105 protein-coding genes (2 of these 105 cut by a window edge) are annotated in these 110,295 nt (G+C 69.3%); 57 read left to right on the forward strand and 48 right to left on the reverse strand.

The features are described from left to right. The 4 genes from KF708C_RS23890 to mtgA form a co-directional block, all read left to right on the forward strand. Positions 1-1,445, forward strand: partial view of a ribonuclease catalytic domain-containing protein gene (locus tag KF708C_RS23890; protein WP_059413501.1) — the 3' portion only. It extends 700 nt beyond the left edge of the window; 1,445 of the gene's 2,145 nt are visible here — the last part of the coding sequence; its start codon lies off the left edge, out of view; it ends in the stop codon at positions 1,443-1,445. 171 nt (positions 1,446-1,616) lie between these two features. Beyond that, positions 1,617-2,486: an energy transducer TonB gene (locus tag KF708C_RS23895; protein ID WP_059413502.1), complete on the forward strand. Its 870-nt coding sequence runs from the start codon at positions 1,617-1,619 to the stop codon at positions 2,484-2,486. Beyond that, positions 2,483-3,388 (forward strand): shikimate dehydrogenase, encoded by a 906-nt coding sequence (gene aroE, locus KF708C_RS23900; protein ID WP_020204301.1) that lies wholly within the window; start codon positions 2,483-2,485, stop codon positions 3,386-3,388. Before KF708C_RS23895 ends, aroE begins: the two co-directional genes overlap by 4 nt. Positions 3,389-3,415: 27 nt before the next feature. Then, a complete protein-coding gene (gene mtgA, locus KF708C_RS23905; RefSeq protein WP_059413503.1) occupies positions 3,416-4,180 on the forward strand; it encodes a monofunctional biosynthetic peptidoglycan transglycosylase in 765 nt (254 codons plus the stop codon). Positions 4,181-4,198: 18 nt separating this feature from the next. On the opposite strand, the gene corA is transcribed toward mtgA, so the two are convergent. Then, positions 4,199-5,161, reverse strand: a complete 963-nt coding sequence (corA, locus tag KF708C_RS23910) for a magnesium/cobalt transporter CorA (protein WP_020204303.1) — start codon at positions 5,159-5,161, stop codon at positions 4,199-4,201. 56 nt (positions 5,162-5,217) lie between these two features. Here corA and KF708C_RS35890 point away from each other — a divergent pair, with 56 nt between their 5' ends. Continuing rightward, positions 5,218-5,574, forward strand: a complete 357-nt coding sequence (locus KF708C_RS35890; protein ID WP_155888161.1) for a hypothetical protein — start codon at positions 5,218-5,220, stop codon at positions 5,572-5,574. A gap of 109 nt (positions 5,575-5,683) precedes the next feature. Here the strand turns inward: KF708C_RS35890 and KF708C_RS23915 are convergent, their stop codons facing one another. After that, positions 5,684-6,586 (reverse strand): DMT family transporter, encoded by a 903-nt coding sequence (locus KF708C_RS23915; RefSeq protein WP_020204304.1) that lies wholly within the window; start codon positions 6,584-6,586, stop codon positions 5,684-5,686. Between the two features lie 166 nt (positions 6,587-6,752). On the opposite strand from KF708C_RS23915, the gene pyrF reads away from it, so the two are divergent. Next, the gene (gene pyrF / locus KF708C_RS23920; protein WP_020204305.1) at positions 6,753-7,571 is read left to right on the forward strand and encodes an orotidine-5'-phosphate decarboxylase; all 819 of its coding nucleotides are present in this window, start codon (positions 6,753-6,755) and stop codon (positions 7,569-7,571) included. Positions 7,572-7,628: 57 nt separating this feature from the next. Here pyrF and KF708C_RS23925 read toward each other — a convergent pair whose 3' ends face one another. The 3 genes from KF708C_RS23925 to thiL all read right to left on the reverse strand — a co-directional run bounded on the left by KF708C_RS23925 (position 7,629) and on the right by thiL (position 9,846). After that, positions 7,629-8,126: a CinA family protein gene (locus tag KF708C_RS23925; protein WP_020204306.1), complete on the reverse strand. Its 498-nt coding sequence runs from the start codon at positions 8,124-8,126 to the stop codon at positions 7,629-7,631. Positions 8,127-8,174: 48 nt separating this feature from the next. Then, positions 8,175-8,741, reverse strand: coding sequence for a phosphatidylglycerophosphatase A family protein (locus KF708C_RS23930; RefSeq protein ID WP_020204307.1), 567 nt, complete (start codon positions 8,739-8,741; stop codon positions 8,175-8,177). Positions 8,742-8,847: 106 nt separating this feature from the next. Beyond that, positions 8,848-9,846: a thiamine-phosphate kinase gene (gene thiL, locus KF708C_RS23935; protein WP_059413504.1), complete on the reverse strand. Its 999-nt coding sequence runs from the start codon at positions 9,844-9,846 to the stop codon at positions 8,848-8,850. Positions 9,847-10,123: 277 nt separating this feature from the next. Between thiL and KF708C_RS23940 the strand changes: the two genes are divergently transcribed. From KF708C_RS23940 to KF708C_RS23950, 3 genes are all read left to right on the forward strand, one after another. After that, a complete protein-coding gene (locus KF708C_RS23940; RefSeq protein WP_059413505.1) occupies positions 10,124-12,448 on the forward strand; it encodes an NADP-dependent malic enzyme in 2,325 nt (774 codons plus the stop codon). A gap of 429 nt (positions 12,449-12,877) precedes the next feature. Next, positions 12,878-13,264: a ribonuclease domain-containing protein gene (locus KF708C_RS23945; protein ID WP_369796944.1), complete on the forward strand. Its 387-nt coding sequence runs from the start codon at positions 12,878-12,880 to the stop codon at positions 13,262-13,264. Further along, positions 13,261-13,860, forward strand: coding sequence for a barstar family protein (locus KF708C_RS23950; RefSeq protein WP_029044427.1), 600 nt, complete (start codon positions 13,261-13,263; stop codon positions 13,858-13,860). Before KF708C_RS23945 ends, KF708C_RS23950 begins: the two co-directional genes overlap by 4 nt. A gap of 151 nt (positions 13,861-14,011) precedes the next feature. Here the strand turns inward: KF708C_RS23950 and KF708C_RS23955 are convergent, their stop codons facing one another. The 3 genes from KF708C_RS23955 to KF708C_RS23965 are packed head-to-tail and all read right to left on the reverse strand — an operon-like array spanning position 14,012 to position 15,870. Beyond that, positions 14,012-14,638: a YidB family protein gene (locus KF708C_RS23955; protein WP_059413506.1), complete on the reverse strand. Its 627-nt coding sequence runs from the start codon at positions 14,636-14,638 to the stop codon at positions 14,012-14,014. Positions 14,639-14,689: 51 nt separating this feature from the next. Beyond that, the gene (locus KF708C_RS23960) at positions 14,690-15,445 is read right to left on the reverse strand and encodes a 16S rRNA (uracil(1498)-N(3))-methyltransferase (RefSeq protein ID WP_059413507.1); all 756 of its coding nucleotides are present in this window, start codon (positions 15,443-15,445) and stop codon (positions 14,690-14,692) included. Beyond that, complete coding sequence (locus KF708C_RS23965; RefSeq protein ID WP_059413508.1) at positions 15,445-15,870, reverse strand: VOC family protein; 426 nt, start codon at positions 15,868-15,870, stop codon at positions 15,445-15,447. The genes KF708C_RS23960 and KF708C_RS23965 overlap by 1 nt, the downstream gene beginning before the upstream one ends. 196 nt (positions 15,871-16,066) lie before the next feature. Between KF708C_RS23965 and tkt the strand changes: the two genes are divergently transcribed. The 3 genes from tkt to KF708C_RS23980 all read left to right on the forward strand — a co-directional run bounded on the left by tkt (position 16,067) and on the right by KF708C_RS23980 (position 20,424). Continuing rightward, the gene (gene tkt, locus KF708C_RS23970; protein ID WP_082079767.1) at positions 16,067-18,103 is read left to right on the forward strand and encodes a transketolase; all 2,037 of its coding nucleotides are present in this window, start codon (positions 16,067-16,069) and stop codon (positions 18,101-18,103) included. A gap of 94 nt (positions 18,104-18,197) precedes the next feature. After that, positions 18,198-19,196 (forward strand): type I glyceraldehyde-3-phosphate dehydrogenase, encoded by a 999-nt coding sequence (gene gap, locus KF708C_RS23975; RefSeq protein WP_020206871.1) that lies wholly within the window; start codon positions 18,198-18,200, stop codon positions 19,194-19,196. A gap of 238 nt (positions 19,197-19,434) precedes the next feature. Further along, positions 19,435-20,424, forward strand: a complete 990-nt coding sequence (locus tag KF708C_RS23980; protein ID WP_020206870.1) for a LysR family transcriptional regulator — start codon at positions 19,435-19,437, stop codon at positions 20,422-20,424. Positions 20,425-20,525: 101 nt separating this feature from the next. Here the strand turns inward: KF708C_RS23980 and fur are convergent, their stop codons facing one another. Continuing rightward, complete coding sequence (gene fur / locus KF708C_RS23985; RefSeq protein ID WP_020206869.1) at positions 20,526-20,957, reverse strand: ferric iron uptake transcriptional regulator; 432 nt, start codon at positions 20,955-20,957, stop codon at positions 20,526-20,528. 198 nt (positions 20,958-21,155) lie between these two features. On the opposite strand from fur, the gene KF708C_RS23990 reads away from it, so the two are divergent. The 9 genes from KF708C_RS23990 (at position 21,156) to KF708C_RS24030 (ending at position 31,172) form a co-directional block, all read left to right on the forward strand. Further along, the gene (locus tag KF708C_RS23990) at positions 21,156-21,839 is read left to right on the forward strand and encodes an outer membrane protein assembly factor BamE (protein WP_059413510.1); all 684 of its coding nucleotides are present in this window, start codon (positions 21,156-21,158) and stop codon (positions 21,837-21,839) included. A 75-nt stretch (positions 21,840-21,914) separates the two neighbouring features. Then, positions 21,915-22,712, forward strand: a complete 798-nt coding sequence (dapB, locus tag KF708C_RS23995) for a 4-hydroxy-tetrahydrodipicolinate reductase (protein ID WP_029044384.1) — start codon at positions 21,915-21,917, stop codon at positions 22,710-22,712. A gap of 142 nt (positions 22,713-22,854) precedes the next feature. Then, on the forward strand, positions 22,855-25,479 hold the full coding sequence (gene leuS / locus KF708C_RS24000) for a leucine--tRNA ligase (protein ID WP_059413511.1): 2,625 nt from the start codon (positions 22,855-22,857) through the stop codon (positions 25,477-25,479). 62 nt (positions 25,480-25,541) lie between these two features. Further along, positions 25,542-26,087 carry an LPS-assembly lipoprotein LptE gene (locus KF708C_RS24005; protein ID WP_052166044.1) on the forward strand — a complete coding sequence of 182 codons (546 nt, stop codon included), beginning with the start codon at positions 25,542-25,544 and terminating at the stop codon, positions 26,085-26,087. 11 nt (positions 26,088-26,098) lie between these two features. After that, positions 26,099-27,139 carry a DNA polymerase III subunit delta gene (gene holA, locus KF708C_RS24010; protein WP_059413512.1) on the forward strand — a complete coding sequence of 347 codons (1,041 nt, stop codon included), beginning with the start codon at positions 26,099-26,101 and terminating at the stop codon, positions 27,137-27,139. A gap of 124 nt (positions 27,140-27,263) precedes the next feature. Continuing rightward, a complete protein-coding gene (locus KF708C_RS24015) occupies positions 27,264-28,544 on the forward strand; it encodes a glutamate-5-semialdehyde dehydrogenase (RefSeq protein WP_059413513.1) in 1,281 nt (426 codons plus the stop codon). 83 nt (positions 28,545-28,627) lie between these two features. Further along, positions 28,628-29,050: a CopD family protein gene (locus tag KF708C_RS24020; RefSeq protein ID WP_059413514.1), complete on the forward strand. Its 423-nt coding sequence runs from the start codon at positions 28,628-28,630 to the stop codon at positions 29,048-29,050. A gap of 133 nt (positions 29,051-29,183) precedes the next feature. Next, positions 29,184-29,789: a 2-hydroxychromene-2-carboxylate isomerase gene (locus KF708C_RS24025; protein WP_029044385.1), complete on the forward strand. Its 606-nt coding sequence runs from the start codon at positions 29,184-29,186 to the stop codon at positions 29,787-29,789. Positions 29,790-29,870: 81 nt separating this feature from the next. Further along, positions 29,871-31,172 (forward strand): THUMP domain-containing class I SAM-dependent RNA methyltransferase, encoded by a 1,302-nt coding sequence (locus KF708C_RS24030; RefSeq protein ID WP_059413515.1) that lies wholly within the window; start codon positions 29,871-29,873, stop codon positions 31,170-31,172. A gap of 57 nt (positions 31,173-31,229) precedes the next feature. Here KF708C_RS24030 and KF708C_RS24035 read toward each other — a convergent pair whose 3' ends face one another. From KF708C_RS24035 to KF708C_RS24055, 5 genes are all read right to left on the reverse strand, one after another. Beyond that, on the reverse strand, positions 31,230-32,267 hold the full coding sequence (locus KF708C_RS24035) for a response regulator (RefSeq protein WP_020206664.1): 1,038 nt from the start codon (positions 32,265-32,267) through the stop codon (positions 31,230-31,232). A 315-nt stretch (positions 32,268-32,582) separates the two neighbouring features. Next, complete coding sequence (locus KF708C_RS24040) at positions 32,583-34,043, reverse strand: NAD(P)(+) transhydrogenase (Re/Si-specific) subunit beta (protein WP_059413516.1); 1,461 nt, start codon at positions 34,041-34,043, stop codon at positions 32,583-32,585. Then, positions 34,040-34,384 carry an NAD(P) transhydrogenase subunit alpha gene (locus KF708C_RS24045; protein ID WP_020206666.1) on the reverse strand — a complete coding sequence of 115 codons (345 nt, stop codon included), beginning with the start codon at positions 34,382-34,384 and terminating at the stop codon, positions 34,040-34,042. The genes KF708C_RS24040 and KF708C_RS24045 overlap by 4 nt, the downstream gene beginning before the upstream one ends. A 120-nt stretch (positions 34,385-34,504) precedes the next feature. Beyond that, on the reverse strand, positions 34,505-34,867 hold the full coding sequence (gene panD / locus KF708C_RS24050) for an aspartate 1-decarboxylase (protein WP_020206667.1): 363 nt from the start codon (positions 34,865-34,867) through the stop codon (positions 34,505-34,507). A gap of 184 nt (positions 34,868-35,051) precedes the next feature. After that, on the reverse strand, positions 35,052-36,173 hold the full coding sequence (locus KF708C_RS24055) for a Re/Si-specific NAD(P)(+) transhydrogenase subunit alpha (RefSeq protein WP_059413517.1): 1,122 nt from the start codon (positions 36,171-36,173) through the stop codon (positions 35,052-35,054). 499 nt (positions 36,174-36,672) lie between these two features. On the opposite strand from KF708C_RS24055, the gene KF708C_RS24060 reads away from it, so the two are divergent. The 5 genes from KF708C_RS24060 to mnmA all read left to right on the forward strand — a co-directional run bounded on the left by KF708C_RS24060 (position 36,673) and on the right by mnmA (position 40,628). Next, positions 36,673-37,485, forward strand: coding sequence for a TorF family putative porin (locus tag KF708C_RS24060; protein ID WP_059413597.1), 813 nt, complete (start codon positions 36,673-36,675; stop codon positions 37,483-37,485). A 122-nt stretch (positions 37,486-37,607) separates the two neighbouring features. After that, complete coding sequence (locus KF708C_RS24065) at positions 37,608-38,021, forward strand: hypothetical protein (protein ID WP_231586566.1); 414 nt, start codon at positions 37,608-37,610, stop codon at positions 38,019-38,021. Next, the gene (locus tag KF708C_RS24070) at positions 38,008-38,946 is read left to right on the forward strand and encodes a 4-hydroxy-tetrahydrodipicolinate synthase family protein (protein WP_059413518.1); all 939 of its coding nucleotides are present in this window, start codon (positions 38,008-38,010) and stop codon (positions 38,944-38,946) included. Before KF708C_RS24065 ends, KF708C_RS24070 begins: the two co-directional genes overlap by 14 nt. Positions 38,947-39,036: 90 nt before the next feature. Further along, entirely contained in the window at positions 39,037-39,540 is a 504-nt protein-coding gene (locus KF708C_RS24075) for an NUDIX hydrolase (RefSeq protein ID WP_052165935.1), read from the forward strand. Continuing rightward, positions 39,537-40,628 carry a tRNA 2-thiouridine(34) synthase MnmA gene (gene mnmA, locus KF708C_RS24080; protein WP_059413519.1) on the forward strand — a complete coding sequence of 364 codons (1,092 nt, stop codon included), beginning with the start codon at positions 39,537-39,539 and terminating at the stop codon, positions 40,626-40,628. Before KF708C_RS24075 ends, mnmA begins: the two co-directional genes overlap by 4 nt. Before the next feature lie 48 nt (positions 40,629-40,676). Here mnmA and KF708C_RS24085 read toward each other — a convergent pair whose 3' ends face one another. Further along, positions 40,677-41,291, reverse strand: a complete 615-nt coding sequence (locus tag KF708C_RS24085; RefSeq protein WP_020204131.1) for a glutathione S-transferase family protein — start codon at positions 41,289-41,291, stop codon at positions 40,677-40,679. A 380-nt stretch (positions 41,292-41,671) separates the two neighbouring features. Here KF708C_RS24085 and purB point away from each other — a divergent pair, with 380 nt between their 5' ends. From purB to KF708C_RS24125, 8 genes are all read left to right on the forward strand, one after another. Continuing rightward, complete coding sequence (gene purB, locus KF708C_RS24090; RefSeq protein WP_020204132.1) at positions 41,672-43,057, forward strand: adenylosuccinate lyase; 1,386 nt, start codon at positions 41,672-41,674, stop codon at positions 43,055-43,057. A gap of 228 nt (positions 43,058-43,285) precedes the next feature. Next, on the forward strand, positions 43,286-43,876 hold the full coding sequence (locus KF708C_RS24095; protein WP_059413520.1) for a cytochrome b: 591 nt from the start codon (positions 43,286-43,288) through the stop codon (positions 43,874-43,876). Between the two features lie 71 nt (positions 43,877-43,947). Continuing rightward, entirely contained in the window at positions 43,948-44,520 is a 573-nt protein-coding gene (locus KF708C_RS24100) for a YceI family protein (protein ID WP_020204134.1), read from the forward strand. A 65-nt stretch (positions 44,521-44,585) separates the two neighbouring features. Continuing rightward, entirely contained in the window at positions 44,586-45,176 is a 591-nt protein-coding gene (locus tag KF708C_RS24105; RefSeq protein WP_059413521.1) for a YceI family protein, read from the forward strand. 437 nt (positions 45,177-45,613) lie between these two features. Then, positions 45,614-47,011: a class I SAM-dependent methyltransferase gene (locus tag KF708C_RS24110; RefSeq protein ID WP_029043845.1), complete on the forward strand. Its 1,398-nt coding sequence runs from the start codon at positions 45,614-45,616 to the stop codon at positions 47,009-47,011. 46 nt (positions 47,012-47,057) lie between these two features. Further along, on the forward strand, positions 47,058-48,389 hold the full coding sequence (locus KF708C_RS24115; protein WP_020204137.1) for a sensor histidine kinase: 1,332 nt from the start codon (positions 47,058-47,060) through the stop codon (positions 48,387-48,389). A gap of 7 nt (positions 48,390-48,396) precedes the next feature. After that, complete coding sequence (locus tag KF708C_RS24120; RefSeq protein WP_020204138.1) at positions 48,397-49,530, forward strand: hybrid sensor histidine kinase/response regulator; 1,134 nt, start codon at positions 48,397-48,399, stop codon at positions 49,528-49,530. Beyond that, positions 49,527-50,534, forward strand: coding sequence for a response regulator (locus KF708C_RS24125; protein ID WP_059413522.1), 1,008 nt, complete (start codon positions 49,527-49,529; stop codon positions 50,532-50,534). The genes KF708C_RS24120 and KF708C_RS24125 overlap by 4 nt, the downstream gene beginning before the upstream one ends. A 198-nt stretch (positions 50,535-50,732) precedes the next feature. On the opposite strand, the gene secF is transcribed toward KF708C_RS24125, so the two are convergent. The 5 genes from secF to queA form a co-directional block, all read right to left on the reverse strand. Beyond that, positions 50,733-51,704, reverse strand: coding sequence for a protein translocase subunit SecF (gene secF, locus KF708C_RS24130; RefSeq protein ID WP_020204140.1), 972 nt, complete (start codon positions 51,702-51,704; stop codon positions 50,733-50,735). A gap of 92 nt (positions 51,705-51,796) precedes the next feature. Beyond that, on the reverse strand, positions 51,797-53,668 hold the full coding sequence (gene secD, locus KF708C_RS24135) for a protein translocase subunit SecD (protein ID WP_059413523.1): 1,872 nt from the start codon (positions 53,666-53,668) through the stop codon (positions 51,797-51,799). Between the two features lie 273 nt (positions 53,669-53,941). Beyond that, positions 53,942-54,271: a preprotein translocase subunit YajC gene (gene yajC / locus KF708C_RS24140; protein WP_020204142.1), complete on the reverse strand. Its 330-nt coding sequence runs from the start codon at positions 54,269-54,271 to the stop codon at positions 53,942-53,944. Between the two features lie 219 nt (positions 54,272-54,490). Beyond that, positions 54,491-55,621 carry a tRNA guanosine(34) transglycosylase Tgt gene (tgt, locus tag KF708C_RS24145; protein ID WP_020204143.1) on the reverse strand — a complete coding sequence of 377 codons (1,131 nt, stop codon included), beginning with the start codon at positions 55,619-55,621 and terminating at the stop codon, positions 54,491-54,493. 41 nt (positions 55,622-55,662) lie between these two features. Beyond that, positions 55,663-56,712: a tRNA preQ1(34) S-adenosylmethionine ribosyltransferase-isomerase QueA gene (gene queA / locus KF708C_RS24150; RefSeq protein WP_059413524.1), complete on the reverse strand. Its 1,050-nt coding sequence runs from the start codon at positions 56,710-56,712 to the stop codon at positions 55,663-55,665. A gap of 226 nt (positions 56,713-56,938) precedes the next feature. On the opposite strand from queA, the gene recG reads away from it, so the two are divergent. From recG to ubiA, 6 genes are all read left to right on the forward strand, one after another. Next, complete coding sequence (gene recG, locus KF708C_RS24155) at positions 56,939-59,128, forward strand: ATP-dependent DNA helicase RecG (protein ID WP_059413525.1); 2,190 nt, start codon at positions 56,939-56,941, stop codon at positions 59,126-59,128. A gap of 161 nt (positions 59,129-59,289) precedes the next feature. Beyond that, positions 59,290-60,243, forward strand: coding sequence for a LysR substrate-binding domain-containing protein (locus tag KF708C_RS24160; RefSeq protein WP_020204146.1), 954 nt, complete (start codon positions 59,290-59,292; stop codon positions 60,241-60,243). Between the two features lie 401 nt (positions 60,244-60,644). After that, a complete protein-coding gene (locus KF708C_RS24165; protein ID WP_020204147.1) occupies positions 60,645-62,093 on the forward strand; it encodes a catalase in 1,449 nt (482 codons plus the stop codon). A 75-nt stretch (positions 62,094-62,168) separates the two neighbouring features. Beyond that, positions 62,169-62,375 (forward strand): hypothetical protein, encoded by a 207-nt coding sequence (locus KF708C_RS24170; protein WP_020204148.1) that lies wholly within the window; start codon positions 62,169-62,171, stop codon positions 62,373-62,375. A gap of 80 nt (positions 62,376-62,455) precedes the next feature. Beyond that, positions 62,456-62,941, forward strand: coding sequence for a Dps family protein (locus tag KF708C_RS24175; protein ID WP_029043847.1), 486 nt, complete (start codon positions 62,456-62,458; stop codon positions 62,939-62,941). 240 nt (positions 62,942-63,181) lie between these two features. Next, a complete protein-coding gene (gene ubiA, locus KF708C_RS24180) occupies positions 63,182-64,039 on the forward strand; it encodes a 4-hydroxybenzoate octaprenyltransferase (protein ID WP_020204150.1) in 858 nt (285 codons plus the stop codon). A 120-nt stretch (positions 64,040-64,159) separates the two neighbouring features. Here ubiA and proC read toward each other — a convergent pair whose 3' ends face one another. Further along, entirely contained in the window at positions 64,160-64,984 is an 825-nt protein-coding gene (gene proC / locus KF708C_RS24185; RefSeq protein WP_059413526.1) for a pyrroline-5-carboxylate reductase, read from the reverse strand. 58 nt (positions 64,985-65,042) lie between these two features. Further along, positions 65,043-65,768 carry a YggS family pyridoxal phosphate-dependent enzyme gene (locus KF708C_RS24190; RefSeq protein WP_059413527.1) on the reverse strand — a complete coding sequence of 242 codons (726 nt, stop codon included), beginning with the start codon at positions 65,766-65,768 and terminating at the stop codon, positions 65,043-65,045. A gap of 62 nt (positions 65,769-65,830) precedes the next feature. Here KF708C_RS24190 and KF708C_RS24195 point away from each other — a divergent pair, with 62 nt between their 5' ends. From KF708C_RS24195 to KF708C_RS24205, 3 genes are read left to right on the forward strand one after another with little or no spacing between them, the layout of a single operon-like run. After that, positions 65,831-66,874 carry a type IV pilus twitching motility protein PilT gene (locus KF708C_RS24195; RefSeq protein WP_059413528.1) on the forward strand — a complete coding sequence of 348 codons (1,044 nt, stop codon included), beginning with the start codon at positions 65,831-65,833 and terminating at the stop codon, positions 66,872-66,874. A gap of 59 nt (positions 66,875-66,933) precedes the next feature. Further along, entirely contained in the window at positions 66,934-68,073 is a 1,140-nt protein-coding gene (locus KF708C_RS24200; RefSeq protein ID WP_059413529.1) for a PilT/PilU family type 4a pilus ATPase, read from the forward strand. A gap of 38 nt (positions 68,074-68,111) precedes the next feature. Then, positions 68,112-68,603, forward strand: coding sequence for a glutathione peroxidase (locus KF708C_RS24205; protein ID WP_020204155.1), 492 nt, complete (start codon positions 68,112-68,114; stop codon positions 68,601-68,603). 24 nt (positions 68,604-68,627) lie between these two features. Here the strand turns inward: KF708C_RS24205 and KF708C_RS24210 are convergent, their stop codons facing one another. The 5 genes from KF708C_RS24210 to KF708C_RS24230 all read right to left on the reverse strand — a co-directional run bounded on the left by KF708C_RS24210 (position 68,628) and on the right by KF708C_RS24230 (position 71,867). Beyond that, entirely contained in the window at positions 68,628-69,341 is a 714-nt protein-coding gene (locus KF708C_RS24210) for a helix-turn-helix transcriptional regulator (protein WP_059413530.1), read from the reverse strand. A gap of 73 nt (positions 69,342-69,414) precedes the next feature. Next, the gene (locus KF708C_RS24215; protein WP_020204157.1) at positions 69,415-69,780 is read right to left on the reverse strand and encodes a VOC family protein; all 366 of its coding nucleotides are present in this window, start codon (positions 69,778-69,780) and stop codon (positions 69,415-69,417) included. Between the two features lie 110 nt (positions 69,781-69,890). Further along, a complete protein-coding gene (locus KF708C_RS24220; RefSeq protein ID WP_020204158.1) occupies positions 69,891-70,616 on the reverse strand; it encodes an LrgB family protein in 726 nt (241 codons plus the stop codon). Next, positions 70,613-70,975, reverse strand: a complete 363-nt coding sequence (locus KF708C_RS24225) for a CidA/LrgA family protein (RefSeq protein ID WP_020423849.1) — start codon at positions 70,973-70,975, stop codon at positions 70,613-70,615. The genes KF708C_RS24220 and KF708C_RS24225 overlap by 4 nt, the downstream gene beginning before the upstream one ends. A gap of 136 nt (positions 70,976-71,111) precedes the next feature. Then, complete coding sequence (locus tag KF708C_RS24230; RefSeq protein WP_196812899.1) at positions 71,112-71,867, reverse strand: TrmB family transcriptional regulator; 756 nt, start codon at positions 71,865-71,867, stop codon at positions 71,112-71,114. 300 nt (positions 71,868-72,167) lie between these two features. Between KF708C_RS24230 and KF708C_RS24235 the strand changes: the two genes are divergently transcribed. Genes KF708C_RS24235 through KF708C_RS24245 form a run of 3 tightly spaced genes read left to right on the forward strand, consistent with a single transcriptional unit; the run spans position 72,168 to position 75,401 of the window. Then, positions 72,168-73,820: an MFS transporter gene (locus KF708C_RS24235; protein ID WP_059413531.1), complete on the forward strand. Its 1,653-nt coding sequence runs from the start codon at positions 72,168-72,170 to the stop codon at positions 73,818-73,820. A gap of 20 nt (positions 73,821-73,840) precedes the next feature. Next, entirely contained in the window at positions 73,841-74,791 is a 951-nt protein-coding gene (locus KF708C_RS24240; protein ID WP_059413532.1) for a carbon-nitrogen hydrolase family protein, read from the forward strand. Between the two features lies 1 nt (position 74,792). Further along, on the forward strand, positions 74,793-75,401 hold the full coding sequence (locus KF708C_RS24245; RefSeq protein ID WP_059413533.1) for a flavin reductase family protein: 609 nt from the start codon (positions 74,793-74,795) through the stop codon (positions 75,399-75,401). 10 nt (positions 75,402-75,411) lie between these two features. On the opposite strand, the gene glcF is transcribed toward KF708C_RS24245, so the two are convergent. The 6 genes from glcF to KF708C_RS24275 all read right to left on the reverse strand — a co-directional run bounded on the left by glcF (position 75,412) and on the right by KF708C_RS24275 (position 82,970). Further along, complete coding sequence (glcF, locus tag KF708C_RS24250) at positions 75,412-76,662, reverse strand: glycolate oxidase subunit GlcF (protein ID WP_059413534.1); 1,251 nt, start codon at positions 76,660-76,662, stop codon at positions 75,412-75,414. 62 nt (positions 76,663-76,724) lie between these two features. Continuing rightward, a complete protein-coding gene (gene glcE, locus KF708C_RS24255) occupies positions 76,725-77,822 on the reverse strand; it encodes a glycolate oxidase subunit GlcE (RefSeq protein ID WP_059413535.1) in 1,098 nt (365 codons plus the stop codon). Positions 77,823-77,869: 47 nt separating this feature from the next. Further along, complete coding sequence (locus KF708C_RS24260; protein WP_059413536.1) at positions 77,870-78,850, reverse strand: ion transporter; 981 nt, start codon at positions 78,848-78,850, stop codon at positions 77,870-77,872. A 2-nt stretch (positions 78,851-78,852) separates the two neighbouring features. Next, entirely contained in the window at positions 78,853-80,346 is a 1,494-nt protein-coding gene (locus KF708C_RS24265) for an FAD-linked oxidase C-terminal domain-containing protein (protein ID WP_020204167.1), read from the reverse strand. A gap of 305 nt (positions 80,347-80,651) precedes the next feature. Then, on the reverse strand, positions 80,652-81,542 hold the full coding sequence (locus KF708C_RS24270; RefSeq protein WP_020204168.1) for a LysR substrate-binding domain-containing protein: 891 nt from the start codon (positions 81,540-81,542) through the stop codon (positions 80,652-80,654). 9 nt (positions 81,543-81,551) lie between these two features. After that, positions 81,552-82,970 (reverse strand): FAD-binding oxidoreductase, encoded by a 1,419-nt coding sequence (locus KF708C_RS24275; RefSeq protein WP_059413537.1) that lies wholly within the window; start codon positions 82,968-82,970, stop codon positions 81,552-81,554. Positions 82,971-83,203: 233 nt separating this feature from the next. Here KF708C_RS24275 and KF708C_RS24280 point away from each other — a divergent pair, with 233 nt between their 5' ends. From KF708C_RS24280 to KF708C_RS24295, 4 genes are all read left to right on the forward strand, one after another. After that, positions 83,204-83,767 carry a cob(I)yrinic acid a,c-diamide adenosyltransferase gene (locus tag KF708C_RS24280; protein ID WP_059413538.1) on the forward strand — a complete coding sequence of 188 codons (564 nt, stop codon included), beginning with the start codon at positions 83,204-83,206 and terminating at the stop codon, positions 83,765-83,767. 213 nt (positions 83,768-83,980) lie between these two features. After that, on the forward strand, positions 83,981-85,939 hold the full coding sequence (dnaK, locus tag KF708C_RS24285) for a molecular chaperone DnaK (protein ID WP_059413539.1): 1,959 nt from the start codon (positions 83,981-83,983) through the stop codon (positions 85,937-85,939). Between the two features lie 188 nt (positions 85,940-86,127). After that, positions 86,128-87,273, forward strand: a complete 1,146-nt coding sequence (dnaJ, locus tag KF708C_RS24290) for a molecular chaperone DnaJ (protein WP_020204173.1) — start codon at positions 86,128-86,130, stop codon at positions 87,271-87,273. A gap of 341 nt (positions 87,274-87,614) precedes the next feature. Further along, positions 87,615-89,330 carry a chorismate-binding protein gene (locus tag KF708C_RS24295; RefSeq protein WP_231586570.1) on the forward strand — a complete coding sequence of 572 codons (1,716 nt, stop codon included), beginning with the start codon at positions 87,615-87,617 and terminating at the stop codon, positions 89,328-89,330. A gap of 16 nt (positions 89,331-89,346) precedes the next feature. Here KF708C_RS24295 and panB read toward each other — a convergent pair whose 3' ends face one another. The 6 genes from panB to hda all read right to left on the reverse strand — a co-directional run bounded on the left by panB (position 89,347) and on the right by hda (position 94,674). Continuing rightward, positions 89,347-90,168 (reverse strand): 3-methyl-2-oxobutanoate hydroxymethyltransferase, encoded by an 822-nt coding sequence (panB, locus tag KF708C_RS24300; RefSeq protein WP_059413541.1) that lies wholly within the window; start codon positions 90,166-90,168, stop codon positions 89,347-89,349. A 140-nt stretch (positions 90,169-90,308) separates the two neighbouring features. Further along, positions 90,309-90,950 carry a deoxynucleoside kinase gene (locus tag KF708C_RS24305; protein WP_020201752.1) on the reverse strand — a complete coding sequence of 214 codons (642 nt, stop codon included), beginning with the start codon at positions 90,948-90,950 and terminating at the stop codon, positions 90,309-90,311. Positions 90,951-91,028: 78 nt separating this feature from the next. Beyond that, positions 91,029-91,550 carry a 2-amino-4-hydroxy-6-hydroxymethyldihydropteridine diphosphokinase gene (gene folK, locus KF708C_RS24310; RefSeq protein WP_020201751.1) on the reverse strand — a complete coding sequence of 174 codons (522 nt, stop codon included), beginning with the start codon at positions 91,548-91,550 and terminating at the stop codon, positions 91,029-91,031. Further along, on the reverse strand, positions 91,550-93,175 hold the full coding sequence (pcnB, locus tag KF708C_RS24315; protein ID WP_059413542.1) for a polynucleotide adenylyltransferase PcnB: 1,626 nt from the start codon (positions 93,173-93,175) through the stop codon (positions 91,550-91,552). The genes folK and pcnB overlap by 1 nt, the downstream gene beginning before the upstream one ends. Position 93,176: 1 nt before the next feature. Continuing rightward, complete coding sequence (locus tag KF708C_RS24320; protein WP_029043330.1) at positions 93,177-93,851, reverse strand: HAD family hydrolase; 675 nt, start codon at positions 93,849-93,851, stop codon at positions 93,177-93,179. Between the two features lie 115 nt (positions 93,852-93,966). Next, a complete protein-coding gene (gene hda, locus KF708C_RS24325) occupies positions 93,967-94,674 on the reverse strand; it encodes a DnaA regulatory inactivator Hda (RefSeq protein WP_020201748.1) in 708 nt (235 codons plus the stop codon). A 278-nt stretch (positions 94,675-94,952) separates the two neighbouring features. Here hda and purM point away from each other — a divergent pair, with 278 nt between their 5' ends. Further along, positions 94,953-96,005: a phosphoribosylformylglycinamidine cyclo-ligase gene (gene purM, locus KF708C_RS24330; protein WP_059413543.1), complete on the forward strand. Its 1,053-nt coding sequence runs from the start codon at positions 94,953-94,955 to the stop codon at positions 96,003-96,005. Positions 96,006-96,369: 364 nt separating this feature from the next. On the opposite strand, the gene KF708C_RS24335 is transcribed toward purM, so the two are convergent. The 3 genes from KF708C_RS24335 to mutL form a co-directional block, all read right to left on the reverse strand. Beyond that, the gene (locus KF708C_RS24335) at positions 96,370-96,879 is read right to left on the reverse strand and encodes a GNAT family N-acetyltransferase (protein ID WP_059413544.1); all 510 of its coding nucleotides are present in this window, start codon (positions 96,877-96,879) and stop codon (positions 96,370-96,372) included. Positions 96,880-96,994: 115 nt separating this feature from the next. Further along, positions 96,995-97,963 (reverse strand): tRNA (adenosine(37)-N6)-dimethylallyltransferase MiaA, encoded by a 969-nt coding sequence (gene miaA, locus KF708C_RS24340; protein ID WP_059413545.1) that lies wholly within the window; start codon positions 97,961-97,963, stop codon positions 96,995-96,997. 16 nt (positions 97,964-97,979) lie between these two features. After that, the gene (gene mutL / locus KF708C_RS24345) at positions 97,980-99,995 is read right to left on the reverse strand and encodes a DNA mismatch repair endonuclease MutL (protein WP_059413546.1); all 2,016 of its coding nucleotides are present in this window, start codon (positions 99,993-99,995) and stop codon (positions 97,980-97,982) included. A gap of 133 nt (positions 99,996-100,128) precedes the next feature. Between mutL and KF708C_RS24350 the strand changes: the two genes are divergently transcribed. Continuing rightward, positions 100,129-100,755 carry a VTT domain-containing protein gene (locus tag KF708C_RS24350; RefSeq protein ID WP_369796869.1) on the forward strand — a complete coding sequence of 209 codons (627 nt, stop codon included), beginning with the start codon at positions 100,129-100,131 and terminating at the stop codon, positions 100,753-100,755. A gap of 24 nt (positions 100,756-100,779) precedes the next feature. Here the strand turns inward: KF708C_RS24350 and KF708C_RS24355 are convergent, their stop codons facing one another. Next, entirely contained in the window at positions 100,780-101,628 is an 849-nt protein-coding gene (locus KF708C_RS24355) for a SirB1 family protein (protein ID WP_020201742.1), read from the reverse strand. 188 nt (positions 101,629-101,816) lie between these two features. Beyond that, positions 101,817-103,370 (reverse strand): murein biosynthesis integral membrane protein MurJ, encoded by a 1,554-nt coding sequence (gene murJ / locus KF708C_RS24360; RefSeq protein ID WP_059413547.1) that lies wholly within the window; start codon positions 103,368-103,370, stop codon positions 101,817-101,819. A gap of 381 nt (positions 103,371-103,751) precedes the next feature. Here murJ and rpsT point away from each other — a divergent pair, with 381 nt between their 5' ends. Next, entirely contained in the window at positions 103,752-104,018 is a 267-nt protein-coding gene (gene rpsT, locus KF708C_RS24365; RefSeq protein ID WP_020201740.1) for a 30S ribosomal protein S20, read from the forward strand. 276 nt (positions 104,019-104,294) lie between these two features. Here rpsT and KF708C_RS24370 read toward each other — a convergent pair whose 3' ends face one another. Beyond that, the gene (locus tag KF708C_RS24370) at positions 104,295-104,594 is read right to left on the reverse strand and encodes a DUF3579 domain-containing protein (protein WP_020201739.1); all 300 of its coding nucleotides are present in this window, start codon (positions 104,592-104,594) and stop codon (positions 104,295-104,297) included. 402 nt (positions 104,595-104,996) lie between these two features. Between KF708C_RS24370 and argF the strand changes: the two genes are divergently transcribed. From argF to ppnP, 3 genes are all read left to right on the forward strand, one after another. Then, a complete protein-coding gene (gene argF / locus KF708C_RS24375) occupies positions 104,997-105,920 on the forward strand; it encodes an ornithine carbamoyltransferase (RefSeq protein WP_059413548.1) in 924 nt (307 codons plus the stop codon). Positions 105,921-106,117: 197 nt separating this feature from the next. Beyond that, the gene (locus KF708C_RS24380) at positions 106,118-107,347 is read left to right on the forward strand and encodes an argininosuccinate synthase (RefSeq protein ID WP_029043329.1); all 1,230 of its coding nucleotides are present in this window, start codon (positions 106,118-106,120) and stop codon (positions 107,345-107,347) included. A 157-nt stretch (positions 107,348-107,504) separates the two neighbouring features. After that, the gene (gene ppnP / locus KF708C_RS24385; protein WP_020201736.1) at positions 107,505-107,816 is read left to right on the forward strand and encodes a pyrimidine/purine nucleoside phosphorylase; all 312 of its coding nucleotides are present in this window, start codon (positions 107,505-107,507) and stop codon (positions 107,814-107,816) included. 82 nt (positions 107,817-107,898) lie between these two features. On the opposite strand, the gene murB is transcribed toward ppnP, so the two are convergent. Next, on the reverse strand, positions 107,899-108,942 hold the full coding sequence (murB, locus tag KF708C_RS24390) for a UDP-N-acetylmuramate dehydrogenase (protein ID WP_059413549.1): 1,044 nt from the start codon (positions 108,940-108,942) through the stop codon (positions 107,899-107,901). 153 nt (positions 108,943-109,095) lie between these two features. Here murB and KF708C_RS24395 point away from each other — a divergent pair, with 153 nt between their 5' ends. Further along, positions 109,096-109,581 (forward strand): YajQ family cyclic di-GMP-binding protein, encoded by a 486-nt coding sequence (locus KF708C_RS24395; RefSeq protein WP_020201734.1) that lies wholly within the window; start codon positions 109,096-109,098, stop codon positions 109,579-109,581. Positions 109,582-109,623: 42 nt separating this feature from the next. On the opposite strand, the gene KF708C_RS24400 is transcribed toward KF708C_RS24395, so the two are convergent. Both KF708C_RS24400 and KF708C_RS34835 read right to left on the reverse strand, forming a co-directional pair. Next, entirely contained in the window at positions 109,624-110,076 is a 453-nt protein-coding gene (locus KF708C_RS24400; RefSeq protein WP_020201733.1) for a DUF192 domain-containing protein, read from the reverse strand. Positions 110,077-110,270: 194 nt separating this feature from the next. Then, positions 110,271-110,295, reverse strand: the final stretch of a protein-coding gene (locus KF708C_RS34835; RefSeq protein WP_020201732.1) for a hypothetical protein. 194 nt of this gene lie beyond the right edge of the window; the window shows 25 of its 219 coding nt (coding positions 195-219); the start codon falls outside the window, past its right edge; the stop codon is at positions 110,271-110,273.

Here is a 110,295-nt window from a genome sequence, read left to right on the forward strand (position 1 = left end):
GCGAGCTGCCGCGCGCGGCGGTGCAGGCGTTCTCGATCGACGACGTCACCACCACCGAGATCGACGACGCGCTGTCGGTCACGCCGCTGGACGGCGGCAAGATCCGCGTCGGCGTGCACATCGCCGCGCCGGGCCTGGGCATCCGCCGCGGCGAGCCGCTCGACGCGGTGGCGCGCCAGCGCCTGTCCACGGTCTATTTCCCCGGCGACAAGATCACCATGCTGCCCGACGCCGTGGTGGAGCGCTACACGCTGCAGGAAGGGCGCGAATGCCCGGCGTTGTCGCTCTACGTCGACTACGACCCGGCCCTGCAGATGATCCTTGGCAGCGAGACCCGCGCCGAGATGGTCATGATCGCCGCCAACCTGCGCCACAACCTGCTCGATGACGTAGTGACCGAGGCCGCGCTGGCTGCCGGCACCGGCGACTATCCGTTCCGCCCCGAGCTGACCCAGCTCTGGCATTTCGCCGGCTGGCTGCACGACGAGCGCCAGAAGGCGCGCCTGGCCAGCGGCCTGCGCCCGGAATCGCACAACCGCGCGGACTACAACTTCTACCTCGACGCGCTGCCGGACGGCGGCGAGCGCGTGCGCATCGAGCAGCGCCGGCGCGGCTCGCCGCTGGACAAGATCGTGGCCGAGCTGATGATCCTGGCCAACAGCACCTGGGGCAAGCTGCTGGCCGACCACGGCGTGCCGGGCATCTACCGCACGCAGAAGGCCTGGGGCATGCACCGCACCCGCATGCAGACCTACCCGGCGCCGCACGAGGGGCTGGGCGTGGCGCAATATGCGTGGAGCACCTCGCCGCTGCGCCGCTACGTCGACCTGGTCAACCAGTGGCAGATCCTGGCGGTGGCCCAGCACGGCGTCACCGCCAAGCTGGTGGCGCCGTTCAAGCCCAAGGACGCCGACCTGCTGGCCGCCGTGGCCGACTTCGAAGGCACCTACGCGGCCTACGCCGACCACCAGTCCACGATGGAGCGCTACTGGTGCCTGCGCTGGCTGGCCCAGGAAAAGCGCGAGCGCATGATGGCCTCGGTGCTCAAGGAAGGCGCGGTGCGCTTTGCCGAGATCCCGCTGGTCACGCGCGTGCCCGAGCTGGCCCAGGCCGCGCGCGGCACCCAGGTGCTGCTGGAGATCGGCGCCACCGACGAGATCTCGCTCGAGGTGTCGTGCCGCGTGCTGGAAGTGTTCGCTGGCGAGGGCGAGCTGCCCTCGGAAGAACTGGAAGGCGACGACGAGGCCGCCGAGGTGTCGGCCGAGGCCGCCGCCGAAGCCGCCGCCGAGGAGGCCGCGCAGGCGGCTGCCGAGGGCGGCGCGGACGGCGCTGCCGTGGAGGCACCGGCGCAGGACGGCGACGCCGCCGATGCCGCCGGCGCGCCGGGCGACGCCGGCGACGCTTCGTCGGGCGCACGCGACACCGGCGCCGGCGGCGGCGCCTGACGCCCTCGGAAAAAACGGGGCGCTCCCTTACAATCGCAGTCTGAACCGGGCCGGGTCCGACAGGCACGTGCCCGGTCCCGCCGCCGCCCCGATCCCTCTACGCCAGCAACCACGCCAGCCATCGTGAAAGCCGCCTTTTCTCCCCGCCAGTGGTGGAATGCCAGCAGCACGATGAGCAAGGCGCTGGCCGTGTCGGTGCTGGCCCATGCGCTGCTGCTCACGGTGCGCGTGGTCGCGCCCGAGGCCTTCGAGATCAAGCGCACCGATGCCGCGCTCGACGTGGTGCTGGTCAACTCCAAGTCCGCGCAGCGCCCGCAGAACCCGACCGTGCTGGCGCAGGCCAATCTCGACGGCGGCGGCGAGCAGGACCAGCAGCGCGCCACCACGCCGCTGCCGGCCCAGACCGCCACCAAGGACGGCGACCTGGTGCGCCAGATGCAGCGCCGCGTGGAGCAGCTCGAGCAGGAGCAGCAGCGGCTCATGACGCAGGCGCGCGAAGCCGCGCCGACGGTCAGCAGCCAGCCGCTCAAGCCCGGCCAGCTGCGCACCGAGATGCCGCTGCGCGGCCAGGACGAGCGCACCTCGCTCGACGAGATGGCCAAGCTCGAAGCCGAGATCGGGCGCAGCCTGGAGCAGTACGCCAAGCGGCCCAAGCGCTTCCAGCTCACCGCCACCAGCGCGCAGGAAGTCGAGTACGCGCAGTACTACGACCGCCTGCGCCAGAAGATCGAGGCGCGCGGCACCGCCGATTTTCCCCAGCGCAACGGCAAGCCGCTGTACGGCCAGCTGATCCTGGTGATCAACGTCAACCGCCAGGGCCGGCTCGGCTATAACCGCGACGGCTACAACGTCGACGCCATCGACGTGGTCAAGAGCTCGGGCGACCCGGCGCTGGACCGCCAGGCGGTGGCGATCGTGCGCGCGGCCGCGCCGTTCGGCGGCTTCACGCCGCAGATGCAGGCGCGCCAGGATATTCTCGAAGTGATCTCCACCTTCAGGTTTTCGCGCAGCGGCCTGGAAACCCGCCTACAGGCCAGATGATGTCAACAGAAACCACGCAGACCCCCGCCACCGCCGACCGCTACGTGGTGGTCGGCAACCCGATCGCGCACAGCCGCTCGCCCGCCATCCACGCCGCCTTCGCGCGGCAGACCGGCGAGGCCGTTTCCTATGAGCGCCTGCTGGCGCCGCTGGACGGGTTTGCCGACACCGTGCGCGCGTTCTTCGCCGGCGGCGGCCACGGCCTGAACGTGACCGTGCCGTTCAAGCTCGAGGCCTACGACCTGGCCGACCGCCTCACGCCGCGCGCCGAGAGCGCCGGCGCGGTCAACACCATGTGGATCGAGGACGGCCTGATCCACGGCGACAACACCGACGGCATCGGCCTCGTGCGCGACATCGAGATCAACCTCGACACGCTGCTCGAAGGACGCCGCATCCTGCTGCTCGGCGCCGGCGGCGCGGCCAGGGGCGCGATGCTGCCGCTGGTGATGTGCCGCCCCGACCGGATCGTGGTGGCCAACCGCACCGCCGAGCGCGCCAGCTTCATCCTCGAGGACGTGGCGCAGCAGGCCGACGAATACGGCGTGGAACTGTGGGGCGGCGGCTTCGACGCGCTCGCCGCGCTGACCGGCGACGACGCCTGCGACGTGGTCATCAACGCCACCAGCAGCAGCCTGCAGGGCGAACTGCCGCCGCTGCCGGCCGAACTGCTGGGCAAGGACGTGCTGGCCTACGACATGATGTACGGCGCCGAGCCGACCGTGTTCCTGAAGTTCGCCGCGCAAAGCGGCGCGCGCACCAGCGACGGGCTGGGCATGCTGGTCGAGCAGGCCGCCGAGGCCTTCTACAACTGGCGCGGCGTGCGGCCCGCCACCGCGCCGGTGCTGGCGCAACTGCGCGCCGAGCTGCAGGCGGAGCCGGCGGGCAAGCCAGCCCGCTGAGCGACCGGCCGGCCGCGCGCATCCGTCATGGCAGAACGCAGGCGCACCGCCCGCTCCGCCGCCGCCACGTCCGCGCGCGGCCCCGGCGCGCTGCGCTGGCTGGCCTACCTGATCGGCGTCGCGGTGGCCGGCGTGCTGGCCATGCAGGTGTATTTCTTCCTGCAGATCGCCGCGTGGCAATACGTGAACCCGTCTTCCACCGCGTTCATGCGCGCCGAGCGCTGGCGGTTGTGCGGCTTCAACGTCTGGAACTGCCAGGTGGACCGGCGCTGGGTCGGCTACGACGACATCTCGCGCAACCTCAAGCGCGCGGTGATCGCCAGCGAGGACGCCGACTTCGTCAACCATCCCGGCTACGAGCTCGACGCCATGCTCGATGCCTGGGAGCGCAACAAGAAGCGCGGCCACATCGTGCGCGGCGGCTCCACCATCACCCAGCAACTGGCCAAGAACCTGTTCCTCTCGCCCGAGCAGCACTACCTGCGCAAGGGGCAGGAGCTGGCCATCACGTGGATGCTGGAGTTCTGGCTCGACAAGCAGCGCATCTTCGAGATCTACCTGAACTCGGTGGAGTGGGGCGAGGGCGTGTTCGGCGCCGAGGCCGCCGCCCAGCACTACTTCAAGACCAGCGCGGCGAAGCTCAACGTGGGCCAGGCGGCGCGCCTGGCCGCGGCGCTGCCGGCGCCGAAGTGCTTCGACAAGAAGCCGTACTGCGCCAGCGTGCGCGTCAACTTCAAGGTCAAGGCCGGCATCATCGCGCGCCGCATGGGCGCGGCCACGCTGCCGGACTGAACGGCGCCCCGGGTCCGCTCAGCTCAGCCAGCCCTTGCGGCGGAAGTAGATCAGCGGCACCGCCGCCGACACCGCCATCAGCGCGATCGCCCACGGATAGCCCGCGGCCCAGTCCAGCTCCGGCATCAGCTTGAAGTTCATGCCGTAGATGCTGGCGATCAGCGTGGGCGGCATCAGCGCCACCGACACCACCGAGAACAGCTTGATGATCTTGTTCTGGTTGATGTTGATGAAGCCGACCGTGGCGTCCATCAGGAAGTTGATCTTGTCGAACAGGAACGCGGTGTGGTTCTCGATCGAGTCGATGTCGCGCAGGATCTGGCGCGCCTCGTCCTGCTGCTCGGCCGACAGCAGCTGGCTGCGCATCAGGAACGAGACCGCGCGGCGCGTGTCCATGACGTTGCGGCGGATGCGGCCGTTCAGGTCTTCCTCGCGGGCGATGGTTTCCAGCACGTCAGCGGCGGCGGCGTCGGTCACGTTCTCGGCCAGCACGCGCTTGCTGGCCTCTTCCAGCCGCTCGTAGACTTCCTCGATGGAGTCCGCCGAGTATTCCGCGTCGGTGGCGTACAGGTCCATCAGCACGTCCTTGGCGTTGCGCACCGAGCCGGGCCGCACGCGCGCGCGCAGGCGCACCAGGCGGAACACCGGCAGGTCTTCGTCGTGGATGGAGAACAGCACGTCGCGCGCGAGCACGAAGGCCACGCGCACGTTGCGCGAGATGTCTTCCTCGTCGAGCAGGAAGTCGGTGCGGATGTGGATGTTCTCGTCCTCGCCCTCGAAGTAGCGGGCCGAGGCTTCCAGGTCGCCCAGGTCCTCGAGCTCGGGCAGGGCTACGCCGTAGGCTTCCTTGATCCAGGCGAGTTCTTCGTCGTCGGGGCTGATGACGTCGATCCAGATCGGCTTGTGCTGCAGCAGTTCATTGCGGTCATCGACCTGCTCCTGTGCGAGCCGGCCTTTCTGCAGGACGAACAGGTTGATCATCCCAGGGCTTCCTTGTTGCGTTTGGCGAAGAAACGCGCAGGCGCGGCTTGCCGGGCATGGAAGCGAACCCGTCCCTGGCCGCGTGGCGCAAGGGCGGGAAGCCGCTGGCAAGCGTGATCGCGCTGCGCGCCGGCGAGAAAGCGCGCGCAAGGCGATGGCGTTTGCCGTTCATGGCTGGCAAGCCGGGGGAGGGAAGATCCGGAACGAAGCGGCGCGCACTGGCGGTGCGCCGGCAAGGGACACGGAAAAACGCTCACCCGCAGTATGGTTCTGCGGGCAAGTCCGACGAGGCGGTGGAAGCGGCCTGGGCCGGTTCCGGCGGTCGTCGTTACGCAGCCCGCAGTGACATGGCATTCGGTGTGGTCGCGGCTTTGCCGCGGCAACTCGAACACCCGATGCTACTGCCCACGTAGTTTCTCCGGGATTATGATGGCCGCGAGTGTAGCCCAACGCAGGGGGCTTGTTAAGTGAAATATGGGTGAATGCCGCCGCCGCCGCACCCTGCGCGCAACGGTGCCGCGCTCAGCGCGCGCGGGCCGCCAGCAGGCGCCGCCGCAGCAGCGGCACGAGCAGCACCGAGGCCAGCGCCGCGAACATCAGCACGATGGCCGCGTAGTCCTGCCAGTGCGGCTGCTCGCCCAGCATCCACATACCCGAGAACACGCCCACCACCGGGATGAACATCACCGACAGGCTCGACACCACCGGCGGCAGGCTGCGCGCCAGCACGAACCACACCAGGTGGCAGTAGGCGAACACCACCACCGCGTTGTAGGCGATGGCGCCCCATTCCACCGCGTCGGGCAGGCGCCAGCCGCTCTCGAAGGCCAGCGTGCCGGCCAGCAGGAAGGGCAGCGTCACCACCAGCATCCAGAAGGTCAGCGCGCCGACCGGCATCTCGATGCGGCTGCGCTTCATCATCTGCGTGCCCAGGCCCCAGCCCGCCGCGGCGCCCAGCATCAGCAGCGTGCCGGCCGGGCTGCCGGTGAGCGCGGCGAGCTCGCCCGAGAGCAGCAGCACCGTGCCCGCCAGCGCGCAGCCGATGCCGGCCCAGGCCGCGGCGCCGATGCGCTCGCGGTACAGCACCAGGCCCCACACCACGGCCCAGATCGGCATGGTGTAGCCGAGGATGGCGGCGCGGCCCGAGGACAGCATCTTGACCGCGCAGATCGCCAGCAGGTGCCACACCACCATGTTGAACAGGGCGAGCTTGACGATCGTCGGCCACTGGCCGGGCGGCACCCGCAGCGGCTCGCCGCGCACGCGCAGGGCCAGGCCCAGCGCCAGCACGCCGCCGGCCATGCACAGCAGGCGGAATCCCATTGCCGGGAAGTGCGCCACGCCGAGTTTCATGATGGGCCAGTTGACGCCCCAGGCGATGGTGAGGACGACGAGCAGGACGAGGCTGCGGCGGTCAAGGGACATGGCGGGCGGGCGGCTGTGTGCGATGCCGCTCTTTGTATCGGGGAGGAACGGCAGAAGATAGCATGCAGCGGGTAAAATCGCTGGCAACCACCGTCGCCGCGCGCAGCGCGGGCCCGGCCCCGCCCGGGCCGCTCCGCCGCGGCCGACCCAGACCAGCGAGCATTCCATGAACTTCACCGAACAACTGGCCGAGGCCTGGCAGCGCAACGACTCGCTGCTGTGCGTCGGGCTCGACCCCGATCCCGCCAAGCTGCCGCTGTCCATGACGGGCGCCGGCGGCGCCATCTTCTCGTTCTGCCGCGAAATCGTCGACGCCACCGCCGACCTGGTGTGCGCCTTCAAGCCGCAGATCGCGTATTTCGCCGCGCAGCGCGCCGAGGACCAGCTCGAGCAGCTGGTGGCCTATATCCACGACGCCCATCCCGGCATCCCCGTGATCCTGGACGCCAAGCGCGGCGACATCGGCTCGACCGCGCAGCAGTACGCCATCGAGGCCTTCGAGCGCTACCAGGCCGATGCCGTCACCGTGAACCCGTACATGGGCCTGGACTCGCTCGAGCCCTACCTGGCCTATCCCGACCGCGGCGTGATCGTGCTGTGCCGGACCTCCAATCCGGGCGGCTCGGACGTGCAGTTCCTGAACGTGGACGGCAAGCCGGTCTACCAGGTGGTGGCCGAGGCCGCCGCCACGCGCTGGAACACCAGCGGGCAGATGGCGCTGGTGGTGGGCGCGACCTTCCCGGCCGAGATCGCCAGGGTGCGCGAGATCGTCGGCGAGATGCCGCTGCTGATCCCGGGCATCGGCGCCCAGGGCGGCGACATCGAGGCCACCGTGCGCGCCGGGCGCACGGCCGGCGGCACCGGCATGATGATCAACTCGTCGCGCGCCATCCTCTACGCCAGCCGCGAGAAGGACTTCGCCGCGGCCGCGCGCAACGTCGCGCTGCAGACGCGCGAGGCCATCAATCGCTTCCGCGCGGGCTGACGGCGGCGCGCCGGCGCGGTTCGGCGCAGCGTAATCCGCGGGGATCCGCGGGAGGCTTCAGGACTCGTTGCGGACCAGCTCGAGCAGGCCGCGGATGGCGTGCTCGGCCGCCTGGCGGCGGATCTGCTGGCGGTCGCCGCGAAAACGCTGGGTTTCCACGCGCGTGGTGATGCGGTTGCTCCAGCCGAAGCAGACCATGCCGACCGGCTTGTCGGGCGTGCCGCCGGTGGGGCCGGCCACGCCGGTGATCGACAGCGCGACCTGGGCGCGGCTGTTGAGCAGCGCGCCCTCGGCCATCGCGTGGGCCACCTCCTCGCTGACCGCGCCGTGGTCGCGGATCAGCTTGGCCGGCACGCCCAGCATGGTGGTCTTGGCTTCGTTCGAGTAGGTGACGAAGCCGCGCTCGAACCAGCCCGACGACCCCGATACATCAGTGATTGCCGCGGCCACCAGGCCGCCGGTGCAGGATTCCGCCGTGGCGAGCAGCAGCGATTTCTCGTTCAGGGAGATGCCGGCCTGGATGGCGAGTTGATCGAGCAAGCGGCTGACGGACATGATGGCGGATTCGGTGAGGAGGGTGGCAGGGAGAGCGGCAGGGCCGGCCTACAGCGAGCGCCAGAGCGCGAACACCAGCAGCGTGTAGAAGGCGGCCATCACGTCGTCGAACATCACGCCGAAGCCGCCGCGCAGGCCGGGACCCTTGAGCGTGCGGTCGAGGTGCCCGATCGGCGCCGGCTTGACGATGTCGAACAGGCGGAACCACAGGAAGGCGGCGAGCTGGCCCCAGAAGCCGGTCGGCATGACGAACAGCAGCACCAGCCAGAACGCCACGATCTCGTCCCACACCATGCTGCCGTGGTCGTGCACGCCCATGTCGCGCGCGGTGCGCGCGCACGCCCACAGCCCGAGCAGGAAGCCGCCGGCGATGATCCACAGCCAGGCCTCCGGCCGCACCCACATCGAGATCACCAGGTAGGACAGCCAGGCGTAGAGCGTGCCGACCGTGCCGGGGCCGGCCGGCGACAGGCCCGAGCCGAAGCCCAGCGCGATCAGGTGGGCCGGATGCGACAGCATGAAGCGCGCGGTGGGGCGCAGCACCTTGGCGGCCTGGCCGGCTTCCAGGGTCAGGGCGGGATCGTGCGCGGCGGGCCCGGGCGGGTAGGCGGACATCAAGGATTGGCTCGTCTGGTTTGGATGGGATTGTCCCGGGCGGCTGCGCCCGGGCGGGATCTGGCGCCCCGCACGGCAGCATCATGACACGGCCGGGCGCCGCTTGTCAGGGGGAGGCGAAGTGGTCGAAGCTGCTGCCGCCGTAGGTGCACGGGTTGCCCTCGCGGTCGACCAGGCGCAGGCCTGGCTCGGGGGTGATGTTGCCGACGCGCGTGAGCGGCAGCCCCAGGCGCGCGCCGATGGCGGCGATTTCCTCGCGGGCGCCGGCCGGCGCGGTGAAGCACAGCTCGTAGTCGTCGCCGCCGGCCAGCGTGCATTCGCGCTGGCGCGCCTCGGGCTGCTCGGCCAGCACGGCCGAGCGCGGCAGCGCGTCGACATCGAGCAGGGCGCCGGCCTGGGAGCGCTCGAGGATGTGGCCGAGGTCGCCGAGCAGGCCGTCGGAGATGTCGAGTGCGGCATGCGCCACGCCGCGCAGCGCCATGCCCAGCGCGACGCGCGGCACCGGCGTGTCCATGCGCGGGCGCACCTGCGTGAAGTCCGGCTCGGGCAGCAGCCATTCGCCGCGGCAGTCGCCCAGCGCCAGGCGCGCGTCGCCGAGCGTGCCGGAAATCCAGATGTCGTCGCCGGGGCGTGCGGCATCGCGCCGCAGGGCCATGCCGGCGGGCACGTCGCCGAGCACCGTCAGGCTCAGCGTGAGCGGGCCGCGCGTGGTGTCGCCGCCGATCAGCTCGCAGCCGTGGGCATCGGCCAGCGCCAGCATGCCGGCGGCCAGCTCGCCGAGCCAGTCCGGGTCCGCCTCGGGCAGCGCCAGCGCCAGCGTGAACGCGCGCGGCTCGGCGCCCATCGCGGCCAGGTCCGACAGGTTCACGGCCAGCGCCTTGTGGCCCAGCGCGCGCGGCGCCACGTCGGGGAAGAAATGGCGGCCGCTGACCAGCATGTCGGTGCTGATGGCAAGGTGGTGGCCGGGGCGGCCTTCGATCAGCGCGCAGTCGTCGCCCACGCCGAGCACCGCCTTGCGCGCGGGGCGGGTGAAGAAGCGGCGGATCAGGTCGAATTCGGAGAGCGGGGCGCCGGGCGCACCGGCGGCGCGGGAAGAAGATGGCATGGGACGGGTGGCGGCGGGATTCCGCCCGGGGCGGCGCCCGGCGGCGCGGTTCCAGCGGCCTGGCGCCGCGGGTTACGCCCCGCTGGTCAGCGCTGGCGGCATGCGGCATATTGTACCGAAACGCAAAGCTGCCCCGCGCAAAACGCTTATTGTGAAATAATATTTCACAATATAAAATGTCAGGTTCAGAAGGAAGAGACCGCGGGTATGTGGAACCGGCCCGCCTTTTCGTTTCCCATAACGTCTACAACGGTTCCACCGACCGGAAGATGCGCCGATGACCAGTCCCCAGCAGCCCACGCCCCAAGACGAACTGAAGCAGCAGCAGCGTGAGGCGCTGCGCAAAGCCGCCCTGGAATATCACGAGTTTCCGACCCCCGGGAAGATCTCGGTCACGCCGACCAAGCCGCTGTCGAACCAGCGCGACCTGGCGCTGGCCTACTCCCCCGGCGTGGCCGCGGCCTGCGAGGAGATCGTGGTCGACCCGGCCAACTCGTTCCGCTACACCGCGCGCGGCAACCTGGTCGGCGTCATCACCAACGGCACCGCCGTGCTGGGCCTGGGCGACATCGGCCCGGCGGCCTCCAAGCCCGTCATGGAAGGCAAGGCCGGCCTGTTCAAGAAGTTCGCCGGCATCGACGTCTTCGACATCGAGATCGACGAGAAGGACCCCGAGAAGCTGGTCGAGATCATCGCCTCGCTCGAACCCACCTTCGGCGGCATCAACCTCGAGGACATCAAGGCCCCCGAGTGCTTCTACGTCGAGCGCAAGCTGCGCGAGCGCATGAAGATCCCCGTCTTCCACGACGACCAGCACGGCACCGCCATCGTGGTCGGCGCGGCCGTCATCAACGGCCTCAAGGTGGTCGGCAAGGACATCGGCGAAGTCAAGCTGGTGGCCTCCGGCGCCGGCGCCGCCGCGCTGGCCTGCCTGGACCTGCTGCTCGACCTGGGCATGAAGCTCGAGAACATCTGGGTGACGGACCTGGCCGGCGTGGTCTACGAGGGCCGCACCGAGCTGATGGACCCGGAGAAGTCCCGCTTCGCGCAGAAGACCGACAAGCGCAAGCTGGGCGAGGTCATCGACGGCGCCGACATCTTCCTGGGCGTGTCCGCCGCCGGCGTGCTCAAGCAGGACATGGTGCAGCGCATGGCCGACCGCCCGCTGGTGCTGGCGCTGGCCAACCCCAACCCGGAAATCATGCCGGAGCTGGTCAAGGAAGTGCGCCCGGACGCGGTCATCGCCACCGGCCGCACCGACTACCCGAACCAGGTCAACAACGTCCTGTGCTTCCCGTTCATCTTCCGCGGCGCGCTGGACTGCGGCGCGACCACCATCACGCGCGAGATGGAAGTCGCCGCCGCCCACGCCGTGGCGGAACTGGCCCGCCAGGAGCAGAGCGACATCGTCGCCACCGCCTACGGCATCCAGGACCTGTCGTTCGGCCCCGAATACCTGATCCCCAAGCCGTTCGACCCGCGCCTGATCGTCAAGATCGCCCCGGCCGTGGCCGAGGCCGCGATGCGGTCCGGCGTGGCCGCGCGCCCGATCGCCGACATGGACGCGTACCGCCTGCAGCTGCAGCAGTTCGTCTACCACTCGGGCACGCTGATGAAGCCGATCTACGCGGCGGCGCGCCAGGTGGACATGGAGAAGAAGCGCATCGTCTTCGCCGAGGGCGAGGAAGAGCGCGTGCTGCGCGCGGTGCAGGTGATCGTCGACGAGAAGCTGGCCAACCCGATCCTGATCGGCCGCCCGGCGGTGATCGAGCACCGCATCGAGCGCTTCGGCCTGCGCCTGCGCGGCGGCGTGGACTTCACCGTGGTCAACCCGGAGAACGACCCGCGCTTCCGCGACTACTCCGAGACCTACTTCAAGATGATGGCGCGCCAGGGCATCACGCCGCAGTACGCCAAGCTGGAGATGCGCCGGCGCACCACGCTGATCGGCGCGATGCTGCTCAGCAAGGGCGAGGCCGACGGCATGGTGTGCGGCACGGTCAGCACCACGGCGGCGCACCTGCGCTACATCGACCAGGTGCTGGGCGGCACCAACGAGGTGTACGCGGCGATGAACGGGCTGGTGCTGCCGGGCCGGCAGATCTTCCTGGTGGACACGCACGTCAACGTGGACCCGACCGCGTGCCAGCTGGCGGAGATCACCATCATGGCGGCCGAGGAGCTCAAGCGCTTCGGCATCGAGCCGAAGGTGGCGCTGGTGTCGCACTCGAACTTCGGCACCTCGGAGGCGCCTTCGGCGCGCAAGATGCGCGACACGCTGGCGATCCTGCGCGAACGGGCGCCGGAGCTGGAGGTGGACGGCGAGATGCACGGCGACAGCGCGCTGGACCCGAAGCTGCGCGAGCAGCTGGTGCCGGACGGCACGCTGATCGGGGAGGCGAACCTGCTGGTGTGCCCGAACATCGACGCGGCGAACATCGCGTACAACCTGCTGAAGGTGGCGGCGGGCAACAACGTGGCGATCGGGCCGATCCTGCTGGGGGTCAAGGCGCCGGTGCACATCCTCACGCCGTCGGCCACGGTGCGCCGCATCGTCAATATGACGGCGCTGGTGGTGGTCGATGCCGCGGCCAAGCGCTAAGCTGGCAGCCGCACGGAAAAGCCGGGCTTGCCCGGCTTTTTTTATGCCTGGCGCGCGCGCCGCGGCGCGGAGCAAAGCGCAGGGTAAGTGCGCGCACACATGTTAATAACACCTTGAAACAATTGGAGTTTTCCGCTGTTAGCAGGCGCAGGGGATTGATTATTTGGCGGCATGCGCGTAACCTTATGCCCTTAAAGCGCGCGTTGGGTACACCTGCGCGACGATGCCACCGTTTTTGATGCCACCGTTTTTCGCGCACGCTGTCCGGGGCGCAGGCAGGAAGGCAGCCGCGGGGCGGCGCGGGAATCGCGTTGCCGCGCCGGAATCTTCCTGTGGGCGCCTCCAAACAAGACTAGCAACGTGGGTTCCCAGATTCCTTTGACGCAGCGCGCATCGCAATGGATTTCAGCCGCAGGTTCCGCCGCGGGACTGGCACGGGCCGCAGGCCGGGTGCTGGCGGGCGTGGCGGTGTCGTGCGCACTGCTGCAGCCGGTGCAGGCGCGCGAGGCGCCCGCGGCCGGTATGGCGGATGCGGGAACCATCCCGCTGCAGCAGTTGCCCAACGAAGCGCAATTGACGATGGAGCGCATCGAGGCGGGCGGCCCGTTTCCGTATGCGAAGGACGGCTCGAGATTCGGCAACTACGAGCGTGCCCTGCCGCGGAAGCCGCGCGACTATTACCGCGAATATACGGTGAAAACAAACAGCCGGAACCGGGGAGCCAGACGGATCGTATGTGGCGGTGATCGACGCGCCACCAACGACTGCTATTACACGGACGACCACTACAACAGTTTCAAACGGATAGCCAAATGATGACTGACATTTTCGGACTGGGCGACGCCCTTGCCGCCCGCGAAGAGCGCGGCGCCGGAGATGGCTGGCAGCGGGCGCAGACCCAGGCCCGGAATCTTTACGACAATGTGTTGATGATGCCTCGCAACGAGCTCTCGCACCAACCGCCGCTCGCACCTGTTCCCGCAGCCGGCACCGACGGTAGCAAAGAGGGAGCCATGAACCTGTTCAAGACGGTGCGTCCGAACATCGTCCAGTCGATCCGCGCGTTCCGCGTGCCTGAGCTTGCCCAGGCAGCGGCCGAGCTGGGTCAGCATTTCCTGTACGCCAACTGCGCGCATTGCCAGAGCAAGGCCGAGGTGCTGGACACCATCGCCACCAGCTTCCTGTTCCCGAAGCATTTCGGCAAGAACTTCGACGCGCTGGCCGACTGCCTCACCGACCTGATCCACAAGGCCGGCGCGCAGCCCGGTTTCGTGATCGTGCTCGAAGGCCTGCCGATCGCGCAGAAGTTCGACAAGGAAGGGCGCGAGGTCCTGCTCGACGTATTCCGCGACGCCGCCGAGTTCTGGGCCGAGCGCAAGGTGCAGTTCCGCGTGTTCTACTCGTTTGCGTGAGTTCGGCGTAAATCCCGCGTGAATCGCGCGCAGGTGCCCGCCTGAGGCCGCGCCGGCCGGAAGCCGGCATGCCATGACAAAGGCCCGCCTGAGCGGGCCTTTTGCTTTTGCCTTGGCCGGCCGGTCTGCCGGCCGGCGGTGCGGCAGCCGCCTATGCCGCCGGCGGTACCTGGCCTCCCGGGGTGAGCTTGTCGATCAGTTCCGGCAGGCCCTCGCTCAGGTGCGCGGCCACGTCGTCGGCCGACAGGCCGGTGGAGCTGGCCAGCGATTCGAGCGCGCCGGTGCCGCCGAGCGCGCCGGCCAGTTGCGACGGCGAGACCGGCTGGTTGTCGCCGGTGCCGATCCACGAGCTGACCTGCTCGCCCAGGCCGGCCTGCGCCAGCACTTCCTGCAGGGCGCCGATGCCGCCGGCCGCCGCGCCGAGCGCGGGCGCGCCGCCCTGCTGGCCCTGGCCGCCGAGCAGCCCGCCCAGCAGGCCGCCGAGGTCGATCCCGCCGGACGGGGCGCCGGCGGCGGCGCCACCGCCGCCGAGCAGCCCGCCGAGGAGTCCGCCCAGCCCGCCCAGCCCGCCCAGCCCGCCCAATCCGCCGAGCCCGCCGGCGGCCGCGGGGTCCTGCGGCGCGGCCGCGTCGGCCTCGCCGCCCTTATGGCGCATCGCCAGCATGGCCAGCAGGCCGAGCGCCATCATCATCTTCGGACTCAGCCCGCCGCCCGCGCCCGCTTCGCCGCTGCCGCGCTGCCCGAGCACACCGCCCAGCACGCTATCGAGTAGTCCCATGATCGACTCCTTCGGTGAAATGCGGCGCGGGGCCCGGATGGCCCGTTGCCGTCAGAATCCGCCCAGCACCGCGTTGAGCGCGGCCAGGCAGGCAAGCCCCGCGGTTTCGGTACGCAAGATGCGCGGCCCGAGTGACACCGCTGTGAAACCGGCGCGCAGCGCCGCCGCCTCTTCCTCCGGCGACAGCCCGCCCTCGGGCCCGATCAGCAGCGTCACGCCGCCGTCCAGCAGGTCCTGCCGGTGCTCCGTGGCAAACGATACCAGCGACTGGCCGGCGCGTGGCGAGACCAGCAGGCGCGCGCCTGGCGCCGCCTCCGGCCCGGCCTGCGCCGCCAGCCAGGCGTCCGGCGTGGCCACCGGCGCCACCGCGGGCAGCCGGTTGCGCCCGCATTGCTCGCAGGCCGCCTCCACCAGCGCCTGCCAGTGCGCCTGGCGCTTGTGCGCGCGCTCGCCCGCCAGGCGCACCACCGAGCGGGCCGCCTGCAGCGGCTGGATCGCGCTCACGCCGAGCTCCACCGCCTTCTCGATCAGCCAGTCCATCTTGTCGCCGCCGGCCAGGCCCTGCGCCAGCGTGACGCGGAACGGCAGTTCGGCCTCGGCCGGGTCGTGGCCGCCGATGCGCGCCAGCGCATGGCGCTTGCCGAGCTCCAGCAGCGTGGCGGCGTGGCTGCCGCCGCGGCCGTCGAACAGCGTGATGTCGTCGCCGGGGTTCAGGCGCAGCACCTGCGCGTGGCGCACCACCGCTTCCGGCAGCGCCATCTCGGTCTGCGCGGCCAGCGCCGCGTCGATGAAGAAACGAGGCGGCATCAGGCGGTTCCGTCCTTCTTTTTCAGCGGCTTGCCGAAGCCCCAGCGGTAGCCGTCGGGGTCCTCCACCATGCAATAGCGGTCGCCCCAGAACTGGTCGGCGGGCGCCATCAGGCTGACCGCGCCGGCGGCCACGGCGCGCGCGTGCATGGCGTCCACGTCGTCGCAATAGACATAGAAGGTCTGCGGGCACTCGACGCCGAGCGAGCGCGGCGTGCGCGCCGTGCTGCCCCAGGCGCCCTCGGGCGCGAACATCACGACCAGCTCGCCGCGGTAGTGCATTTCGGCGTGCGTCGGCACGCCGTTCTCGTCGACCACGTTGCCGGCGCTGAAGCCGAACGCGCGGTGGTAGAAGTCGAGCGCGCCGCGCCCGCTGGCCACCGTCAGGTAGGGGGTGAGCCAGGGCGTGTTGGCCGGTCTCGTCATGATCGTCTCCTGTCGTTTCCTGGTTGCGGGAAACCGCGCTGCGCCGGCCTCGGCGGCGCGGCGCGCGGTGCGAACGAGCATCTTACGCGGGTGCGCCGGCGCTGTCGAAAAGCGCCCGCGCGCGGGGGCGGGGCGGGCGGACTCCCCGTTTCGTTCTGGTAAAATTGCGCTTTTCCCGCCGCCAGGTCCCCGCCGCATGTCTCACCTCGCTCATCCCGCCGCCAGTCCGCACGCTTCGCAGCCCGTCCAACTCATGGCCAACGCCATCCGCGTCCTGGCGATGGACGCCGTCCAGCAGGCCAATTCAGGCCATCCCGGCATGCCGATGGGCATGGCGGACATCGCGGTGGCGCTGTGGGGCCGTCATCTGAAGCATAATCCGGCCAACCCCAAGTGGGCCGACCGTGACCGCTTCGTGCTGTCCAACGGGCACGGCTCGATGCTGCTCTACGCGCTGCTGCACCTGACCGGCTACGACCTGCCGATCAGCGAGCTGAAGAACTTCCGCCAGCTGCACAGCAAGACCGCGGGCCATCCCGAATACGGCATCACGCCGGGCGTGGAAACCACCACCGGCCCGCTGGGCCAGGGCCTGACCAACGCCGTCGGCATGGCGCTGGCCGAGCGCCTGCTGGGCGAGGAATTCAACCGCCCCGGCTTCGACATCGTCAACCACCACACCTACGTGTTCCTCGGCGACGGCTGCCTGATGGAAGGCGTCAGCCACGAGGCCTGCTCGCTGGCCGGCACGCTGCGCCTGAACAAGCTGGTGGCGCTGTGGGACGACAACGGCATTTCCATCGACGGCGACGTCGAGCACTGGTTCGCCGACGACACGCCCAAGCGCTTCGAAGCCTACGGCTGGAACGTGATCCGCGCGGTGGACGGCCATGACGCCGCCGCCGTCGACGCCGCCATCGCCGAGGCCAAGTCCAGCGACCGCCCGACCCTGATCTGCTGCCGCACGCTGATCGGCAAGGGCGCGCCGAACAAGGAAGGCGGCCACGATGTGCACGGCGCGCCGCTTGGCGGCGCCGAGATCCTGGCTACGCGCGAAGCGCTGGGCTGGACCCATTCCCCGTTCGAGGTGCCCGCCGAAGTCTATGCGGCGTGGGATGCCAAGGCCCGCGGCGGCTCGCTGGAGAAGGCCTGGACCGCGCTGTTCGAGGCTTATGCCGAGCGTTTCCCGTATGAAGCCGGCGAATTCCAGCGCCGCATGCGCGGCGAGCTGCCCGGCGCGTTCGACGCCGCCGTCGACGCCTTCCTCGCCAAGTGCGAGGAAAAGGCCGAGACCATCGCCACGCGCAAGGCCAGCCAGAACACCATCGAGGCGTTCGGCCCGGTGCTGCCCGAGTTCCTCGGCGGCTCGGCCGACCTGACCGGCTCCAACCTGACCAACTGGTCGGGCAGCAAGGCCGTGCGCGTGGACGCCTGGGGCAACCACATCAACTACGGCGTGCGCGAGTTCGGCATGAGCGCGGTGATGAACGGCATCACGCTGCACGGCGGCTACATCCCCTACGGTGGCACCTTCCTGACCTTCTCGGACTACAGCCGCAACGCGCTGCGCATGGCCGCGCTGATGAAGATCCGCACGCTGTTCGTGTTCACCCACGACTCCATCGGCCTGGGCGAGGACGGCCCGACCCACCAGTCGATCGAGCACGTCGCCAGCCTGCGCCTGATCCCCAACATGGACGTCTGGCGCACCGCCGACACCACCGAGACCGCGGTCGCGTGGGCCCAGGCCGTGCGCCGCGAGAACGGCCCGAGCTGCCTGATCTTCAGCCGCCAGAACCTGCCGTTCCAGAAGCGCAGCGACGCCACCCGCGCCAACATCGCGCGCGGCGGCTACGTGCTGCGCGAAGGCAACAATCCCAAGACCGGCCTGCCCGACGCCGTGATCGTCGCCACCGGCTCGGAAGTCGGCCTGGCCGTGGGCGCGGCCGAGCAACTGGCCGTCGACGGCGTGCACGTGCGCGTGGTCTCGGTGCCGGCGACCACCGTGTTCGACAAGCAGGACGCCGCCTACAAGGCCTCGGTGCTGCCGGCCGGCGTGCCGCGCGTGGCGGTCGAGGCGGGCGTCACCGATTTCTGGTGGAAGTACCAGGTCCAGGCCGTGGTCGGCATCGACACCTTCGGCGAGTCGGCGCCGGCCGGCGTATTGTTCAAGCATTTCGGCTTCACGGTGGAGAACGTCGTGCGCACGGTGCGCGACACGCTGGCACAGTAATCCGCCCGCCGGACCCGCGCGGCCATGCTGGCCGCCCCGGTCCGGCAAACGCTTTCTTGCATTCATCGATCGTCAGGCTACCCAGGAGATAAACATGACCATCAAGATCGGCATCAACGGCTTCGGCCGCATCGGGCGCATGGTGTTCCGCGCCGCCATCGCCAACTTCAAGGACCTCGAAGTGGTCGCCATCAACGACCTGCTCGAGCCCGACTACCTGGCGTACATGCTGAAGTACGACTCGGTGCACGGCCGCTTCGACGGTGAAGTGTCGGTCGACGGCAACACGCTGGTGGTCAACGGCAAGAAGATCCGCCTGACCGCCGTCAAGGACCCGGCCGAGCTCAAGTGGGGCGAGGTCGGCGCCGACGTGGTGGTCGAGTCCACCGGCATCTTCCTGACCAAGGAAGGCGCGCAGAAGCACATCGACGCGGGCGCGAAGAAGGTCATCATGTCGGCCCCGTCCAAGGACGACACCCCGATGTTCGTGTACGGCGTGAACCACGAGACGTACAAGGGCGAGGCGATCATCTCCAACGCCAGCTGCACCACCAACTGCCTGGCCCCGGTGGCCAAGGTGCTCAACGACAAGTGGGGCATCAAGCGCGGCCTGATGACCACCGTGCACGCCGCCACCGCCACGCAGAAGACCGTCGACGGCCCGTCCAACAAGGACTGGCGCGGCGGCCGCGGCATCCTGGAAAACATCATCCCGTCGTCGACCGGCGCCGCCAAGGCCGTGGGCGTGGTGATCCCCGAACTGAACAAGAAGCTGACCGGCATGTCGTTCCGCGTGCCGACCTCCGACGTGTCGGTGGTCGACCTGACCGTCGAGCTGGACAAGCCCGCCAGCTACGCCGAGATCTGCGCCGAGATGAAGGCGCAAAGCCAGGGCGCGCTCAAGGGCGTGCTGGGCTACACCGAGGACAAGGTCGTCGCCACGGACTTCCGCGGCGATGCGCGCACCTCGATCTTCGACGCCGAAGCCGGCATCGCGCTGGACTCGACCTTCATCAAGGTCGTGAGCTGGTACGACAACGAATGGGGCTATTCCAACAAGGTGCTGGAAATGGCGCGCGTGGTGGCCAGGTAAGGCCGTCCAGGCTGCCCGCGCCGGCCGGGGCGCGCCGGGGGTCCCGTTGGCGGGATCTCGCGCCATCCCGCCGGCAATTCCAGCGATCGGCCGCCTGCGGGCGGGGCCGGGCCCGTGGAAATCCTGTTCCACGCCCGGCTTTGCTCTTACACTGATAAAGTGCTGGAAATACTGATGTGCAGCCTATGCAAGTGACGCCAATGTCATTCGCAACCTCCAATCTAACCTGGGCGAGATCATGGTGAACGTGGATACCAAGCTTCTCGTGATTTTTACCGAGTTGCTTAGCAAGCGGAACGCGACCTACGTCGCGGAAAAGATGCACATGACCGCGCCCGCGGTATCGCATTCGCTGGGCCGCCTGCGCGAGATCTTCGACGACCCGCTCTTCATCCGCGTACCGCACGGCCTCACGCCGACGCCGCGAGCCCTGGAACTGGGCCCCAAGATCCGCGACATGCTCGACCTGTGGTCCTCGATCAACGAGGGCGACGCCGACAATTTCGATCCCGCCACCGCCACCGGCACGCTCAACATCGGCTTCGCCGCCGAACTCGGCGATACGGTGTTCAACCGCTTCATCCTGCGCATCAAGCAGCTGGCGCCGGAGCTGCACATCAAGCTGGTCGAGTCGCACTCGTGGGAGTCCGACGTGGCCGCGATGCGCGGCAACGAGCTGGATCTGGCGTTCTCGCCGTTCCCGACCCGGCACCCCGAGATCGTGGAGGAGATGGTCACTTCGCTGAACCTCTGGGTGTGCGCGCGCAAGAACCATCCGGTGCTCAAGGGCACCTGCACGCTCGAGCAGTATCTCGACTGCGGCCACATCTTCATGGCGCACTCGGGCGGCACCAGCCGCCCGGCGCCGTCGCTGATCCCGCTGGACTACGCGCTGCAGCAGCGCGGGCTCAAGCGCAACGCCACGCTGACCGTGCATTCGTGGCGCGCGCAGTCCGAGCTGGCGGCGCAGACCGACCTGATCTTCACGGTCAACGCGCTGACCAAGGACATGGCCTGCGAGACCTACGGCCTCAACGCGTTCCCGCTGCCGGCCGAGATCAACACCACGCTGGGCCTGAACATGTTCTGGCACCGCAGCCGCAACACCCACCCGATGCTGGTGTGGGCGCGCGGGCTGTTCCGCCAGGTGGTGGGCGAATTCGTCGGCGTGCCGGCCGCCGCGCGCGGCCTGCACATCGTCGCCGAGCAGGACGAGCGGCAGTCCTGAGCGCCGCCGCGGCGCGGCTCGCCCAGAAGAAGAAACCGGCGCATCGCGCCGGTTTTTTTTCGTGGTCGCCGAGAGGATCCCGCCTGCCGCGGGCGGGGCGGTCAGCGCTTGGGGCGGAACTGGCAGTCCTGCTTGATGCAGTTGCCGTACAGCGACAGCGCATGCTCCTGCAGCGCGAAGCCGCGTTCGCTGGCGATGCTCTGCTGGCGCCGCTCGATCTCGGAATCGTAGAATTCCTCGACGCGGCCGCAGTCGATGCAGACCAGGTGGTCGTGGTGCCTGCCTTCGTTGAGTTCGAAGATAGCCTTGCCGGATTCGAAGTTGTTGCGCGAGAGCAGGCCCGCCTGCTCGAACTGGGTCAGCACGCGATAGACGGTTGCAAGGCCGATGTCCATCTGTTCGTTGAGCAGGATGCGATAAACGTCCTCCGCGCTCAGGTGGCGCTGCTCGCTGGTCTGGAAGATCTCGAGGATCTTCAGACGGGGTACGGTCGCTTTGAGACCGATATTTTTGAGGTCCGCCGGACTCGGCATGGGCGTGACTCCCTAGAGTACAATGTCTGGATTATTGAATCATAAGGGTTTTGGCGGCAAAAGTCGCCTCGGCGGTTGCCTGGGCGCCGCCGGCTGCCCCAGGCTGCGCCCGCGATGATGCATCGCCCCAGCCGTCCCGTGGCAATGGCCGCGGGGGCCGGAACCGGCACTTTCCTCTCCCTTCTAGAAGCGAGATACATGCGTTCATTTCGTTCGTCCGCCATGCGTCCGACGCTGGTTACTTCTGTGCTGGCCGCTGCCGTGCTGATGGCAGCGTGCTCCACTTATGACAATACGTCGCGCAAGCTCGCCAACGCGATCACGCCGTACCGTATCAACATCGTGCAAGGCAACTTCGTCTCGCGCGAGGCCGCGTCCCAGCTGCGCGAAGGGATGACGCGCGACCAGGTCAAGTTCCTGCTCGGCACGCCGCTGCTGACCGACGTCTTCCACGGCAACCGCTGGGACTACTTCTTCTCGTTCCGCCGCGGCAACACCCCGGTGGTGCAGCAGCGCCACTACACGGTCTTCTTTGACGGCGACAAGCTGGCCAAGTTCGGCGGCGACGAGCTGCCGTCCGAATACGAGCTGATCGCCGAGATCGACGGCATGAAGGCCCTGCAGGCCAACCAGCGTCCGCTGCGCCGGGAGATCGACGCGGCCGCGGCGGCTTCGGCGGTCGGCGCGACGCCGCCCGCGCAGCCCGCCGCCACCGCGGCAGCCGATGCCGCTGCTCCGGCCGCTCCGGCCGCCCCAACGGATGCAGCGGCGTCCAGCCCCGCCGGCAGCGCCGCCCCGGCCCCCGCCGCCAGCCCGATCTCCGGCAAGCTGACCGAGGATTCCGCCTCGGCGCCGGTCGGCGGCCAGCCGCCCGCGAACTGAATGTCCCGCCGGGCCGCCGCGCCCGGACACCGGCCGGCCGCGTGGCCGGCCTTTTTTTCCGCTAGCTGACACGCCATGAATATCGCCATCGCAGGTGCCTCCGGCCGCATGGGCCGCATGCTGATCGAACACGTTCTCGCCACCGCAGGCGTGACCCTGACCGGCGCGCTGGACGTGCCGGGCGCGCCGGCCCTGGGCCAGGACGCCGGGCTGGTGCTGGGCCGCGCCACCGGCGTGACGATCACGTCCGACATCGAGGCGGCGCTGGCCGGCGCCGACTGCCTGATCGACTTCACCCGCCCCGAAGGCACGCTGGCGCACCTCGCCGTGGCCGAGCGCCTCGGCGTCAAGATGGTGATCGGCACCACCGGCTTCGACGACGCCGGCCGCGCCGCGCTGGCCGCCGCCGCCGGGCGCATCGGCGTGGTCTTCGCCGCCAACATGAGCGTGGGCGTGAACGCCACCTTCAAGCTGCTGGAGATGGCGGCGAAGCTGCTGTCCTCGGGCTACGACATCGAGGTGATCGAGGCCCACCACCGCCACAAGGTGGACGCGCCGTCCGGCACCGCGCTGGCGATGGGCGAGGTGGTGGCCAAGGCGCTCGGCCGCGACCTCAAGACCTGCGGCGTGTTCGCGCGCGAAGGCCACACCGGCCCGCGCGACCCGCAGTCGATCGGCTTCGCCACCGTGCGCGGCGGCGACATCGTGGGCGACCACACCGTGATGTTCGCCGGCATCGGCGAGCGCATCGAGATCACGCACAAGTCGTCGAGCCGCCAGTCCTACGCCGACGGCGCGGTGCGCGCGGCGCTGTTCCTGGCCGACAAGCCCGCCGGCCTGTTCGACATGCAGGACGTGCTGGGCCTCAAGTAAGGGGGCCGTGCCGCGCCGTCTGTCCCGACGGTTATAATCGGCACTTTCGGCATTCCAGCGCAGGCGGGCGCCGCAAGGCAGCCCGCCGCTTTTCTTTTCCACGCTTTTCCGCCCGTCAACGCGCCTCGCCGTTGTCCTGAACATGCAAGACAAATACCTTCCCTCCGCCGTTGAACAAGCCGCCCAGCAACACTGGCAAGCCATCGATGCCTACCGCGTGACGGAACAGGCAACGCTGGCCGACGGCAGCGAGAAGCCGAAGTTCTATGCCTGCTCGATGCTGCCGTACCCGTCGGGCAAGCTGCACATGGGACACGTGCGCAACTACACCATCAACGACGTGATGGCGCGCCACCTGCGCATGACGGGGCACAACGTGCTGATGCCGATGGGCTGGGACGCGTTCGGCATGCCCGCCGAGAACGCCGCGCTCAACAACGGCGTGGCGCCGGCGGCCTGGACCTACGACAACATCGCGTACATGAAGAAGCAGATGCAGTCGATGGGCCTGGCCATCGACTGGTCGCGCGAGGTCGCCACCTGCAGCCCGGACTACTACCGCTGGAACCAGTGGCTGTTCCTCAAGATGCTGGAAAAGGGCATCGCCTACCGCAAGACCGGCACCGTGAACTGGGACCCGGTCGACCAGACCGTGCTGGCCAACGAGCAGGTCATCGACGGGCGCGGCTGGCGCTCGGGCGCGCTGGTGGAAAAGCGCGAGATCCCGATGTACTACCTGCGCATCACCGAGTACGCCGAGGAACTGCTGGGCGACCTCGACGGCCTCGGCTGGCCCGAGCGCGTCAAGATCATGCAGCAGAACTGGATCGGCAAGAGCGTGGGCGTGCGCTTCGCGTTCCCGCACGACATCGCCGGCGACGACGGCAAGCCGATCGGCGACGGCAAGCTGTACGTGTTCACCACGCGCGCCGACACCATCATGGGCGTGACCTTCTGCGCGGTCGCCGCCGAGCACCCGCTGGCCGCGCACGCGGCCGCCGCCAACCCGGCGCTGGCCGCCTTCATCGACGAGTGCAAGCACGGCTCGGTGATGGAAGCCGACATGGCCACGATGGAAAAGAAGGGCATGCCCACCGGCCTGAAGGTTACGCATCCGCTCACCGGCGAGCAGGTCGAGGTGTGGGTCGGCAACTACGTGCTGATGAGCTACGGCGACGGCGCCGTGATGGGCGTGCCCGCGCACGACGAGCGCGACTTCGCCTTCGCCAACAAGTACGGCCTGCCGATCCGGCAGGTGGTCGACGTGAAGGGCCAGCCGTTCTCCACCGAAGCGTGGCAGGAATGGTACGGCGACAAGGAGCACGGCACCTGCATCCACAGCGGCAGGTACGACGGCCTCGGCTACCAGGCCGCGGTCGAGGCGATTGCCGCCGACCTCGGCGCGAAGGGCCTCGGCGAGAAGAAGACCACCTGGCGTTTGCGCGACTGGGGCATCTCGCGCCAGCGCTACTGGGGCACGCCGATCCCGCTGATCCACTGCGAGGACTGCGGCGTGGTGCCGGTGCCCGAGCAGGACCTGCCGGTGGTGCTGCCCGAAGACCTGGTGCCGGACGGCACCGGCAACCCGCTGGCCAAGGACGCGCGCTTCCTCGCGTGCGCGTGCCCGTCGTGCGGCAAGCCGGCGCGGCGCGAGACCGACACGATGGACACCTTCATCGACTCGTGCTGGTACTACATGCGCTACACCAGCCCGGACGCCGCCGCGATGGTCGACGGCCGCAACGATTACTGGATGCCGATGGACCAGTACATCGGCGGCATCGAGCACGCCATCCTGCACCTGCTGTACGCGCGCTTCTGGACCAAGGTCATGCGCGACATGGGCCTGGTCGGGTTCGGCGAGCCGTTCACCAACCTGCTCACCCAGGGCATGGTGCTCAACGACACCTACTACCGCGAGGACGCGGCCGGCAAGAAGACCTGGTACAACCCGGCCGAGGTCGAGGTCAGCACCGACGAGCGCGGCCGTCCGCTGGGCGCCGTGCTCAAGGCCGACGGCCAGCCGGTGGTGATCGGCGGCGTGGAGAAGATGTCGAAGTCCAAGAACAACGGCATCGACCCGCAGGCCCTGATCGACCAGTACGGTGCCGACACCGCGCGCCTGTTCGTCATGTTCGCCGCGCCGCCCGAGCAGCAGCTCGAATGGAGCGGCTCCGGCGTGGAAGGCGCGTCGCGCTTCCTGCGCCGCGTGTGGAACTACGGCCATGCCAACGCCGGGGCGATCGCCGCGGCCGGCGCCGGCGCGCAGTACGGCGACGGCGACGCGGCGCTGCGCCGCGAGCTGCACGGCGTGCTCAAGCAGGCCAACTACGACTACCAGCGCATCCAGTACAACACCGTGGTGTCCGCCACCATGAAGATGCTCAACGCGCTCGAAGGCGCCAAGGCCGCCACCCCGGCCGCGCGCCGCGAGGGCTTCGGCATCCTGCTGCGCGTGCTGTACCCGGTGGTGCCGCACATCACCCACGGCCTGTGGCAGGAACTCGGCTACGCCACGCAGTACGGCGACCTGCTCGACGCGCCGTGGCCGCAGGTGGACGAATCCGCGCTGGTGCAGAGCGAGCTCGAACTGGTGCTGCAGATCAACGGCAAGGTGCGCGGCAGCCTGACGGTGCCGGCCGATGCCGACCGCGCCGCCATCGAGGCCGTGGCCGCCGCCAGCGAGACCGTCGCCAAGTTCGCCAACGGCGCCGCGCCCAAGAAGATCGTGGTGGTGCCGGGGCGCCTCGTCAACGTGGTGCTGTAAGGCACCGCCGCCACCAGCCTCAAGCCAAGCCCGTGACCAAGCCAAGGAGGGAGTTGCCCGGTATGGATCGACAGACCGACCGACACGCGGACCGACCAGCGCAGGACCGCCCCGCGCGGGGCCGGCGCATGGTCCTGGCGGCGCTGCTGGCGGCCGGCCTGGTGGCCGGCTGCGGCTTTCACATGCGCGGCAACGCGGACTTCGCGTTCAAGAAGCTGTACCTGAGCATCCCCGCCAACTCGCTGATGGGCTCGGACCTGCGCCGCGCCATCCGCAACGGCTCGGATACCGTGATCGTGGCCGACCCCAAGGAAGCCGACGCGCTGCTCGACGTGCTGCAGGACACGCGGACCAAGACCATCCTGTCGCTGACCACCACCGGCGTGGTGCGCGAATACCGGCTGACCCAGCGCTTCACCTTCCGCCTGCGCGATGCCGGCGGCCAGGAACTGATCGCGCCGTCGCAACTGGTGCTCACGCGCGACCTGACCTACAACGAAGCCAACACGCTGGCCAAGGACTACGAAGAGCAGCAGCTCTACCGCGACATGCAGCGCGACATCGTGCAGCAGCTGATCCGCCGGCTGGCCTCGGTCAAGGCGATCTGAGCCGCGCCGGCATGCAGCTCAAGCTCGACGGACTCGACGCCCACCTGCGCCAGGCCAAGGCACGCGGGCTGGCCCCGCTCTACGTGGTGCACGGCGACGAGCACCTGCTGGTGCTGGAGGCGGTCGACCGGCTGCGCCAGGCCGCGCGCGAGGCCGGCTTCAGCGAGCGCGAGGTGCTCTCCGCCGAGCGCGGCTTCAACTGGGGTCAGGTGGTCCAGGCGCAGCAGTCGATGTCGCTGTTCGGCGACCGCAAGATCGTCGAGCTGCGCATTCCCTCCGGCAAGCCCGGCAAGGACGGCGGCGAGGCGCTGCGCGCGGTGGCGGCCCAGCCCTCGCCCGACGTGCTGATGCTGGTCACGCTGCCGCGCCTGGATTTCGCCACGGCCAAGTCGGCGTGGTTCCAGGCGCTCGAAGGCGCCGGCGTCTCGCTCAAGATCGACGCGGTCGACCGCACCCGCCTGCCGGCCTGGGTGGGCGAGCGCCTCGCGCTGCAGCAGCAGCGCGTGGAGCCCGGCGAGCCGGGCCGGCGCGCGCTGCAGTTCGTCGCCGACAAGGTCGAGGGCAACCTGCTCGCCGCCCACCAGGAAATCCAGAAGCTCGGCCTGCTCTACCCGGCCGGCGTGCTGACCTTCGAGCAGGTGCACGACGCCGTGCTCAACGTGGCCCGCTACGACGTCTTCAAGCTCTCCGAAGCCATGCTCGGCGGCGACGTGCCGCGGCTGGTGCGCATGCTCGAAGGGCTGCGCGGCGAAGGCCAGGCCACGGTGCTGGTGCTGTGGGCGCTGACCGAGGAAATTCGCGTATTATCCAAGGTCCGGCAAGGGCTGGCCGCCGGCAAGCTGGCCGGCGTCCTGACGCGCGAGCTGCGCATCTGGGGGCCGCGCGAGAAGCTGGTGCCGCAGGCCGCGCAGCGCCTCTCGCTGGCGCAGCTCGAAGCCGCGCTGGCGATGGCCGCGAAGCTGGACCGGCAGGTCAAGGGCCTGCGCGCCGAGGGCATGCCGGCCGAGCCGTGGGACGGCCTGCTGCAACTGGCGCTGCTTGTTGCCAGGTAGACCCGGCCAGGTAGCCAGGTAGATTCGGCAAGGTAGACCCGGCCCGCTGCGGGCCTGCCACGATCCCTTCACGCCGCGCCGGCAAGATACACGCATTGAGGGCCGCGCTTTGCCGGCCAGGACTATGAACGAGCTCGATCTCAAGCAATACATGGAACGCGTCGGCCAGCAGGCCCGCGCCGCCTCGCGCGCGATGGCGCGCGCCTCCACCGCCGACAAGAACCGCGCGCTGCTGACCATCGCCGCCGCGATCCGCCGCGACGCCGCGCGCCTCAAGGCGGTCAACGCGCGCGACGTCGAGCGCGCCCGCGCCAACGGCCAGGACGCCGCCTTCATCGACCGCCTGACGCTGTCGGACAAGGCCATCGACGTGATGGCCGCCGGCCTCGAGCAGATCGCCGCGCTGGCCGACCCGATCGGCGAGATCAGCAACATGAAATACCGCCCGACCGGCATCCAGGTCGGCCAGATGCGCGTGCCGCTGGGCGTGATCGGCATCATCTACGAGTCGCGTCCCAACGTGACCATCGACGCGGCGGCGCTGTGCCTGAAGTCCGGCAACGCCACCATCCTGCGCGGCGGCTCCGAGGCGATCGAGTCCAACACCGCGCTGGCCGCGCTGGTGGCCGAGGGCCTGGCCGCGGCCGGCCTGCCGCAGCAGGCCGTGCAGGTGATCGAGACCATCGACCGCGCCGCCGTCGGCCGGCTCGTCACCATGACCGAATACGTCGACGTGATCGTGCCGCGCGGCGGCAAGAGCCTGATCGCGCGCCTGATGGAAGAGGCGCGCGTGCCGATGATCAAGCACCTCGACGGCATCTGCCACGTCTACATCGACGACGGCGCCGATCTCGACAAGGCCGTGCGCGTCTGCGACAACGCCAAGACCCAGCGCTACGCGCCGTGCAACACGATGGAGACGCTGCTGGTCGCCGCCGGCGTCGCCGCCGCGGCGCTGCCGCCGCTGTGCCGCATCTACCAGGAAAAGGGCGTGGAGCTGCGCGTGTGCGCCGCCACCCGCGCCACGCTGGAAGCCGCCGGCTTCACCGGCCTGGTCGACGCCACCGAACAGGACTGGCGCCTGGAATACCTGGCGCCGGTGCTGGCGATCCGCACCGTGGCCGGGCTCGACGAAGCCATCGCGCACATCAACACCTACGGCTCGGCGCACACCGATTCCATCATCACCGAGAACTACACCGCCGGCATGCGCTTCCTGCGCGAGGTGGACTCGGCCAGCGTGATGATCAACGCCTCGACGCGCTTCGCCGACGGCTTCGAGTACGGCCTGGGCGCCGAGATCGGCATCTCCAACGACAAGCTCCACGCGCGCGGCCCGGTCGGGCTGGAAGGCCTGACCTCGCTCAAGTACGTGGTGTTCGGGCACGGCGAGATCCGCACCTGAGCCGGGGCGGGGCGCCGCCGCCGCGTTTGCCGCAGGCCAACCAGTCCATCAGTCCACCAGTCCACCACCACAAAAGAAGCCAGATGCTCTGGGTCAAAGCGCTGCACATCGTCTTCGTCGTTTCCTGGTTCGCCGGCCTGTTCTACCTGCCGCGCATCTTCGTCAACCTCGCGCTCGAGACCGATCCGGCCGGGGTGCGGCGGCTGTTGCTGATGGCGCGCAAGCTGTACCGCTTCATGACCATGCTGGCGGTGCCGGCGCTGGCGTTCGGCCTGTGGCTCTATCTCGGCTACGGCATCGGGCGCGGCCCGGGGCAGGGCTGGATGCACGCCAAGCTGGCGCTGGTGCTGGTGCTGATCGGCTATCACCACGGCTGCGGCGTGCTGCTCGGGAAGTTCGAGGGCGGGCGCAACGCGCGCTCGCACACCTTCTACCGCTGGTTCAACGAGTTGCCGGTGCTGGTGCTGCTGGCGGTGGTGATCCTGGTGGTGGTCAAGCCGTTCTGAGGCCCGCGGCGGCCGCGTGGCGGCGCCAGCGCGCCGCGGCGTTTTCCCGTATCGTTTCCGGCTGGTTCCGTTTTCCCGTTTCCCCACCGTCCCAAGCGCCGTTGTCTCGCGCCACCCCCGTCCAGAGGACATGATGAGCAAGCAGGTCGACTACTATCTTTCCCCGCAATCGCCTTTCGTCTACCTAGGGCATGCACGCTTTGCCGCGCTGGCGGCGAAGCACGGCGTGCAGGTCAACCTCAAGCCCTGCGACCTGGGCAAGGTGTTCTCGGTGTCCGGCGGCCTGCCGCTGGCGCAGCGCCCGCCGCAGCGCCAGGCCTACCGGCTGGTGGAGCTGGCGCGCTGGAGCGAGTTCCTGGGCGTGCCGCTCAATCCGCACCCGACCTACTTCCCGGTCTCCGGCGACCCCGCCGCCCGGCTGATCATCGCCGTGCAGCTGGCCCAGGGCACCGCCCGCGCGATGGAGCTGGTCGGCGTGGTCGGCCGCGCGCTGTGGGCCGAGCAGCGCAACATCGCCGACGCCGCCACGCTGGTCCAGCTCGCCGACGGCATCGGCCTGGACGGCGCCGCCATGCTCAAGGCCAGCGAGGCCCAGGCGGTGCAGGCGGACTACGCCCGCCACACCCAGGACGCGATCTCCGCCGGCGCCTTCGGCGCGCCGTGGTTCGTCTACGAGGGCCAGCCCTACTGGGGCCAGGACCGGCTGGACTTCCTCGAGCGCGCCTTCGCGGCCGGCTGACGCCCCGCGGCGCGGTACACTGCGCGCTATCCGACCCCGTCCGCCGCGGCGGACGTTTTTGTTTGCAGGAAACCCCAAGCCATGTCCCAAGCCTTCTTTGCCCCTTGCCCGCGCGGCCTCGAAAGCGCGCTCGCCGAAGAGCTGCGTGAAATCGCGGCCCGGCCCGGCATGGCCACGCTCGCGCCGTTCCAGGTCCATCGCGAGATGCCGGGCGGCGTCACGTTCTCGGGCGAGATGGTGGCGGCCTACGCGGTCAACCTGCATTCGCGCATCGCCAGCCGCGTGCTGATGCGCGTGGCCGCGCGCGGCTACCGCCGCGAGGACGACATCTACGAGCTCGCGCGCGGCCAGCGCTGGGAACAGTGGTTCTCGCCGGACGAAACGCTGCGGGTGGACGTGACGGCACACCGCTCGCCGCTGCAGAGCCTGAATTTCATCGGCCTGCGCGTGAAGGACGGCGTCTGCGACGCCATGCGCGAGCGCCTCGGCGCGCGGCCCAGCGTGGACACCGTCAGTCCCGACGTGCGCATTTATGCGCACCTGACCGAGCATGACGTCACGCTCTACCTCGACACCTCGGGCGAGCCGCTGTTCAAGCGCGGCTGGCGCATGGAGAAGGGCGAGGCGCCGCTCAAGGAAAACCTGGCCGCCGGCATCCTGCGCCTGGCCGGCTGGGTGCCGGGCCAGACCGAACAGCCGTTCTACGACCCGATGTGCGGCAGCGGCACTTTCCTGGTGGAAGCCACCCAGGTGGCGCTGGGCCTGGCGCCGGGCGCGGGCCGCAGCTTCGCCTTCGAATGGCTCAAGGGCGCCGACACGCGCGGCTGGCAGGCGCTCAAGGCCGCCGCCCAGGCCGACGCCGACGCCGCGCGCAAGCGCGCCGCGGCCGATCCGCTGGAAATCGCCGGCAGCGACATTTCCACCGACCTGCTGTCGATGACCGAGGCCAACTGGCAGCGCGCCGGCCTGCCCGGCGAGCCGCGCCTGAAGCAGGTGGACGCGCGCTTCGCGCAGCCGCCGTTCGCCGCGCCCGGCATGCTGCTGATGAACCCGCCCTACGGCGAGCGCATCGCGGTGCGCGGCGAGCGCCGCCGTCCGCTCGACGAGGCGCCCGACGATGGCGTCGAGGACGAGGCCGCCAACCAGTTCGCCAGCGCCTTCGCCACCACGCTGAAGCAGAACTTCGCCGGCTGGCAGGTCTGGATCTTCACCGGCGACCTCGGCCTGCCGCGCCGGCTGCGCCTCAAGGAGTCGCGCCGCACGCCGCTCTACAACGGCAACATCGAGTGCCGGCTGTTCCGTTTCGACATGGTGCGCGGCGGCAATCGCGGCAATGGCGGTAGCGCCGGCAATGCCGGCGACGGCGCCGCGGCGCCGGCCTGACGCCGGGCGGGAAGCAAGGGCAGGCGGGCCAGCTCTTGGCCGCGCGCCGCCGGCCGGCTAGCGGCGGCCGGTGATGCGCTCGGGCTGGCGGCCGAAGTCCTGCAGGAAGTCGTGGAAGCTGACGATGGGCTCCTGCAGCAGGTGGCGCGGCAGGTCGAACAGCGCGTAGAAATAATCCTCGCGGCCCGCGCAGTGCTCGGCGGGCAGGCAGTATTGCTCCCAGTCGACGCAGGCCGGCGTGTACATGCCGTTGCCCGGCCAGAAGAAGGGCACGATGCGGCCCTCGCGCAGGCCTTCGATCAATGCCGCCGGCGCATCGTAGGCCTCGGCGGACTCCACCTGGCTCATCAGCCCGGCGCGCGTCTCGATCACCATCAGCGTGGCGTGGCCCTGCGCGGTCAGCATCAGGATGCCGGCCGGGTTGGGGAACAGGTAATACTCGACGAAGCCGTAGCGCGCGGTGATCTGGCGCACCCGGTCGCAGATCACCGGGTCCGACAGGAAGGAAAACGAGTGGCGCGTGAGCAGCTCGCGCAGCGTGCGCGACAGCGTGGTGAAGTATTGCTGCTGGAGCGCGTCGATCTCCTGGTCCAGCCGCTCCACCATGTTGCTGTCGTGCTTCTTGACGTAGCGGTCGATCAGGCCGTGGTTGAAGCCCTGCACGGCGATGCCTTCGTCGGCGGTGCCGGTCAGCAGGATGGTCTTGCACGGCAGGTCCTGCAGCGCCTGGCAGAATTCCAGCCCGTTCATCTGCGGCATCGAATAGTCCACCACGATCACGCCCGGCTGCACATAGCGGTTGATGTCGTGGATCTGCCGGTAGATGCGGTCGATGTCGAGCTGCACCGTGCGCCGCTCGGTCAGGAAGGTCAGGTCGTCGTGCGTCACGCGCACCGGCAGGAAGCCGGTGAAGCGCGTGTAGGTGTCGCGCACCCATTGCAGCGCCTCGCGCGGGTCGGTGAACGTCACCACCGGGCGCGCCGGGTCCATCTGGAACGCCAGGCTGTCGATGAACGATTTGCTGTCGTCGACGAGCACCGTCAGGATCGGGTGATGGAAGACCGACAGATTCCTGTCCTGGGGGTTGAATGTCATGTTGCGTTCGGCTTGGGCGTCTCTCGGACACCTCGGACGGGTGGATCGGCGTGGCCGGGACCGATGCGGCAGAGCGCTGGCGGCGGATCGGAGTCGGGGCGGGTCCGCCGCGCCGGCCGCACGCGGCACGGGTCGGACCGGTCCGCGGGCACACCGTGGCCGAAGACCGGAACCAGTATAGCGCGCCCGCGCCCCCGCGCAACCGGCGCGCGGCGGGGTCGAAGTAGGGGGTGGCCAGGCCCCGGAGCGGGGCCCGGCAATGGCGGCGGACACGGGAATACGGGCGCGCCCCGCGCCGGCCGCCCTGCGGCGTGCCTAGTCGATGGCCTTGCCCATGTCCTCGACCACCTTCTTGGCGTCGCCGAACACCATCATGGTCTTGTCCATGTAGAACAGCTCGTTGTCCAGCCCGGCATAACCGGCCGCCATCGAGCGCTTGTTCACGATGATGGTCTTGGCCTTGTAGGCCTCCAGGATCGGCATGCCGGCGATCGGCGAGCCGGGGTCGGTCTTGGCGGCCGGGTTGACCACGTCGTTGGCGCCCAGCACCAGCACCACGTCGGCCTGGCCGAACTCGCTGTTGATGTCCTCCATCTCGAAGACCTGGTCGTAGGGCACCTCGGCCTCGGCCAGCAGCACGTTCATGTGGCCCGGCATGCGGCCGGCCACCGGGTGGATGGCGTATTTCACCGTCACGCCCTTCTCGGTCAGCTTCTCGGTCAGTTCCTTGAGCGCGTGCTGCGCGCGCGCCACCGCCAGGCCGTAGCCGGGCACGATGATCACGGTCTCGGCATTGCCCATCAGGAAGGCCGCGTCGTCGGCCGAGCCGGACTTGACGTTGCGCTGCTGCTGCGCGCCCCCCGCGCTGCTCGCGGCCGCGCCGCCGAAGCCGCCCAGCAGCACGTTGAAGAACGAGCGGTTCATGGCGCGGCACATGATGTACGAGAGGATCGCGCCGCTCGAGCCCACCAGCGAGCCGGCGATGATCAGCATCGGGTTGTTCAGCGAGAAGCCGATGCCCGCCGCCGCCCAGCCCGAGTACGAGTTCAGCATCGACACCACCACCGGCATGTCGGCGCCGCCGATCGGGATGATGATGAGCACGCCCAGCACGAAGGCGAGCGCCAGCATCACCAGGAACGGCAGCCAGCTCTGCGACAGGAAGAAGATCACGCCGAAGCCGATCATCGCCACCGCCAGCAGCAGGTTCAGCCAGTGCTGGCCGGCGAACGACACCGGCGCGCCCTGGAACAGGCGGAACTTGTAGCGCCCGGCCAGCTTGCCGAACGCGATCACCGAGCCGGAGAACGTGATGGCGCCGACGAAGCAGCCGATGAACAGCTCGATGCGGTTGCCCAGCGGGATCTCGTGCGAGCCGGCCGGCGTGATGCCGAAGGCGGCCGGCTCGGCCACCGCCGCCACCGCGATGAACACCGCCGCGAGGCCGATCAGCGAGTGCATCGCCGCGACCAGCTCGGGCATCTTGGTCATCTCGACCTTCCTGGCCACGTAGGCGCCGATGCCGCCGCCCACCACCAGCGCGCCGAGGATCAGCGCCAGCCCTTCGCCCACCGGCGACTGGCCCGCGCCGAGCGCGAGGAATTCGTTCTTGAGCTTGACGATGAGCGCCAGCGTGGTCAGCGCCGCGATCAGCATGCCGGCCATGCCGAAGGCATTGCCGCGGCGCGCGCTGCTCGGGTGCGACAGGCCCTTGAGCGCCTGGATGAAGCACACCGAGGCGACCAGGTAGAGCAGGGTGACGAGGTTCATGCTCATTTGCCGTGCTCCTTGTCCGCGCCGCCGTCCTTCGCGCCGTTCTTCGCCCTGGGTTCCTTCTTCTTGAACATCTCCAGCATGCGCTGGGTCACCAGGAAGCCCCCGAACACGTTGACCGCGGCCAGCGCCACCGCCAGCGTGCCCATGGTGCGGCCGACCAGGCCCTCGGTCAGGCCGGCGGCCAGCATGGCGCCGACGATGATGATGGCCGAGATCGCGTTGGTCACGGCCATCAGCGGGGTGTGCAGGGCCGGCGTCACCGTCCAGACCACGTGGTAGCCCACGTAGATCGCCAGCACGAAGATGATCAGGTTGATCACCGTGTGGTTCACCATTTCCATCGTCTTCTCCTCCGTTGCCTGAATGCCTTGCCTGCCTGCGATGCCGCGCGCGCGGTTGTCCGCGTTCTCGTGCGCGGCCCGGCGCGGCGCCCGGCTGGCTCGCCGGGCGCCGCGTGCCGCCTACACCTTCTTGATTTCCTTGATGCCGTTGTGGTCGTCCACCAGGATGACCTTCGGCTTGTAGGTGGCGATTTCCTCGTCGCTCATCGGCGCGTAGGTGCAGATGATCAGGTGGTCGCCCAGGTGCGCGCGCCGCGCTGCCGCGCCGTTGAGCGAGATCTCGCCGGTGCCGCGCGCGCCCTTGATGATGTAGGTGGAGAAACGCTCGCCGTTGTTGACGTTGTACAGCTCGATCTTCTCGAACTCCTTCATGTCGGCCGCGTCGAGCAGGTCCTCGTCGATGCCGCACGAGCCCTCGTAGTGGAGATCCGCCTGTGTCACGGTGACACGATGGAGCTTGGCGCGGAGCATGATGCGTTGCATGGGTGATACGTCCTTGGTTTGTTGCCGTGTGAGCCCGCGGGCAAGCCCGGCGGGCCGCTGGGAAAGGTTCCGGCGCGCGTGCGCCGGCCGTGCCGGCGGATGCCGCGGCGGCGCGAAGGCGCCCGGCCGCAACCGCCTGGCGCCATTCTAAGGCGCGCGGGCCGCGGCGGGCCCGCGCGCGCCTTCAGCTGGCACCGCGGATTACCTGGCCGTCCTTGCACATCAGGCAGGCCGCCACGATGTCGTCTTCCAGGTTCAGCACGAACTGGCCGTCCTTGTCGATGATGAGCTTGAGGAAGTCGAGCACGTTGCGCGCGTAGAGCGCCGAGGCGTCGGCCGCCACCATGCTGGCCAGGTTGGTATGGCCGACCAGCGTGACGCCGTGGCGCTCCACCACTTCGTCGGCCACCGTGAGCGGGCAGTTGCCGCCCTGCGCCGCGGCCAGGTCGACCACCACCGAGCCCGGCTTCATGGCCTGCACGGTCTCTTCCCTGAGCAGCACCGGCGCCTGGCGGCCCGGGATCAGCGCGGTGGTGATGACGATGTCGGCCTGCCTGGCGCGCTCGTGCACCAGCTCGGCCTGGCGGCGCATCCAGTCCGGCGGCATGGGCCGCGCGTAGCCGCCCACGCCTTGCGCGATCTCGCGCTCCTCGTCGGTGACGAACGGCACGTCGAGGAACTTGGCGCCCAGCGATTCGATCTGCTCCTTCACCGCGGGCCGCACGTCGGAGGCCTCGATCACGGCGCCGAGCCGCCTGGCGGTGGCGATGGCCTGCAGCCCGGCCACGCCCGCGCCTAGGATCAGCACGCGCGCGGCCTTGACGGTGCCGGCGGCGGTCATCAGCATCGGCATGAAGCGCTGGTAATGATAGGCGGCGACCAGCACGGCCTTGTAGCCGGCGATATTGGCCTGCGAGGACAGCACGTCCATGCTCTGCGCGCGCGTGGTGCGCGGCGCGGCTTCGAGCGCGAAGGCGGTGAGCGTGGCGCGCGCCATGCGCGCGTTGTTGTCGGCATCGAACGGGTTGAGCATGCCGACCAGCGCGGCGCCCGGCGTCATCAGCGCGAGCTCGGCATCGTCCGGCGCGCGCACCTTGAGCACCAGCTGCGCGCCCAGCGCCTGGGCCGCGGTGCCGATGGTGGCGCCGGCCGCCTCGTAGGCCGCGTCGGGCTGGCTGGCGCGCACGCCGGCGCCCGACTGCACGATGACCTGATGGCCCTGCGCGACGTACTTCTTGACCGTCTCGGGGGTGGCGGCGACGCGGGTCTCACCTGCCCGCGTCTCCTGCGGGATGCCGATGTGCATCGTCAATTTCTCCTTTTGATGGCGTCTTCGAGGCGCTGTCAAAATGAACCTGGCGATGCGGCGCGGCAAGGCGGTGCGCCCGACCAGAACCGCTTCGCTTCATTCTGACAATGCCGCTGCTCTGCTCTGCTTTGCGGGCGGACGTCCCGGACCCTGTGCCGGGTCCTCGTATTTCTGCGCCGCGTGCTCGCGCCGCATGTCTGCGCCGCGGTTCGTGCCGCATGTTCGCACCGCGGTTCGCACACGCGGCCGGAGCCGGGCCCGGCGCACAATTTTTCCGCAGCTTACAGGAAACTGACGATCAATGGTGACTGGCCGTTCGGCTTTTGCGCAACAGGGCCGCGGCCGCGTCTTTATGCGCCCGCTCGGCGCGCCGCCGCTTTCTTGACACCGATTTGAGATGCGCTCCCGTACTGTGGCGCTCGCCGTGCGGCCGGTGCCGCGCGGCAGCGCCGACGGCGCTTTCCCGTCGATGTCCCTGTTTTCCGCAAGCCATCCAATGACTGTCTTTCGCTTCGCTGCTCCGCGCGCCTGCGCCGCTTTCCTGTCCGGCGCCGCGCTCCTGTCCGCCATGTCCGGCGCCCATGCCGACACCGCGCCCGACACCGCTCCCGATGCCGCCGCAGAAGCCTCGCCGCATACGTTCTCGGCCAACGTGACGCTGGCCAGCGAATACCGCTACCGCGGCCTGATGCAGACCAACCGCCGCCCGGCCATCCAGGGCGGGTTCGACTACGCGCATTCGAGCGGCTTCTACATCGGCAACTGGAACTCGAGCATCAGCTGGCTCGACGACAGCAACCCGGACGTGTCGGCGCCGATCGAGATGGATTTCTACGCCGGCTTCAAGAACACGGTGACGATCGCCGGGCTGGAGTGGAACTACGACGCCGGCGTGCTGCAGTACTACTACCCGGGCGACTACCCGGCCGGCTTCACGAGCCCGAACACCACAGAGCTTTATGTTGGCGCCGGCTACGGCCCGGTGTTCCTGAAGTACTCGCAGTCGATGACCAACCTGTTCGGCTTCGCCGACAGCCGCTACAGCTACTACGTGGACCTGAGCGCGAACGTGCCACTGGATTTCTGGGGCCTGACGGCCAACGCGCACGTCGGCTACCAGGGCGTGAAGCACGTCGACAACGCCTCGTACACGGACTGGAAGCTGGGCCTGACCAAGGACCTGGGCAAGGGTTTCGCGCTGGCGGTCGCGTATATCGACACCAATGCGCGCCGCTCGGTCTACACCAATGCGCCGGGCCGCTACATCGGGCGCGCGACCGCGTTCGCGTCGCTGACCAAGACCTTCTGAGCGCGGCCGTCTTGATGCCTTCTTGATGGCGCCGGCGGCAATCCTTGCATCAACTTGAGGCGGCCCTGCATAGCATGATTCCATCTACCACAGACGATCCGCCGCGCGCGGATCCCGTCCTCATGCGACAGTCGAGTCTTGCCGTGGCCTTCGTTTCCGTGCCGCGCCGCCGTGCCGGCGCCAGTGCCCGCACAGTCCGTGCCGCCCACGCCGCCCATGCCGAAGCGGCGCGCGGCGCCGCGCCTTCCATCTTGCCCACGCGGCCCGCCGCCGACACGGCGTGCGCCTGGATCCGCCTGCGCCTGGCGGTGGCATCCAGCCAGGTCTTCGCGCTACGCCAGTCGCTGCATGCCGCGATCGGCAAGCTGGTGCGCATCTACGTGGTCGAGGTGGACCACCGCCACGGCGAGACCACGGTGCACGTGGAAGTCGAGCGCGGCGGCCGCGACGCCGCCATGCACGCCATCATGACGGCGCTGCCGGCCGCCGAGTTCGGCGTGACCACGCCGCTGGGGCAAGACCATGCCGCGCACTGAGCCCGCGGCGCCGGCGAGCGGCCTGCGCCGGCCGGGCGGCAGCGGGCTGTGGCTGCCGATGGTGACGCCGCTCAAGGGCGGCGAGCCGGACCTGGCGTGCGCCCAGCGCCTGGCCGCGCACTACGCGGCCAGCGGCATGGACGGCCTCGTCATCCTCGGCACCACGGGCGAGGGCGGCCTGCTCTCGCCGGCGGAGCGGCTGATGTTTACCGCCGCGGTGCTGGAGGCGGTCAACGGCGCGCTGCCGGTGATGGCCGGCGTGGGCGGCGTGGATACCCGCGCGGTGTGCGCGCAGGTGCGCCAGCTCGACCGCTTCGACCTGGCCGGCTACCTGGTGCCGCCACCGTACTACCTGCGCCCCGGCGACGACGGCATCGCCTGGCATTTCGAATGCGTGGCGCAGGCCACCTGGCGCCCGCTGATGCTCTACAACGTGCCGCGCCGCACCGGCTGCGCGCTGTCGCCGGCGCTGGTGCGGCGCCTGGCCGCGCATCCGCGCATCGTGGCGGTCAAGGAGTGCGACGCGGCCGGGCTGCGCGCGCTGGCCGGCTGCGAGGCGCTGTCGGTGTTCTGCGGCGAGGACGAGGCGATGCTCGGCCACCTGCTGGCCGGCGGCGACGGCGTGGTGCCGGCCAGCGCGCACATCCGCCCCGACCTGTTCGTGCGGCTGGCGCGGCTGGCCGAGGCGGGCCGGCACGAGGCCGCGCGCGCGCTGTTCGCGCACCTGGCGCCCTTGATCGCGCTGCTGTTCTCCGAGCCCAATCCGGGCCCGGTCAAGGCGGCGCTGGCCCTGTGCGGGCTGGCCGGCGCCGAGGTGCGCCGGCCGCTGATGCCGGCCAGCCGGGCGCTGTGCGCGCGGCTCGAGCAGGCGATCGGCCTGCTGCCGTCGGCGCGGGACCTGGAAGGCACTTTGCTGCCGGCCTGAAGCGCGGCCGGGCGCGCCGGACGCGCCCGGCGCCGGTGCACGAAAGGGCGGCAACCGGTAGAATGCCGGATTGCCTAAATTTTGTGCATCATGTCACACGACTGGAAAGCCAGCGTCACCGTCGCCGCGGTCATCGAACGCGGCGGCCGTTTCCTGCTGGTGGAAGAAGAAACGCCCGCCGGCCTGCGGCTGAACCAGCCCGCCGGCCACCTCGATCCCGGCGAGAGCCTGGTGCACGCGGTCATCCGCGAAACGCTGGAGGAGACCGCGCACACCTTCGAGCCGCGCGCGCTGCTGGGCTGCTACATGGCCCGCGCCGCGTCGGCCGGCAGCGCCACGCGGCCCGGCGGCGACATCACCTACGTGCGCTTCGCCTTCACCGGCGAGCTGGGCGCGCTCGACGCCGGGCGCCAGCTCGACGTGGGCATCGTGCGCACCGTGTGGATGAGCGCGGACGAGATCCGCGCGTGCCCGGAGCGCCACCGCACGCCGCTGCTGCTGGCGTGCATCGAGGACTACCTGGCGGGCAAGCGCTTCGCGCTCGACGCGCTCTACACCCATGTCTCGGTGCAGGGCGGCGGGAGCCTGGCATGAGCGGCGGCACAAGCGGCAAGCGCGTGGTGGTCGGCATGTCGGGCGGGGTGGATTCCTCCGTGACCGCGTGGCTGCTCAAGCAGCAGGGCTACGAGGTGATCGGCCTGTTCATGAAGAACTGGGAGGACGACGACGACGGCGAATACTGCTCGACCCGGCAGGACTGGCTCGACGTGGTCTCGGTGGCCGACCTGATCGGCGTGGACGTGGAGGCGGTCAACTTCGCCGCCGAGTACAAGGACCGCGTGTTCGCCGATTTCCTGCGCGAGTATTCGGCCGGCCGCACCCCCAATCCCGACGTGCTGTGCAACGCCGAGATCAAGTTCAAGGCCTTCCTCGACCATGCCATGTCGCTGGGCGCGGACACCATCGCCACCGGCCACTATGCGCGCGTGCGGCAGGCGCAGAGCGGCCGCTTCGAGCTGCTCAAGGCGTTCGACCACACCAAGGACCAGAGCTACTTCCTGCACCGGCTGAACCAGGCGCAGCTGTCGCGCACGCTGTTCCCGCTCGGCGAGATGCCCAAGACGCGCGTGCGCGAGATCGCCGCCGAGATCGGCCTGCCCAACGCGAAGAAGAAGGATTCCACCGGCATCTGCTTCATCGGCGAGCGGCCGTTCCGCGATTTCCTCAACCGCTACCTGCCGACCAGCCCGGGGCCGATGAAGACGCCCGACGGCAGGGAAGTCGGCCAGCACATCGGCCTGGCGTTCTACACGCTGGGCCAGCGCAAGGGCATCGGCCTGGGCGGCAGCCGCGAAGGCAGCGGCGACGCCTGGTACGTGGCGCGCAAGGACATGGCGAGCAATACGCTGTACGTGGTGCAGGGCCACGACCATCCGTGGCTGCTGACGCCGGTGCTCGACGCCGCCGACCTGTCGTGGGTGGCGGGCGAGGGCCCGGCGGCGGGCACGGCGCTGTCGGCCAAGACGCGCTACCGGCAGAGCGACGCGCCGTGCGTGGTGGCCGCGCTGGCCGGCGACGCGCTGCGGCTGGCGTTCGCCGAGCCGCAGTGGGCGGTGACGCCGGGCCAGTCGGCCGTGCTGTACCAGGGCGATGTCTGCCTGGGCGGCGGCATCATCCGGTAGCGCGGCGCGCGGCCCGGGGCGCCGTGCATGCCCCGGCGGCTCGCGCGCCTAGGCGCGCGGCGGCTCGGTGTCGATGAACGACTGGCGCTTGGCCAGCTTGTCCTGGTAGGCCGCCAGGCGCGGGTGGCGCTCGCGCCAGGGGATGTCCGCGAAGCGGAAGTCCAGGTACGACAGCGCGCAGCCCACCGCCACGTCGGCCAGCGAGTAGTGGTTGTCGCAGCACCACGGGCGGTCGGCCAGGCCGTCGGCGATGGCCGTCACCGCCGAGTCGATCTTGCCGAGCTGGCGCCTGACCCAGCGCTCGCTGCGCTGGGCGGGCTCGCGCTGGGTGTGCTCCAGGCGCGCCAGCAGCGCGGCGTCGAGCAGGCCGTCGGCGAGCGCTTCCCAGCAGCGCACTTCCACGCGCTCGCGGGCGCCCTGCGGGATCAGCCGGCTGACCGGCGTGAGCGTGTCGACGTACTCGACGATCACGCGCGAGTCGAAGATCGCGCCGCCGTCTTCCATCACCAGGCACGGCACCTTGCCGAGCGGGTTGAACTGGCTGATGGTGGTGTCGGGCGACCACACATCCACTTCCACCATCTGGTAGTCGATCTTCTTTTCCGCCATCACCACGCGCACCTTGCGCGCGTAAGGACTGGTCTGCGATGCATACAGCTTCATGGACTCCCCTCGAGCTTGTTATGAAGTGCATCGGCGCTCTCTGGCACGACGGGCCGCGCGCGGGGGCGTCCGGCCGGCATGCCCGATGCACTTCATAACAGGCTAGTGGATTGGCGAGCGGGAGTATACCCGTGCCACGTGCCCGGCACGTGGCGGCGGCACGCCAACGCCGCGCCGGTGTCGTGGTGCCGATACGCGCGGGCGCGCCATGCCCGCGGCGGCGGCCACAGAACGGCTGCCACGATGGTAAAATGCCCGCTTTCCACCGCGCCGCCGGTCGGTTGGCGCGCCTGATTGGTCTCTTTCGATCTGTTGACGGGCGCTCTCGACGCCAGATCGCGGCAGGCCGCCGTCCTTTCCCTTCCTTCCGGTCTTCCAGCATGTCCACGTCCTCGCTCTCCCCGCTCACCGCCCTGTCTCCCATCGACGGCCGCTATGCCTCCAAGGCCGACGCGCTGCGCGAGTGGCTCTCGGAAGCCGCCTTCATGCGCAACCGCGTCAAGGTGGAGGTGCACTGGCTGATCGCGCTGTCGCAGGCCGGCCTGCCCGACATGCCGAAGTTCTCGCCGGCGTCCGAGGCCGCGCTGCTGGCGCTGGTGGACAACTTCACCGAGGCGCACGCCGCGCGCATCAAGGAAATCGAGGCCGTCACCAACCATGACGTCAAGGCCGTCGAGTACTGGCTCAAGGAGCAGGTCAAGGGCAACGCCGAGCTGGAAGCCGCCAGCGAGTTCATCCACTTCGCCTGCACCTCGGAAGACATCAACAACACCTCGCACGGCATGATGCTCAAGGGCGCGCGCGACGTGGTGGTGGTGCCGGCGCTGCAGCGCGTGCACGCGCGCCTGGTGGAGCTGGCGCGCGCCAACGCGCGCCAGCCGATGCTGTCGCGCACGCACGGCCAGCCGGCCAGCCCGACCACGCTGGGCAAGGAAATGGCCAACGTGGCGGCGCGCCTGGGCCGCGCCATCGAGCGCATCCAGCGCGTGGAGCTGCTGGGCAAGATGAACGGCGCGGTGGGCAACTACAACGCGCACCTGTCGGCCTACCCGTCGTTCGACTGGGAGGCGTTCTCGAAGCAGGTGATCGAGTCGCGCCTGGGCCTGACCTTCAACCCGTACACCATCCAGATCGAGCCGCACGACTACATGGCCGAGCTGTTCGACGCCATCGCGCGCGCCAACACCATCCTGATCGACCTGAACCGCGACGTGTGGGGCTACATCTCGGTGGGCTACTTCAAGCAGAAGACCAAGGCCGGCGAGATCGGCTCGTCGACCATGCCGCACAAGGTCAACCCGATCGACTTCGAGAACTCGGAGGGCAACCTGGGCCTGGGCAACGCGGTGCTGCGCCACCTGTCGGAGAAGCTGCCGCTGTCGCGCTGGCAGCGCGACCTGACCGACTCCACCGTGCTGCGCAACATGGGCGTGGCGCTGGGCTACAGCCTGCTGGCCTACGAGGCCTGCCTGCGCGGCCTGGGCAAGCTCGAAACCAACCCCGAGCGCCTGCACGAAGACCTCGACAACTGCTGGGAAGTGCTGGCCGAGCCGGTGCAGACCGTGATGCGCCGCTTCGGCGTGCCCAATCCGTACGAACAGCTCAAGGAGCTCACGCGCGGCAAGGGCATCTCGCGCGAGGCGCTGCGGACCTTCATCGGCGGCCTGGCGATTCCCGACGACGCCAAGCAGCTGCTGCTGGAAATGACCCCGGCCAGCTACATCGGGCGCGCCATCAGCCTGGCCGAGTCGGTTTCGGCTTCCTGACGCGGCCCGGCGCCACGAAAAACCACCCCGCGGGGTGGTTTTTTTTCGTCCGGCGGCGGGCGCGGCGGAATGTCACTTCAAATGGTTTGAATGAATCCATGAATTTCAGACCGTTCGCTGGGCTGCCCGCCGCACAATAATGCGAGAATTCAACGGCGGGCGGCCCGTCCGCCGCCGTTGTCTTTTTGCAGAAGTCGATGAAACGCCCGTCACGGGCAGGGGTCTCCCATGCATTCGCAAGTCAAGACCGGCGCGCGCGCCGGGGCTGCCTCGCCACAATCGTCCGCCGCCGGCTACGGCGCGACCGCGATCGGCCTGCACTGGATCATCGCGCTGATGATCTTCGCCGCCTTCGCGCTCGGCCTTTACATGACCGGCATTCCGGGCCTGTCGATGCTCAAGCTCAAGCTGTTCTCGTGGCACAAGTGGCTGGGCGTGACGGTGTTCGCCGTCGCCGTGCTGCGCGTGCTGTGGCGCGCCACCCACCGCGCGCCGGCGCCGGCCGCCGGCACGCCGGCCTGGCAGGCCGCCGCCGCGCACGGCGCCCACATGCTGCTGTACGTGCTGATCCTGGTGGTGCCCGTGACCGGCTACCTGTATAGCTGCGCCGCCGGCGTGCCGGTGGTCTACCTGGGCATCGTGCCGCTGCCGTCGCTGATCGGGCCGGACGACGTGCTCAAGGAGATCCTCAAGCAGACGCACATCTGGCTGAACTACCTGATGGCCGCCATCGTCGTAATCCATGCGGCCGCGGCGATCAAGCACCAGTTCATCGAGCGCGACGGCACGCTGGCCCGCATGCTGCCGTTCCTGAAGTAATCCGCAACCGCCGGAATCAGCGGAATATCCGACCCCGAGGGCGCAGGCCCTCTCAGCGACAGGAGTTTTTGATGAAACGCATTCCCCGCCCGAGCGCGCTCCTGATGGCCGCTACGCTGGCCAGCGCCGGTATCGCCGCCAATCTCGCCTGGGCCCAGGTCGACGCCGGCAAGAGCTCGGTCACCGCCACCGCCCGCCAGATCGGCGTGCCGATGGAAGGCAAGTTCAAGAAGTTCGACGCCGCCGTCTCGTTCGACCCGGCCAAGCTGGCCACTTCCTCGGCCAAGGTCGAGATCGACGTCGCCAGCTTCGAGATCGGCGACGCCGAGACCACCAAGGAGGTCAAGGGCGGCGAGTGGTTCGACGCGGCCAAGTACCCCAAGGCGGTGTTCCAGTCCACCAGCATCAAGGCCGGCGCCGCCGGCAAGTTCGAGGTGGCGGGCAAGCTCACCATCAAGGGCAAGACCGTGGACGTGGTGGTGCCCGCGACCTACCGCCAGGACGCCGCCAGCCAGGTGTTCGACGGCGTGCTGCCGATCAAGCGCACCGCGTTCAACATCGGCGACGGCGAATGGAAGGACACTTCCGTGGTCGCCGACGACGTCCAGATCAAGTTCCACATCGTGACCTTGGCCAGGAAGTGAGCGCGCCGCGCCCGCTGCCATTCTCGTTTTATCGCTGTCCGTTCCATTTTTCCGCCGGAGAACTCATGAAACTGCGTACCATCCTCGCCGCCGCCGCGGCCATCACCGCCAGCGCCGCGTTCGGCGTGGCCTCCGCCAACTCGGTGACCTACAACCTCGATCCGACCCATACCTACCCGAGCTTCGAGGCCGACCACCTGGGCGGCCTGTCCGTCTGGCGCGGCAAGTTCGACAAGTCGAGCGGCACGGTGACGCTGGATCGCGCGGCCAAGACCGGCTCGCTCGACGTCAAGATCGATCCCGCCTCGGTCGACTTCGGCAACGCCAAGCTGAACCAGCACGTCAAGGGCCCGGACATGTTCGACGTCGATGCCTTCCCGGACGCCTCCTACAAGGGCAAGTTCTCCAAGTTCAACGGCGACGTGCCGACCGAGGTCGACGGCGTGCTGACGCTGCACGGCGTGTCCAAGCCGGTCAAGCTGGAGATCCGCGAGTTCAAGTGCATCCAGCACCCGATGCTCAAGCGCGAAGCCTGCGGCGCCGACGCCGTCGGCACTCTCAACCGCGCCGACTTCGGCATCGACTACGGCGTGAAGATGGGCTTCAAGCCCCAGGTCAAGCTGGCCATCCAGGTCGAAGGCGTGAAGGTGGACTGAACGCGCGGCATGCCGGGGCGGCGCCCCCGGCACGCGGCACGGCAAGGGCCGGGGAGCGATCCCCGGCCCTTTTTTCGTTGGCGCGGCCCGGCGCGGCGGACACCGCGCGCGGCGCCGCCGCGTTATGTTGTCCGCACCTGGCGGCCACAGTACAATGAATCGTTAGGAATCAGTTACAGTCTCATCCAGTCGACGATTCCGCTCGGTTCAGCCATTTCCCGCTCACAGTCACCAGGGTGTAGTCGCGTGCGTGCCTGCCATCAGACGAGGACGCCCATGCCCGCAACCGATTACCGACATGTATCCCAGCAGTACCCCTTGATGCCGGCCTAGCATAGCGATCGCAGCGATCCCCTCGCCGTACGAGCTGTACCCGGCCAAGTCAGGCAAGGACTGGCCGGCCGGCAGCGTTTCTCGGATTTCTCTGGCGCCATACCGTGTACTCCCAAACGCAAATCGATCCGGTGGTCAGCTTCCGCAACTCGCAGGGCGAGCAGGTGCGGGGCACAATTATCAATCTCCAGAGAAAATCTCTGGTGATGGAAATCTACAACCCGTACTCGATCGTTCAGGTCAGCGAGGTGCTGAGCGAGCTGAGTGTGCGCATGGGCAGCAAGAACGCCTACCTGGGCAAGGCGGTGGTGATGAGCCTGGTGAACACCGGCCTCACCGCGGTGGTCTCCCTCACGCTCATCGACGAATGGCGCGAGCTGAGCGACCTCACCAACGAGCCCAAGTCGGTCGGCCGCGAAGCGCAGTTGTTCATCAACGACTGGGACGCGCGCTTCAACATCCGGCGCGACTACCAGATCGTGGTCAACGAGATGCGCGCGTTCCTGTCCGAAGTCTCGCGCTGGGTCGAGCAGGTGGACCTGACCGAGAACCTGCCCAAGGTCGACGGGCGGCTGCGCGAGGACGTGTTCTACGAGCTGGCCACGCCGATCATGCTCAAGACCAAGACCTACCTGGACCGCCTGGAAGGCGAGGCCGAGCAGGTCGACGCGGAGATCGCGCCGGTGCACCGCACCTACGCGCAGTCCGCGCTGCACCCGCTGCTGCTGCGCGCGCCGTTCGTCTACCGCACCTTCACCAAGCCGCTCGGCTATGCCGGCGACTACGAGATGGTCAACCAGATCCTGAGCGATCCGCAGCAGGGCCCGACCACCTACTTCCAGATCGTCAACACGGCCTTCCTCAAGGCCGCCGTGGCCACCGCCCACCGCAACCGCATCGACCTGCTGGTCGATTTCCTGTCGCGCCAGGCCGACGCCGCGCGCGCGGCCGGGCGCCCGTTCCGCGTGCTCAACGTGGGCTGCGGGCCGGCCTTCGAGATCCAGCGTTTCGTGCGCGAGTATCCGCAGCCCGAGCTGCTGTCGTTCCAGCTGGTCGACTTCAGCGAGGAGACGCTGGCCTATACCAAGGCCTCGATCGAGCGCTCGGCCGCCGCGGCCGGCCACAAGGACAAGGTGGCGGTGGAGATGGTGCACCAGTCGGTGCACGAGCTGCTCAAGCGCAAGATCGCGCCCGACGACGCCAGCCTGCGCGAGTTCGACGCGGTGTACTGCGCCGGCCTGTTCGACTATCTCTCGGACAAGGTGTGCGCGCGCCTGCTCAGCTATTTCGCCGCGCGCACGCGGCCCGGCGGACAGTTGCTGGTGACCAACGTCCATTCGGCCAATCCCGAGAAATTCGGCATGGAACACCTGCTGGAGTGGTACCTGATCTACCGCGACGAGGCCAGGATGAGTATGCTGCTGCCCGAACAGTCGAGCGGGCACAGACTCTACGTCGACCAGACCGGCGTCAACGTGTTCGCGGAAGCGACCATATCCTGAACCCCCGTTCCGCCATACCAGCGACACACCAGCAGCCGGCCCAGCCATGAGCACCAATCAACTTTACGCGGGTTACCAGACCGAGCTGGCGGACTTCCGCCTGGCCTTCAGCCGCGGCGGCGCCTATACCGCCATCGTGCTGGTGCTGCTCGGCGTGGGACTGGACTACGGCCAGTACCCGCAGCTGCAGGCGCCGTTCGCGGTGGCGCGGGTGCTGGTGTCGCTGCTGATCGCCGGCATCGTCGTGGTGCTGTACAGCTCGGCCGGGCGGCGCTTCGCGCCGTGGCTGACGCTGTCGTGGCTGCTGCTGCCGCAGATCATGATCTCGTGGATGATCTGGCACACCGACGGGGTGGAGTCGCCGTACTACGTGGGGCTGAACCTGGCCATCTTCGCCTCCGGCATCGCGCTGCCGTTCGGCCTGTGGCAGAACCTGGTGTTCGGCCTGCTCTCCTACCTGTTCTACTTGCTGGCCTGCCTGTTCCATCCCGGCGGGATCGAGCCGGTCGGCACCTTCATCGTCAATTCGCTGTTCCTGCTGTTCGCCGCGGCGGCCAGCGCGGTCTACACCTTCTTCAACGAGCGCGCGCGCTTCATGCTGTTCCGCCTCAAGGCCGAGGTGGCGCAGAAGAACGCCGAGCTGGAAGTCATCAACCGCAAGCTGGTCGACATCAAGGGCCAGATGCTGCAGCAGGAAAAGATGGCCGCCATCGGCACGCTGGCCGCGGGCCTGCTGCACGAGGTCAACAACCCGGTGAACTTCTGCCTGATGGCGATCGAGGTGGCGATGGAGGAGCCGGTGGCCAAGAACGAGCCGATGCTGCAGGAATGCCTGGTCGACGCCAAGCAGGGCATGCAGCGCATCCAGCATATCGTCTCGGACCTCAAGACCTTCGCCTACCGCAAGCCGGGCGCCGAGGCCGAGGGCACGCCGTTCCTGTTCGAGAAGGCGCTGGACTCGTCCATTCGCCTCACTGCGCACGAGCTGCGCGGCGTCGCGGTCACGCGCGAGCTGCCCGCCGACACGCTGGTGCTGGGCGACGAGGCCGCCGTGATCGGCGTGCTGATCAACCTGTTCTCCAACGCCGCGCTGGCCATGCGCAAGGCCGGCACGCAGAACCCGGCGATCCACACCACCGTGAAGTGGGTCGAGCGCCGCCTGCACGTGACCGTGAAGGACAACGGCCCCGGCATCGCGCCCGAGAACCTCGCGCGCGTGTTCGAGCCGTTCTTCACCACGCGCGAAGTCGGCCAGGGCCTCGGCCTCGGCCTGTCCATCAGCTATGCGGTGATCGAGCGCCACGGCGGCGTGCTGTTCGCCGAGAGCGAGCAGGGCCAGTGGGCCTCGTTCAGCTTCGACCTGCCGCGCGCCGACTGAGGACGCCATGAGCGACGCCAGGCAACCCCGGCTTACCGTGCTCTACGTCGACGACGAGGAGATGGCATGCAAGTACTTCGCCCGCGCGGTCGGCGCGGAGTACGAGGTGCTGGTGGCCGGCGGCGCGGACGAGGCGGTCGGCATCCTGCGCCGCGAGGGCGCGCGCGTGGCGGTGCTGGTGACGGACTTCCGCATGCCGGGCCGCGACGGCGGCGACCTGCTGCGCCAGATCGCGCTCGAGTACCCGCAGATCGTGCGCGTGCTGGTGACGGCCTACGCCGACAAGGACATGCTGCTGCAGACGGTCAACACCGGCGAGGTGTTCCGCATCCTGGAAAAGCCGCTCGGGCTAGGCCAGGTGCGCGACGCGCTGCGCATGGCGGCGGAGCGCTACCGCGAGCGCTCGATGCGCCACCAGCGCCTGATGGCCATCGACGAGACGCTGGCCTTCCTCGCGCACGAGCTCAACACGCCGCTGGCCGCGATCGCCAATTTCGCGCGCGGCATCGAAAGCCGGATCGCGGCGGAATACAATCCGCAGCGCCAGGGCGAAATCGGCCAGGCGGCCAGCGCGATGCACGACAACGCGCAGTATTGCCTGGCGGTGATCTCGTCGTTCCTGCAGTCGGTGCGCAGCACCGGCAGCCGGCCCAGCACGCAGGCCGGCGCCAGCCGCGAAGTGACCGCCGGCGGGCTGATCGCCGCGCTGCTCGACACCTACCCGTTCGCGGGGCAGCAGCGCGGCTGGGTGGCGGTCGAGATGCAGGACGATTTCGCCGTGCGCACGCTGCCCAACTGCGTGGCGCTGGTGCTGTCGTCGCTGCTGTCCAACGCGCTGCGCGCGCTCGACGGCGTGGCCGCCCCCTCGCTGCGCTTCGTGGTGGCGACCGAGCCCGAGGCGGCGATCCGCATCTGCGACAACGGCCCGGGCATTCCGCCGGAAGTGATGGGACGCCTGCTGGTGGACCCGGTCACGACTCACGCCAGCACCGGCGGCAACGGCCTGGGCATGATTTTCTGCAACCGTGTGATGCAGTCTTTCGGTGGCGGCATCCGGATCGAGTCAATGGCCGGCGCGGGCACCACCGTCACGCTGGATTTCCCCAATACCAAGAGTCGAATGCATAGGAGTGATCGATGAACGAACCGAATGCCACGCAGGCACTTTCACCGGCGATTCTGTTCGTCGATGACGAAGCCACGGCGGTCAAGTATTTCCAGCGTGCCATCGGCGCCCTGGCGCCAGTGGTGACAGGCGGCTCCGTCGAAGAGGGCAAGGCGCTGCTCGATGCTCACGCCGACAGCCTCGCCGTGCTGGTTTCCGACCAGCGCATGCCGGGCGAGTACGGCAACGAGCTGCTGCGCTACGCGCGCGAGCGCTACCCGCACATCGTGCGCATCCTGACCACCGCCTACTCGGAGATCGAGCATACCGTCGCGGCCGTCAACGAAGGCCAGATCCACCGCTACATCAAGAAGCCGTGGGACATCACCGCGCTGCGCATGGAGCTCAAGCAGGCGCTGGAGATGGCCGGCCTGCGCAAGGAGCGCGATCAGCTCGTGCGCGAGAAGCTGAGCGTGCTGCAGAAGCAGACCATCGCCACGCGCGTCGGGCTGGTGCGCGCGCTGGCCGCCAGCCTGAGCGCGCCGGAGCGCTTCCAGCCGGTGGAGACCTACCTGGCCTCGGCCGCGCTGGCCGGCGTGCAGAACCCCGAGCCGGACTGGCTGCTGATGGACTACGCCGACCTCGTGGCGGCGGAGAGCAAGCGCGGCGGCGGCTTCGGCCACGCGGTGGCGGCGCAGCTCGCCGCGCTGCGCGCGCGCTACGCGGGCCGCGGCGCGGGCGACGCGGTGGCGATGCTGGCCGAGGTGCTGGCCGAAGGCGAGGGCGCCGCCACGGTGCGCCGCGACGGCGACGCGCTGGTCTGGACCCGCCCGGCGGCGCTGGCCGAATACCTCGGCGAGCCGGTCAAGCAGGACGTCTCGGCGCAGCACGCGGCCTGGCTGGCCGGCCTGCTGTGGCTCGACGAGGCCGGCGGCGCGCTCAAGGCCACGCGCGAAGGCGATGTCATCGTCTTCCGCGCGGCCGAGCGCAGCGTGGAATTCCCGGCGGACCGCCTGGCGGTGTGGATCGAGCAGTTCTGATCGGCAACCCCGGGGCAATGAACGAAGCCGCCAGAACGGGCCCACGCCGCCAGAGCTAGCCCAGGTAAGGTGTCCTCCCTCTCCCGCTGCGCGGGAGAGGGGCGCAAACCTTCGGCAAGCGGCGGCGCGCAGCGCATCGGCAAGACAAACGAAAATGGGCACCCGAAGGTGCCCATTTTCATTGCGGCGTCAGTCCGGTCAGGCCTGCGCGCCGTAGTTCGGGTCGTTGCGGTCGATCTCGCCCGGCTTCTTGTCGCCCTTGACTAGGTCCTCGCGCTTGACGCCCAGCCACATGGCCAGCGCCGCGGCGACGAACACCGACGAGTAGATGCCGAACAGGATGCCGACGGTCAGCGCCAGCGCGAAGTAGTGCAGCGTGGGGCCGCCGAAGAAGAACATCGACAGCACCATCATTTCGGTCGAGCCGTGGGTGATGATGGTGCGCGAGATGGTGCTGGTGATCGCGTTGTCGATGATCTCGTGCGTGGTCATCTTGCGGTACTTGCGGAAGTTCTCGCGGATCCGGTCGAAGATCACCACCGATTCGTTGACCGAGTAGCCGAGCACCGCCAGGATCGCCGCCAGCACCGACAGCGAGAATTCCCACTGGAAGAAGGCGAAGAAGCCGAGGATGATCACCACGTCGTGCAGGTTGGCGATCACGCCGGCCACCGCGAACTTCCATTCGAAGCGGAACGACAGGTAGATCACGATGCCGGCCACCACGCACAGCAGCGCCAGCAGGCCGTCGGTGGCCAGCTCCTTGCCCACCTGCGGGCCGACGAACTCGACGCGCTGGAGCTTGACGTCGGGCGTGGCGGCCTGCAGCGCGCCCATGACCTGCTCGCTCTGCTGGGCCGAGGTGACGGGCTTGCCGTCCGCGCCCTTCTGGATCGGCAGGCGGATCATCACGTCGCGCGAGGTGCCGAAGTTCTGCACCTGCACATCGCTGTAGCCGAGCTTGCCGACCTGGCCGCGGATCTTCTCGAGATCGGCGGTCTGCTGGTAGTTGACCTCCATCACCGTGCCGCCGGTGAACTCGATCGACAGGTGCAGGCCCTTGTGCCAGAGGAAGAATACGGCCGCGGCAAACGTCAGGAAGGAAATCACGTTGAAGACCAACGCGTGCTTCATGAACGGAATGTCGCGCCGGATGCGGAAGAATTCCATGTTGAATCCTGTTCTGTACGGCGGCCCTTGCCGCCGTGCTTATGCTGTTTGGCCGCCGCGCCCGGCGCGGCGGCCTTGTGCTGTCCCGATGCCTACTTGGCGACGGTGCCCTGGTTGTCCGAACCCGGCTTCCAGATCTGGCCGATCGCCACGCCCTGCAGCTTCTTCTTGCGGCCGTACCAGAGGTTGACCAGGCCGCGGTTGAAGAACACCGCCGAGAACATCGAGGTCAGGATGCCCAGGCAGTGCACCACCGCGAAGCCGCGCACCGGGCCCGAGCCGAAGGCCAGCAGCGCCAGGCCGGCGATCAGCGTGGTCACGTTGGAGTCGAGGATGGTGGCCCAGGCGCGGTCGAAGCCGGTGGCGATGGCCATCTGCGGCGAGGCGCCCGCGCGCAGTTCCTCGCGGATGCGCTCGTTGATCAGCACGTTGGCGTCGATGGCCATGCCCAGCACCAGCGCGATGGCGGCGATGCCCGGCAGCGTCAGCGTGGCCTGCAGCATCGACAGCACCGCCACCAGCAGCAGCAGGTTGATGGCCAGCGCGGCCACCGAGAACACGCCGAACAGCATGTAGTACAGCACCATGAAGACGGCGATGGCGCTGAAGCCGTAGGCCACCGAGTCGAAGCCCTTCTGGATGTTGTCGGCGCCCAGCGACGGGCCGATGGTGCGTTCCTCGATGATTTCCATCGGCGCGGCCAGCGAGCCGGCGCGCAGCAGCAGCGCCAGGTCGTTGGCGGCCTCGGTGGAGTACGAGCCGGTGATCTGGAAGCTCGAGCCCAGCTCGGACTGGATGGTCGCCACCGTCAGCACTTCGCCCTTGCCCTTCTCGAACAGCACGATGCCCATCGGCTTGCCGATGTTCTCGCGCGAGACGTCGCGCAGCACGCGCCCGCCCTGGGCGTCGAGCTTGATGTTGACCGAGGGGCGCTGGTTCTGGTCGAAGCCGGCCGAGGCGCTTTCGATGCGGTCGCCGGTGAAGATGACCTGCTTCTTGAGCACCACCGGGGCGCCGTTGCCCTGCGTGAACAGTTCGCTGCCGAACGGGATCGGGTCGCCCGGGCGCGGGTTGCGCGGCGCTTCCGGATCGGCCAGGCGCGCCTCCAGCGTGGCGGTGCGGCCGATGATGTCCTTGGCCTTGGCGGTGTCCTGCACGCCCGGCAACTGGACCACGATGCGGTCCGAGCCCTGCTGCTGGATCACCGGCTCGGCCACGCCGAGCTCGTTCACGCGGTTGTGCAGCGTGGTGATGTTCTGCTTGACCGCCGCGTCCTGCACCGCCCGGCGGGCGGCGTCGGTGAACACGCCGGTGAGGTTGTTGCCGTCGGCCGCGAAGGCCAGCTCGCGCAGGCTGTCGGCGAGGATGCCGCGCGCCTTGCCGGCGTCCTCGGCGTTGTTGAAGCGCACCGTCAGGCGCTCGCCGTCGCGGTCGATGCCGCCGTGGCGGATGCCCTTGTCGCGCAGCAGCGTGCGCGCGTCGCCGGCCAGGCTGTCGAGCTTCTTGTCGACCGCGCCCTTCATGTCCACCTGCAGCAGGAAGTGCACGCCGCCGCGCAGGTCCAGGCCCAGGTACATCGGCAGCGCGTGCAGCGCGGTCAGCCAGCGCGGCGAGCCCGACAGCAGGTTGAGCGCGACCACGTAGGTGGCGTCATTGGGGTCGGGGTTGAGCGCGCGCGTCAGCACGTCCTTGGCCTTGAGCTGCTCGTCGGTGGTGCGAAAGCGCGCCTTGACCGAGCCGGTCTGGCCGTTGACGTCGAAGAACATGCCGTCGGGCTGCAGGCTGTTCTGCGCCAGCACCTGCTCGACCTGCTTCTGCGTGGCCAGGTCGACCTTGACCGTGGCCTTGGCCGAGGAGACCTGCACGGCGGGCGCCTCGCCGAAGAAGTTCGGCAGCGTGTAGATGATGCCGATGGCCAGCGCCACCAGGATCACGAGGTATTTCCAAAGCGGATAACGATTCATCTTTGGCCAGTCGTTCTGCGGTTGGCGGGGCCGGGCATACCGTCGGACGGTGTGGTCGGCGGGAGGTCGGGCACCCGCACCGGTTGGCAAACAGCCGCCTGGCATCCACGGACAACCCGGGCTGGATCAGGCGGCTGCAGGGGCACGCGCGCTAATGGCGTGCCGGGAAGGGCGAAAAAGCCGGCGAAAAAACAGTAAAAGCGGCAGCAAGAGCAGCGGCTGCAGCGGACCGCGGGACGTCGCGCATGTGGCGCGCCACCCGCGGCGCCATGCTCAGAGGGCCTTCAGCGAGCCCTTGGGCAGCACCGTGGTCACGGCGTTTTTCTGCACCGTGATTTCGGTGCCGGCCGCGATCTCGAGGGTCACGTACTGCTCGTTCACCTTGGTCACGCGGCCCAGGATGCCGCCGGCGGTGACGACTTCGTCGTTCTTGGCCAGCGCTTCCAGCATTGCCTTCGATTCCTTCTGGCGCTTCATCTGCGGGCGGATCATGATGAACCACAATACCGCGAACATCAGGATGATGGGCAGGAAACTCATCAGGCCACCCGCCGCGCCGCCGGTGATGCCGGCGGTCTGGGCAAATGCGTTAGAAATCAGCACGTCGCTTCTCCGTCACAAAGTCAGTCAGTTAGTCGGTCATTCTACCACCCGCTTGCAATCGCCTTCCATGTCCGATCCGGGCATTTGCGGGGATTTACGGGTTTGTTCGGGGCCCCTTGCGCGCCGCCCCGGGGCGCGCCGGACCCGGCTGTTCGACCGGCGCGTGGCGGAAAGTTCCGGCGGCCGCGCCGGCGCGCCGGCCGGCGTGGAAAGTGGCGCCTATTGCACCCCGCGCGCACGGTCCGCGGCGAAGCGCGCGCGGAACGCCGTGAAGCGGTGCTGTCCGATGGCCTCGCGCATCTCGGCCATCAGCTGCAGGTAGTAGTGCAGGTTGTGGATGGTGTTCAGGCGCGCGCCGAGGATTTCGCCGACGCGGTGCAGGTGGTGCAGGTAGGCGCGCGAGAAGTTGCGGCAGGTATAGCAGCCGCAGCTCTCGTCCAGGGGGCGCGTGTCGTTGCGGTGCACGGCGTTCTTGATCTTGACGTCGCCGAAGCGCGTGAACAGCCAGCCGTTGCGGGCGTTGCGGGTCGGCATCACGCAGTCGAACATGTCCACGCCGGCGGCCACGCCGGCCACCAGGTCCTCGGGCGTGCCCACGCCCATCAGGTAATGCGGCTTGTGCGCGGGCAGGCGCGGCGCCACATGCTCGAGCACCCGCATCATGTCTTCCTTGGGCTCGCCCACCGACAGCCCGCCGATGGCGTAGCCGTGGAAGTCGAGCTCGGACAGGCCCGCCAGCGACTCGTCGCGCAGATCCTCGAACATGCCGCCCTGGACGATGCCGAACAGCGCGTTGGGGTTGGCCAGGCGGTTGAACTCGTCGATCGAGCGCCGGGCCCAGCGCAGGCTCATGCGCATCGACGCGGCCGCCTCCTCGCGCGTGGCCGGGCGGCCCTCGATCTCGTAGGGCGTGCATTCGTCGAACTGCATCACGATGTCGGAGTTCAGCGTGCGCTGGATCTGCATCGAGATCTCGGGCGAGAGGAACAGCTTGTCGCCGTTGACCGGCGAGGCGAAGGTCACGCCGTCCTCGGTGATCTTGCGCAGCGCGCCCAGCGAAAACACCTGGAAGCCGCCCGAATCGGTCAGGATCGGCTTGTCCCAGCCCATGAAGCGGTGCAGGCCGCCGTGGCTCTCCACCACCTCCAGCCCCGGGCGCAGCCACAGGTGGAAGGTATTGCCGAGGATGATCTGCGAGCCGATTTCGTTGAGTTCGAGCGGCGACATCGCCTTGACCGAGCCGTAGGTGCCGACCGGCATGAAGATCGGGGTCTCGACCACGCCGTGGTTGAGGGTGACGCGGCCGCGGCGGGCGTTGCCGTCGGTGGTGAGCAGTTCGAAGTCGAGCATGGCGAATATCCTGGATGCGGGGTCGGGCTGGCGCGGCGCGCTCAGGGCTGCGGCTGGCGGGTCAGGAGCATGGCGTCGCCGTAGCTGAAGAAGCGGTAGCGCTGCGCCACCGCGTGGCGGTAGGCGGCGCGGATGGGCTCCACGCCGGCCAGCGCCGAGACCAGCATCAGCAGCGTCGACTTGGGCAGGTGGAAGTTGGTGATGAGCGCGTCGACCACGCGGAAACGGTAGCCGGGCGTGATGAAGATGTCGGTATCGCCCCGGCCCGCGGCCAGCGTGCCGTCGGCCGCGCCGGCCGATTCCAGCGCGCGCAGCGAGGTGGTGCCGACCGCGATCACGCGCCCGCCGGCGGCGCGGGTCTCGCGCACGGCCCGGGCCAGGTCTGCGGAGATCTCGTACCACTCGGCGTGCATCTTGTGCTCGGCCAGGTTCTCGGTGCGCACCGGCTGGAAGGTGCCGGCGCCCACGTGCAGGGTCAGGAAGCCGCGCCGCACGCCGAGCGCGTCGAGCCGCGCGAACAGCGCTTCGTCGAAATGCAGGCCGGCGGTGGGCGCGGCCACCGCGCCGGGCGCGCGCGCGTAGACGGTCTGGTAGCGCGTCTCGTCGTAGGCGTCCGGGTCGTGGGTGATGTAGGGCGGCAGCGGCAGGCGGCCGTACTGCTCGATCAGGTCCAGCGCCGGCGCGGGGAAGCGCAGCGTGAAGAACTGGTCCACGCGCGGGCCCACGGTGACGTCGAAGGCATCCGCGAGGCGCAGCCGGCTGCCCTCGGGCGGGGTCTTGGACGCGCGCACCTGGGCCAGCACGGTATGCGTGTCCAGCACGCGCTCGACCAGCACCTCGACCTTGCCGCCGCTGCCCTTGTGGCCGAAGAAGCGCGCCTTGATCACGCGCGTGTCGTTGAACACCAGCAGGTCCGACGGGCGCAGGTAGTCGACCACGTCGGCGAAGCCGCGGTCCGCCATGCGCGTGGTGCCGGTCTGCGCGTCGGTTTCCACCACCAGCAGCCGGCTGGCGCCGCGGTCGGGCAAGGCGGTCTGCGCGATCAGTTCGGGCGGCAGCGGGAAATCGAAATCGGACAACGTCAGCGTCATGGGGGCAAAAGCGGGCAAAAACGGCGGCGGGCCGCGCAGTGGCGCGGCCGGCATAGGTACAATCGGCGAATCCGATATTGTAAGGCTTGGGGCGGCAGCGCCGCCCGGGCGCGCATGATATCGCCTATTTGCCGGCCGGTTGCGGCGCCTTGCGCGCCCGACGCCGCCGGCGCCAACCCGGACCGGCCTGCCGCCGCCTTCCTTTCGCCACCCCCAAGCCCGCCCGATGCCAGGAACCGCTCCCGACCCGACCCAGGAAACCACCGACAGCCCCGCGCCCGCCGCGGGCAAGCCGGGGCGGCCGGGCAAGGCCGGGGCGGCCAAGGGCGCGGCCGGCAAGCCGTCCTCGGCGATGGCGCGCCTGCACAAGCTCGGCCTGCGGCGCGACGTCGACCTCGTGCTGCACCTGCCGATGCGCTACGAGGACGAGACCACGCTGCTGCCGATCGCCGAGGCGATCCGGCGCGCCGGGCTGGGCCTGACGGCGCAGGTCGAGGGCGTGGTCACGTCCAACGAGGTCACGTTCCGCCCGCGCCGCCAGATGGTGGTGAAGATCGCCGACGACAGCGGCGAGCTGACGCTGCGCTTCCTCAATTTCTACGGCAACCAGGCCCAGCAGATGGCCGAAGGCGCCAGCCTGCGCGTGCGCGGCGAGGTGCGCGGCGGCTTCTTCGGCGCCGAGATGGTCCATCCCACGGTGCGCGCGGTGGCGCCCGGCGAGGCGCTGCCGGACCGCCTCACGCCGGTCTACCCGAGCACCGCCGGCATCCCGCAGGCCTACCTGCGCAAGGCCATCGGCGGCGCGCTGGGGCGCACGCCGCTGCCCGAGACGCTGCCGCAGCCGGTGCTGCAGGGCCCGCTGGCGCCGCTCAGGCTGCGGCCGCTGCCGGAATGCCTGCGCCTGCTGCACGCGCCGCCGCAGGAGGTGGACGAGCACGCGCTGACTGAGCGCTCGCACCCGGCCTGGCAGCGCATCAAGTTCGACGAGCTGCTGGCCCAGCAGCTTTCGCTCAAGCGCTCGCAGGCCGCGCGCCGCGACAAGAGCGCGCCGCCCATGCCGCGCCGCGCCGGCGGCCTGCTCGGCGCCTTCCTCGACGCGCTGCCGTTCCGGCTCACCGGCGCGCAGCAGCGCGTGGTGGAGGAGATCGCCGCCGACATGGGCGCGCCGCACCCGATGCACCGCCTGCTGCAGGGCGACGTCGGCAGCGGCAAGACCATCGTCGCCGCGCTGGCCGCCTGCCAGGCCATCGACGCCGGCTACCAGGCCGCGCTGATGGCGCCCACCGAGATCCTGGCCGAGCAGCACTTCCGCAAGCTCTCGGCGTGGCTGGAGCCGCTCGGCGTGACGGTGGTGTGGCTGGCCGGCAGCCTCAAGGCGCGCGCCAAGCGCGAGGCCGCGGCGCGGGTGGAGTCGGGCGAGGCCCGGCTGGTCATCGGCACCCACGCGCTGATCCAGGACAGCGTGAAGTTCGCCCGGCTGGGCCTGTCGGTGGTGGACGAGCAGCACCGCTTCGGCGTGGCCCAGCGCCTGGCGCTGCGCGGCAAGGCCGAGGCGGACGCCGGCGAGGCCGCGCCGGCCGCGCGCGCCGAGACCGTGCCGCACCAGCTGATGATGTCGGCCACGCCGATCCCGCGCACGCTGGCCATGACCTACTACGCCGATCTCGACGTCTCCGTGATCGACGAGCTGCCGCCCGGGCGCAGCCCGGTGGTCACGCGGCTGGTCAACGACGCGCGCCGCGACGAGGTGATCGAGCGCGTGCACCACGCCGCCGCCGACGGCCGCCAGATCTACTGGGTCTGCCCGCTGATCGAGGAAAGCGAGGCGCTGCAGCTGCAGACCGCGGTGGAAACCTACGAAACCCTGGTGGCGGCGCTGCCCGAGCTCAAGGTGGGCCTCGTGCACGGCCGCCTGCCGCCGGCCGAGAAGGCCGCGGTGATGGGCGACTTCATCGCCAACCGCCTGCAGGTGCTGGTCGCCACCACGGTGATCGAGGTCGGCGTGGACGTGCCCAATGCCTCGCTGATGGTGATCGAGCATGCCGAGCGCTTCGGCCTGGCCCAGCTGCACCAGCTGCGCGGCCGGGTCGGGCGCGGCAGCGCCGAATCGGTCTGCCTGCTGATGTACCAGGCGCCGCTGTCGCCCACCGCGAAGGAACGCCTGGCCACCATGCGCGAGACCACCGACGGCTTCGAGATCGCCCGGCGCGACCTGCAGATCCGCGGCCCCGGCGAATTCCTCGGCGCGCGCCAGTCCGGCGAGGCGATGCTGCGCTTCGCCGACCTGGAAACCGACGCCTGGCTGGTCGACTACGCCCAGGAAGCCGCCGAGCTGATGCTGGCGCATTACCCCGAGGCGGTGGACGCGCACCTGCTGCGCTGGCTCGGCGGGCGCGAGCATTTCCTCAAGGCCTGACCCCGGGGACCGGGGCGTCCGGCGGCACCGAAGACGCTCAATGGTCACATATGACGGCAGTGAGACAGCCATGAAGCACCGCATGCGCCGCATCGACGGCGACCTCTGACAGAACCGTGATTCGAAGGTAAAATCTATCGCATAACGGGAATTGATAAGTCATGACGCTCACCGAACTCAAGTACATCGTCGCCGTGGCGCGCGAGCGCCATTTCGGCCGGGCCGCCGAAGCCTGCTTCGTGTCGCAGCCGACTCTGTCGGTTGCCATCAAGAAGCTGGAAGACGAGCTCAATGTGCAGATTTTCGAGCGCGGCACCTCCGAGGTGTCGGTGACGCCGATCGGCGAGCAGATCGTGGCGCAGGCCCAGCGCGTGCTGGAGCAGACGATGGCCATCCGCGAGATCGCCAAGCAGGGCAAGGATCCGCTGGCCGGGCCGCTGCGCCTGGGGGTGATCTACACCATCGGGCCCTACCTGCTGCCCTCGCTGGTCAAGGAGATGATCCAGACCGTGCCGCAGATGCCGCTGATGCTGCAGGAGAACTACACGGTCAAGCTGATCGAACTGCTCAAGCAGGGCGAGATCGACTGCGCCATCATGGCCGAGCCGTTCGCCGACTCCGGCCTCACGGTGCAGCCGCTCTACGACGAGCCCTTCGTGGTGGCGGTGCCGCGCGGCCACCAGCTCGAGAAGGCCAGCCACGTCGATCCCGACGAGCTCAAGCAGCAGACCATGCTGCTGCTGGGCAGCGGCCACTGCTTCCGCGACCAGGTGCTGGGCGTGTGCCCGGAACTGTCGCGCTTCTCGCAGGCCGCCGACGGCATCCAGAAGACCTTCGAGGGCTCCTCGCTGGAAACCATCCGCCACATGGTGGCCAGCGGCGTCGGCATCACGGTGCTGCCGCGCACCTCGGTGCCCGATCTCAAGCCGAACAAGAACGACCTGCTGGCCTACGTGCCGTTCACCGACCCGGTGCCCGACCGGCGCGTGGTGCTGGCCTGGCGCAAGAGCTTCACCCGCCTGCCGGCGATGGAAGCGCTGCGCCGCGCGGTGGCCGCGTGCGACCTGCCCGGCGTGAGCAAGCTGGCCGCCAAGGAACTGGCCGAGGCCGCCTGAGCGGGGCCCCGCGTTGCCTGTTCCGGGACGGGCTTCCCGCCCGTCCCGCCGCGCTCTCCCGTCCCCCGTTTTCCGCCGATTTTTTGCTGATTTTTCGCCGATTCCGCGGCTCCGCCCGGAGGACATAGGTGACGTCTATTTCATAGTTAGAAATTATTGAATTTCAAATTTAATAGATTGTCCGTAGACTGCCTCCATCGACACATTGCGTGCCGATCATCCAGGGGAGCCACAGATGAACAGCATCGAATCCACCGACCGGGGCAACCTCCTGCGCACGCTGGCGGGCGCGGTGGCCGATTGCCTTGCCTGTTACGCCCGGGTGTACTGAAATTACCCGGCGGCTTGCCAAACCGGTTCCCCCAGCCAGAACTTCCCGATCACCCACAAAAGAGGTCATGATGAGCAAGGACAAGGACATTCTCACCACCGGCGCGGGCGCGCCGGTCGCCGACAACCAGAATTCCCAGACCGCCGGCCCGCGCGGCCCCATGCTGCTGCAGGACGTGTGGTTCCTCGAAAAGCTCGCTCACTTCGACCGCGAGGTGATTCCCGAGCGGCGCGTGCACGCCAAGGGCTCCGGCGCCCACGGCACCTTCACCGTCACGCATGACATCAGCAAGTACAGCAAGGCCTCGGTGTTCGGCCAGGTCGGCAAGCAGACGCCGATCTTCATGCGCTTCTCCACCGTGGCCGGCGAGCGCGGCGCGGCCGATGCCGAGCGCGACGTGCGCGGCTTCTCGATCAAGTTCTACACCGACGAAGGCAACTGGGACGTGGTCGGCAACAACACGCCGGTGTTCTTCGTGCGCGACCCGCTCAAGTTCCCCGACTTCATCCACACCCAGAAGCGCAACCCGCGCACCAACCTGCGCGACGCCGTCGCCGTGTGGGATTTCTGGTCGCGCCATCCCGAATCGCTGCACCAGGTCACCATCCTGATGAGCGACCGCGGCCTGCCGCAGAACTACCGCCAGATCCACGGCTTCGGCTCGCACACGTATTCGCTCATCAACGCGGCCAACGAGCGCTTCTGGGTCAAGTTCCACTTCAAGTCGGCGCAGGGCATCGCCAACTGGACCAACGAGGAAGCCGCCAAGGTGGTGGCAGGCGACCGCGAGAGCGCCCAGCGCGACCTGTTCGAGAACATCGAGAAAGGCAACTTCCCGCGCTGGAACGTGCGCGTGCAGATCATGCCCGAGGCCGAGGCGGCCAGGTACCACATCAACCCGTTCGACCTCACCAAGGTGTGGCCGCACAAGGACTACCCGCTGATCGACGTGGGCGTGCTGGAGCTCAACCGCAACCCGGACAACTACTTCGCCGAGGTCGAGCAGGTGGCGATGAACCCGGCCAACGTGGTGCCCGGCATCGGCTTCTCGCCCGACAAGATGCTGCAGGGCCGGCTGTTCTCGTATGGCGACACGCAGCGCTACCGCCTGGGCGTGAACCACAACCAGATCCCGGTGAACGCGCCCAAGGTGCCGGTGCCCAACAGCTACCACCGCGACGGCGCGATGCGGGTGGACGGCAACCAGGGTGGCAAGCTGAACTACGAGCCCAACCGCCTGGGCGCCTACGCCGCCAGCGAGCGCGCCGCGGAACCGCCGCTGGCGCTGGACGGGCAGGCCGCCGACCACTGGGACCACCGCGTCGACGGCGACTACTACAGCCAGCCCGGCGCGCTGTTCCGCCTGTTCGACGAGGCGCAGCGCCAGCGCCTGTACGCGAACATCGCGGCGGCCATGCAGGGCGTGCCCGAAGACATCGTGCGCGTGCAGATCGAGCACTTCACCAAGGCCGACCCGGCCTACGGCGAGGGCGTCAAGCGCGCGCTCAACCTGAAGTAACCGAAGTCACACCCCGGCCCGTGCCGGCGCCCCGGGGGGGGGCGCCGGCCGGACGGCAACGCAAGGAGAACCATCATGGCCATGATCGACCTGTTCGTCAGCGAGTTGCAGCAACTGCGCCACGACGCGCACGACCGCGCCGGCCATGCCGATGCGGCGCGCCTGCAGCGCAAGCTGTGGCGCAAGGAAATCGGCATGGCGGTGATCGCGCTGGGCGCCGCCGCGATGTTCCTGGACGCCGCGCGGACTTTCACCGGCGGTTTGTCCGTCTTCGGTGGGTGATGCCATAATGTGCGGGTTGTGCCGCGTCCGAGTCGCGCGGCAGTTTTCGTGGCCACCCCCAGATCTGGAGCGTACCTATCATGGCAAAGAAAAATGAGATGAGCGTCAACATCGGTATTTCCGACAAAGAACGCAAGAAGATCGCAGAAGGTCTCTCGAAGCTGCTGGCGGATACCTACACGCTCTATCTCAAGACCCACAACTTCCACTGGAACGTCACGGGTCCGATGTTCAACACGCTGCACCTGATGTTCGAGACCCAGTACAACGAGCTGGCGCTGGCGGTGGACTCCATCGCCGAGCGCATCCGCGCGCTGGGCTACCCGGCGCCGGGCACCTACAAGGAATACGCCCGCCTGTCGTCGATCGCCGAGGAAGAGGGCGTGCCCGAAGCCACCGAGATGATCCGCAAGCTGGTCGAAGGCCAGGAAGCCGTGGTGCGCACCGCGCGCTCGCTGTTCCCGGTGATCGACGCCGCCGGCGACGAACCCTCGGCCGACCTGCTGACCCAGCGCATGCAGACGCACGAAAAGACCGCGTGGATGCTGCGCTCGATGCTGGCCTGAGTTGCCGGTCGGTGCCGGCCGGCGCCGCTGACGGGGGCGCCGGAAGGCCGGTCGCCCCTCTGCCGACTGCCGGCGAGCGTCAATCGCGTGTCACGCGCTTGTCATCCGGGCGCGTTTCCCGCGCCGCCTGACCGCCTGACCATCAGCCGCCTCGCGCGCCGCGCCTCGACCGGGCCGCGGCGCGTTTTTCGTTCAACGTCCCAGCTTTTCCGTCCGCCCTCCGCATCGCGGACCCCTGCCATGCTCGAACGCCTCGCCCTGTACGCGCGCCTGGTGCGCATCGACAAGCCCATCGGCACGCTGCTGCTGCTGTGGCCCACGCTGTGGGCGCTGTGGATGGCCGCCGGCGGGCCGCCCGCGTGGGGCCTGTTCTGGATCTTCTTCGCCGGCACCTTCCTGATGCGCTCGGCCGGCTGCGCCATGAACGACTGGGCCGACCGCGACTTCGACAAGCACGTCAAGCGCACGAAGGAACGCCCGCTCACGGCCGGCAAGATCGCCGCGTGGGAAGCCATCGCGGTGGCGGCGGTGCTGGCGCTGCTGGCCTTCGTGCTGATCCTGCCGCTCAACGCGCTGACCAAATGGCTGGCGGTGGCGGCGGCCATCATCGCGGCCACCTATCCGTTCTTCAAGCGCTTCTTCGCCATTCCGCAGGCCTATCTCGGCATCGCCTTCGGCTTCGGCATCCCGATGGCCTTCGCCGCCGTGCGCGGCGAGGTGCCCGCGGTGGCGTGGATCATGCTGCTGGCCAACGTGTTCTGGGCGGTGGCCTACGACACCGCCTACGCGATGGTCGACCGCGACGACGACCTGCTGATCGGCATGAAGACCTCGGCCATCACCTTCGGCCGCTTCGACGTGGCGGCCATCATGCTGTGCTACGCCGCCTTCCTCGGCCTGATGGCGTGGGCCGGCGCCCGGCTCGGGCTGGGCTGGCCCTACTGGGCCGGGCTGGCGGCCGCGGCCGTCTGCGTGGCCTATCACTACACGCTGATCCGCGGCCGCGACCGCATGCAATGCTTCGCCGCGTTCCGCCACAACAACTGGCTCGGCGCGTTCGTGTTCGCGGGGACGGCGGCGGCCTACGCGCTGCGCTGATTCCTGGGGAGGACACCTTGCCTGGGCCCGCCCGCGCGGTGTCGGCCCATCCGCCGGCTTCGGCTGGTGCCCCGGAATCGCGGGTTTGCGCCGCGTCTTCCTGCGCTTTGCTTTCCCGGCTCAGTCCTTGCCGAATTCCGCGCCCATCTCCGCCGCGCGCGCGGCGGCCGCGTGCATGGCTTTCACGAAAGCGTCACCGATGCCCGAGGCCTGCATCGACGTCAGCGCCGCGTAAGTGGTGCCGCCCTTCGACGTCACGCGCTCGCGCAGCACGCTGACCGGCTCCGCCGACTGCGCGGCCAGCGCCGCGGCGCCGCGGAAGGTCTCCACCGCCAGCGCGCGTCCCTGCGCGGCGCTCAGGCCGAGTTCGGCGGCGGCCTTTTCCATCGCCTCGACAAAGTAGAAGACATAGGCCGGGCCGCTGCCGGAGATCGCGGTGACGGCGTCGATCTGCGCGTCGCCTTCCACCCATTCGCACTTGCCGACCGCTTCGGCCAGCGCGCCGGCGATCGCGCGGTCGCGCTCGCCGAGGCCGGGCGCGGCGGCCAGGCCCGTCATGCCGATGCCGGCCAGCGCCGGGGTGTTGGGCATGGCGCGCACCAGGCGCGCGTGGCCGCCGAACCAGCGCTGCATGTCGGACAGGCGGATGCCGGCGGCCACGCTGACGATCAGGTTGTCGGCGAGATACGGCGCCAGCGACGCGGCGGCGTCGCGGAACTGCTGCGGCTTGACCGCCAGCACCAGCACGTCGCTGGCGCCGAAGGCGGCGTCGGGCGCGGCGGCGGCATGCACGCCGTGGTCGCGCCGCAGGCGCGCCCGGGCGTCCTCGAACGGGTCGACCACGCGGATCGAGGTGGCGGGCACGCCGCGGGCGATCAGGCCGCCGATCAGGGCGGTGGCCATGTTGCCGCCGCCGAGGAAGCCGAAGGTGAGGGTGTCGAGCATCGCTTGTCTTTGTCTCTGGCTGGAATTCGGAAAGGGGCCGCCGGCGGGCGGGTGGCAATCAGCCGTGCGTGGCGCTGGCCTGGGGCGCGCGGCCGTGGTCGCGGCCGCCGAAGATCGCGGTGCCGATGCGCACCAGGGTGGCGCCTTCGGCGATGGCGGCCTCCATGTCCGCGGACATGCCCATCGACAGGGTGTCCACGTCCAGGCCCTGCGCGCGCAGGGTTTCGAGCAGCGCGCGCATGGCCGCGAACGGCCGGCGCTGCGCGGCGGCATCGGCGGCCGGCTCGGGAATCGCCATCAGCCCGCGCAGCCGCAGCCCGGGCAGCGCCGCCACGGCGCGCGCCAGCGCGGGCACTTCCGCCGGGGTCACGCCGCTTTTGCTGGCTTCGCCGCTGATATTGACCTGGAGGCAGACCTGCAGCGGCGGCAGTCCCGCCGGGCGCTGCGCCGACAGCCGCTCGGCGATGCGCAGGCGGTCCACCGCGTGGACCCAGTCGAAGCGCTCGGCCACCACGCGTGTCTTGTTGCTTTGCAGGGGGCCGATGAAATGCCAGCTGATGGCATCGCGCAGGTCGGCCAGTTGCCCGATCTTGTCGGCGCCTTCCTGCACGTAGTTTTCGCCGAAGGCGCGCTGGCCGGCGTCGAAGGCGGCCCGCACGGCATCCGCCGGGAAGGTCTTGGAAACCGCCAGCAGGGTGACGTCGGCGGCCACCCGTCCGGCCTGTTGTGCGGCTGCCGCGATGCGCCGGTGCACGGCTTGCAAGTTGGCGGCGATTACAGACATAATCCGGCGAACATATCAAGAAGTACAACAAAGTACGACAAAAAAGGGTGGGGTCATTATAGATGGACATCGCGCAGCTATTGGCTTTCGCCGTCAAGAACAAGGCGTCCGATCTTCATCTGTCCGCGGACATGCCGCCGATGGTCCGCATCCACGGCGACATGCGCCGCATCAACGTGGCCGCGATGGCGCACAAGGACGTCCACGCCATGGTGTACGACATCATGAGCGACACCCAGCGCAAACAGTATGAAGAACGCCTGGAGATCGACTTCTCGTTCGAGATCGCCGGGCTTTCGCGCTTCCGCGTCAACGCATTCAACACGCAGCGCGGCGCGGCCGCGGTGTTCCGGACCATTCCCTCCAAGGTGCTGACGCTGGAAGACCTGCGCGCGCCGGCGGTGTTCGCCGACCTGTGCATGAAGCCGCGCGGCCTGGTGCTGGTGACGGGGCCCACCGGCTCGGGCAAGTCGACCACGCTGGCGGCGATGGTGGACCACCGCAACGACCACGACATGGGCCACATCCTGACCGTGGAAGACCCGAGCGAGTTCGTGCATACCTCGAAGAAGAGCCTGATCAACCAGCGCGAGCTGGGGCCGCACACGCATTCGTTCGCCAACGCGCTGCGCTCGGCGCTGCGCGAGGACCCCGACGTGGTGCTGGTGGGCGAGCTGCGCGACCTGGAAACCATCCGCCTGGCGCTGACCGCCGCGGAAACCGGCCACCTGGTGTTCGCCACGCTGCACACCAGCTCGGCGGCCAAGACCATCGACCGGATCGTCGACGTGTTCCCGCCCGAGGAAAAGGACATGGTGCGCACCATGCTGTCCGAATCGCTCGAGGCGGTGATCTCGCAGACGCTGCTCAAGACGCGCGACGGCAACGGCCGCACCGCGGCGCATGAGATCATGATCGCCACGCCGGCCATCCGCCACCTGATCCGCGAGAACAAGATCGCGCAGATGTACTCGATGATGCAGACCAGCAGCGGCATGGGCATGCAGACGCTGGACCAGTGCCTGTCGGACCTGATCAAGCGCGGGCTGATCGGCTACACCGACGCGCGCGCCATCGCCAAGAACCCCGACTCCTTCACGGGTTGAGGCGCGGCCGCGCCGCCGATCCCCACACCCGACCGCCGTACCCGAAACAGGTAACTGCCATGCTGGACCGCGAATCCGCCGCCAAGTACATCAACGACCTGCTCGAGCTGATGGTGAACAACCGCGGCTCGGACCTGTTCATCACCGCCGAATTCCCGCCCGCGATCAAGGTCGACGGCAAGATCACGCCGGTCTCGCAGCAGCCGCTGATTCCGGCGCAGGCGCTCGACCTGGTGCATTCCATCATGAACGAGCGCCAGATCGCGGAGTTCGACCACAGCCACGAATGCAACTTCGCGATCTCGGTGCAGGGCGCCGGGCGCTTCCGCGTCTCCGCCTTCATCCAGCAGGGCAAGGCCGGCATGGTGGTGCGGACCATCAACACGCGCATCCCGTCGGTCGACGAGCTCGACCTGCCGCCGACGCTGCACGACATCGTGATGGCCAAGCGCGGCCTGGTGATCGTCACCGGTGCCACCGGCTCGGGCAAGTCCACCTCGCTGGCGGCCATGCTCGACCATCGCAACGCGCATTCCTACGGGCACATCATCACCATCGAGGACCCGATCGAATACGTGCACGCGCACCAGAACTGCATCGTCACGCAGCGCGAGGTGGGCATCGATACCGAGTCCTGGCACATCGCGCTGAAGAACACGCTGCGCCAGGCGCCCGACGTGATCCTGATCGGCGAAATTCGCGACCGCGAGACCATGGAATACGCGATGCAGTACGCCGAGACCGGCCACCTGTGCCTGGCCACGCTGCACGCCAACAACGCCAACCAGGCCATCGACCGCATCGTCAACTTCTTCCCCGAGGAAAAGCGCCAGCAACTGCTGATCGACCTGTCGCTCAACCTCAAGGCGATGATTTCGCAGCGGCTGCTGCCGCGCAAGGGCCAGAAGGGCCGCGTGCCGGCGGTGGAGATCATGATCGGCACGCCGCTGGTGGCCGACCTGATCTTCAAGGGCGAGATCCACGCGCTCAAGGAAGTCATCAAGAAATCGCGCGAGCAGGGCATGGTGTCGTTCGACCAGGCGCTGTTCGACCTCTACGAGTCCGGCAAGATCAGCTATGAAGACGCGCTGAAGAACGCCGACTCGCTCAACGACCTGCGCCTGATGATCAAGCTGCATGGTTCGCGCGACCGCGAGAGCGATCTCGGCGCCGGCACCGAACACCTCAACGTCATCTGAAGCCGGCGCGCCGCGCGGGCCAACCAAGGAGTGCCGCCATGAGCAACGTCTACCAGTTCGAAGCCAGTTCGCTTGCCGGCGATGCGGTGCCGCTGTCGCGCTTCGCCGGCAAGGTACTGCTGGTCGTCAACACCGCCAGCGAATGCGGTTTCACGCCGCAGTACGCGGGCCTGCAGGCGCTGCAGGAGCAATACGGCGCGGGCGGCCTGGAAGTGCTGGGTTTCCCGTGCAACCAGTTCGGCAAGCAGGAGCCCGGCGACGCCGCGCAGATCGGCCAGTTCTGCGAGGCGCGCTTCCACGTCACCTTCCCGATGTTCGCCAAGATCGACGTCAACGGCGCCAACGCGCATCCGCTGTACCGCTGGCTGACCTCGGAGAAGCCCGGCGTGCTCGGCATCGAGGCGATCAAGTGGAATTTCACCAAGTTCCTGCTGCGCCGCGACGGCACGGTGTTCAAGCGCTACGCGCCGACCACCAAGCCCGAGGACATCAAGGCCGACATCGAGACGCTGCTGGCCGAGCCGGCGTAAGCCGCATCGCCGGCACCATCGACGCTACGCGCGCGCGGGGTTGTCGCCGCCCGCGCCGCTGGCCTGCACCGCGCGCAGGAAGCCGTTGAGCGAGCGGTCCGGCGTTTCGTGGAAGCGGTCGTCGAGCATGATGATGCTGCGGCAGCGGTCCAGGCGGAAGCTGCGGTAGTCGGTGCGCGTGGTGCACCACGCCGCCAGCAGCCAGTTGTTGCCCCAGAAGAACAGGCCGAGCGGCTGCACCACGCGGTCGGTGGCGCGCTGCTGCGCGTCGGTGTAGTCCAGGCGCAGCAGGCGCTGGGCGTTCATGGCGCCGTGCACCACGTCGAAGGCGTCGCGCACCTGGGGATGGTTGACGAACTCGGGCGCGAACACGCGGCTTTGCTGCGCCGCGAGGCGCCGCGCCGGCGGCAGCGCGGCCACCAGCTTCTCCAGCGCGGGATCGGCCGCGGCGGCCAGCGCGCCGCCGCCCCAGGCCTTGAGCAGGCGCAGCCCGGCCACCAGTGCCTCGACTTCCAGGGCGGTGAACATCAGCGGGGGAACGTCGTAGTCCGCGCGCAGCCGGTAGCCGATGCCCGCCTCGCCCTCGACCGGCACGCCCGACAGCGACAGCGCCTGGATGTCCCGGTACACCGTGCGCTCGGACACGCCGAGCCGCTGCGCCAGCAGCGCCGCCGTGGTCAGGCGGCGCCCGCGCAGCACCTGGACGATCTGGAAAAAGCGGTCGGCGCGGCGGCTCATCGGACTCGGTTCATGTCTCGGGCGGAAAGGTTGGCAATGGCGCGCCTGTTGGCGGCGCTTCCGGCCGGCCTGTTCAGCCGGCCAGCGGCTGGTGCAGGCCGATGCGGTTGCCTTCGGTATCGATGATATGCGCGATGTGGCCGATGTCGCCAGGCAGCTGCAGCGGGCCGAACACGGTCTTGCCGCCCGCGGCCTGCGCGCGCGCCAGCAGCGCCACCAGCCCCGGCGCGTGCAGGTAGGGCACGCAGCCGTCGGCCGAGGGCCGGAAGGACTCGCCCGCCACCAGCGCGCCGCCGGGCTCCATGTTGTCGAATATCGCCATGTCCATCTGCTCCATCATTTCGCGCTTGAGGCGGGTCTGGAATACCTGCTCGTAGAAACGGATGGCGCGCGGCATGTCGGCGACGGGGATTTCAAGCCAGTTGATCAGTCCACTCATGATGACCTCCTTGCGGTCGGGTTGGAGAGGCCGATCATGCGCGGGGGCTCCTGACAACGTGCTGTCAGCAGCGATTTGTGCGGCCGCCGCCGCCCTGTGCGCGACCGCGCTCAGCGCGGCATCCATGCCGCCAGCACCGGCACCATCACCGCCGTCAGCACGCCGTTCAGGCCCATGCCGAGCGCGGCGAAGGCGCCCGCTTCCTGGTTGACCTGGAACGCGCGCGCGGTGCCGATGCCGTGCGCCGCCAGCCCGGTGGCGAAGCCGCGCACGGTGTAGTCGGTGATGCGCAGCAGGTTCAGCAGCCGCGTCGCGCTGACCGCGCCGATGATGCCGGTCAGCATCACCAGCACCGCGGTGAGCGAGGGCAGCCCGCCGATCTTCTCGGCCACGCCCATCGCGATCGGGATGGTGACCGACTTGGGCGCGAGCGAGCGGATCGTCTCCGGCGACGCGCCCAGCAGCCAGGCGATGCCCACCGCCGAGACCACCGCCACCAGCGAGCCCGCCAGCAGCCCGCCCAGCAGCGGCAGCACGTGGCGGCGCAGCTTGGGCAACTGCAGGTAGAGCGGCACCGCCAGCGCCACCGTGGCCGGCCCGAGCAGGAAGTGCACGAACTGCGCGCCGTCGAAGTAGGTCTTGTACGGCGTGCCGGTCACGGTCAGCAGCGTGACCAGGATCGCCACCGCGATCATCACCGGGTTGGCCAGCGGCGAGAAGCGCGCGCGCTCGTAGATGCGGAACGCGAACACGTAGGCCAGCAGCGTGGCGGTCAGGCCCAGCAGCGGGCTGGCCGCCAGGTAGACCCAGATCTCGTTGAGGCGCGGCGTCATCATGCGCGCTCTCCGTTGCCGCCGTGCGCGCGGCGCATCAGCGCGCGCGCCACCAGCGCGGTGGTGGCGATGGCCAGCCAGGTCGACAGCACCAGCGCCACCACGATCGGCAGCCACTCGCCGCCGATGCGGTGCGCATGCACCATGATGCCGACGCCGGCCGGCACGAACAGCAGCGACAGGTGCTTGAGCAGCTCGGAGGTGGTGCCCTGGATCACCGGCAGGATGCGGTCGTCGATGGCGAGCCAGCAGAACAGCAGGATCATGCCGATCACCGGGCCGGGCACGGGCAGGCTCAGGGCATAGCTGAGGGCTTCCCCGACGGACTGGAAGACGAGGAGGATGGCGAAGGTCTGGAGCATGGCGAAGGGCACGCCGGAGCGTGCGGATCTGGGGCAGCCGCATGGTAACCCGGCGCGGCCTTGCCGGCGGGCCGCGCCGGCAAGGCCGCAAGCGCCCGGGTGGTCATAGCCGGCCCGCCGCGCGGCGGGCCGCGGGCTAGATGGAGTCCTGCGGCCGCGAGGCCTCGCTCACGCTCCAGACGGTATCGAAGAGGCCGCGCTGCATGGTGGCGAACTCCTCGCTCTCGATGATCAGCCCGTAGTTCTCGTGGCGCGACGAGATCAGCGACACGCGGTTGTCGAAGATGAAGGTGGTCATCGATATCTCCATCTCCGGCGGCGCGTAGCGCAGCTCGCGGCGCTCGGCGCGGCTCGTGGGCCAGATCGGCTGGATGTCGCGCTGGCGCGAGCGGATGACCTTGAGCTCGATGCCGCGCTGCACACGCTCGTTCAGGAAGCGCTCCACCTCGCCCAGGCCGGGCGTCTGCTCCAGCTCGTGCATCGACAGGTAGCCGCGCAGCACCCTGGGCGCGCCCGTCAGCGTCAGCGATTCCCACAGGACCGTGCGGATGCCTTCCTCCCCTTCGAAGAAGCGGATCTGCGGCTTGCCCTTGATGCGGTTGTAGACCGATCGCATCTGCGGCACCAGCGCCTCGATCGCCTGCAGCCGCGCCTTGCCGCGCTCGAGCAGCTTGCGCGGATCTTCCGCCACCACGATGCGCTTGCCGTCGCGGTCAGCGATCGTCACCAGGCCCTCTTCCTCGAGCCGCTGCAGCGCATGGTACGCGGTCGTGCGGACCATGCCGGCCCGCGCCGCCACCTCGGCGATGGTCGCCTCGCCGAGCTCGGCGGCGGCCATGTAAAGGTTGAACAACGATTTCGTGATGCCCAGTTGGGCGAGTTCAGCTTCCACCGCGGCGGACTCCACATCGGGTCGAGAGATACCGCAGTGTAGCCGAGTGTCGAAATCCATCGACAAGTCCACCTTGTGATGTGTCCATATCCTTCGACAGATCGCCGGAATTTTGCACCATTTGGTGGCTTGCGCACCAAGATGGATCCTGATAAATTCGCTTTTAGTGCCGATATTTGTGCGTAAATATACTAATAAGCGTTGATATTGCCAGCTGCGATGGCACGGCAATTGCTAACGTACCGATGTGTCGAAAGTGTTCGACAGATTTTCAGGAAATCGAGAAACGGAGCCAGACAGATGTCAGCAGAAGCCATCATCAGCCACGATTCGTCAGCGGAGCTGACGCGCAAGGAGGAGCGGCAGATCGTCGCCGCCTCGACGCTGGGCACGCTCTTCGAGTGGTACGACTTTTTCATCTATGGCTCGCTCGCCGTCTTCATGAGCCGCGTGCTGTTCCCGGCCGACAATCCGACCGTATCGCTGCTGGCCGCGCTCGGCGCGCTGGCGGTCGGCTTCGTCATCCGGCCGCTCGGCTCGATCTTCTTCGGCTACCTCGGCGACAAGCTCGGGCGCAAGTACACGTTCCTGATGACCGTGGTCATGATGGGCGGCTCGACCGTGCTGATCGGGCTGCTGCCGTCCTACGAGAGCGCCGGGCACCTGTCGTGGATCCTGCTTCTGGCGCTGCGCGTGGTGCAGGGCCTGGCGGTCGGCGGGGAATACGGCGGCGCGGTCATCTACGTCTCCGAGCACTGCGTGCCGAAGCGACGGGGCCTGCTGACCGGCTGGATCCAGATCACGTCGTCGGCCGGCCTGATCCTCTCGCTGCTCGTCATCATGGCGACGCAGGCGTCGATGAGCACCGAGGCGTTCCGCGCCTGGGGCTGGCGCGTGCCGTTCCTGCTGTCGCTGGTCATGCTGGTGATCTCGGTGTACGTGCGCGCCAGGCTCCACGAGTCGCCGGTGTTCGCGCGCATGAAGCGCGAGCGCCGCCTCTCGCCCAATCCGTTCAAGGAGACCTTCGGCCAGTGGCGCAACCTGAAGCTCGTCGTGCTCGCGCTGCTGGGCGTGACCGCGGGCCAGGGCGCCACCTATTTCACGGGCCAGTTCTACGTGATGATCTTCCTGCAGCAGGCCGTGCTGATCGACCAGGAGAGCGCATACCGGCTCGTCGCGCTGGGCTTCCTGATCGGCGCGCCCAGCTTCGTGCTGATGAGCTGGCTGTCCGACCGGATCGGGCGCAAGTGGATCATGGTCGCCGGCCTGCTGCTCGCCGCGCTGTCCTATCACGCGATGTTCGGCGCGCTGATGCGGGCCGGGAATCCCGCGCTGGTCCACGCCACCGAGGCGGCTCCCGTGCAGCTGCACGTCGACAACGCGCACGGCCAGTGCGACTTCAGCCTCCAGGCCGCGCTGATCGGCACCCACCCCGACCACCGCAAGCTGTGCGTCCAGGTGAAGAAATACCTGGTCGCGCGCGGCGTCAGCTTCACGTTCGCGCCGGCCGTCGCCGGCCAGGAGGTGGCGCTCGGCATCGGCGCATCCCCGCTGATTCCCGGCTTCGACAAGGCGGCCTATGCCAGGGCGCTTGCCGCGGCGGGCTATCCGGCCAGCGCCGACCCCGCGCAGATCGACAGCGCCATGATCGTGCTCATCCTCGTGCTGATGACCGCGATGGTGGCGATGGTCTACGGCCCGGTGGCGGCCTATCTGGTCGAGCTGTTTCCGGCGCGCATCCGCTACACGGCGCTGTCGTTCCCGTATCACATCGGCGCCGGGATCTTCGGCGGCATCCTGCCGTTCGTCGCGACCTTCCTGTCCCAGTCGACCGGCAACGTCTTCGGCGGCCTGATGTATCCGGTCGTCATCACCGGCGTCGTCGGCGTGATCGGCGCGGCCCTGCTTCCCAATCTCCGCGCCACCGCCATCGACCCGGATCTCGAACACTGAACCACACACCGGCAATCATCATGAACCCATTCAAAGTGGCCGTCGTCCAGGCCGAATCGATTCCCACCGACAGCATGGCCTGCGCGGAGAAAGCCGCGCGCCTGGTGCGCGAGGCCATCGGGCAGGACGCCAAGGTCATCGTCTTTCCCGAAGCCTTCCTGGGCGGCTATCCGAAAGGAAACAGCTTCGGCGCGCCGGTGGGCATGCGCACGCCCGCGGGCCGCGACGCCTACGCGGCCTACCACGAACAGGCCATCGCGCTCGATGGCAAGGAAGTGGCGCTGATCGCGGAGGCGGTCGCGCACAGCGACGCGTTCGTCGTGATCGGGTGCATCGAGGCGGACGGCGGCACGCTGTACTGCACCGCGCTGTTCTTCCACGGCAGCAGCGGGCTGGTCGCCAAGCACCGGAAGCTGATGCCGACCGCCGGCGAGCGGCTGGTGTGGGGGTTCGGCGACGGCTCGACGATGCCCGTCGTCGACACGCCCTACGGCCGCATCGGCGCCGTCATCTGCTGGGAAAACTACATGCCGATGCTGCGCATGTATATGTACGGCAAGGGCGTCGCGCTGTATTGCGCGCCGACCGCCGACGACCGCGACACCTGGCTGCCGAGCATGCGGCATATCGCGCTCGAGGGCCGCTGCTATGTGCTGAGCGCCTGCCAGTACCTGCGCCGCGGCGCCTATCCCGAGGACATGGAGTGCGCGCTCGGCGATGCCCCGGAAACGGTCCTGCTGCGCGGCGGCAGCGCCATCGTCGATCCGCTCGGCCAGGTCCTGGCCGGCCCCGAGTTCAACCGGGAAGCCGTGCTGTACGCCACCGTCGATCCGCGGCAGATCATCCGCGGCAAGTTCGACTTCGACGTCGCCGGGCACTATGCCCGCCCGGACGTCTTCCGCCTCGCCGTGGATACCCGCCCGAAGGCGGCGCTCACCTGCATTTCCGGCGCGGGCGACGAGGAGGCGTGAGGTGGATCTGGACTTCGGATCGTTGCCCGCGCGCACGGTGTACAACCTGCTGACCTCGGCGGTCACCCCGCGGCCCATCGCATGGGTCACGACCGTCTCGAAGGAGGGCGTCGTCAATGCCGCGCCCTACAGCTTCTTCAACGTGATGGGGCATGAGCCGCCCACGGTCGCGCTGGGACTGCTCCGGCACCAGAGCCGCGGAACCAAGGACACGGCGGCGAACATCCTCGACACGGGGGAGTTCGTGGTGAACCTCGTGCCCGCGGCGCTTGCCGGGCCGATGAACATGACGGCCGCCGACTACCCGCCGGGCGAGGACGAGATCGCGCTTGCCGGCCTGGCGCCGCTCGCGTCGAGGGTCGTGCGTCCGCCGCGGATCGACGGCTGCCCGGTGGCGCTCGAGTGCGCCAGCCACACCAGCATCATGACCGGCCCCGGCCAGTTCGTGGTCATCGGCAGGGTGTTGTCGATGCACGTGAGGGACGACGTGCTGCTCGATCCCGCGCGGGGCTACATCGACGCGCCGGCGCTGGACCTGATCAGCCGCATGCACGGCAGCGGCTGGTATGCGCGCTCCACCGATCTGTTCCAGCTCGAGCGGCCGGGCTAGCCGCGGCCGCTCACCCCAGCAGCCGGTCCACCAGTTCGATCCAGTGCTGCACCGGCGTGTCGGTGCCGCTCTGCAGGTGCGTGATGCAGCCGATGTTGGCCGACACGATGGCGTCCGGCTTCGAGGCCTGCAGGTTGGCGAGCTTGTCGTCGCGCAGGCGCTGGGACAGCGCCGGCTGCAGCACCGAGTAGGTACCGGCCGAGCCGCAGCACAGGTGGCTGTCGGCGCAGAGCTTGACCTCCACGCCCAGCGCGGTCAGCAGCGCCTCCACGCGGCCGCGGATCTGCTGGCCGTGCTGCAGGGTGCAGGGCGGGTGGTAGGCCACGCGCTGGCCGTCGCCGGCGCGCGGCGCGGCGCTGGCCATGTCCTGCAGGTTGTCGGCGAAGTCCGGCAGCAGCTCGCACAGGTCGCGCGTGAGCGCCGAGATGCGGTGCGCGCGTTCGGCGTAGCGCGCGTCGTTGCGCAGCAGGTGGCCGTATTCCTTGACCATCACGCCGCAGCCCGAGGAGGTCATCACGATGGCCTCGGCGCCGGCTTCCACCAGCGGCCACCAGGCGTCGATGTTGCGGCGCGCATTGTCGAGGCCGCCGTCGTGGTCGCCGGTGTGGTGGCGCACCGCGCCGCAGCAGCCGGCCTCGCGCGCCACCAGCAGCTGCACGCCGAGGCGGTCGAACACGCGCGCGGTGGCGGCGTTGATGTTGGGCGACATCGAAGGCTGCACGCAGCCGTCGAGCAGCACCATCTTGCGCGCGTGGGCGTTGCGCGGCCACGCGCCGGCGGCGGTCGGCTTCGGCACCTTGTTGCGCAGCGCCTGCGGCAGCAGCGGGCGCACGCGCTGGCCCAGGCGCATGGCCGGGCCGAACAGCGCCGGGCGCGTGATGCCTTCGCGCAGGGCCCAGCGCGCGAAGCGCTCGCCGGCCGGGCGCTGCACGCCCTGGGCCGCCAGGCGCTCGTCCACCACCTTGCGGCCGATGTCCACCAGGCGGCCGTAGCGCACGCCCGAGGGGCAGGTCGATTCGCAGTTGCGGCAGGTCAGGCAGCGGTCCAGGTGCAGGCGCGTGCTTTCGGTGACGGGCTGGCCTTCGAACACCTGCTTCATCAGGTAGATGCGCCCGCGCGGGCCGTCCAGCTCGTCGCCGAGCAACTGGTAGGTGGGGCAGGTGGCGGTGCAGAAGCCGCAGTGCACGCACTTGCCGACGATGGACTTGGCCTCTTCGCCTTCGGGCGTGCCGCGCAGGAACTCGGCCAGGGTGGTTTGCATGGTGGGGGACTCTCCGGTGCCTTTGCTCGGGATGCTGGGGAATGGGTTGCCTGGCGCGCGGCTCAGAAGCCGGCGTACATGCGCCGCGGGTTGAAGATGCCGGCGGGGTCGAAGCTGGCCTTGAGGCGCTGGTGGATCGCCTCCAGCGGCGCGGCCAGCGGTGTGAACACGCCGGCGGCCTTGTCGCCGTTGCGGAACAGCGTGGCGTGGCCGCCCGCGGCGGCGGCGGCCGCGCGCACGGCGGCGGCATCGGCGGCGCTGTCGGCGCCGCCCAGCCACCAGCGCTGGCCGCCGCCCCATTCGATCAACTGGCCGCCCGGCAGCGCCAGCGGCGCGGCGGTGGTGGGCACGGCGACGCGCCACAGCGCGCGGCCCGCCTGCACCGGGGCGAAGAACGGGTGCTGCTGCTCGCGCAGCGCCTGCCACAGCGCGCCGGCCTGGTCCGGCGCCACGGCCTCGCCGCCCAGGCGCTCGCGCGCGGCGCGCACCGCGGCGGCCGCGCCCGACAGGCGCAGGTGCAGCGTGCCGTCGTGCCAGGCCGAGGCGGCCACCGGCAGCGGCTGGCCGCCCCACTGGTTGAGGCGCTCGAGCGCCTCGGCCTCGCCCAGCGCGAAGCGCAGCGTGGCCTCGTCGAACGGCACCGGCAGCACCTTGAGCGAGACTTCCAGGATCAGCCCCAGCGTGCCCAGCGAGCCGGCCATCAGGCGCGAGACGTCGTAGCCCGCCACGTTCTTCATGACCTGGCCGCCGAAGCCGAGGATGTCGCCGCGGCCGTCCATCACCTGCACGCCGAGCACGAAGTCGCGCAGCGCGCCCACGGCCTGCCGGCGCGGGCCGGACAGGCCCGCCGCGACCGCGCCGCCGAGCGTGGCGCCGGCGCCGAAATGCGGCGGCTCGAAGGCCAGCATCTGGCGGCGCTCGGCCAGCGCCGCCTCGATCTCGGCCAGCGGCGTGCCGCAGCGCGCGGTGATCACCAGCTCGGGCGGGTCGTAGTCGACGATGCCGCTGTAGCCGCGCGTGTCGAGCACCTCGCCCTGCAATTGCTGGCCGTAGAAATCCTTGCTGCCGCCGCCGCGCAGGCGCAGCGGCGTGCGCGCGTCCGTGGCGCGCCGGATGGTGTCGCGGAAGGCGTCGAGGGTGGCTTGCTGGTCGGCTGGCATGGGTGCTGGCTGGTTCTGGTTGTGTGGGTTTTGTGGGCGAGGGCGGGTCAGCCTGGCGGTGTCCTGGCGGCGGGCGCGGGTTTGCCGCCACCCGCGTTTTCGTCTTGCCTGTCGCGCTCGTCGCGCTCGTCGTGGTCTTCCCGGTACGGCGGCAGCGCGCTGCCGCAGTGCTTGCAGTAGGCCGCGTCGGGGTCGTGCCCCTCGCTCAGGCAGTGCGTGCAGGTGCGCGTGGTCAGCGGCCGCTTCAGGATGCTGGCGGCCAGCTCGGCGCCGACGATGCCGGTCGGGAAGGCGATGATGCCGTAGCCCAGCAGGATGGTCAGCGAGGTGATGAACTGCCCCAGCGGCGTCTTCGGCACCATGTCGCCGAAGCCGGTCGTGGTCAGCGTCACCACCGCCCAGTACATGCTCACCGGGATGCTGGTGAAGCCGTGCTGCGGGCCTTCCACCACGTACATCACGGTGCCCAGGATCACGGTGATGATGAACACCGTGGCAAGGAACACGAAGATCTTGCGCCGGCTGTTGGCCAGCGCGCGGTACAGGATCTGCGCCTCCTCGAAGTACACCGTCAGCTTGAGGATCCGGAACACGCGCAGCAGCCGCAGCAGGCGCACGTCGATCAGGAAGGCCAGTTCCGGCACGAAGAAGGCCAGCCAGGTCGGGATGATCGACAGGAAGTCCACCACGCCGAAGAAGCTGAACACATAGCGCAGCGGGCGGCGCACCACCAGGATGCGCATCACGTACTCGGCCGTGAACACCAGCGTGAACAGCCACTCCGCCGCCGTGAACGCGGTGCCCAGGCGCTGGCTGACCGCCGGCAGGCTGTCGAACACCACCACCAGCACGCTGGCCACGATGCACAGCAGCAGCGCGATGTCGAACAGCCGCCCGGCGTGCGTGTCGGCCTCGAAGATGATGGTGTACCAGCGCTCGCGCCAGCCCGACTCGGGCTTGCCCAGGCGCTGGCGCACCTGCGCGGTGAGTCGCTGCTGGCCGCGCGCGGCGGCTTTGTGGCCCGCCATGTTCAGAAGCGCGGCAGGTCGGGATGCGGCAGCAGGCCGCGCTTGACGTGCATGCGGCCGTATTCCGCGCAGCGTGCCAGCGTGGGGATGGCCTTGTCCGGGTTGAGCAGGCGCGCCGGGTCGAAGGCCGCCTTGACGGCGAAGAACATCTCGCGCTCCTCGGGCGAGAACTGCACGCACATCGAGTTGAGCTTCTCCACGCCCACGCCGTGCTCGCCGGTGACGGTGCCGCCCAGCTCCACGCAGCTCTCGAGGATGTCCGAGCCGAACAGCTCGGCGCGGTGCCACTGGTCCTGGTCGGCGCCGTCGAACAGGATCAGCGGGTGCATGTTGCCGTCGCCGGCATGGAACACGTTCATGCAGCGCAGCCCGTACTTGCGCTCCATTTCCTCGATGCGCGTGAGCAGCGTGCCGATGTGCTTGCGCGGGATGGTGCCGTCCATGCAGTAGTAGTCCGGCGAGATGCGGCCGGCCGCGGGGAAGGCGTTCTTGCGCCCGCTCCAGAAGCGCAGCCGCTCCGACTCGCTCTGCGACACGGCGATGCGCGTGGCGCCCGAGGCGCGCAGCACCTCGCTCATGCGCTCGATCTCCTCGGCCACTTCCTCGGTGGTGCCGTCGGACTCGCACAGCAGGATGGCGGCGGCGTCGAGGTCGTAGCCGGCGCGCACGAATTCTTCCACGGCCGCGGTGGCGGGCTTGTCCATCATCTCCAGCCCGGCCGGGATGATGCCCGCGCCGATCACGTCGGCCACCGCGTTGCCGCCCTTGGCCACGTCGTCGAAGCTGGCCATGATGACCTGTGCCAGTTGCGGCTTGGGGATCAGCTTGACGGTCACTTCGGTGACGACCGCCAGCATGCCCTCCGAGCCGATCATCGCGGCCAGCAGGTCCAGCCCGGGCGCGTCGGGCGCCTCGGAGCCGAACTCCACCACCTCGCCGGCCATCGTGACCGCGCGCACGCGCAGCACGTTGTGCACCGTGAGGCCGTACTTGAGGCAATGCACGCCGCCCGAGTTCTCGCTGACGTTGCCGCCGATGGTGCAGGCGATCTGCGAGGACGGGTCGGGTGCGTAATAGAGGCCGTGGGGCGCGGCGGCCTCGGAGATGGCCAGGTTGCGCACGCCCGGCTGGACCACCGCCGTGCGCGCGCGCGCATCCACGCCGACGATGCGCTTGAACTTGGCCAGCGACAGCACCAGCCCGGTGGCGATCGGCATGGCGCCGCCGGACAGGCTGGTGCCCGCGCCGCGCGGCACCACCGGCACCTGCAGCGCATGGCACAGGCGCAGGATGGCGCAGACCTGTTCTTCGCTGTCGGGCAGCACCACGGCCACCGGCAACTGGCGGTAGGCGGCCAGGCCATCGCATTCGTAGGGCGCGGTGTCCTCGGGCTTCCACAACAGGGCCGCATCGGGCAGGATTTTCGCCAGGCCTTCGAGCAGCGCCGCGCGGCGGCTGTCGTCGGTGACCAGGGAGACTTCGTGCGGGGCGTTCATGACAACTCCTGTAGTGGCCGCGGGCGCGGCGCGGGGCGCGAGCGGGTGGGGAGCAAGGACTATAGCGCAGCCGCGCCGCCGCGCAGCATGGCGGCGACGTGAATTCCGCATGGCAGGCCGATCAAAATCGCTCATGCCGGCGGCGCGCCGGAACCTGGCAGGGCCCGGCGCGGGCGCCGCGCGATTTCAGCTTAGCACCGGCAGCGGGCGCCGGCTGCCATGCCGGCGGCCATGTCGGTGGCCACCGCCGGCGGCTCTCCGGCGCCACATCCCGGCGCCCCGCCCCGGCATGGCCGGCTACGCCGCTACCACTCCAGCCCCAGCAGCCAGTCGACGAAATAGCGCGCCTCGGGCTTGAGCGGCGCCTGCTCGCGCTCGACGATGTAGTAGCCGTGCGGCGAGACCGATTCGATGTCGAGCAGGCGCACCATCTGGCCCAGCGCCAGCCAGTGGCGGGCCATGCGCTGGCGCACCAGCGCCACGCCCTGGTTGGAGGCGATGGCCTCCAGCATCAGGCCGATGTCGTTGAACTGCGGGCCGGTCTGCGGCTCGGGCCAGTCCAGCCCGGCGGTCTCGAACCACGGCTTCCACGGCTCCAGCGGGCTGCGCAGCAGCACCAGGTTGTGCAGGTGCTCGGGCCGCGTGACCGAGCGGCCGTCGATGTGCTCGTAGTATTCGCGCCCGCAGGCCGGGAACACCGGCTCGACCAGCAGCCTGGTGGTCTTCAGGTCCGGGTAGCGGCCGGTGCCGTAGCGGATCTCCACGTCGGTGTCCTCGGCCTTCACGTCGAGGAACGGGATGGCCAGGTGCAGCTCGGTGTCGATGTGCGGGTACAGCGCGGTGAACTCGGGCAGGCGCGGCACCAGGTGCTGGCGGCCGAAGGTGGGCGGGATCGCCACGCGCAGGCGCGTGCGCTGCTTGTTGTACTCGGGCCGCGCCAGCTCGTTGAGGGACTTGAGCGCGTCCTGCACGTTGCGCAGGTAGCGCGTGCCGGCGGCGGTCAGCCGCAGCGCGGCGTTGGAGCGCACGAACAGGTCCTCGCCCCACAGCTCCTCGAGGTTCTTGATGCGGTGCGACACGGCGCTGGGCGTGACCGACAGCTCCTCCGCCGCGCGCGCGAAGCTGCCCAGGCGGGCGGCGGCCTCGAACGCGATCAGCAGGTGCAGCGGCGGGACGCGGTTGAACACGGCGGCCATGCGCGGCCCCTAGCGCGTCGCGCGGAAGATCTTGCCCGGGTTGAGGATGTGGTTGGGATCGAGCGCGTTCTTGATGGCGCGCATCAGGTCCAGCGCATCCTCGCCGTGCTCGCTGACCAGGAAGTCCATCTTGTGCAGGCCCACGCCGTGCTCGCCGGTGCAGGTGCCGCCCAGGGCCAGCGCGCGCTCGACGATGCGCCGGTTGATGGTCTCGGCCTCGGCCAGCTCCTCGGGCCTGGCCGGGTCGGTCAGGATCGCCACGTGGAAGTTGCCGTCGCCGACGTGGCCGACGATCGGGCAGGGCAGCGTGGAGGCGGCGAGGTCGCGCTCGGTCTCGCTCACGCACTCGGCCAGCCGCGAGATCGGCACGCACACGTCGGTGGTGACGGCGCGGCAGCCCGGCTTGAGCTGGAGCATGGCGAAGTAGGCGGTATGGCGCGCGTTCCACAGGCGGCTGCGGTCTTCCGGCCGGGTGGCCCACTCGAAGCCCTGGCCGCCGTGCTCGGCGGCGATCTGCTGCACGGTCTCGGCCTGCTCCCTGACGCCGGCTTCGGTGCCGTGGAACTCGAAGAACAGGTGCGGCATCTCCGGCATGGACAGGTTGTCGTGCCGGTTGATGGCGCGGATGGCCAGCGCGTCGACGAACTCCACGCGCGCCACCGGCACGCCGAGCTGGATGGTGTCGATCACCGCCCGCACCGCGCTGCCCATGCTGGGGAACGCGCAGATGGCGGCGGAGATGGCCTCGGGCTGCGGGTAGAGCCGCACCGTGACCTCGGTGATGATGCCCAGCGTGCCTTCGCTGCCGATCATCAGGCGGGTCAGGTCGTAGCCGGCGGACGACTTGCGCGCGTGCGTGCCGGTCTTGACGATGCGGCCGTCGGCCATGACCACGGTCAGCGCCAGCACGTTCTCGCGCATGGTGCCGTAGCGCACCGCGTTGGTCCCGGAGGCGCGCGTGGCGCACATGCCGCCCAGCGAGGCGTCGGCGCCCGGATCGATCGGGAAGAACAGGCCGCTGTCCTTGATTTCCTGGTTGAGCTGCTTGCGGGTCACGCCCGGCTGCACGGTCACGTTCAGGTCCTCGGCCTGCACCGACAGCACGCGGTTCATCTGCGACAGGTCGAGGCTGATGCCGCCGGCCACCGCCAGCAGGTGGCCCTCGAGCGAGGAGCCGGCGCCGTAGGGGATCAGCGGCACGCGGTGCGCGTTGCACAGGCGCGCCACCTCGGCCACTTCCTCGGTGCTGTGGGCGAACACCACGCCGTCCGGCGCGGCCGGCGGGAACGGCGACTCGTCGCGCCCGTGGTGCTCGCACACGCCGGCGGAGGTGGAGAAGCGCTCGCCGAAACGGGCCTGCAGGGCCTCGCGCACGGCGGCCGGCAGCGGCTGGCGCGCCAGCGCCGCGTGGGGGGTGGGATGGTTCATGGTGTCTCCGGCGGGACTGCGGCGGCAGGCTGCCGCGCGGCGCTGCCCGGGAGCGGGCGGCGCGCGTCGGTGCCGGCACTGGTGCCCGCTGGCGTCGCGGGCGAATCCCGCTATTCTACGCCGCGCCTGTCCGCCACAGCACATCGGGCGCCGGCGCCCGGCATGCGCGCGACCGCCGCCGCCGCGGCGCCGATGGGCGCCATAATGCGGGATTGCCACCGCAGGAGACCCGCATGGGCAACCGCCTGACCAAGATCGCCACCCGCACCGGGGACGGCGGCACCACCGGCCTCGGCGACGGCAGCCGCACCGGCAAGGACAGCCTGCGCATCGCCGCCATCGGCGACGTCGACGAGCTCAATTCCCATCTCGGCGTGCTGCTGGCCGAAACGCTGCCCGACGAGGTGCGCGCGGCGCTGCTGCACATCCAGCACGACCTGTTCGACCTCGGCGGCGAGCTGTCCATCCCCGGCTACGTGCTGGTCAAGCCGGAACAGGTGCTGCAACTGGACGACTGGCTGGCGCACTACAACGCCGGCCTGCCGCGCCTGGCCGAGTTCATCCTGCCCGGCGGCAGCCGCGCCGCGGCGGTGGCGCACGTCTGCCGCACGGTGTGCCGGCGCGCCGAGCGGGCGCTGGTGGCGCTGGGCGGGCAGGAGGCGCTCAACGAGGCGCCGCGCCAGTACCTGAACCGGCTCTCCGACCTGCTGTTCGTGCTGGCGCGCGTGCTGAACCGCGCCGGCGGCGGCGGCGACGTGCTGTGGCAGCGCGGCCGTGCCGCGGAAAGTGACAAATAAGGCACAAAAAACGGGCCGGCGCCCGCCGGCGCCCGCCGGCGCGCGGGCCGCCCCGCCGGCCGGCCGCCGTCCTGCCGCGATGCGCCCGGAAAAACCGAGAAAATTACTCGGAATTGCGCGTCCGGCCCTTGAAATGGCCCCGGACGGCCACATTTCCGACTCCAGGACGAATTGCAGCGCCCGCGGATAGCGGGGCTCAAGAGGAGAGAATAAATGGGTAAGATCATCGGTATCGACCTCGGTACCACCAATAGCTGTGTCGCGATCATGGAAGGCAATACGCCCAAGGTGATCGAAAACGCCGAAGGCACCCGCACCACCCCGTCGATCATCGCCTACATGGAAGATGGCGAGATCCTGGTGGGCGCGCCGGCCAAGCGCCAGGCGGTGACCAATCCGCGCAACACCCTGTACGCGGTGAAGCGCCTGATCGGCCGCAAGTTCGAAGAAAAGGAAGTGCAGAAGGACATCGGCCTGATGCCGTACTCCATCGTCAAGGCTGACAACGGCGACGCATGGGTGTCGGTGCGCGACCAGAAGCTGGCGCCGCCGCAGGTGTCCGCCGAAGTGCTGCGCAAGATGAAGAAGACGGCCGAGGACTACCTCGGCGAGCCGGTGACCGAAGCCGTGATCACCGTGCCGGCCTACTTCAACGACTCGCAGCGCCAGGCCACCAAGGACGCCGGCCGCATCGCCGGCCTCGACGTCAAGCGCATCATCAACGAGCCGACCGCGGCCGCGCTGGCGTTCGGCCTCGACAAGAACGAGAAGGGCGATCGCAAGATCGCCGTGTATGACCTCGGCGGCGGCACCTTCGACATCTCGATCATCGAGATCGCGGACGTGGACGGCGAGAAGCAGTTCGAAGTGCTGTCGACCAACGGCGACACCTTCCTGGGCGGCGAAGACTTCGACCAGCGCATCATCGACTACATCATCAGCGAGTTCAAGAAGGACCAGGGCGTCGACCTGTCCAAGGACGTGCTCGCGCTGCAGCGCCTGAAGGAAGCCGCGGAAAAGGCCAAGATCGAACTGTCGAGTTCGCAGCAGACCGAGATCAACCTGCCGTACATCACGGCGGACGCCTCGGGCCCGAAGCACTTGAACCTGAAGATGACGCGCGCCAAGCTCGAAGCGCTGGTGGAAGAGCTGATCACCCGCACCATCGAGCCGTGCCGCATCGCGATCAAGGATGCCGGCGTCAAGGTCAGCGAGATCGACGACGTGATCCTGGTCGGCGGCATGACCCGCATGCCCAAGGTGCAGGAGCAGGTCAAGGAGTTCTTCGGCAAGGAAGCGCGCAAGGACGTGAACCCTGACGAAGCCGTGGCCGTGGGCGCCGCGATCCAGGGCTCGGTGCTGTCGGGCGACCGCAAGGACGTGCTGCTGCTGGACGTGACGCCGCTGTCGCTGGGCATCGAGACCCTGGGCGGCGTGATGACCAAGATGATCACCAAGAACACCACCATCCCGACCAAGCATGCGCAGGTGTTCTCGACCGCCGACGACAACCAGCCGGCCGTGACCATCAAGGTGTTCCAGGGCGAGCGCGAAATGGCCACCGGCAACAAGCTGCTGGGCGAGTTCAACCTCGAGGGCATCGCCCCGGCGCCGCGCGGCCTGCCGCAGATCGAAGTGTCGTTCGACATCGACGCCAACGGCATCCTGCACGTGGGCGCCAAGGACAAGGCGACCGGCAAGGAAAACCGCATCACCATCAAGGCGAACTCGGGCCTGTCGGAAGACGAGATCCAGCGCATGGTGAAGGACGCCGAGGCCAACGCCGAGGAAGACAAGAAGGCCCGCGAGCTGGCTGACGCCCGCAACCAGGCCGACGCGCTGATCCACTCGACCAAGAAGGCGGTCGCCGAATACGGCGACAAGCTCGAGGCGGGCGAGAAGGAAAAGATCGAAGCCGCGATCAAGGAACTGGAAGACGCCGCGCGCGGCGGCGACAAGGCCGAGATCGACGCCAAGGTCAATGCGCTGTCCGAGGCCAGCCAGAAGCTGGGCGAGCGCGTCTACGCCGACATGCAGGCCAAGTCCGGCGAAGCGGGCGGCGCGGGCGCGGCCGGTGCCGCGGGCGCGGGTGCCGGCCAGCACCAGCAGGCCCAGCCGCAGGACGACAACGTCGTGGACGCCGAATTCAAGGAAGTCAACGACAAGAAGTAATGGATGAGCTGGGGAGGGGCGCGGTGCGCGGCACCGCCGCCAGCCCCTGTCCCCACGCCGGGCGACGGACATCGGACCAAGCGGATTACCGCCGTCGGATGCCGCGCTCGGCTTTTTTGCTATTTTCTTTGCTATTTGCCCGGGCGGGTCTCACACGCGCCGCGGGGCCAATCAGGTAATCAGCCACCATGGCAAAACGTGACTACTACGAAGTGCTCGGGGTGGGCAAGAACGCCAGCGACGACGATATCAAGAAGGCGTATCGCAAGCTGGCGATGAAGCACCACCCGGACCGCAATCCGGACAGCAAGGATTCGGAGGAGAAATTCAAGGAGGTCAAGGAGGCCTACGAGATGCTCTCCGACCCCGAGAAGAAGGCGGCCTACGACCAGTACGGCCACGCCGGCGTCGACCCCAACATGGCGGGCGGCTTCGGCGGCGGCGGCCAGGGCTACGGCGGTTTCGCCGAGGCCTTCGGCGACATCTTCGGCGACATCTTCGGCCAGCAGGGCCAGGGCGCCGGGCGCCGCAGCGGCGGCGGCCCGCAGGTGTACCGCGGCGCCGACCTGCGCTACAGCATGGAGATCTCGCTCGAGCAGGCCGCGCACGGCCACGAGGCGCAGATCCGCGTGCCGCACTGGGACGAGTGCGAGCACTGCCACGGCAACGGCGCCGAGCCCGGTACCAACGTCGAGACCTGCCCGACCTGCCACGGCGCGGGCCAGGTGCGCGTGTCGCAGGGCTTCTTCTCGATGCAGCAGACCTGCCCGAAGTGCCACGGCACCGGCAAGCATATCCCCAAGCCGTGCACCAAGTGCCACGGCCAGGGCAAGATCAAGTCGCAGAAGACGCTGGAAGTGAAGATCCCCGCCGGCATCGACGAGGGCATGCGCATCCGCTCCTCGGGCAACGGCGAGCCGGGCATCAACGGCGGCCCCCCGGGCGATCTGTACGTGGAAGTGCACATCCGCCCGCACGCGGTGTTCGAGCGCGACGGCGACGACCTGCACTGCCAGATGCCGATCTCGTTCGCCACCGCGGCGCTGGGCGGCGACCTGGAAGTGCCCACGTTGGGCGGCAAGGCCAGCTTCCCGGTGCCCGAAGGCACCCAGGCCGGCAAGACCTTCCGCCTGCGCGGCAAGGGCATCAAGGGCGTGCGCTCGGGTTATCCGGGCGACCTCTACGTGCACGTGAACGTGGAAACGCCGGTCAAGCTGACCGAGGCGCAGAAGGACATCCTGCGCCAGTTCGACCGCTCGGTGCACGAGGGCGGCTCGCGCCACAGCCCGCAGGAGCAATCCTGGCTGGACAAGGTGAAGAGCTTCTTCAGCTGAGCCGGTTCGGCTCGCGGCGAGTGGCCGGCCACGCTTGACGGCGTGGCCGGCTTTTTTTTTGGGGGGGCTGGTGGCGGGTTTTGCCGCTGGCGGTTCCTGCGTGTGCAGCGCGCGATAATGCGATATCGCCGCGTTTCGCGGCCGCCCCAACCGACGCTGGTGATTTCCCCGTGGCAGTTCTTCCCGCTTCCCCCTCCGCTTCCCCTTCCGCTTCGCCCGAACCGTTCGTCCTGCTCGACGACGCCACCGCCGCGCCCGGCGAGGCGGTCTCGCGCCTGTACACCGGCTTCGTGCGCGAGGACGTGCTGCCCGGCGGCGCCGCGCTCGATGCGCTCGACGCCATGCTGGCCGAGGGCTGGCGCCAGGGCTGGCATGCCACGCTGTTCGCGCCCTACGAATTCGGCGGCCCGCTGCTCGGCGTGGCGGTGGCCGCGGACCAGGCGCTGCCGTTCCACGACGGCGCGCTGCGGCTGCTGTGGTTCCGGCGGATGCGCAGGCTGGACACGCGGGCGGTCGCGTCGTGGCTGGCCGGCGAACAGGGCGACGCGCCGGCCGGCGTGATGGAGATCGCTTCCGATACCACGGAGGCGGCCTTCCACGCGGCCATCGCCCGCATCCATGCGTGGATCGAGGCCGGCGACACCTACCAGGTCAATTTCACCCAGCGCCTGCGCTTCGGTGCGTTCGGCGCGCCGGCGGCGCTCTATGCGGCGCTGCGCGCGGCGCAGCCGGTGCCCTACGCCGTGCTGGCGCGCCTGCCCGGCGACGGCTGGGTGCTGTCGCTGTCGCCGGAGCTGTTCGTGCGTCATGACGGGCAAGGCCATCTGCTCACGCGGCCGATGAAGGGCACCGCGCCGCGCAGCGGCGACCCCGCGCGCGATGCCGCAGCCGCCGCGGCGCTGGCCGCCGACGCCAAGAACCGCGCCGAGAACGTGATGATCGTGGACCTGCTGCGCAACGACCTGGGCCGCGTGGCGGTGCCGGGCACGGTGGCGGTGCCGGCGCGCTTCGTGGTCGAGCCGTTCGGGCAGGTGCTGCAGATGACGTCCACCGTGACCGCCACCGCGCGTCCCGGCACGAGCCTGGCCGGGCTGCTGCGCGCGCTGTTCCCGTGCGGCTCGATCACCGGCGCGCCCAAGCGGCGCACGATGCAGATCATCGGCGAGCTGGAGCCGTCGCCGCGCGGGCTCTATACCGGCGCGATCGGCTGGATCGACGCGCCGGCGCCGGTGGCGTTCCCGGGCGCCTTCGCGCTGTCGGTGGCGATTCGCACGCTGGTGCTGGGCGCGCCGCGCGCCGACGGCCTGCGCGCGGGCGAGATGGGCGTGGGCGGCGGCATCGTCCACGACAGCGACGCGGCCGGCGAGTACGCCGAATGCGGCTGGAAGGCCCGCTTCCTGACCGCGCACGATCCGGGCTTCACGCTGTTCGAGACCCTGCGCGTGGAGGACGGCGCGTGTCCGCGGCTGGACGCGCACCTGGCGCGGCTGGCCGCGTCGGCCGCCTGCCTCGGTTTCGCTTTCGACGCCGCGCGCGCGCGCGCGGCGGCGCGCGCGGCCGCGGCCGGCCTGGGTGCCGGCGCGTGGCGCCTGCGGCTGGCGCTCGGCAAGGCCGGCGGCCTCGCCGTGACGCACGGCGCGCTGGCGCCGCTGGCCGCCGCGCCGGTCGCGGCGCTGCTGGCGCCGCAGCCGCTGCCGGACGCGGACCCGCTGCGCCGCCACAAGACCAGCGCGCGCGCCGTGTTCGACGCCGGCTGGCAGGCCGCCGAGCGCGCCGGCGCGTTCGACAGCCTGTTCTTCAACACGCGCGGCGAACTGCTCGAAGGCGGGCGCAGCTCGGTGTTCGTCAAGGTGGATGGCGAGTGGCTGACGCCGCCGCTGGCGGCGCACATCCTGCCCGGCGTGATGCGCGCGGCGGTGCTGGCCGACGGCGCGCGCTACCTGGGCGGGCCGGCGCGCGAGGCCGTGGTCACGCGCGCCATGCTGGCGCGCCGCGAGGCGCTGGCGCTGGCCAACGCGCTGCGCGGCGTGCTGCCGGCGATGCTGGCCGCCGGCTGAGGCAGGGTCAGGCGGGTCAGGCGGAGAAGGTGTGCTCCGCCGCCGGGAAGCTGCCGTCCTTCACGGCCGCCACGTAGGCGCGCACGGCGGCCTCGATCGACGCGGCGCCTTCCATGAAGTTGCGCACGAACTTGGCCTTGCGGCCCGGGTAGACGTTGATCATGTCCTGCAGCACCAGCACCTGGCCCGAGCAGTCCACGCCCGCGCCGATGCCGATGGTGGGAATCGTCAGCAGGCCCGTGACCACGCCCGCCAGCGCCGCCGGCACCGCTTCCATCACGATCAGCTGCGCGCCCGCGGCCTGCAGCGCGAGGGCGTCGCGCTTGAGCTGCGCGGCGCTCTCGTCGGTCTTGCCCTGCACCTTGAAGCCGCCCAGCGCATGCACCGACTGCGGCGTCAGGCCGATGTGCGCGCACACCGGGACGCTGCGCTCGACCAGGAACTGCACGGTCGGCGCGAGCCAGTCGCCGCCTTCGAGCTTGACCATCTGCGCGCCCGCGCGCATCAGCGTGGCGGCGCTGGCGAAGGCGGTCTCGGGCGTGGGGTAGGTGCCGAACGGCAGGTCCGCCACCAGCAGCGCGCTCTGGTTGCCGCGCGCCACGCACTCGGTGTGGTAGGCCATCTGTTCCAGCGTCACGGGCAGCGTGGTCTGCTGGCCCTGCATGACGTTGCCGAGGGAGTCGCCGACCAGCAGCACTTCGACGCCGCAGTAGTCGAGCAGCGCGGCGAAGCTGGAGTCGTAGGCGGTCAGCATGGCGATCTTTTCGCCGGCGGCGCGCATCGCCTGCAGCTTGGGAATGGTGACGGTCTTGCGGGAGGGATCGAGGAGGTAGCTCATGACGTTGGGCCGGTAGAGAGACGGGAGGCGGGCGGGCCGCTTCAGGCCATGCGGCGGGCCGTTGTCCCCTGCAATCCGCTTTGCCGCGGTGCGCGGCAGCGGCTGCTGTCGTTATGGTCGGGCTGGCAGGCGGGAACCTGTCAGGGCGCAGCGAGATTGAGAAAGGCCTTGCGGCCGCGCATGTCTTCGATGCGCGACAGTAGTGTACGGAAATCGCCGTCGTTGTCCACCGGGTTGAAGTGGGCGGTGTCGACGATCATCACCGGCGCCTCGTCGTAGCGGTGGAACAGCTCGCCGTAGGCGCCACACAGGCGCTCCAGGTAGGTGTCGTCGATGCTGGACTCGCCGGGCGCGTTGCGCCGCGCGATGCGCTCGCGCAGCAGCGCGGGCGAGGCCTGCAGCACGATCACCAGGTCCGTGCGCTGGCTCTGCGCGGGCAGGCGCGCGGCGAGGGCGTCGTACAGCGCCAGCTCGTCCTCGGGCAGCGTCAGGCCCGCGTAGAGCCGGTCGCGGGCATGGAGGAAATTGCCCACCATGCGCTGGCCGGCCAGCAGCGCCGCCTGCCACGCCTGCAACTGCTGCGCGCGCTGGTTCAGCAGCGACAGCTGCAGCGGCAGCGCGTAGCGCGCCGGCTCGCGGTAATAGCGGTCGAGGAAGGGATTGCCGCGGGCGCCGTCGAGCAGCTCGCCGGCGCGCAGGGTTTGCGCCAGGCGCTGCGCCAGCGCCGTCTTGCCGGCGCCGATGGGGCCTTCCACCACGATCCTGCGCAGATGTTCGAGCATGGGCGGGTCCGGTCGGCTAGGGGAGGCGGGCCGGGGAGCGCGACGTTTCCTGACGGCGCGCCCCGGGATGCCGCGCCGTCAGGAAGCGTCGCGCGCTTCCGTTTTCTGCCGCGTGCACTGGCAGAACGAGAATTTCTCGATGCGCTGCGTATTGACCGCCGGCAGGAAGTCGGCGGCCGGGCCGCGGCCCGGGATCACCAGCGCGGGGTCCAGCTCCAGCAGCGGCACCAGCGTGAAGGCGCGCTCGGCCACGCGCGCATGCGGCACCGTGAGATGCTCGTCGCCGTGGATCTCGTCGCCGAACAGCAGCAGGTCGAGGTCGAGCGTGCGCGGCGCGTTGCGGAACGGGCGCTCGCGGCCGAACTGGTCCTCGATGTGGTGGCAGATGCGCAATAGCTGGGCCGCGGTGAACGGGGTTTCCACCTTCACCACCGCGTTGAAGTAGTCGTCGCCGCCCGCGTCGACCGGGGCCGTGCGGTAAAGCGACGATCTCGCCAGCACCGTGATGCCGACCTGCTGGGCCAGGCACACGATGGCATCCTTGAGGGCCTGCCGGGCATCGCCCAGGTTGGCCCCGATGCCGATAAAGGCAACTGTCATTACGATTCCTCCGGCTGGACGCGTACCTTGCCGGCGTTCCGGTCTTCAGCCGAGCCGGCATCCTGGCTCGCGTCCATATCACTCCGGGAGGAAACTTTATCCGATTTCCGCGGACTGCGCCGACGGCGCTTCTTGCGTGCCGGGCCGCCGCTCTCGCTGCCGTCGCCGCCATCGCCGCCGTCCCAGTCGCCGGACGGTTCGCCGCCGTCGGGGCTGCCGCCACCGCTGCCGCCGCCACCGCCCTGCTTGCCGCCGCGCGGCGGGCGCACGGCGTCGATCAGGGCCTCGCGGCGCTCGCCGTCGGCGTTCTGGAAGTCCTGCCACCAGCGCGCCAGCTCGGCCGGCTGCTCGCCGGAGTCGCAGCGCAGCTGCAGGAAGTCGAAGCCGGCGCGAAAGCGCGGCGACTCGATCAGGCGGAACGGCATGCGGCCCACGCGCTTCTCGAAGCGCGGCTGCATGCCCCAGATGTCGCGCATGTCGGTGACGAAGCGGCGCTGGATGGCGAGCTGGCCGGTCTGGCGCTCGAGCACGTCGTCCATCGCCGTGTTGAGCGCGGCGATGGCGTGCTCGCCCTGCTCGCGCAGCGCGGTCCAGCGCTGCAGCACGTGGTGCCACAGCAGCGCGGCGAACAGGAAGCCCGGCGAGACCGGCTTGCCGACCTGCACGCGCTGGTCGGTGTTGTCGAGCGCCAACTGCACGAAGCGCTGGCCCATCGGCTGCTCGATCGCCACGTCCAGCAGCGGCAGCAGGCCCTTGTGCAGGCCAGCCTTGCGCAGCTCCTGCAGCGAGGCCCAGGCGTGGCCGGACATCAGCAGCTTGAGCATCTCGTCGAACAGGCGCGCGCTGGGCACGTTGTGGATCAGCGAGGCCAGGTCGGCGATCGGCTGGCGCGTGTCCTCGTCGATGCCGAAGCCGGTCTTGGCGGCGAAGCGCACCACGCGCAGCATGCGGATCGGGTCCTCGCGGTAGCGCGTGACCGGGTCGCCGATCATGCGCAGCGTGCGCGCGCGGATGTCTTCCATGCCGTGATGGTAGTCATACACCGTCTGCTCGGCCGGGTCGTAGTACATCGCGTTGATGGTGAAGTCGCGGCGTTCCGCGTCCTCCGCCTGCGAGCCCCACACGTTGTCGCGCAGCACGCGGCCCGAGGCGTCGATCGCGTGGGTCTTGCTGTCGAGCTCGGCGCGCTTGAGGCGGCGCCCCTCGGGCAGGGTCTCGCTGGCCACCGCGTCGACCAGCGCGCGGAAGGTGGAGACCTCGATGATCTCCTGCTCGCGCCCGCCGTAGAAGGTCACGTGCACGATCTGGAAGCGCCGGCCGATGATGCGCGAGCGGCGGAACAGCGCCTGCACCTGGTCGGGCGTGGCGTTGGTGGCGACATCGAAGTCCTTGGGCTTGATGCCCAGCAGCAGGTCGCGCACCGCGCCGCCCACGATGAAGGCCTGGTAGCCGGCCTGCTGCAGCGTGGAGGTGACCTTGATGGCGTTGCGCGAGATCAGCGACTGGTCGATCTGGTGCTCGTCGTGCGGCACGATGTGCGGCGTGCCGGCGCGGCCACGGCGTTTGACGGGGCGCTGCTGGGGGCCCGGCTTGCCGAGCAGCCGGTTGATTAGCTTCTTGATCACGTCAGAACAGATCCATGATGCGCCAGCCGGCCGCGGCGGCGTGGTGACGCAGGCGATCGTCCGGGTTGGCGGCGATCGGTTCGCTGACCTTTTCCAGTAGCGGCAGGTCGTTGGCCGAATCGCTGTAGAAGGTGGTGGTTTCGAAGGCATCCCACTGGGTGCCCATGCTCTTGAGCCAGGCTTCGACGCGGGCGATCTTGCCCTCGCGGAAGCTCGGCAGGCCCGCCACCTCGCCGGTGAAGGCGCCGTCCGGCTGCCCGTTGGCGGTGGCCGGCTCGGTGGCGATCAGGTGCTTGATGCCGAAGGCGGCGGTGATCGGCGCGGTGACGAAGCTGTTGGTGGCGGTGACCACCGCGCACAGGTCGCCGGCGTCGAGGTGCTTGTAGACCAGCGCGCGCGCCTGCGGCGTGATGACCGGATCGATCACTTCGCGCATGAACTGCTTGCGCCAGGTTTCGAGGCGGTCGCGCGGATTGGCCGCCAGCGGCGCCAGCGCGAAGCGCAGGAAGGCTTGTATATCCAGGGTGCCTGCCTTGTACTGCCCGTAGAACTCCTCGTTCTTGCGGCGGTAGGTTTCCTCGTCGACGACGCCCAGGCGCACGAGGAAGCGCCCCCATTCGTGGTCGCTGTCGGTCGGGAGCAGGGTATGGTCGAGGTCGAACAATGCCAGATTCATGGGCGGCGATTTTACATTAACGTGATTGTTGCCGGTTTCTTGGCGTCGCTGCGCCCCAACGCAGGCAAGCACGCGGCATGCCAGGGGCTGCGGGGGCGGTGCCGGCTGCGTGCGCTCACTCGCGCAGCTCCGCGAACATTTCCCGCAGCAGCGGCAGCGTGACGGCGCGCTTGCGCTCGAGCGAATAGGTGTCGAGCGCGTCCAGCAGCGCCATCAGGCTGGGCATGTCGCGGTAGTGGCGCGTAACCAGCCAGTGCGGGATCTCGGGCGAAAGCTGCAGGCCGCGCTCGCGCGCGGCCTGCACCAGCGCGGTCATCTTGTCTTCGTCCGACAGCGGCGCGAGCTGGTAGACCAGGCCCCAGCCCAGCCGCGTGCGCAGGTCCTCGCGCACCGGCATGGCCAGCGGCGCCACGCTGCCGGCCACCACCAGCGCGGTGCGCACGTGGGCGCGTACTTCGTTGTAGAGCGAGAACACGGCGATCTGGCGCGCTTCGTCGAGCAGTTCCACGTCGTCGACCGTGTAGAGCTGGCAGCTCGGATCGAAGATGAAGTCCGACAGCGCGTGGTGCGGGCTCAGGTAGCGGCAGCGGATGCCGGCCTGGTAGCCGCTCTCGCACACCGCGTGCAGCAGGTGGGTGCGGCCCGAGCCGGTCTCGCCCCACAGGTAGATCAGGCGGTCGGGCGCGCGCTCCTGCGCCACCGCCGGGGCCAGGTCGCGCAGGCGCTGCACCGGCTCGCGGTTGGCGGCCACGAAGAAATTCTCGAAGGTCGACGGCGGCGGGCTGCCAAGTTCAAGCGAAAGCTGCTTGGGGCGCGGATACATGGCTTTTCGGTTACCTGGGGTGAAGGCCTGCTGCCCTGTAAACGCGCCGCCCCGCGCCCGCGCCGACCGCGGCCGGCACGTGGGGGCGCCGGCCGCGGTCGGCAGCGGTGGCGTGCATCGGCAGTGAATGGGGGCAAGACTTCATGACGCGAAGAACCGGAAACTGGAAGGCGGCAGCCTGTATCCGTTAAAATTGCGATTCTACTGGACTCGCGGCCGCAAATCGCCGTCGTGAGCGCCGCATTCCTCACTTCATACCCCCAGGACGAGCAGGTTCTATGAGCGCATCCCCCACTTCCGGCCAGGCAGGCCTTTCCTACCGCGATGCCGGCGTCGATATCGATGCGGGCGACGCGCTTGTCGACCGCATCAAGCCGTTCGCCAAGCGCACCATGCGCGAGGGCGTGATGGCCGGCATCGGGGGCTTCGGCGCGCTGTTCGAATTGTCGAAGAAATACCAGGAGCCGGTGCTGGTGTCCGGCACCGACGGCGTGGGCACCAAGCTCAAGCTGGCCTTCCAGCTCAACCGCCACGACACCGTGGGCCAGGACCTGGTGGCCATGAGCGTCAACGACATCCTGGTGCAGGGCGCCGAGCCGCTGTTCTTCCTCGACTACTTCGCCTGCGGCAAGCTCGACGTGGAGACCGCCGCCACCGTGATCCAGGGCATCGCCCACGGCTGCGAACTGGCCGGCTGCGCGCTGATCGGCGGCGAGACCGCCGAGATGCCGAGCATGTACCCGGACGGCGAATACGATCTGGCCGGCTTCGCCGTCGGCGCGGTCGAGAAAAGCCGCATCATCGACGGCAGCACCATCGTGCCGGGCGACGTGGTGCTGGGCCTGGCCTCGTCGGGCGCGCACTCCAACGGCTACTCGCTGGTGCGCAAGATCATCGAGGTGGCCCGGCCCGACCTGAACGCCGATTTCCACGGCCAGCGCCTGCAGGACGCCATCATGGCGCCCACGCGCATCTACGTGAAGCCGCTGCTGTCGCTGATCGAGACCCTGCCGGTCAAGGGCATGGCCCACATCACCGGCGGCGGCCTGACCGAGAACGTGCCGCGCGTGCTGGCGCAGAACGTGACCGCCGTGCTCCAGCGCGACGCCTGGGCCCTGCCGCCGCTGTTCCAGTGGCTGCAGGCCCAGGGCAACGTGGCCGACGACGAAATGCACCGCGTGTTCAACTGCGGCATCGGCATGGTGGTGATCGTGGCGAAGGAAGACGCCGCGCGCGCCATCACCCATCTGCAGGCCGCCGGCGAAGCCGTGTGGCAGATCGGCGAGATCCGCGAGCGCGCCGAAGGCCAGGCGCAGACCGTGGTGGTCTGAGCGTTCCGGCTGTTCCCGTACGCTTGCCGAAGCCGCCAGATACGCCCACGCCGTCAGCGCTGGCCCAAGCAAGGTGTTCTCCCTCTCCCCTCACGGGGAGAGGGGCGGGGAGAGGGGCGGTTTGACCAGGAGCCACATCAAGCGGGGCCAGCGGTGTGGTCCAGCGTAGCGGCCAGGAACGAAGCCAATGGTGTTGTCCAGCACGGCAGCATTCCCGGCGCCGGCCCTCTCCCCCGGCCCCTCTCCCGCAAGCGGGAGAGGGGAGCAAACCGAGGGCAATGAACGACGCCGCCAGATGCGCCCACACCGCGCGAGCTAGCCCAAACAACGCGCAAACCGGCGGTGGCTCTGCAACTGCGCCAGTTCAGCCAGCCACCCCCATCTTCGCCAGCGCGTTGCCGGTCACGCGGCAGATGCGCCAGTCCGGCAGCACGTCGGCGCCCATCGCGCGGTAGAAGTCGATCGACGGCGTGTTCCAGTCCAGCACGGTCCATTCGAAACGGCCGCAGCCGCGCTCGACCGCCAGCGCCGCGAGGTGCCGGAGCAGCGCCTTGCCCATGCCGTGGCCGCGCCAGGCCGGGTCCACGTAGAGGTCTTCCAGGTAGAGCCCGCGCCTTGACAGGAAGGTCGAGAAATTGTGGAAGAACAGGGCGAAGCCGACCGCCTGCGGGCCTTGCGCGCCGGGCACTTCCACCAGCACCGCCTCGGCCAGCGGGCGCGCGCCGAACAGCGCTTCCTCCAGCTTGCGCGGCGTGGCTTCGACCAGATGGGTCAGCTTTTCGTATTCGGCCAGCGCGGAGATCAGCGTGAACAGGGTTTCGCAGTCGGCGGCGGTGGCGGGGCGCAGGGTGAAGGCGGGAGCGGAGGCGGGCATGGCGGGTCGCGGGATCGTCAGTCGATAAGCGGCGATTATCGCGTATCCATCACTTCGGCTCCGATTCGGTCCCGATTGCGATGCCGCTGCGGCATTCAGGCGGCGCGCCGCCTCGTCATGCCTGCCCGATGCTTGCCAGCCGCGCCACCTGCGCCGCGTAGTCGGGCGCGAGGCAGTCCACCACCTCGCGCTCGGGCGTGCTGCGCAGCCAGGTCAGCTGGCGCTTGCAGAGCTGCCGCGTGGCGGCGATGCCGCGCTCGCGCATGGTGGCGTAGTCGGTTTCGCCGTCGAGGTATTCCCACACCTGGCGGTAGCCCACGCAGCGGATCGAGGGCAGCGTCGGCTGCAGGTCGCCGCGCGCGCGCAGGCGCTCCACTTCCTCGATGAAGCCGCCGGCCAGCATGGCGTCGTAGCGCGCCGCGATGCGCGCGTGCAGCGCGGCGCGGTCGGACGGCTCGAGCGCGATCACGCGGTAGCGCCGGTCGGCGGCGCCGGCGAAGGCGCGCTCGTCGGCCTGGCGCGCCAGCAGCGCCGACATGGGCTGGCCGGTGAGGCGGTGGATCTCCAGCGCGCGCTGGATGCGCTGGGCGTCGTTGGGTGCCAGCCGCGCGGCGGTGACGGGATCGACCTGGGCCAGCATCGCGTGCAGCGCCGGCCAGCCGCGCGCGGCGGCGAGCGCGTCGAGTTCGGCGCGCACCGCGGCGTCGGCCTGCGGCAGGTCGTTCAGGCCCTGCGTGAGCGCCTTGTAGTAGAGCATGGTGCCGCCCACGATCAACGGCGCGCGGCCGCGCGCGCGGATCTCGCCGATCAGGCGCTCGGCATCGGCCACGAACTGCGCGGCCGAATAGCTCTCGGCCGGGTCGATGATGTCGATCAGGTGGTGCGGCACCGCGGCCAGTTCGGCGGCGGACGGCTTGGCGGTGCCGATGTCCATCCCGCGGTAGACCAGCGCCGAGTCGAGGCTGATGATCTCGACCGGCGCGCGCGCGGCCAGCGCCAGCGCGGCGGCGGTCTTGCCCGACGCGGTGGGGCCGAGCAGGCAGACGACGGGCGCGGCGTGGCCGGCGGAGGCGGGGGCTGTCACGGCGGGCGCGGCGGGCTTACTGGCCGCGCAGGAACAGCCGGTCCAGCTCGGCCACCGACAACTGCACCCAGGTGGGCCGGCCGTGGTTGCACTGGTCGGCGCGCTCGGTCTGCTCCATCTGGCGCAGCAGCGCGTTCATCTCTTCCACGGTGAGCTTGCGGTTGGCGCGCACCGCGCTGTGGCAGGCCAGCGTGGCGAGCAGCTCGTTCTGCCGCTCGGCCAGCACGCGCGAGCCGCCGAACGACTGCAGGTCGCGCAGCACGTCGCGCGCCAGCGCCTCGGTGTCGGCCTGCTTGAGCAGCGCCGGGATGGCGCGCACCGCGAGCGTGGTGGGCGACACCGGCGCGATGTCGAAGCCCAGCAGCGCGAGCGTGTCCTGGTGTTCCTCGGCGGCGCCGATCTCCACCGGGCTGGCGGTCAGCGTGACCGGGATCAGCAGCGGCTGCACGGCGAGCTCGCGCGCGTCGAGCGCGGTCTTGATCTGCTCGTAGAGGATGCGTTCGTGGGCGGCGTGCATGTCGACCAGCACCAGCCCGCGCGCGTTCTGCGCGAGCACGTAGATGCCGTGCAGCTGGGCGATGGCGAAGCCGAGCGGGTGGGCGTCGTCGGCCGCGGATTCTTCCCGCGGCGGCGCCGTTTCGAGCAGGCCGGGCGGGTCGTTCTCGCGGGCGGCACGGGCATCGGCCAGCCAGGCCGGCGGCGTGCCGGCGCCATCCGCATGGCCGCCGGGCGCCGGCGCGGCCGGGCGCGCGAAGCCGCCGCCGGGCTGGATCGCGTCGCGCACCATGCCGAGGTAGGCCTGGCGCGGCTGCATGACGCCGAGCTCGGTCTGGCGCGCGGCGGCGGTGTAGTCGACCCAGGGCCGCGCGCCGGCACCGCTGCCGGCACTGATGCCGCCGCCGGGCGCGCCGCCCCTTGCCGGCAGCGCGCCGCCGAAGCCGCCGCCGAGGCCGCCACCGCGCGGCGGCGGGGGCGCCTCGGCATCGCCGGTCGTGCTGTGCAGGCTGTCGCCCTGCGCGCCGGCCTGGCGGGCCAGGCAGCGCTGCACGGCGTGGTAGACGAACTGGTGCACCGCGCGCGATTCGCGGAAGCGCACCTCGATCTTGGACGGGTGCACGTTCACGTCCACCATTTCCGGCGGCAGGTCCATGCACAGCACGTAGGACGGGAAGCGGTCGCCGTGCAGCACGTCCTGGTAGGCGCTGCGCACCGCGTGGGTGAGCAGCTTGTCGCGCACGTAGCGGCCGTTGACGAAGAAGAACTGCTGGTCTGGGCGGCCGCGCGAGGCGGTCGGCAGGCCGGCGAAGCCGTACAGGTGCAGGGTGTCGGCTTCCTCGTCGAGCGGCAGGCGGGCGCGCGCGAAATCGGCGCCGAGCACCTGCGCCGTGCGCGTGGCCACGTCGCCGGCGTTCCAGTGCTCCATCGGGCGGCCGTTGTGATGGACCGTGATGGCGACGTCCGGGCGCGCCAGCGCCACGCGCCGCACCATCTCCAGGCAATGCCCGAACTCGGTCTGCTCGGACTTCAGGAACTTTCTGCGCGCCGGCGTGTTGAAGTACAGGTGCTGCACGTCGACGGTGGTGCCGACGCCGCCGGAGGCCGGCTGCACCTTGCCGCTGTCGGCGGCGACCAGCGTGGCATGCGCGTCGTCGGCGGTGCGGCTGGTCAGGGTCAGCTCGGAGACCGAGGCGATCGAGGCCAGTGCCTCGCCGCGAAAGCCCAGCGTCAGCACGGATTCGAGCTCGTCGAGCGAGGCGATCTTGCTGGTGGCGTGGCGCATCAGCGCGACCGGCAGCTCGGCCGCGGGGATGCCGCAGCCGTTGTCGGCGATTACGATGCGGCGCACGCCGCCTTCCTCCAGGCGGATGTTGAGCTGGGTGGCGCCGGCGTCCAGCGCGTTCTCCAGCAGCTCCTTGACCACGGAGGCGGGGCGCTCGACCACCTCGCCGGCCGCGATCTGGCTGATCAACTGGTCGGGCAGCGGGCGGATGGGACGCAGGGGCTGGGCAGGGCGGATGGCTTCGGCGGGCATGGCGGAATTATACGTGCGCGTGCCCCTCGCCCGCAGGGCGCCGCAGGTGGCTTTGGCGCCGGTGCGGTCTTGTATGATGTCGGCTAGATCTAGAACGGGGATTCAATTGGACATCGCTTTGCAGTTCATCGACATGCTGCTGCACGTCGACAAATACCTTGGCACGGTCATCCAGAACTATGGCGGATGGGTCTATGCGATCCTCTTCGCCATCGTCTTTGCCGAGACCGGCCTGGTGGTGCTGCCGTTCCTGCCGGGCGATTCCCTGCTCTTCATCGCCGGCGCCTTCTGCGCCACGGGCGCCATGAACGAATGGGCGCTGGTCGGGCTGCTGCTGGTGGCGGCCGTGGGCGGCAATACCGTCAACTACCTGGTGGGCAGCTGGGTGGGCCCCAAGGTGTTCGACGGGCACTGGCGCTTCCTCGACCAGACGGCACTGCGCAAGACGCACAATTTCTACGAGCGCCACGGCGGCAAGACGCTGGTGATGGCCCGCTTCCTGCCGATCGTGCGCACCTTCGCGCCGTTCGTCGCGGGCGTGTCGCAGATGACCTTCGCCAAGTTCCAGCTGTTCAACGTGCTGGGCGCGGCCGCCTGGGTGCTGGGCCTGGTGTTCGCCGGCTACTTCTTCGGCAACCTGCCGTTCATCAAGCAGTACCTGAACCTGATCGTGCTGGCCGGCATCGGCGCGGCCATCGTGCCGCTGGTGCTGGGCGGGCTGTGGAAGCTGGTGCGCGGCGGCAAGCGCCGCACGTCCTGAGGCGCCGCGGCGCTCAACCGAAGCTCAGCTGACGCTGCGGCTCATCAGGCGCAGCGCCGGCATGCGGTCGCGGATCTGGGTGGTGTCGGCCGCGTCGGGCCGCGCCATCACGTAGGCTTCGAGGTCTTCGAGCGCCGGGCGGAAGCACTCCAGGTTGGCGTAGGCCAGGCCGCGGTCGCGCACTTCCTCGATCGAGCCCGGCAGCAGGATCACCAGCCGGTTCTGCACCGCCAGCAGGCGCTGCCAGCGCGATTCCTGCAGGTAGATCGACTTGAGGTTGCGCAGCACGCGCGCCACGATCTCGCGGTGGCTGGCCACCTGCAGGAACAGTCCCAGCGGCACCTCGTTGGGATCGGCGATGCCCTCGCGCTCCAGGTGCGGGTCCAGCATGTCCTGCAGCTGTTCCTTGGACAGCGTCTCGCCCGTGAGCGGGTCCACCACCACTTCGCCGGCCGGGATCGACATCCGCACCAGGAAATGGTTGGGAAAGGACACGCCCTTGAGCGGCAGGCCGATCTGCTGCCCCAGCTCCATGTAGAGCACCGCCAGCGAGATGGGAATGCCGCGGCGCTGCTTGAGCACCACGTTCAGGTAGGAATTGTCCGGGTCGTAGTAGTCGTTCGCGTTGGCGCCGAAGCCCAGGTCGCGGTAGAAGAAATGATTGAGCAGGCGCAGGCGCTGGATGGCCGGCGTGCCCTCGGCGACGCGGCGCTTGAGCCGGACCGCGAGCATGTCGAGCGCGGCCAGTTCCGACTGCAGGTCAAGGTCAGGATAGGCATCCTGGGCGATCGAGAGCACCGTCTCGGTCAGCGGGATGCCGTGCTCGTCTGCCACGAGGCTGGCGAAGTAGTCCAGGACTTTCGTGGTTGTCATCGCGGCATTCCCGAAGACGGCAGGGCGGCGGTCGCGCGGCCGCCCGCCCTGGCGCGGCCGCCTTGTCTCATTCTGGCACTCATTGTGGCACCACCTCGCTTGCCTTGACCCTGCACCGCACATGGCCATCCGGCTCTGCGCCGCGCACTCCTGGGCGCGGCATCCGGCGGATTGGCTGGCGGGGCTTCCTAGCCGGCTCTCCGCTTGAACGCGGAGTATCTCAGCCCCATGAGCCACAGTGTACCGAAGTAGACGACCGCCGCAAGTACCAGGCACGAGGCGAGCAGGGCGATGCGCAGCAGCGGCGTGGCGCCCAGGCCCACCCAGTCGAAGGTGCGGGCGAACCACAGCAGCATGCCGGCCAGCAGCAGCACGGCGGTCAGCAACTGGGCCAGGAACAGCAGCCAGCCCCGGGCCGGCGTGTAGAAACCGCGCCGGCGCAGGCCCAGGAACAGCAGCAGCGCATTGACCGTGGCGCCGAAGCTGATCGACAGCGCCAGCCCGGCATGGCCCATGCGCGGCACGAACACGTAGTTGGACAGCTGCGTGATCACCAGCACCAGCAGCGCGATCTTGACCGGCGTGCGGATGTCCTGGCGCGCGTAGAAGCCCGGCGCCAGGATCTTGATGAGGATCAGGCCGAGCAGGCCGGTGCCGTACGACACCAGCGCCTGGCGCGTCATTTCCACCGCGTGGGCGTCGAACTTGCCGTAGTTGAACAGCACCGCGGTCAGCGGCGTGCCGAACACGAACAGCCCCACCGCGCACGGCACCGCCAGCAGGAAGGTCAGGCGCAGGCCCCAGTCGAGCAGGCCGGAGTATTCGTCGCGGTTGCCCTCGGCGCTGGCCTTCGACAGGCTCGGCAGCAGGATGGTCCCGAGCGCCACGCCCAGCAGCGCGGTGGGGAACTCCATCAGGCGGTCGGCGTAGGTCAGGTAGGACACGCTGCCGGCGGCCAGCCGCGAGGCGATGTTGGTATTGATGATGAGGCTGATCTGCGCCACCGAGACCGCCAGCAGGGCCGGCGCCATCTGCCGCATGACGCGGCGCACGCCCGGGTCCGACCAGGCCGCGCGCAGGTTGAAGCTCAGCCGCGGCATCACGCCGAGCCGCCGCAGCGCGGGGATCTGCACCGCCAGCTGCAGCACGCCGCCGACCAGCACGCCCCACGCCTGCGCGTAGATCGGCTGCGCCATGCGCGGCCCGACGAACAGCGCGGCCGCGATCAGGCACAGGTTGAGCAGCACCGGCGTGAAGGCCGGCATGGCGAAGCGGCGCCAGGTGTTGAGGATGCCCGAGGCCAGCGCCACCAGCGAGATCAGGCCGATGTAGGGGAACATCACGCGCGTCATGAAGACCGCGGCGTCGTAGGTCTCGCCGCCCTGCTGGTGAAAGCCGGTGGCCACCACCAGCATCACCAGCGGCGCGCCGACCACGCCCAGCAGCGACACGCCCATCAGCACCCAGGTCATGACCGTGGCCACGGCGTCGATCAGCGCGCGCGTCTCGTCCTCGCCGCGCTTGCTGTGGTATTCGCCGAGGATCGGCACGAAGGCCTGCGAGAACGCGCCCTCGCCGAAGATGCGGCGCAGCAGGTTGGGGATGCGGAAGGCCACGTTGAAGGCGTCGGTCATGTCCGAGGCCCCGAAGGCGCGGGCGATCAGGATCTCGCGCATGAGGCCGGTGATGCGCGACAGCATCGTCAGGCTGCTGATGGTGGCGAGCGCTTTGAGCAGGTTCAAGGTGGTCGGCGGCAAGGGGGAGAGGCTGCGGCGGCATGCTGCCAGCCGTCGGGCGGACCGGCTTGAGACGCCGGGCGCGCGCCGAAGTTGCATCGGGGCCACGCCGGGCGCGCCGGTGTGGCGCGTATTATACGGTCCGGCCCGGCGGCTTCCCGCGCGCGGCCCCATGCGTCACCCGCACGTCACCCACCTGTCCGCCGATGCGGGCGAGCTTGCCACTGGCTTTTTCTTGTGTGTATAATTGCCGATTCACAAGGATAGTTGCGTTCCGGATTCGTGTGCCAGTGCATCCCGGGTCGCTTGATGTGCACTTAATTGTGCCTGCGGTTACGTCCCAGTACGTCCGTGGAGCACGCATCTGAATTCAGGAAATCTACTTAAATGGCAAATTCCGCACAAGCCCGCAAGCGCGCTCGCCAGGCCGTCGCCCAAAACGCTCACAACTCCAGCCTGCGCTCGCGTCTGCGCACCGCCGTGAAGGCCGTCCGCAAGGCCATCGAAGCCGGCGACAAGGCCGCCGCCGCCGAGATCTTCAAGAACTCGCAAGCGATCATCGACTCCATCGCCGACAAGAAGATCGTGCACAAGAACAAGGCTGCGCGCCACAAGTCGCGCCTGTCGTCGGCCATCAAGTCGATGGCTGCCTGATAGCGGCCGCGGCGCCGGGCTGGCGCCGGGCGCCTCCGGCCTCGTGCCGACCAGCATGGGTCGCGCCGGATAACCGGCGCGGAGCATGGCGGCACGGTGGATGGCCGGAACGCGGGATCGCCACGGCGCGGTTTCGCACAATGCAAGAAGCTCGTCATTCGACGAGCTTTTTTGTTTTCCGCTTTCCTTGCGCGCTGTCTTTTTCCTGGCCCCGGCGCCGGCCGCCCGGCAATCCCGCCGGCACCGCCGCGGCGATGCCGGTCCCGCGCGCTCCGCTCAGTCGAGCGAGCAGGCTTCGACCAGTTGCAGGTTGTTGTCGCGCGCGAAGTTGAGCACGAAGTCGAGCGCCTTGGGTTCGATGTCGCGCAGCCGCACGTCGACCACCACGGTCTTGACGTTGCCCGTCATCACGGGCCGCACGTAAGGCGAGTAGGTGATGCGGGGGTCCCCGGTGTCTCCCTCGGGGCGGAATTGCGCCATCACGCCGCACAGCCGCTCTGCCCAGTCGCTCGGACGGAAGGTCTTGCCTTCCCTGGTGATGCCTTGGATGAAATATTCGCGAACGATGGGCTTCATTGGACTGCGGGGATAAGACGGGTGACTCGACGGTAAACCCGCCAGACTTCGTCCAGACGCAAAGCCCGTTTGACGCGGCCGGGAAACGTTTGGTTCGTTTCTTTTCCAGGCCTGGACAGCGGGGCGTCGGTGTCGGCGGGGGCACTTTTGATGCCGGCGGCGGGCAGCGGCATCGGTATGCCTGGCCCCGCGTGAATCAGCCAGTATTATATCTTATATAAGACCTGAGCATAAGCTCCGGGGCCACCTTCGCGCGCCCCGCAGGCTCGCCAAAGCAGGAATAATCCCTTATGATTCTTGCAGTTAAATTGCGCAAGCGACGCGAAAGGCGGCTCCGCGGCATGCTCAGGCCATGAAACCCTTCATGGCGGCGTGCCCCCACCGAGCCGCCTTCTTTGTTTTATGAGCCCAACTTCGATCAAGCATTACCTCCAGTTCAGCGACCTGACTCCCGACGAGTACGAGTACCTGCTGGACCGCGCGCGGATTCTGAAGGCCAAGTTCAAGAATTACGAGACATGGCACCCGCTGCACGACCGCACGCTGTCCATGATCTTCGAGAAGAATTCGACCCGCACGCGCCTGTCGTTCGAGGCCGGCATCCACCAGCTCGGCGGCCACGCGGTGTTCCTCAACACGCGCGATTCCCAGCTCGGGCGCGGCGAGCCGATCGAGGATGCGGCGCAGGTGATCTCGCGCATGGTCGACATCATCATGATCCGCACCTTCGGCCAGGAGATCATCGAGCGCTTCGCCGCGCATTCGCGCGTGCCGGTGATCAACGGGCTGACCAACGAATACCATCCCTGCCAGGTGCTGGCGGACGTGTTCACCTACATCGAGCAGCGCGGCAGCATCCGCGGCGAGACCGTGGCGTGGATCGGCGACGCCAACAACATGGCCTACACCTGGATCCAGGCGGCCGAGCGGCTCGGCTTCAACTTCCATTTCTCGGCGCCGCCGGGCTACCAGCTCGACCCGGCGATGGTGCCGGCCTCGGCCGCGCACCTGGTCAACGTGTTCGCCGATCCGCTGGCCGCGTGCCAGGGCGCGGACCTCGTCACCACCGACGTGTGGACCAGCATGGGCTTCGAGGCCGAGAACGACGCGCGCAAGCGCGCGTTCCAGGACTGGATGGTGACCACGGTCATGATGGACCGTGCCAATCCCGACGCGCTGTTCATGCACTGCCTGCCCGCCCACCGCGGCGAGGAAGTCGAGGCGGCGGTGATCGACGGTCCCAAGAGCGTGGTGTGGGAAGAGGCCGAGAACCGCCTGCACGTGCAGAAGGCCCTGATGGAATACCTGCTCTGCGGCCGCTACTGAGCGGGGCGCCGGCCGGGAACGCCGCGCGCAGCGCATGGCGCACATCCGGCGCGCCGGCGCCGCGGCCCCGCGCGGCCTGAGGGCCGGAAGTGCCGCCCAAGCCCGGGCGGACGTGTCAAAATAGCGGTTTTCCGCATCAATTTCTCGCGTGTCCGGCAACCATGCCGGCCGCGCTTACTTTGCGCATCGAGTCGAACATGAGCGATATCAAGAAAGTCGTGCTTGCCTACTCCGGCGGGCTGGACACTTCGGTGATCCTGAAGTGGCTGCAGGACACCTATCAATGCGAGGTGGTCACCTTTACCGCCGACATCGGCCAGGGCGAGGAACTCGAGCCGGCCCGCCAGAAGGCGCTCAAGTTCGGCATCAAGCCCGAGAACATCTTCATCGACGACCTGCGCGAGGAATTCGTGCGCGACTTCGTCTTCCCGATGTTCCGCGCCAACGCGGTCTACGAAGGCGAATACCTGCTCGGCACCTCGATCGCGCGTCCGCTGATCGCCAAGCGCCAGATCGAGATCCTGCGCAGCACCGGCGCGGATGCCGTGTCGCACGGCGCCACCGGCAAGGGCAACGACCAGGTCCGCTTCGAGCTGGGCTACTACGGCCTCGAGCCGGGCGTGAAGGTCATCGCGCCGTGGCGCGAGTGGGACCTGCTGTCGCGCGAGAAGCTGCTGGCCTACGCCGAGAAGGCCGGCATCGACATCGACATGAAGCACAAGAAGGGCGGCGCGCCGTACTCGATGGACGCCAACCTGCTGCACATCTCGTTCGAAGGCCGCCACCTCGAAGACCCCAAGGCCGAGGCCGAGGAAGACATGTGGCGCTGGACCGTGTCGCCCGAGAATGCGCCTGACGCGGCCGAGTACCTCGACATCGAATTCGACGGCGGCGACATCGTCGGCCTGAACGGCAAGCGCCTGTCGCCGGCCGAAGTGCTGACCGAGCTGAACCGCCTCGGCGGCAAGCATGGCATCGGCCGCCTGGACCTGGTGGAAAACCGCTACGTCGGCATGAAGAGCCGCGGCTGCTACGAAACCCCCGGCGGCACCATCATCCTCAAGGCCCACCGCGCCATCGAGTCGATCACGCTCGACCGCGAGGTCGCGCACCTGAAGGACGACCTGATGCCGCGCTACGCCAGCCTGATCTACAACGGCTACTGGTGGAGCCCGGAACGCCGCGCGCTGCAGGTCCTGATCGACCACACCCAGGCCAAGGTCAACGGCTGGGTCCGCGTCAAGCTGTACAAGGGCAACGTCATCGTGGTCGCGCGCGACTCGAAGGACACGCTGTTCGACAAGACCATCGCGACCTTCGACGACGACGGCGGCGCCTACAACCAGGCCGACGCCGGCGGCTTCATCAAGCTCAACGCGCTGCGCATGCGCATCGCCGAGAACGCGCGCCGCCAGCGCGGCGAGTAACGCCCGCAGACGGCTACCGGCCTGGCACGGGCCGGCAGCAGATGGCAGCAGGGAAGAGGGGCCGCCACGGCCCCTTTTTTTTGCGCCGCGCCGCTGCCGCCGCTATCGCCGGCACCGCCCCCAGAGACACCCAGAACCGCATCAAAGGAGAAAAAGCATGAGCCAGTTCGACAACGTTTCCGTCGTCAAGAAAGCCAACCTCTACTTCGACGGCAAGTGCGTCAGCCACACCGTGCTGTTCCCGGACGGCACCCGCAAGACGCTGGGCGTGATCTTCCCCGCCGCGCTGACCTTCAACACGGGCGCGCCGGAAATCATGGAAATCAACGCGGGCAGCTGCCGCGTGCGCCTGGCCGGCGAGGCGCAGTGGAACACCTACGGCGCGGGCCAACGGTTCGACGTGCCGGGCAACAGCAGCTTCGACATCGAAGTGCTGGAAACCCTGGACTACGTCTGCCACTTTGCCTGAAGCACGCGCCTGAAAAGCGCGCTCGAAGGACGCACCCGAAGGCCGCACCCGAAGCACGGCGCCGCGCCCGCCCGGGCGCGGCCTAGAGGATGACCGGCTCGGGCTCGATGCGCACGCCGAAGCGCGCCGCCACCGTCTCGGCGATGCGCTGCGCCAGCGCCAGCAGTTCCTGCCCGTTGCCGCCGCCGTGGTGCACCAGCACCAGGGCCTGCTTGCCGTACACGCCGACCGCGCCGTCGCGCAGGCCCTTGAGGCCGCACTGGTCGATCAGCCAGCCGGCCGCCAGCTTGTAGCTGCCGTCGGGCTGGGCATGGCTGACCAGCCCGGGATGCCGGGCCAGCAGCGCGTCGCGCTGCGCCGCGCTCACCACCGGATTCTTGAAGAAGCTGCCCGCGTTGCCGATCTCGGCCGGGTCGGGCAGCTTGCGCGAGCGGATCGCGATGATCGCGTCGCGGATGCGCGCGGCGCTGACCGGCGCGTTTGACGCATCCGACGTATCTGGCGCATCCGGCCCCTGGGCGATTTCCCGTGCCAGTTCCGCGTAGCCGAGCACCGGCTGCCACGGCCGCGGCAGCCGCAGCGTGACCGCGGTGATGATGTAGCGGTCGCGGCCCTCGGCCTTGAACAGGCTGTCGCGGTAGGCGAAGCGGCACTGCTCGCGCGTGAGCGTGACGAATGCGCCGGCCTGGCGGTCCCAGGCACGCAGGCTGTCGAAGCGCTCGCGCAGCTCCACGCCGTAGGCGCCGATGTTCTGGATCGGCGCGGCGCCGGCGGTGCCGGGGATCAGCGCCAGGTTTTCCAGGCCCGGCATGCCGTCGGCGATGGTGCGGCAGACCAGCGCGTGCCAGTTCTCGCCGGCGCCGGCCGTCACCAGGAAGGCGTCGTCGGCCGCGCGGGCCGCGTAGCCGGGAATTTCCATCAGCAGCACCAGCGCGTCGAGGTCGCGCGTGAGCACCACGTTGCTGCCGCCGCCCAGCACCACCAGCGGCAGCCCCTGCGCGCGCGGGTCGGCCAGCGCCTGCCGCAAGTCGGCCTCGCTGCGCACATGCGCGGCGAAGCGCGCGCGCACGTCGAATCCCAATGTATTGTGGCGGCGCAGGGGATAAAATTCGTGGAAATCTGCCATGCAAGGGAAAGGTGAAGCGGCGGCCGCGCGGCGGCGCCGGACTGCAGGGTAGGCTGGATTATACGTAAGCGCCGCCGTCGGCCCACCGCGGGCGGGCGGCGCTACACCGCAACATCAGCAACATCAGCAACAGGCAAGACAAGGAGAGTGCAAATGCCGTCGTTTGACGTAGTGTGCGAAGCGAACATGGTCGAGGTGAAGAACTCGGTCGAGCAGGCCAACAAGGAAATCACCACCCGTTTCGACTTCAAGGGATCGGACGCGCGGGTCGAGCACAAGGAAAACGAGCTGACCGCGTTCGCCGACGACGATTTCAAGCTCGGCCAGGTCAAGGACGTGCTGATCAACAAGATGGCCAAGCGCAACGTGGACGTGCGCTTCCTCGACTACGGCAAGACCGAGAAGATCAGCGGCGACAAGGTCAAGCAGGTCATCACCATCAAGAAGGGCGTCACCGGCGACCTGGCCAAGAAGATCGTGCGCCTGATCAAGGACAGCAAGATCAAGGTGCAGGCCAGCATCCAGGGCGACGCGGTGCGCGTGTCCGGCACCAAGCGCGACGACCTGCAGAACGTGATCGCGCTGCTGCGCAAGGACGTTCCCGAGGCGCCGCTGGACTTCAACAACTTCCGCGACTGATCCGGTCGCCGCGCGCGGCGGGCATGCCGCCGCGCCGTCCCGCTAGCGCGGCTGCGGCAGGCCGCCGATCTTCGCGCCGGCCTTCAGGCCCTTCTGTGCGAACCATCCCTTGTTCATCTCCAGCGCGTAGCGCACGGCCGCGCGCGGGCAATGGTTGTCTTCCGTCTGCGGCGCCATGTCCTCGATGTTGACGATGGCGCCGTCGTCGGCGAGGAAGGCGATCGACAGCGGCAGGTCGGTGTTCTTCATCCAGAAGCAGTGCCCGGCCTTGTCCTCGAAGACGAACAGCATGCCTTCGTTGGCGGGCATGTTCTTGCGGTACATCAGGCCCAGCTCGCGGGATTCCGGCGTGGCGGCGATTGCCGCCTTGATCGCGTACATGCCCGCGGTAAGCTGCCTGACCGGCAGGCCGCTGGCCGGCGCCTGGGCCAGCGCGGAAGTCAGGAAGGCAACGGCGCAGCCGCCGGCGAGAAGGAACGGGAGGACAGGACGCATGGAAGGGAAGCGGCGGATGACGGGTTCAGGACAGCCGCCAGCATAACGCAGCTATCGCGCGCGCGGCGCGCGCGATGGTTTCGCCGCGTTGCCCGGCCGGGCAACGCGCGGCGGCCAACAAAAAAGGCAGGCGGCCCCGCGGGCAGCCTGCCTTTCGCATGCCGGACGCAAGGTCCGGCGCGCCAGCAGTGAACTTACTGGGCGGCCGGCGCGTCAGCC

Source organism: Cupriavidus basilensis, assembly GCF_000876015.1.
GTDB classification, from domain to species: domain Bacteria; phylum Pseudomonadota; class Gammaproteobacteria; order Burkholderiales; family Burkholderiaceae; genus Cupriavidus; species Cupriavidus basilensis_B.

What these genes read in the sequence shown, in the direction of transcription:
- KF708C_RS23895 (WP_059413502.1), top strand. Translation starts at nt 1,617, where the DNA reads ATGAGCAAGGCGCTGGCCGTGTCGGTGCTGGCCCATGCGCTGCTGCTC.
- aroE (WP_020204301.1), top strand. Translation starts at nt 2,483, where the DNA reads ATGATGTCAACAGAAACCACGCAGACCCCCGCCACCGCCGACCGCTAC.
- mtgA (WP_059413503.1), top strand. Translation starts at nt 3,416, where the DNA reads ATGGCAGAACGCAGGCGCACCGCCCGCTCCGCCGCCGCCACGTCCGCG.
- corA (WP_020204303.1), bottom strand. Translation starts at nt 5,161, where the DNA reads ATGATCAACCTGTTCGTCCTGCAGAAAGGCCGGCTCGCACAGGAGCAG.
- KF708C_RS35890 (WP_155888161.1), top strand. Translation starts at nt 5,218, where the DNA reads ATGGAAGCGAACCCGTCCCTGGCCGCGTGGCGCAAGGGCGGGAAGCCG.
- KF708C_RS23915 (WP_020204304.1), bottom strand. Translation starts at nt 6,586, where the DNA reads ATGTCCCTTGACCGCCGCAGCCTCGTCCTGCTCGTCGTCCTCACCATC.
- pyrF (WP_020204305.1), top strand. Translation starts at nt 6,753, where the DNA reads ATGAACTTCACCGAACAACTGGCCGAGGCCTGGCAGCGCAACGACTCG.
- KF708C_RS23925 (WP_020204306.1), bottom strand. Translation starts at nt 8,126, where the DNA reads ATGTCCGTCAGCCGCTTGCTCGATCAACTCGCCATCCAGGCCGGCATC.
- KF708C_RS23930 (WP_020204307.1), bottom strand. Translation starts at nt 8,741, where the DNA reads ATGTCCGCCTACCCGCCCGGGCCCGCCGCGCACGATCCCGCCCTGACC.
- thiL (WP_059413504.1), bottom strand. Translation starts at nt 9,846, where the DNA reads ATGCCATCTTCTTCCCGCGCCGCCGGTGCGCCCGGCGCCCCGCTCTCC.
- KF708C_RS23940 (WP_059413505.1), top strand. Translation starts at nt 10,124, where the DNA reads ATGACCAGTCCCCAGCAGCCCACGCCCCAAGACGAACTGAAGCAGCAG.
- KF708C_RS23950 (WP_029044427.1), top strand. Translation starts at nt 13,261, where the DNA reads ATGATGACTGACATTTTCGGACTGGGCGACGCCCTTGCCGCCCGCGAA.
- KF708C_RS23955 (WP_059413506.1), bottom strand. Translation starts at nt 14,638, where the DNA reads ATGGGACTACTCGATAGCGTGCTGGGCGGTGTGCTCGGGCAGCGCGGC.
- KF708C_RS23960 (WP_059413507.1), bottom strand. Translation starts at nt 15,445, where the DNA reads ATGCCGCCTCGTTTCTTCATCGACGCGGCGCTGGCCGCGCAGACCGAG.
- KF708C_RS23965 (WP_059413508.1), bottom strand. Translation starts at nt 15,870, where the DNA reads ATGACGAGACCGGCCAACACGCCCTGGCTCACCCCCTACCTGACGGTG.
- tkt (WP_082079767.1), top strand. Translation starts at nt 16,067, where the DNA reads ATGTCTCACCTCGCTCATCCCGCCGCCAGTCCGCACGCTTCGCAGCCC.
- gap (WP_020206871.1), top strand. Translation starts at nt 18,198, where the DNA reads ATGACCATCAAGATCGGCATCAACGGCTTCGGCCGCATCGGGCGCATG.
- KF708C_RS23980 (WP_020206870.1), top strand. Translation starts at nt 19,435, where the DNA reads ATGGTGAACGTGGATACCAAGCTTCTCGTGATTTTTACCGAGTTGCTT.
- fur (WP_020206869.1), bottom strand. Translation starts at nt 20,957, where the DNA reads ATGCCGAGTCCGGCGGACCTCAAAAATATCGGTCTCAAAGCGACCGTA.
- KF708C_RS23990 (WP_059413510.1), top strand. Translation starts at nt 21,156, where the DNA reads ATGCGTTCATTTCGTTCGTCCGCCATGCGTCCGACGCTGGTTACTTCT.
- dapB (WP_029044384.1), top strand. Translation starts at nt 21,915, where the DNA reads ATGAATATCGCCATCGCAGGTGCCTCCGGCCGCATGGGCCGCATGCTG.
- leuS (WP_059413511.1), top strand. Translation starts at nt 22,855, where the DNA reads ATGCAAGACAAATACCTTCCCTCCGCCGTTGAACAAGCCGCCCAGCAA.
- KF708C_RS24005 (WP_052166044.1), top strand. Translation starts at nt 25,542, where the DNA reads ATGGATCGACAGACCGACCGACACGCGGACCGACCAGCGCAGGACCGC.
- holA (WP_059413512.1), top strand. Translation starts at nt 26,099, where the DNA reads ATGCAGCTCAAGCTCGACGGACTCGACGCCCACCTGCGCCAGGCCAAG.
- KF708C_RS24015 (WP_059413513.1), top strand. Translation starts at nt 27,264, where the DNA reads ATGAACGAGCTCGATCTCAAGCAATACATGGAACGCGTCGGCCAGCAG.
- KF708C_RS24020 (WP_059413514.1), top strand. Translation starts at nt 28,628, where the DNA reads ATGCTCTGGGTCAAAGCGCTGCACATCGTCTTCGTCGTTTCCTGGTTC.
- KF708C_RS24025 (WP_029044385.1), top strand. Translation starts at nt 29,184, where the DNA reads ATGAGCAAGCAGGTCGACTACTATCTTTCCCCGCAATCGCCTTTCGTC.
- KF708C_RS24030 (WP_059413515.1), top strand. Translation starts at nt 29,871, where the DNA reads ATGTCCCAAGCCTTCTTTGCCCCTTGCCCGCGCGGCCTCGAAAGCGCG.
- KF708C_RS24035 (WP_020206664.1), bottom strand. Translation starts at nt 32,267, where the DNA reads ATGACATTCAACCCCCAGGACAGGAATCTGTCGGTCTTCCATCACCCG.
- KF708C_RS24040 (WP_059413516.1), bottom strand. Translation starts at nt 34,043, where the DNA reads ATGAGCATGAACCTCGTCACCCTGCTCTACCTGGTCGCCTCGGTGTGC.
- KF708C_RS24045 (WP_020206666.1), bottom strand. Translation starts at nt 34,384, where the DNA reads ATGGAAATGGTGAACCACACGGTGATCAACCTGATCATCTTCGTGCTG.
- panD (WP_020206667.1), bottom strand. Translation starts at nt 34,867, where the DNA reads ATGCAACGCATCATGCTCCGCGCCAAGCTCCATCGTGTCACCGTGACA.
- KF708C_RS24055 (WP_059413517.1), bottom strand. Translation starts at nt 36,173, where the DNA reads ATGCACATCGGCATCCCGCAGGAGACGCGGGCAGGTGAGACCCGCGTC.
- KF708C_RS24060 (WP_059413597.1), top strand. Translation starts at nt 36,673, where the DNA reads ATGACTGTCTTTCGCTTCGCTGCTCCGCGCGCCTGCGCCGCTTTCCTG.
- KF708C_RS24065 (WP_231586566.1), top strand. Translation starts at nt 37,608, where the DNA reads ATGCGACAGTCGAGTCTTGCCGTGGCCTTCGTTTCCGTGCCGCGCCGC.
- KF708C_RS24070 (WP_059413518.1), top strand. Translation starts at nt 38,008, where the DNA reads ATGCCGCGCACTGAGCCCGCGGCGCCGGCGAGCGGCCTGCGCCGGCCG.
- KF708C_RS24075 (WP_052165935.1), top strand. Translation starts at nt 39,037, where the DNA reads ATGTCACACGACTGGAAAGCCAGCGTCACCGTCGCCGCGGTCATCGAA.
- mnmA (WP_059413519.1), top strand. Translation starts at nt 39,537, where the DNA reads ATGAGCGGCGGCACAAGCGGCAAGCGCGTGGTGGTCGGCATGTCGGGC.
- KF708C_RS24085 (WP_020204131.1), bottom strand. Translation starts at nt 41,291, where the DNA reads ATGAAGCTGTATGCATCGCAGACCAGTCCTTACGCGCGCAAGGTGCGC.
- purB (WP_020204132.1), top strand. Translation starts at nt 41,672, where the DNA reads ATGTCCACGTCCTCGCTCTCCCCGCTCACCGCCCTGTCTCCCATCGAC.
- KF708C_RS24095 (WP_059413520.1), top strand. Translation starts at nt 43,286, where the DNA reads ATGCATTCGCAAGTCAAGACCGGCGCGCGCGCCGGGGCTGCCTCGCCA.
- KF708C_RS24100 (WP_020204134.1), top strand. Translation starts at nt 43,948, where the DNA reads ATGAAACGCATTCCCCGCCCGAGCGCGCTCCTGATGGCCGCTACGCTG.
- KF708C_RS24105 (WP_059413521.1), top strand. Translation starts at nt 44,586, where the DNA reads ATGAAACTGCGTACCATCCTCGCCGCCGCCGCGGCCATCACCGCCAGC.
- KF708C_RS24115 (WP_020204137.1), top strand. Translation starts at nt 47,058, where the DNA reads ATGAGCACCAATCAACTTTACGCGGGTTACCAGACCGAGCTGGCGGAC.
- KF708C_RS24120 (WP_020204138.1), top strand. Translation starts at nt 48,397, where the DNA reads ATGAGCGACGCCAGGCAACCCCGGCTTACCGTGCTCTACGTCGACGAC.
- KF708C_RS24125 (WP_059413522.1), top strand. Translation starts at nt 49,527, where the DNA reads ATGAACGAACCGAATGCCACGCAGGCACTTTCACCGGCGATTCTGTTC.
- secF (WP_020204140.1), bottom strand. Translation starts at nt 51,704, where the DNA reads ATGGAATTCTTCCGCATCCGGCGCGACATTCCGTTCATGAAGCACGCG.
- secD (WP_059413523.1), bottom strand. Translation starts at nt 53,668, where the DNA reads ATGAATCGTTATCCGCTTTGGAAATACCTCGTGATCCTGGTGGCGCTG.
- tgt (WP_020204143.1), bottom strand. Translation starts at nt 55,621, where the DNA reads ATGCTCGACTTCGAACTGCTCACCACCGACGGCAACGCCCGCCGCGGC.
- queA (WP_059413524.1), bottom strand. Translation starts at nt 56,712, where the DNA reads ATGACGCTGACGTTGTCCGATTTCGATTTCCCGCTGCCGCCCGAACTG.
- recG (WP_059413525.1), top strand. Translation starts at nt 56,939, where the DNA reads ATGCCAGGAACCGCTCCCGACCCGACCCAGGAAACCACCGACAGCCCC.
- KF708C_RS24160 (WP_020204146.1), top strand. Translation starts at nt 59,290, where the DNA reads ATGACGCTCACCGAACTCAAGTACATCGTCGCCGTGGCGCGCGAGCGC.
- KF708C_RS24165 (WP_020204147.1), top strand. Translation starts at nt 60,645, where the DNA reads ATGAGCAAGGACAAGGACATTCTCACCACCGGCGCGGGCGCGCCGGTC.
- KF708C_RS24170 (WP_020204148.1), top strand. Translation starts at nt 62,169, where the DNA reads ATGGCCATGATCGACCTGTTCGTCAGCGAGTTGCAGCAACTGCGCCAC.
- KF708C_RS24175 (WP_029043847.1), top strand. Translation starts at nt 62,456, where the DNA reads ATGGCAAAGAAAAATGAGATGAGCGTCAACATCGGTATTTCCGACAAA.
- ubiA (WP_020204150.1), top strand. Translation starts at nt 63,182, where the DNA reads ATGCTCGAACGCCTCGCCCTGTACGCGCGCCTGGTGCGCATCGACAAG.
- proC (WP_059413526.1), bottom strand. Translation starts at nt 64,984, where the DNA reads ATGCTCGACACCCTCACCTTCGGCTTCCTCGGCGGCGGCAACATGGCC.
- KF708C_RS24190 (WP_059413527.1), bottom strand. Translation starts at nt 65,768, where the DNA reads ATGTCTGTAATCGCCGCCAACTTGCAAGCCGTGCACCGGCGCATCGCG.
- KF708C_RS24195 (WP_059413528.1), top strand. Translation starts at nt 65,831, where the DNA reads ATGGACATCGCGCAGCTATTGGCTTTCGCCGTCAAGAACAAGGCGTCC.
- KF708C_RS24200 (WP_059413529.1), top strand. Translation starts at nt 66,934, where the DNA reads ATGCTGGACCGCGAATCCGCCGCCAAGTACATCAACGACCTGCTCGAG.
- KF708C_RS24205 (WP_020204155.1), top strand. Translation starts at nt 68,112, where the DNA reads ATGAGCAACGTCTACCAGTTCGAAGCCAGTTCGCTTGCCGGCGATGCG.
- KF708C_RS24210 (WP_059413530.1), bottom strand. Translation starts at nt 69,341, where the DNA reads ATGAGCCGCCGCGCCGACCGCTTTTTCCAGATCGTCCAGGTGCTGCGC.
- KF708C_RS24215 (WP_020204157.1), bottom strand. Translation starts at nt 69,780, where the DNA reads ATGAGTGGACTGATCAACTGGCTTGAAATCCCCGTCGCCGACATGCCG.
- KF708C_RS24220 (WP_020204158.1), bottom strand. Translation starts at nt 70,616, where the DNA reads ATGATGACGCCGCGCCTCAACGAGATCTGGGTCTACCTGGCGGCCAGC.
- KF708C_RS24225 (WP_020423849.1), bottom strand. Translation starts at nt 70,975, where the DNA reads ATGCTCCAGACCTTCGCCATCCTCCTCGTCTTCCAGTCCGTCGGGGAA.
- KF708C_RS24235 (WP_059413531.1), top strand. Translation starts at nt 72,168, where the DNA reads ATGTCAGCAGAAGCCATCATCAGCCACGATTCGTCAGCGGAGCTGACG.
- KF708C_RS24240 (WP_059413532.1), top strand. Translation starts at nt 73,841, where the DNA reads ATGAACCCATTCAAAGTGGCCGTCGTCCAGGCCGAATCGATTCCCACC.
- glcF (WP_059413534.1), bottom strand. Translation starts at nt 76,662, where the DNA reads ATGCAAACCACCCTGGCCGAGTTCCTGCGCGGCACGCCCGAAGGCGAA.
- glcE (WP_059413535.1), bottom strand. Translation starts at nt 77,822, where the DNA reads ATGCCAGCCGACCAGCAAGCCACCCTCGACGCCTTCCGCGACACCATC.
- KF708C_RS24260 (WP_059413536.1), bottom strand. Translation starts at nt 78,850, where the DNA reads ATGGCGGGCCACAAAGCCGCCGCGCGCGGCCAGCAGCGACTCACCGCG.
- KF708C_RS24265 (WP_020204167.1), bottom strand. Translation starts at nt 80,346, where the DNA reads ATGAACGCCCCGCACGAAGTCTCCCTGGTCACCGACGACAGCCGCCGC.
- KF708C_RS24270 (WP_020204168.1), bottom strand. Translation starts at nt 81,542, where the DNA reads ATGGCCGCCGTGTTCAACCGCGTCCCGCCGCTGCACCTGCTGATCGCG.
- KF708C_RS24275 (WP_059413537.1), bottom strand. Translation starts at nt 82,970, where the DNA reads ATGAACCATCCCACCCCCCACGCGGCGCTGGCGCGCCAGCCGCTGCCG.
- KF708C_RS24280 (WP_059413538.1), top strand. Translation starts at nt 83,204, where the DNA reads ATGGGCAACCGCCTGACCAAGATCGCCACCCGCACCGGGGACGGCGGC.
- dnaK (WP_059413539.1), top strand. Translation starts at nt 83,981, where the DNA reads ATGGGTAAGATCATCGGTATCGACCTCGGTACCACCAATAGCTGTGTC.
- dnaJ (WP_020204173.1), top strand. Translation starts at nt 86,128, where the DNA reads ATGGCAAAACGTGACTACTACGAAGTGCTCGGGGTGGGCAAGAACGCC.
- KF708C_RS24295 (WP_231586570.1), top strand. Translation starts at nt 87,615, where the DNA reads ATGCTGGCCGAGGGCTGGCGCCAGGGCTGGCATGCCACGCTGTTCGCG.
- panB (WP_059413541.1), bottom strand. Translation starts at nt 90,168, where the DNA reads ATGAGCTACCTCCTCGATCCCTCCCGCAAGACCGTCACCATTCCCAAG.
- KF708C_RS24305 (WP_020201752.1), bottom strand. Translation starts at nt 90,950, where the DNA reads ATGCTCGAACATCTGCGCAGGATCGTGGTGGAAGGCCCCATCGGCGCC.
- folK (WP_020201751.1), bottom strand. Translation starts at nt 91,550, where the DNA reads ATGACAGTTGCCTTTATCGGCATCGGGGCCAACCTGGGCGATGCCCGG.
- KF708C_RS24320 (WP_029043330.1), bottom strand. Translation starts at nt 93,851, where the DNA reads ATGAATCTGGCATTGTTCGACCTCGACCATACCCTGCTCCCGACCGAC.
- hda (WP_020201748.1), bottom strand. Translation starts at nt 94,674, where the DNA reads ATGTATCCGCGCCCCAAGCAGCTTTCGCTTGAACTTGGCAGCCCGCCG.
- purM (WP_059413543.1), top strand. Translation starts at nt 94,953, where the DNA reads ATGAGCGCATCCCCCACTTCCGGCCAGGCAGGCCTTTCCTACCGCGAT.
- KF708C_RS24335 (WP_059413544.1), bottom strand. Translation starts at nt 96,879, where the DNA reads ATGCCCGCCTCCGCTCCCGCCTTCACCCTGCGCCCCGCCACCGCCGCC.
- mutL (WP_059413546.1), bottom strand. Translation starts at nt 99,995, where the DNA reads ATGCCCGCCGAAGCCATCCGCCCTGCCCAGCCCCTGCGTCCCATCCGC.
- KF708C_RS24350 (WP_369796869.1), top strand. Translation starts at nt 100,129, where the DNA reads ATGCTGCTGCACGTCGACAAATACCTTGGCACGGTCATCCAGAACTAT.
- KF708C_RS24355 (WP_020201742.1), bottom strand. Translation starts at nt 101,628, where the DNA reads ATGACAACCACGAAAGTCCTGGACTACTTCGCCAGCCTCGTGGCAGAC.
- rpsT (WP_020201740.1), top strand. Translation starts at nt 103,752, where the DNA reads ATGGCAAATTCCGCACAAGCCCGCAAGCGCGCTCGCCAGGCCGTCGCC.
- KF708C_RS24370 (WP_020201739.1), bottom strand. Translation starts at nt 104,594, where the DNA reads ATGAAGCCCATCGTTCGCGAATATTTCATCCAAGGCATCACCAGGGAA.
- argF (WP_059413548.1), top strand. Translation starts at nt 104,997, where the DNA reads ATGAGCCCAACTTCGATCAAGCATTACCTCCAGTTCAGCGACCTGACT.
- KF708C_RS24380 (WP_029043329.1), top strand. Translation starts at nt 106,118, where the DNA reads ATGAGCGATATCAAGAAAGTCGTGCTTGCCTACTCCGGCGGGCTGGAC.
- ppnP (WP_020201736.1), top strand. Translation starts at nt 107,505, where the DNA reads ATGAGCCAGTTCGACAACGTTTCCGTCGTCAAGAAAGCCAACCTCTAC.
- murB (WP_059413549.1), bottom strand. Translation starts at nt 108,942, where the DNA reads ATGGCAGATTTCCACGAATTTTATCCCCTGCGCCGCCACAATACATTG.
- KF708C_RS24395 (WP_020201734.1), top strand. Translation starts at nt 109,096, where the DNA reads ATGCCGTCGTTTGACGTAGTGTGCGAAGCGAACATGGTCGAGGTGAAG.
- KF708C_RS24400 (WP_020201733.1), bottom strand. Translation starts at nt 110,076, where the DNA reads ATGCGTCCTGTCCTCCCGTTCCTTCTCGCCGGCGGCTGCGCCGTTGCC.